General features: G+C 64.5%; 70 protein-coding genes, 1 pseudogene and 1 riboswitch. Of the genes and pseudogenes, 27 read left to right on the top strand and 44 right to left on the bottom strand.

What is annotated here, in order from left to right; translation table 11 throughout:
- The first annotated feature begins 112 nt into the window (after positions 1-112).
- Positions 113-1,714 (top strand): RNA repair transcriptional activator RtcR, encoded by a 1,602-nt coding sequence (gene rtcR, locus AC1VXC_RS01580; protein WP_481538386.1) that lies wholly within the window; start codon positions 113-115, stop codon positions 1,712-1,714.
- Between the two features lie 83 nt (positions 1,715-1,797).
- Here rtcR and uvrD read toward each other — a convergent pair whose 3' ends face one another.
- The 18 genes from uvrD to AC1VXC_RS01490 form a co-directional block, all read right to left on the bottom strand.
- Complete coding sequence (gene uvrD / locus AC1VXC_RS01575) at positions 1,798-3,993, bottom strand: DNA helicase II (RefSeq protein WP_481538385.1); 2,196 nt, start codon at positions 3,991-3,993, stop codon at positions 1,798-1,800.
- Between the two features lie 184 nt (positions 3,994-4,177).
- Entirely contained in the window at positions 4,178-5,554 is a 1,377-nt protein-coding gene (locus AC1VXC_RS01570) for an FAD/NAD(P)-binding protein (RefSeq protein ID WP_481538384.1), read from the bottom strand.
- A gap of 153 nt (positions 5,555-5,707) precedes the next feature.
- On the bottom strand, positions 5,708-5,875 hold the full coding sequence (rpmG, locus tag AC1VXC_RS01565; protein WP_172675037.1) for a 50S ribosomal protein L33: 168 nt from the start codon (positions 5,873-5,875) through the stop codon (positions 5,708-5,710).
- A 10-nt stretch (positions 5,876-5,885) separates the two neighbouring features.
- Positions 5,886-6,122, bottom strand: coding sequence for a 50S ribosomal protein L28 (gene rpmB, locus AC1VXC_RS01560; protein WP_313174156.1), 237 nt, complete (start codon positions 6,120-6,122; stop codon positions 5,886-5,888).
- Between the two features lie 224 nt (positions 6,123-6,346).
- Entirely contained in the window at positions 6,347-6,964 is a 618-nt protein-coding gene (locus AC1VXC_RS01555) for a cation efflux transmembrane domain-containing protein (RefSeq protein WP_481538383.1), read from the bottom strand.
- A gap of 327 nt (positions 6,965-7,291) precedes the next feature.
- Positions 7,292-10,459, bottom strand: coding sequence for an efflux RND transporter permease subunit (locus AC1VXC_RS01550; RefSeq protein WP_481538382.1), 3,168 nt, complete (start codon positions 10,457-10,459; stop codon positions 7,292-7,294).
- 32 nt (positions 10,460-10,491) lie between these two features.
- Positions 10,492-11,496 (bottom strand): efflux RND transporter periplasmic adaptor subunit, encoded by a 1,005-nt coding sequence (locus AC1VXC_RS01545; protein WP_481538381.1) that lies wholly within the window; start codon positions 11,494-11,496, stop codon positions 10,492-10,494.
- Positions 11,493-12,773 (bottom strand): TolC family protein, encoded by a 1,281-nt coding sequence (locus tag AC1VXC_RS01540; RefSeq protein WP_481538380.1) that lies wholly within the window; start codon positions 12,771-12,773, stop codon positions 11,493-11,495. The genes AC1VXC_RS01545 and AC1VXC_RS01540 overlap by 4 nt, the downstream gene beginning before the upstream one ends.
- A gap of 54 nt (positions 12,774-12,827) precedes the next feature.
- A complete protein-coding gene (locus AC1VXC_RS01535; RefSeq protein WP_313172688.1) occupies positions 12,828-13,211 on the bottom strand; it encodes a hypothetical protein in 384 nt (127 codons plus the stop codon).
- Positions 13,212-13,650: 439 nt separating this feature from the next.
- Positions 13,651-15,435 carry a DUF885 domain-containing protein gene (locus AC1VXC_RS01530; RefSeq protein WP_481538379.1) on the bottom strand — a complete coding sequence of 595 codons (1,785 nt, stop codon included), beginning with the start codon at positions 15,433-15,435 and terminating at the stop codon, positions 13,651-13,653.
- Positions 15,436-15,544: 109 nt separating this feature from the next.
- Complete coding sequence (locus AC1VXC_RS01525) at positions 15,545-15,880, bottom strand: lipid-A-disaccharide synthase N-terminal domain-containing protein (RefSeq protein WP_405051638.1); 336 nt, start codon at positions 15,878-15,880, stop codon at positions 15,545-15,547.
- Positions 15,881-15,882: 2 nt separating this feature from the next.
- Positions 15,883-16,605: a glycosyltransferase family 2 protein gene (locus AC1VXC_RS01520; protein WP_303748259.1), complete on the bottom strand. Its 723-nt coding sequence runs from the start codon at positions 16,603-16,605 to the stop codon at positions 15,883-15,885.
- A gap of 72 nt (positions 16,606-16,677) precedes the next feature.
- Complete coding sequence (locus AC1VXC_RS01515; RefSeq protein ID WP_481538378.1) at positions 16,678-17,643, bottom strand: SDR family NAD(P)-dependent oxidoreductase; 966 nt, start codon at positions 17,641-17,643, stop codon at positions 16,678-16,680.
- Positions 17,640-17,942 (bottom strand): helix-hairpin-helix domain-containing protein, encoded by a 303-nt coding sequence (locus tag AC1VXC_RS01510; protein WP_313493452.1) that lies wholly within the window; start codon positions 17,940-17,942, stop codon positions 17,640-17,642. Before AC1VXC_RS01510 ends, AC1VXC_RS01515 begins: the two co-directional genes overlap by 4 nt.
- A gap of 34 nt (positions 17,943-17,976) precedes the next feature.
- Positions 17,977-18,891: a ParB/RepB/Spo0J family partition protein gene (locus AC1VXC_RS01505; RefSeq protein WP_481538377.1), complete on the bottom strand. Its 915-nt coding sequence runs from the start codon at positions 18,889-18,891 to the stop codon at positions 17,977-17,979.
- Positions 18,891-19,688: a ParA family protein gene (locus AC1VXC_RS01500; protein ID WP_282270048.1), complete on the bottom strand. Its 798-nt coding sequence runs from the start codon at positions 19,686-19,688 to the stop codon at positions 18,891-18,893. The genes AC1VXC_RS01505 and AC1VXC_RS01500 overlap by 1 nt, the downstream gene beginning before the upstream one ends.
- Positions 19,689-20,016: 328 nt before the next feature.
- Positions 20,017-20,658, bottom strand: coding sequence for a 16S rRNA (guanine(527)-N(7))-methyltransferase RsmG (gene rsmG, locus AC1VXC_RS01495; RefSeq protein WP_282270046.1), 642 nt, complete (start codon positions 20,656-20,658; stop codon positions 20,017-20,019).
- Positions 20,659-20,759: 101 nt separating this feature from the next.
- Positions 20,760-21,359 carry a 4'-phosphopantetheinyl transferase family protein gene (locus AC1VXC_RS01490; RefSeq protein ID WP_481538376.1) on the bottom strand — a complete coding sequence of 200 codons (600 nt, stop codon included), beginning with the start codon at positions 21,357-21,359 and terminating at the stop codon, positions 20,760-20,762.
- A 102-nt stretch (positions 21,360-21,461) separates the two neighbouring features.
- On the opposite strand from AC1VXC_RS01490, the gene AC1VXC_RS01485 reads away from it, so the two are divergent.
- The gene (locus AC1VXC_RS01485; protein WP_282270042.1) at positions 21,462-21,716 is read left to right on the top strand and encodes a GlsB/YeaQ/YmgE family stress response membrane protein; all 255 of its coding nucleotides are present in this window, start codon (positions 21,462-21,464) and stop codon (positions 21,714-21,716) included.
- A 56-nt stretch (positions 21,717-21,772) separates the two neighbouring features.
- Here AC1VXC_RS01485 and xth read toward each other — a convergent pair whose 3' ends face one another.
- Positions 21,773-22,546 carry an exodeoxyribonuclease III gene (gene xth, locus AC1VXC_RS01480; RefSeq protein ID WP_481538375.1) on the bottom strand — a complete coding sequence of 258 codons (774 nt, stop codon included), beginning with the start codon at positions 22,544-22,546 and terminating at the stop codon, positions 21,773-21,775.
- Between the two features lie 323 nt (positions 22,547-22,869).
- Between xth and hsdR the strand changes: the two genes are divergently transcribed.
- The 17 genes from hsdR (at position 22,870) to AC1VXC_RS01395 (ending at position 53,187) form a co-directional block, all read left to right on the top strand.
- Positions 22,870-26,352, top strand: a complete 3,483-nt coding sequence (hsdR, locus tag AC1VXC_RS01475) for a type I restriction-modification system endonuclease (RefSeq protein ID WP_481538374.1) — start codon at positions 22,870-22,872, stop codon at positions 26,350-26,352.
- Between the two features lie 90 nt (positions 26,353-26,442).
- Positions 26,443-27,630: a Fic family protein gene (locus AC1VXC_RS01470; protein WP_481538373.1), complete on the top strand. Its 1,188-nt coding sequence runs from the start codon at positions 26,443-26,445 to the stop codon at positions 27,628-27,630.
- The gene (locus AC1VXC_RS01465; RefSeq protein ID WP_481538372.1) at positions 27,627-29,171 is read left to right on the top strand and encodes a class I SAM-dependent DNA methyltransferase; all 1,545 of its coding nucleotides are present in this window, start codon (positions 27,627-27,629) and stop codon (positions 29,169-29,171) included. Before AC1VXC_RS01470 ends, AC1VXC_RS01465 begins: the two co-directional genes overlap by 4 nt.
- Before the next feature lie 109 nt (positions 29,172-29,280).
- Entirely contained in the window at positions 29,281-30,534 is a 1,254-nt protein-coding gene (locus AC1VXC_RS01460) for a restriction endonuclease subunit S (protein WP_481538371.1), read from the top strand.
- Positions 30,535-30,564: 30 nt separating this feature from the next.
- Positions 30,565-32,376 (top strand): GmrSD restriction endonuclease domain-containing protein, encoded by a 1,812-nt coding sequence (locus AC1VXC_RS01455; RefSeq protein ID WP_481538370.1) that lies wholly within the window; start codon positions 30,565-30,567, stop codon positions 32,374-32,376.
- Positions 32,377-32,460: 84 nt separating this feature from the next.
- Positions 32,461-34,368, top strand: coding sequence for a YaaW family protein (locus tag AC1VXC_RS01450; protein WP_481538369.1), 1,908 nt, complete (start codon positions 32,461-32,463; stop codon positions 34,366-34,368).
- Between the two features lie 555 nt (positions 34,369-34,923).
- Positions 34,924-35,775 carry an HpcH/HpaI aldolase/citrate lyase family protein gene (locus tag AC1VXC_RS01445; protein WP_481538368.1) on the top strand — a complete coding sequence of 284 codons (852 nt, stop codon included), beginning with the start codon at positions 34,924-34,926 and terminating at the stop codon, positions 35,773-35,775.
- Between the two features lie 52 nt (positions 35,776-35,827).
- Entirely contained in the window at positions 35,828-38,236 is a 2,409-nt protein-coding gene (locus AC1VXC_RS01440) for a sodium:solute symporter family protein (RefSeq protein WP_481538367.1), read from the top strand.
- Positions 38,237-38,371: 135 nt separating this feature from the next.
- Positions 38,372-39,253, top strand: coding sequence for a LysR family transcriptional regulator (locus AC1VXC_RS01435; protein WP_312915795.1), 882 nt, complete (start codon positions 38,372-38,374; stop codon positions 39,251-39,253).
- A gap of 431 nt (positions 39,254-39,684) precedes the next feature.
- Positions 39,685-41,865, top strand: a complete 2,181-nt coding sequence (locus AC1VXC_RS01430; RefSeq protein WP_313172723.1) for a TonB-dependent receptor — start codon at positions 39,685-39,687, stop codon at positions 41,863-41,865.
- Positions 41,866-42,302: 437 nt separating this feature from the next.
- A complete protein-coding gene (locus AC1VXC_RS01425; protein ID WP_481538366.1) occupies positions 42,303-44,561 on the top strand; it encodes a TonB-dependent receptor in 2,259 nt (752 codons plus the stop codon).
- A 20-nt stretch (positions 44,562-44,581) separates the two neighbouring features.
- A complete protein-coding gene (locus AC1VXC_RS01420; protein ID WP_481538365.1) occupies positions 44,582-45,838 on the top strand; it encodes a serine hydrolase domain-containing protein in 1,257 nt (418 codons plus the stop codon).
- Positions 45,835-46,776 carry a ribokinase gene (locus AC1VXC_RS01415; protein ID WP_481538364.1) on the top strand — a complete coding sequence of 314 codons (942 nt, stop codon included), beginning with the start codon at positions 45,835-45,837 and terminating at the stop codon, positions 46,774-46,776. The genes AC1VXC_RS01420 and AC1VXC_RS01415 overlap by 4 nt, the downstream gene beginning before the upstream one ends.
- Positions 46,777-46,812: 36 nt before the next feature.
- Complete coding sequence (locus AC1VXC_RS01410) at positions 46,813-49,002, top strand: formylglycine-generating enzyme family protein (protein ID WP_481538363.1); 2,190 nt, start codon at positions 46,813-46,815, stop codon at positions 49,000-49,002.
- Complete coding sequence (locus AC1VXC_RS01405; protein ID WP_481538362.1) at positions 48,999-50,855, top strand: glycoside hydrolase family 127 protein; 1,857 nt, start codon at positions 48,999-49,001, stop codon at positions 50,853-50,855. The genes AC1VXC_RS01410 and AC1VXC_RS01405 overlap by 4 nt, the downstream gene beginning before the upstream one ends.
- A 162-nt stretch (positions 50,856-51,017) precedes the next feature.
- Positions 51,018-52,211, top strand: coding sequence for a CaiB/BaiF CoA transferase family protein (locus tag AC1VXC_RS01400; RefSeq protein ID WP_313172736.1), 1,194 nt, complete (start codon positions 51,018-51,020; stop codon positions 52,209-52,211).
- Between the two features lie 13 nt (positions 52,212-52,224).
- Positions 52,225-53,187, top strand: a complete 963-nt coding sequence (locus tag AC1VXC_RS01395) for a transaldolase (protein WP_313172738.1) — start codon at positions 52,225-52,227, stop codon at positions 53,185-53,187.
- A gap of 273 nt (positions 53,188-53,460) precedes the next feature.
- On the opposite strand, the gene AC1VXC_RS01390 is transcribed toward AC1VXC_RS01395, so the two are convergent.
- A complete protein-coding gene (locus AC1VXC_RS01390) occupies positions 53,461-54,876 on the bottom strand; it encodes a coniferyl aldehyde dehydrogenase (RefSeq protein ID WP_313495174.1) in 1,416 nt (471 codons plus the stop codon).
- Positions 54,877-55,264: 388 nt separating this feature from the next.
- Between AC1VXC_RS01390 and AC1VXC_RS01385 the strand changes: the two genes are divergently transcribed.
- Complete coding sequence (locus tag AC1VXC_RS01385) at positions 55,265-56,359, top strand: helix-turn-helix transcriptional regulator (protein ID WP_482994991.1); 1,095 nt, start codon at positions 55,265-55,267, stop codon at positions 56,357-56,359.
- A gap of 14 nt (positions 56,360-56,373) precedes the next feature.
- On the opposite strand, the gene bla is transcribed toward AC1VXC_RS01385, so the two are convergent.
- The 5 genes from bla to AC1VXC_RS01360 all read right to left on the bottom strand — a co-directional run bounded on the left by bla (position 56,374) and on the right by AC1VXC_RS01360 (position 64,170).
- On the bottom strand, positions 56,374-57,405 hold the full coding sequence (bla, locus tag AC1VXC_RS01380; RefSeq protein ID WP_481539770.1) for a class A beta-lactamase: 1,032 nt from the start codon (positions 57,403-57,405) through the stop codon (positions 56,374-56,376).
- 251 nt (positions 57,406-57,656) lie between these two features.
- Positions 57,657-60,377, bottom strand: coding sequence for a TonB-dependent receptor plug domain-containing protein (locus AC1VXC_RS01375; protein ID WP_481539771.1), 2,721 nt, complete (start codon positions 60,375-60,377; stop codon positions 57,657-57,659).
- Between the two features lie 171 nt (positions 60,378-60,548).
- Complete coding sequence (locus AC1VXC_RS01370) at positions 60,549-62,270, bottom strand: cation acetate symporter (RefSeq protein WP_481539772.1); 1,722 nt, start codon at positions 62,268-62,270, stop codon at positions 60,549-60,551.
- Entirely contained in the window at positions 62,267-62,584 is a 318-nt protein-coding gene (locus AC1VXC_RS01365) for a DUF485 domain-containing protein (protein WP_312367264.1), read from the bottom strand. Before AC1VXC_RS01365 ends, AC1VXC_RS01370 begins: the two co-directional genes overlap by 4 nt.
- A gap of 152 nt (positions 62,585-62,736) precedes the next feature.
- Positions 62,737-64,170 carry a DcaP family trimeric outer membrane transporter gene (locus tag AC1VXC_RS01360; protein ID WP_481539773.1) on the bottom strand — a complete coding sequence of 478 codons (1,434 nt, stop codon included), beginning with the start codon at positions 64,168-64,170 and terminating at the stop codon, positions 62,737-62,739.
- 238 nt (positions 64,171-64,408) lie between these two features.
- On the opposite strand from AC1VXC_RS01360, the gene acs reads away from it, so the two are divergent.
- From acs to AC1VXC_RS01345, 3 genes are all read left to right on the top strand, one after another.
- Entirely contained in the window at positions 64,409-66,352 is a 1,944-nt protein-coding gene (acs, locus tag AC1VXC_RS01355) for an acetate--CoA ligase (RefSeq protein WP_481539774.1), read from the top strand.
- A gap of 184 nt (positions 66,353-66,536) precedes the next feature.
- Complete coding sequence (locus AC1VXC_RS01350; RefSeq protein WP_057629262.1) at positions 66,537-67,202, top strand: response regulator transcription factor; 666 nt, start codon at positions 66,537-66,539, stop codon at positions 67,200-67,202.
- A gap of 221 nt (positions 67,203-67,423) precedes the next feature.
- Positions 67,424-67,586: riboswitch (yybP-ykoY riboswitch) on the top strand.
- A 9-nt stretch (positions 67,587-67,595) separates the two neighbouring features.
- The gene (locus tag AC1VXC_RS01345; protein ID WP_313172758.1) at positions 67,596-68,204 is read left to right on the top strand and encodes a manganese efflux pump MntP; all 609 of its coding nucleotides are present in this window, start codon (positions 67,596-67,598) and stop codon (positions 68,202-68,204) included.
- 179 nt (positions 68,205-68,383) lie between these two features.
- Here the strand turns inward: AC1VXC_RS01345 and AC1VXC_RS01340 are convergent.
- From AC1VXC_RS01340 to AC1VXC_RS01305, 8 genes and pseudogenes are all read right to left on the bottom strand, one after another.
- Positions 68,384-71,771, bottom strand: a pseudogene (locus AC1VXC_RS01340) (hybrid sensor histidine kinase/response regulator).
- 837 nt (positions 71,772-72,608) lie between these two features.
- Positions 72,609-73,628 (bottom strand): OmpA family protein, encoded by a 1,020-nt coding sequence (locus AC1VXC_RS01335; protein WP_313494665.1) that lies wholly within the window; start codon positions 73,626-73,628, stop codon positions 72,609-72,611.
- Positions 73,629-73,638: 10 nt separating this feature from the next.
- Positions 73,639-77,019, bottom strand: coding sequence for an Ig-like domain-containing protein (locus AC1VXC_RS01330; RefSeq protein ID WP_481539185.1), 3,381 nt, complete (start codon positions 77,017-77,019; stop codon positions 73,639-73,641).
- Positions 77,016-85,037, bottom strand: coding sequence for an SdrD B-like domain-containing protein (locus AC1VXC_RS01325; protein WP_481539186.1), 8,022 nt, complete (start codon positions 85,035-85,037; stop codon positions 77,016-77,018). The genes AC1VXC_RS01330 and AC1VXC_RS01325 overlap by 4 nt, the downstream gene beginning before the upstream one ends.
- Positions 85,038-85,649: 612 nt before the next feature.
- The gene (locus tag AC1VXC_RS01320) at positions 85,650-86,384 is read right to left on the bottom strand and encodes a winged helix-turn-helix domain-containing protein (RefSeq protein ID WP_313172765.1); all 735 of its coding nucleotides are present in this window, start codon (positions 86,382-86,384) and stop codon (positions 85,650-85,652) included.
- Between the two features lie 143 nt (positions 86,385-86,527).
- Positions 86,528-88,672 (bottom strand): S46 family peptidase, encoded by a 2,145-nt coding sequence (locus tag AC1VXC_RS01315; protein WP_481539187.1) that lies wholly within the window; start codon positions 88,670-88,672, stop codon positions 86,528-86,530.
- 240 nt (positions 88,673-88,912) lie between these two features.
- Positions 88,913-92,773: a translocation/assembly module TamB domain-containing protein gene (locus tag AC1VXC_RS01310; RefSeq protein WP_482994990.1), complete on the bottom strand. Its 3,861-nt coding sequence runs from the start codon at positions 92,771-92,773 to the stop codon at positions 88,913-88,915.
- A complete protein-coding gene (locus AC1VXC_RS01305) occupies positions 92,770-94,569 on the bottom strand; it encodes an autotransporter assembly complex protein TamA (RefSeq protein ID WP_313172769.1) in 1,800 nt (599 codons plus the stop codon). Before AC1VXC_RS01305 ends, AC1VXC_RS01310 begins: the two co-directional genes overlap by 4 nt.
- A 346-nt stretch (positions 94,570-94,915) precedes the next feature.
- Between AC1VXC_RS01305 and AC1VXC_RS01300 the strand changes: the two genes are divergently transcribed.
- Complete coding sequence (locus AC1VXC_RS01300) at positions 94,916-97,690, top strand: TonB-dependent receptor (protein WP_313172771.1); 2,775 nt, start codon at positions 94,916-94,918, stop codon at positions 97,688-97,690.
- Between the two features lie 47 nt (positions 97,691-97,737).
- Here AC1VXC_RS01300 and AC1VXC_RS01295 read toward each other — a convergent pair whose 3' ends face one another.
- From AC1VXC_RS01295 to glyQ, 3 genes are read right to left on the bottom strand one after another with little or no spacing between them, the layout of a single operon-like run.
- A complete protein-coding gene (locus AC1VXC_RS01295; protein WP_481539795.1) occupies positions 97,738-99,300 on the bottom strand; it encodes a tetratricopeptide repeat-containing sulfotransferase family protein in 1,563 nt (520 codons plus the stop codon).
- A 3-nt stretch (positions 99,301-99,303) separates the two neighbouring features.
- Positions 99,304-101,472 (bottom strand): glycine--tRNA ligase subunit beta, encoded by a 2,169-nt coding sequence (glyS, locus tag AC1VXC_RS01290; protein WP_481539796.1) that lies wholly within the window; start codon positions 101,470-101,472, stop codon positions 99,304-99,306.
- Positions 101,469-102,380 carry a glycine--tRNA ligase subunit alpha gene (glyQ, locus tag AC1VXC_RS01285; RefSeq protein ID WP_293711779.1) on the bottom strand — a complete coding sequence of 304 codons (912 nt, stop codon included), beginning with the start codon at positions 102,378-102,380 and terminating at the stop codon, positions 101,469-101,471. Before glyQ ends, glyS begins: the two co-directional genes overlap by 4 nt.
- Positions 102,381-102,502: 122 nt before the next feature.
- On the opposite strand from glyQ, the gene AC1VXC_RS01280 reads away from it, so the two are divergent.
- The 3 genes from AC1VXC_RS01280 to AC1VXC_RS01270 all read left to right on the top strand — a co-directional run bounded on the left by AC1VXC_RS01280 (position 102,503) and on the right by AC1VXC_RS01270 (position 106,426).
- On the top strand, positions 102,503-104,275 hold the full coding sequence (locus AC1VXC_RS01280; protein WP_481539797.1) for a GspE/PulE family protein: 1,773 nt from the start codon (positions 102,503-102,505) through the stop codon (positions 104,273-104,275).
- Positions 104,272-104,997, top strand: coding sequence for a glutamine amidotransferase (locus AC1VXC_RS01275; protein ID WP_313172777.1), 726 nt, complete (start codon positions 104,272-104,274; stop codon positions 104,995-104,997). Before AC1VXC_RS01280 ends, AC1VXC_RS01275 begins: the two co-directional genes overlap by 4 nt.
- 526 nt (positions 104,998-105,523) lie before the next feature.
- A complete protein-coding gene (locus tag AC1VXC_RS01270; protein WP_481527176.1) occupies positions 105,524-106,426 on the top strand; it encodes a BPSS1780 family membrane protein in 903 nt (300 codons plus the stop codon).
- Between the two features lie 57 nt (positions 106,427-106,483).
- Here the strand turns inward: AC1VXC_RS01270 and AC1VXC_RS01265 are convergent, their stop codons facing one another.
- The 8 genes from AC1VXC_RS01265 to AC1VXC_RS01230 form a co-directional block, all read right to left on the bottom strand.
- Positions 106,484-107,482, bottom strand: a complete 999-nt coding sequence (locus AC1VXC_RS01265; RefSeq protein ID WP_313172779.1) for a diguanylate cyclase domain-containing protein — start codon at positions 107,480-107,482, stop codon at positions 106,484-106,486.
- Positions 107,473-108,051 carry a chemotaxis protein CheB gene (locus AC1VXC_RS01260; protein WP_482994989.1) on the bottom strand — a complete coding sequence of 193 codons (579 nt, stop codon included), beginning with the start codon at positions 108,049-108,051 and terminating at the stop codon, positions 107,473-107,475. Before AC1VXC_RS01260 ends, AC1VXC_RS01265 begins: the two co-directional genes overlap by 10 nt.
- A complete protein-coding gene (locus AC1VXC_RS01255) occupies positions 108,048-108,914 on the bottom strand; it encodes a CheR family methyltransferase (RefSeq protein WP_481539825.1) in 867 nt (288 codons plus the stop codon). The genes AC1VXC_RS01260 and AC1VXC_RS01255 overlap by 4 nt, the downstream gene beginning before the upstream one ends.
- On the bottom strand, positions 108,899-112,501 hold the full coding sequence (locus AC1VXC_RS01250) for a response regulator (RefSeq protein ID WP_481539826.1): 3,603 nt from the start codon (positions 112,499-112,501) through the stop codon (positions 108,899-108,901). The genes AC1VXC_RS01255 and AC1VXC_RS01250 overlap by 16 nt, the downstream gene beginning before the upstream one ends.
- A 98-nt stretch (positions 112,502-112,599) precedes the next feature.
- Positions 112,600-113,349 carry a twin-arginine translocase subunit TatC gene (gene tatC, locus AC1VXC_RS01245; RefSeq protein ID WP_313172783.1) on the bottom strand — a complete coding sequence of 250 codons (750 nt, stop codon included), beginning with the start codon at positions 113,347-113,349 and terminating at the stop codon, positions 112,600-112,602.
- A complete protein-coding gene (gene tatB / locus AC1VXC_RS01240; protein WP_481539827.1) occupies positions 113,346-113,858 on the bottom strand; it encodes a Sec-independent protein translocase protein TatB in 513 nt (170 codons plus the stop codon). Before tatB ends, tatC begins: the two co-directional genes overlap by 4 nt.
- Positions 113,859-113,873: 15 nt before the next feature.
- A complete protein-coding gene (gene tatA / locus AC1VXC_RS01235; RefSeq protein ID WP_313172785.1) occupies positions 113,874-114,101 on the bottom strand; it encodes a Sec-independent protein translocase subunit TatA in 228 nt (75 codons plus the stop codon).
- A 74-nt stretch (positions 114,102-114,175) separates the two neighbouring features.
- Positions 114,176-115,084 (bottom strand): lipid-binding SYLF domain-containing protein, encoded by a 909-nt coding sequence (locus tag AC1VXC_RS01230; protein ID WP_313172786.1) that lies wholly within the window; start codon positions 115,082-115,084, stop codon positions 114,176-114,178.
- Between the last annotated feature and the right edge of the window lie 259 nt (positions 115,085-115,343).

Genomic DNA, 115,343 nt, shown 5'->3' with positions numbered 1-115,343 from the left:
TATTCGATCAATTCATTGATTTACAAAGGTATTTTTAATTTCCAGGAGAGAACTCGCGCATCCGTGATGCGGACTTACGTATACTTTCAGCGCGCTTTTTATAGGAATTGATATGTCCAAGCGTCAGGTCATCTTCGGCATGCTCGGCACCCAGCTCGATTCGGGCAGCGGCCCCGGTCGCTGGGAAAAATGGCGGCCCACCGTAGCCCTGGGCATGCATGAAGACTTCCAGCCCGATCGCATCGAGCTGATGCTGGACGAGCGCCGCTTCAGCCGGCTGGCCAAACTGGTGCAGGAAGATCTGGCACTGGTATCACCCGGTACCGAGCTGCGCCTGCACGACACCTACCTGGTCGACCCCTGGGAATTCGAAGGCGTCTACGCACGCCTGCACGACTTTCTCGCGGCCTATCCATTCCAGCCGGACGAGGAGGACTACTACGTCCACATCACCACCGGCACCCACGTCACCCAGATCTGCTGGTTCCTGCTGACCGAGAGCCGCCACTTCCCCGGCCGCCTGCTGCAGACCTCGCCGCCGCGCAAGCAAGGCAATGGCGACCCCGGCAGCCACGCCGTGATCGATCTGGACCTGTCGCGCTACGACCACATCGCCCAGCGCTTCGCCCAACAGCAGCTGCAGGATCGCGACCTGCTCAAGAGCGGCATCGCCACCCGCAACCCGGGTTTCAACCGGATGATCGAGCAGATCGAGAAAGTCGCCACGCGCTCGCGCGCACCGATGCTGCTGACCGGCCCCACCGGTGCCGGCAAGAGCCAGCTGGCCAAGCGTGTGTTCGAGCTGAAGAAGCTCAAGCACCAGTTGCCCGGTCGTTTCGTCGAAGTGAACTGCGCGACCCTGCGCGGCGACGGCGCGATGAGTACCTTGTTCGGCCATACCAAGGGCGCCTATACCGGCGCCAGCAGCGACCGCGCCGGCCTGCTACGCTCGGCCCACCAAGGTCTGCTGTTCCTCGACGAGATCGGCGAGCTGGGTGCGGACGAGCAGGCCATGCTGCTGCGCGCACTGGAAGAGAAGCGCTTCCTGCCGGTGGGCAGTGACCGCGAGGTGGAAAGCGACTTCCAGCTGATTGCCGGCACCAACCGCGACCTGCAGCACGATGTCCGCCAAGGCCGCTTCCGCGAGGACCTGCTGGCACGACTGAACCTATGGACTTACCAACTCCCCGGCCTTGCCGAACGCAGCGAGGACATCGAGCCCAACCTGGAATTCGAACTGGAGCGCTGGTCACGCGAGCAGCACGAACGCGTGCGCTTCAACGCCGAAGCGCGTAGCCGCTATCTGACATTCGCCACCAGCAGCGAAGCTGCATGGCGCGGCAACTTCCGCGATCTGGGCGCCAGTGTTGTGCGCATGGCGACGCTGGCAAATGCAGGACGCATCCAGGCCGACGGCGTCGATGAAGAGATCAACCGCCTGCGCACGCAATGGCATGGCGGCGATGATGCATCGCCACTGCAGGCATTGCTCGGCGATGTTGCCAACCAACTGGACCGCTTCGACCGCGTGCAGCTGGAAGAAGTGGTACGCGTCTGCCTGCGCTCAAAAAACCTGTCAGCCGCCGGCCGTGAACTGTTCGCGGTATCACGCACGCAGCGTGCCAGCACCAACGACGCCGATCGCCTGCGCAAATACCTGGCCAAGTTCGATCTGGATTGGGAGCAGCTGAGGAATCACGCAACCCCACTGTAGTGCCGAGCCATGCTCGGCAGCCCTTGGCACAGGGGCTCATGCGCGCGCCATTCCCCGGGTGCGCTGCGCTTACCCGGGCTACATCAGATCACCGTCAGATTCGCATACGCCATCACCAACCACTTGCTGCCGGCGTCAGCGAACTCGACCTGCACGCGAGCGTGTTGGCCGTTACCTTCGTAGTCAGTGACCATACCTTCGCCGAACTTCGGGTGATTCACCAACGCGCCCAGCTTGATCGGCGGTGCTTCGATATTGGCGTGACCGCCCATCACCCGGTTGGCACCCAGCGAGGCCGGGCGCGAGACCTGCACCTTGGGACGAACCTCGTTGAGCAGCTCGCGCGGGATCTCACGCAGGAAGCGTGACGGCAGGCTGTAATTGTCCTGGCCGTGGATGCGGCGCGATTCGGCATAGCCGAGTACCAGCTTCTGCCGCGCGCGGGTGATGCCGACGTAAGCCAGACGGCGCTCTTCTTCCAGACGCCCACTTTCTTCGAGCGAACGCGCACTGGGAAACAAGCCTTCTTCCATGCCGGCCAGGAACACCAGCGGGAACTCCAGGCCCTTGGCCGAGTGCAGCGTCATCAGCTGCACTCCCTCTTCACCTGCCTGTGCCTGGCCTTCGCCAGCTTCCAGCGAAGCATAGGACAGGAACGCCACCAGCTCGCTCATGTCCTCAGCGCCTTCCTCGATATCATCTTCGCGACGCACGAAGCGCGAGGCCACCGAGATCAATTCGTCGAGGTTGTCGGTGCGCGATTCCGAATCCAACGCGTTGCGACTCTCCTTGCCCCAGTGCTCACGCAGCGCCGAACGTGACAGCACGTGATCGATGCGCTCGGACAGATCCATCTCGCCGGTTTCGGCGGTGATCTGCTGCACCAGGTTGATGAAACCGGCCAGCGCATTCTTCGCGCGGGAGGTCAGATCGGTGCCCTGCGTGGCCAGCATCGCTGCCTCCCACAATGGCAGCGCCTGCTGCCGTGCGATGCGCCGCACCTCATCCAGGGTGCGCTCGCCAATGCCGCGCGTCGGTGTGTTCACCGCACGCTCGAAGGCCGCATCGTCGTTGCGGTTGGTCATCAGGCGCAGGTAAGCCAACGCGTCCTTGATTTCAGCACGCTCGAAGAAGCGCATGCCACCGTACACGCGGTACGGCACCTGCTCGCTGAGCAGGGCTTCTTCGAAGGCACGCGACTGCGCGTTGCTGCGGTAGAGCACGGCGACATCACCGTAGCTGCCACCATCACGCACCCACTGCCGCGCACGCTCGACCAGGTAACGCGCCTCGTCCATCTCGTTGTAGGCGGCAAACAGGTCGATGGGATCGCCGTCGCCGCTGTCGGTCCACAGCTGTTTGCCGATGCGGTCCGGGTTGTGCGCGATCACCGCATTGGCGGCGCCAAGGATGTTGGCGGTGGAGCGGTAGTTCTGCTCCAGGCGGATGGTCTGCGCGCCAGGGAAATCCTTGAGGAAGCGCTGCACGTTCTCGACCTTGGCACCGCGCCAGCCGTAGATGGCCTGGTCATCGTCACCGACCACGAATACATGCGCGCTGTCGCCGGCCAGCACGCGCACGAAGGCGTACTGGATGGCGTTGGTGTCCTGGAACTCGTCGACGAGGATCTCGCGGAAGCGGGCGCGGTAATGCGCCAGCAGCGCCGGGTTGTCGCGCAGCAGTTCATGCGCGCGCAGCAGCAGCTCGGCGAAGTCGACCAGGCCGGCCCGGTCGCAGCGCTCCTGGTAGGCCGCATAGGCCTGGCGCAGGGTTTCGCCCCACTGGTCATGCGGCTCGGGCTGGATGTGCTGCGGACGCCGACCCTCATCCTTCTGCGTGTTGATCCACCACATCACCTGCTTGGGCGGGTACTTGCTGTCGTCCAGCTCAAGCTGCTGGACCACACGCTTGACCATGCGCAGCTGGTCGTCCGAATCCATCACCTGGAAGGCTTCGGGCAGCCTGGCATCGGCCCAGTGCAGGCGCAGCAGGCGATGGGCCAGGCCGTGGAAGGTACCGATCCACATGCCGCGGCTGCCCTTGCTCAGCTGCAGGTCGATGCGGTGGCGCATTTCGCCGGCCGCCTTGTTGGTGAAGGTGACCGCGAAGATGCCGTGCGCGGGCACGCCACAGACTTCGGTAAGCCAGGCGATGCGATGGATAAGCACACGCGTCTTGCCGGAACCGGCGCCGGCAAGAATCAGGTGGTGACCAAGAGGCGCGGAAACGGCCTCGCGCTGGGCTGCGTTCAGCCCGTCGAGCAAGTGGGAGACATCCATGCGCCCATTTTACGGGAAGCAGGCCAACGCTACCTGTAGTGCCGAGCCATGCTCGGCAGGGGCTTTACCAGCCCCCTCTGTAGGAGCGGCGTCAGCCGCGAAGCTCGCAGCGCGCGAAAGGCCTCAAAAGCCAACCCCTCCCCAACCCTCCCCTTTGCTGCGCAAAAGGGAGGGGGCAGAAGCACTACAGGGCTTGCTTTGCCGCCGCTGCCGCCTGCCCACGCAATTCAGGAATCGCCAGGCTTTCCCACAGGCTGCCGATGCGCAGACTGCCCAGCACCTGCACGCGCGGCTCAACCATGCCATCGGCGTCGATCAGGCTGCCGTCGGCCGCTGTATCCAGGCCGATTCCATGCGGGCCGGCACGGCCCACGCCACTGCCCAGCAACTGCTGCAGCAGCGGATTACGCATCGCCTGCGCGCGCATCTCCACGCCAGTGGCGTTGACCACGCATTGCACTTCCAACTGCAACGGCTGACGCCAGCGGTTCAGCGCGCCCAGCCGCACACAGGCACCTTCGGCAACGGCGGTTTCCAGGCGACCGCGATGCAACTGCAGGCGACCGGCCAGCTGCAACTCCTGCAGCTGCGCATGCAGCGGCGCGGCGATACGGTGGCGATGCACGTCCCAGTAACGCACCACATGCCGCAGGAAACGACGCTGGTCGTCGAATGAAAGGCTTTGCCACAAGCGCTGACCCAGCGGACGGATACGATCCATCACGCTCTGCCACGGAATATCGCGGGCTGCCGCCTCGGCTGCATGACGCCGCAATGCGTGCATGCGCTGGCGCAGGCTCATCGACAGCAAAGGCTCGGGATCGTAGTCAGCGGCAGCACCCTTGGCGTGCGGCAAGGGCAGCAGTGCATGCCGCGACAGCACATGGATACGCCCGCGATGACCGTTGGCCTGCAGCGTCGCCACGCTGTCCGCCATGCTCAGGCCGGAACCAATGATCGCAACATCGGCATTGTCTGCAATGGCATCGAGCGCGGCGTAATCCCAGGCCTCCACGCGCTTGCCGCTGACCAGACTGCTGGCACCGCGCGCCGGCAGTGGCCGCAGCGCATTGCCCACCGCCAGGACCACTCGCCCAGCCTGCACTGGCCGGCCCGAATCCAGGGTCAGCAGCACGCCTTCCTGATTGGGCTGCAGCGCCTGTACCCGCGCAGCCAGAATCTCCAATTGCGCAGGACTGGCGTCCACCGCCTGCTGCAGGCGCAAGCGCAGGTAGTCGGCGTAATGCCGACGCGACACGAACTGCCCAGCCACCTGTTCCCGCGACAGCGCAGGAAACGCCTGCACTTCACACAGGTAATCAAGGAAGTCATCGGGTTGTTCAGGAAAGCCGCTCATCTTGGCGGCCGGCACGTTCAGCACGTGCTCCTCGCGCGTGGTGGCATAGGCCACGCCGCGGGCCAGCGGCAGGTTCGGCTCGATCACCAGCAGGCGCAGCGGCTGGCTTGCGCCACGCAGTACACCGATGGCGGCAAGTACGCCGGCGGCGCCACCACCAATGATGGCCAGATCACACAATGCAGGGGTATCAATAACACTCATCTGCCCGATTGTAGGCGATGCAGTACCCCCGCCTGATGCTGCACGGGCATGTATTCATGCTGGCAGGGCGGGAACTTTTTCACAGCCCTGAAACACAGAACCCGCCTTTCGGCGGGTTCTGCTTGGAACAGCAGCTCAAACAATCCCTGGGGATTACTTGATCTTGCCTTCCTTGTACATCACGTGCTTGCGAACAACCGGATCGTACTTGAGGAATTCCATCTTCCCCGGGGTGTTCTTCTTGTTCTTGTCGGTCGTGTAGAAGTGGCCAGTGCCGGCCGAGGAAATCATACGGACCTTATCGCGCTTACCTGCCATGATCGTTTACTCCTCAGACCTTTTCGCCGCGGGCACGCAGCTCAGCCAGAACGGAATCGATACCGTTCTTGTCGATGGTGCGCAGTGCATGCGCGGAAACACGAAGCTTGACCCAGCGGTTCTCGCTGGCAACCCAGAAACGGCGCTCGTGCAGGTTCGGCATGAAACGACGACGGGTCTTGTTGTTGGCGTGCGAGACGTTGTTACCCGTCTGCACTCGCTTGCCGGAAACTTGGCATACGCGGGACATTGCGCACCTCGGTAATGTTGATGACTTCCTTAGCCAGGAAGACGGCGGCCCCGGCGGTTACCCGCCACGCGTCATGGGAATCAAAGGGTTACGCTGACAAGGATGGCCAGATGACGTGTTCCCGGCCACCGATCCGGAGAATTCCGGACACAGCGAGCCGCGTATTATGCCCAGACCAGGGCCTGCTTGCAATTCAGAGGCTTGGCGGATGCCATTGGGCCTATTCAGGCAGCCCCCAATTCCCGCCACGCCGCCCGGGCCACCTTCCAGGCCGAGCGCAGGAACAGCAGCAGCAAGGCCACGGCGATCAGCAGATCCGGCCAGCCGGCGCCGAAGGCCCAGACCGCCAGCGCAGCCAGGATCACCGCGCCGCCCTCGTATACGTCATTCAGCGAACAGGCCCAGGCCGAGGCCAGGTTGATGTCGCCCTGCCGGTATGGCCACAGCAGGCGCACGCAGAACAGATTGGCGGCAAGGTTGAGCAGCGCGGCGATGCCCATGCTTTCGAACAGCGGCAGATGCGGATGGGCCAGCTTCCAGGCAATGCCTGCAGCGACCGCAATTGCCGCGCACAGAATGAAGACCGCCTTGAGCATGGCCACCCGCGCCTTGGCGGCAAGGCTGGCGCCGACCACGGCCAGGCTGAGTGCGTAGGTGAGTGCGTCGCCGAGGTTATCCAGGCTGCCGGACAGCAGCGAGGCCGAGCCGCTATGCCAGGCGGCGAGCATCATCATCACGAAGGTGATCAGGTTGATTGCCAGCACCTGGTAGAGCACGCGGCGCTGCTGCGCCTGCATGCGCTCGACTTCCAGGGTTTTGCCGCAGCCACAGCAGTCGCTCATTGGGGTTCCGCAGGAATGTTTTGTTGGATTATCGCGCTGATGTGCCAGGGCAAGTAGAAATCAGCGAGCCGCCAACGGTAGTGCCGAGCCATGCTCGGCAGGGGCCTTGCCAGCGAAAAGCTTGCCCTCACCCCAACCCCTCTCCCGTAAACGGGAGAGGGGCCAGAAAGGTAGTGCCGAGCCATGCTCGGCAAGGGCCTTACCAGCGAAAAGCCGCCCTCACCCCAACCCCTCTCCCGTGAACGGGAGAGGGGCTTTAAGCGAAGCAGGGGCTTTAAGCGAAGCAGGAGCTTCAAGCCAAAGCCAAAGCTTCACGCCAAGCAGGCGCTACTTCCCGTTCCGATGCAGCCAGCGATAGAGCACCGGCAACACCAGCAAGGTCAGCAACGTGGACGAGACGATGCCACCGATGACGACAGTTGCCAGCGGCCGCTGCACTTCCGAACCCGCGCCTACGTTGAAGGCCATCGGCACGAAGCCCAGCGATGCCACCAAGGCAGTCATCAGCACCGGGCGCAAACGGCCCAGTGCGCCCTCGCGCACCGCCACATCCAGACTGCGGCCTTGCTCGCGCAGATGGCGGATGAAGCTGATCATCACCAGGCCATTGAGCACCGCCACACCAGACAGCGCGATGAAACCAACACCGGCCGAGATCGACAAGGGAATGCCGCGCAGCGCCAAGGCCAGCACGCCACCCGTCAAAGCCAAGGGCACACCGCTGAACACGATGCTGGCATCACGCGCCGAACCGAAGGCCCAGAACAACAAGGCGAAGATCAGCAGCAAGGTCACCGGCACCACCACCGCCAGACGCTGGCTGGCCGAAATCAGCTGCTCGAAGCTGCCGCCGTATTCCACCCAGTAACCAGCCGGCACCTTCACCTGCGCGTCGATGGCCTGCTGCAGCTCGCTGACAAAGCCACCGAGGTCGCGATCACGCACATTGGCAGTAATCACGATGCGGCGCTTGCCGTTATCGCGGTTGATCTGGTTCGGGCCTTCACTGCTTTCAATCCGCGCCAACTCGCGCAACGGAACCGTACGTGCATCGCCGCTGCGCCAGCCCCCTGCACGACTGGATTCATCCGCACTGTCCTGTGCCAGCGCAGGCTCCAGCGACACCGGCAGATCGGCCAGTGCTGCCGGGTCCTGGCGGATGCTTTCCGGCAGGCGTACGACGATGTCGAAACGACGGTCACCCTCGAACAACTGCCCGGCCACGCGCCCGCCTACCGCGGTGGAAACGGTGGACTGCAGCTGACCCGGGTTGAGCCCGTAGCCCGCCAAGGCCGCACGATCGGGCGTAACCGTCAGCAAGGGCAGGCCACTGGTTTCCTCCAGCCGCACATCGGCTGCACCGGGCACCTTGGTGGCCACCGCGGCGATGCGCTGGCCGACCTGCGCCAACGTTTCCATGTCATCGCCGAACAGCATCACCGCCACATCGGCACGCACGCCCGAGATCAACTCGTTCATGCGCATCTGGATGGGCTGGGTGAACTCGTAGTTGTTGCCTGGCAATTCCTCCACCGCTGCTTCCAGCTCCGCCAGCAGCTGTGCGCGCGGCTTGCGCGGGTCCGGCCACTGCTTGCGCGGCTTCATCATGATGAAGGTATCCGCGACCGAGGGCGGCATCGGGTCGGAGGCGACTTCCGGCGTGCCGATCTTGGAGAACACCTTTTCGACTTCCGGCAACTGCTGCAGGCGTGCTTCCACCTGTTTCTGCATGTTCACCGACTGCGTAAGGCTGGTGCCGGGGATGCGCATGGCGTGCATCGCGATATCACCTTCGTCGAGATTGGGCACGAACTCGCTGCCCAGCCGCGTTGCCAACAAGCCACAGCCAACCACCAGCACCAAGGCACCCGCAACCACCCAACGTCCACGTCGCATCACCCAGGCCAACAACGGCTCATAGCGCGCACGCAGCCACGCCATCAGACGGTTCTCCTTCTCTTCCACGCGGCCACCGAGGAACATCGCAATCGCCGCGGGCACGAAGGTCAACGACAGCAACATCGCACCGCTCAACGCCAGCACCACGGTGATCGCCATCGGGTGGAACATTTTTCCTTCGACGCCGGTCAGCGCGAAGATCGGCAGGTAAACCGCGGTGATGATGCCCAGGCCGAACAGACTGGGCCGGATGACCTCGGCGGTGGCACTGGCGGTTTCGGCGAAGCGTTCCTCGCGGGTCATCGCCCGGCCCAGCGCGTGGGTGCGCTCGCCGAAGCGACGCAGGCAGTTCTCGATGATGATCACCGCGCCATCGACAATCAGGCCGAAGTCCAACGCACCAAGACTCATCAGGTTGGCAGAGACGCCGCCACGCGCCATGCCGGTCAGGGTGAACAGCATTGCCAGCGGAATCACCGCGGCGGTAATCAGTGCCGCACGGAAGTTGCCCAGCAACAGGAACAACACCACGATCACCAGCAACGCGCCTTCCAGCAGGTTCTTGGCGACAGTCTGGATGGTGCGATCGACCAGCGCGGTGCGATCGTAGCTGGCGGTGACGGTGACGCCTTCGGGCAGGCTGCGCTGCGCCTGTTCCAGCTTGGCCGCTGCCGCCTGCGCCACCTCGCGGCTATTGGCGCCGACCAGCATCACCACCGTACCCATCACCACCTCGTGGCCGTTCTGGGTGGCGGCACCGCTGCGCAGCTCCGGCCCTTCGGCCACGTCGGCCACGTCATGCACATGGATGGGCACGCCTTCGCGGCGGGCCAGCACGATGTTGCCGATCTCCTCCAAACCGGCGACTTGACCGGGCACGCGCACCAGGAACTGCTGGCCGTTGCGCTCGATGTAACCGGCACCGATGTTCTGGTTGTTGCCTTCCACCGCTTCGGCGACATCATCCAGGGTGAAGCCCAGCGCACGCAGCTTGGCCGGATCCGGGGTGATATGGATCTGCCGCTGGTAGCCGCCAATCGTATTGACCTCGGTAACACCAGGCACATTGCGCAGCTGCGGCCGCACCACCCAGTCCTGCAAGGTGCGCAGGTCGGTGGCGGTATACGGCGAACCATCGGGTTTGCGCGCCTTGGGATCGGCGTCGATGGTGTACATGAAGATCTCGCCCAGGCCGGTGGCAATCGGTCCCAGCTGCGGATCCAAACCATCGGGCAGCTGCGACTTCACCTGCTGCAGGCGTTCGGCCACCTGCTGGCGCGCGAAGTACAGGTCGGTGCCGTCCTTGAACACCACCGTCACCTGCGACAGGCCGTAGCGTGACAGCGAACGTACCTGTTCGAGTTTCGGCAGACCCGCCATCACTGTTTCCACCGGATAGGTGATGCGCTGTTCCGTCTCCAATGGCGAGTAGCCATCGGCGGCGGTGTTGATCTGCACCTGGACGTTGGTGATGTCCGGCGTGGCGTCGATGGACAGGCGGGTGAAGCTCCAGCTGCCGATCGCGATCAACGCGAAAGTAAGCACCATCATCATCCAGCGATGGGCGATGGCGCTGCGGATGATGCGCTCAAGCATGGCGGCGCCCTCCGCGTTGGAAGAGGCGATGATCAATGTTCATGCGCAGCCCCCGCCTTGCCGATGTCGGCCTTGACCACATAGCTCTGCTCGACCACGACCTGCTCGCCAACGCGCAGGCCGTCCTTGACCTCGACCTTGCCTGCATCGCGTGCGCCCAGCACCACCGGGCGTGCGGTATACGTGTCGCCGTCACGCACGAACACCACCTCGCGGCCTTCCATGGTCTGCAGTGCGGAAAGCGGCACGACCACCGCTGCCGGCTGCATTGCCACCACGATGCGCGCCTTCACCGCCGCACCGGGCCGCCACAGGCCATCGTCATTGCGCACGCTGGCACGGGCCACGGTGCTCTGGCTTGCAGTGGCGGTGCCGGGCAGCACGCGCTCCAGCGTGGTGCTCTGGCTGACGCCATCGGTCATGCGGGTGACCGTGACCGGCACGCCGGCGGTGATGTGCTGGGTGTCGTTGCCGAAGATATGCAGGTCCACCCACAGCTCGGACAGGTCGCCGATCTCGAACAGCGGGGTGCCCTCGCCCGCGACCGCGCCCACCTGTGCCTGCCGCGACAGCACCACGCCGCTGATTGGCGCGCTGATGCTGTAGGTGGTCAGGCTGAGGTTGCTGTCGATGCTGGCCAGGGTCTGGCCAGCGCTGACGCGATCACCCACATTGGCACGCAGGGTACGGATCGGGCCGGGGAAGCGCGCCATCACCTGCGCCACCCGCCCATCCACCGGCGTCAGCAGGCCCTGCACCTCATGCTCGTCGGCGATGGTGCCGGCCTGCGCGGCGGCGCTGCGGATGCCGGCCTGCTCGGCCATGGCAGCCTTGATGGTGGTGCGGTCAGCATCCGCTTTCTCGCCCGCGTCATGGGCGTGGTCGTCAGCTTCGCCACCTTTTTCTTCATCGTGGTCATGGCCCGCTTCTTCTGCTGCGCCAGCGCTGGCTTCAGGCGCCGGCTTTGTACCGCAGCCGACCAGCAGCAGACTCATTGCCAGTACGCCGGCAGCGACAACATTGATCGGACGGCTCATCCTGCGTTCTCCACGGTAACGGTTGCATCGGTGGCCAGCATTCCCTGGCCGGTGAGGCGCTGGATCTCGATCAGCGCGGTCTGTGCAGCAATAGCGGCGTCCAACTGGCGCTGGCGCGATTCAATGCGCATGGCCTGCAGCTGCGCCCACTCCATATAGCTGGCAGCACCGGCGCGCCATGCCTGCTCGGCGGCGCGCTCGGCCTTCTGCAACTGCGGCAGCACGTCAGCCTGCATGCGCTGTACTTCAAGGCGTGCGGTGACATAGCGCCCGTGTGCCTCGGCCAGGGTGGCGTACAACTGTTGCTGGCGGGCCTGGCGTTGATACGGCAGCAGGGCAAGATCCGCCTCGGCCTCGCGGATTTCCGGCGCGGCGCGGCGAGCGCTGCCGAGCGGGATGCTGAAGCCGCCGACCAGCGAGGTGGCGTTGTCGGCGCGGCTGTTGCGCACGCCCACCTGCCAGTTCCAATCCGGACGGCTGCGGGTGCGCACCAGTTGCAGCTGCGCCTCGCGGATACGTTGCTCGCCCAGCAGTTCGGCCAGCTCCGGTGCGCGTTGCAGATCGTCATTGAGCGATGCGAAATCACGCAGTGCCGGCAGTTGCAGCGCATCGCCACTCACCGCCTTGAAGTCAGGCGTACGCGCACCCCACAAAGCGGCCAGCGACAGCCGCGCTGCGCTGACTTCTTCGATGGCACGATCGCGATCCAGTTCCGCCTGCGCCAGCATCGCCTGCGCGGTGAACAGCACCGACTCTGGCGAAGCGCCTGCCTGCAACCGCAGGCGCGCGGCGGAAACCGCGCGGCGACGCTGCTCGATATCGGTATTGGCGATCTGCAGTGCTGCTTGCGCCTGTGCCACCGCGAGGTAACGGCGTGCGGTTTCGGCGAGCAGATCGAGGCGTGCGGTGGCGCGTTGCGGCGCCAGTGCATCGATATTGGCCTGGGCCAGCATGCGGCGCGCATCGAGCTTGTCGCCGCGCTCCAGCACACCGGACAGACTGACGGTGGCTTCGGCGCCCTGCACGCCGCGGGTATCACCGCTGCCGAGCAGGTTCTCCAGTTCCACGCCCAGCTGCATGGGCGGGCGCAGCAACGCGGCGTCGCGGCGGGCTTCAAGTACAGGACGCTGCGCATCGATCAGACGCAGCTCAGGGTGATCAAGGGCAACGCGGACGATGGCATCTTTCAGCGTCAACGGCACAGCAGACGCCGGCACCTGCGCATACGCGCGCGGCACCAGCGCAAAGGCGACAACAGCCGCCAGGCGCATCCACATGGGTTTCTCCAGATAGCAGGTTCAGACGTGGGGACCGGCCAAGGGGCCGGGACGTCAGACGGCTATCGGGGGGCGGAACAGGCTCTCGGTCGGGTGCGTGACCGCTTGCGTGCCGAGGATGGGCACAGCCTGCTGTGCAGGCGGTGATGCCACGATCCAGGCGGGAGTGACAGTTGGCAGCACGCCGCCGTGACCATGGCAGTCCACGCAGTGCACCAAGGCATGCAGCAGGGCGTTGGCACTGTCCTCGGCATCCGGGGCCGTGGCCAGCTTGCTGTCGTCGTGCTCGTGCACGTCGGCACCGATGTCGGTGTGCGCCAGCATGTGGATGTCGGTCAGTGCTGCGGCCAGCGAAGTGCCGAATACGCCAAGGCCAACCAGCGCCAGCATCAGCAGGCGTAGCAGGTGGAGGCGACGGTGGCGCAGGGCGTGCAGCATCGGCGCAGGTTAGCCGGTGCTCGATGGGTTACACAATCGCAGTGTGGTTGCGGCGGTTCAGCTGTGCGCTGTTGCCCCTCCCCTTTGGCGTAGCCAAGGGGGAGGCTGGGAGGGGGTGGCTTTGCTTGTTGCGGTTGCACCTGCGGTGCTCCCCCTCTCCCCAACCCCTCTCCCGCGAGGGGAGAGGGGCTACAGCTGCAATTACAGACGGTGCTTGCGCTCGCAGTGTTCTAAAGCCCCTCTCCCCTTGCGGGAGAGGGGCTACAGCTGCAATTACAGACGGTGCTTGCGCTCGCAGTGTTCTAAAGCCCCTCTCCCCTTGCGGGAGAGGGGTTGGGGAGAGGGGTGGCTTTGGCTTTGGCTTATCGCCTGGGATTTCTGCCAAGAGCACCCCTCCCCGACCCTCCCCTGCGCGTTGCGCAAGGGAGGGGGCAAGGCTTTACTTCGCCGCCTTACGCTCGGCGATGTAAGCGTTGATCTGCTGCTCCAGCACCGGCAGCGGCACCGAGCCCTGCTTGAGTACGGCGTCGTGGAAGCCCTTGATGTCGAACTTGTCGCCCAGTTCCTTCTCGGCCTGTGCGCGCAGCTTGACGATGGTGATCTCGCCCAGCTTGTAGCTCAGTGCCTGCGCCGGCCAGGAGATGTAGCGGTCCACTTCGGTGGTGACTTCGTGCTCGCTGAGCGCGGTGTGGTCACGCAGGTAGGCAATCGCGCGGTCGCGATCCCAACCGTAGTGGTGCACGCCGGTGTCGATCACCAGGCGGCAGGCACGCCACATTTCATAGGTCAGGCGGCCGAAGTCTTCGTATGGGGTCTGGTAGATGCCCATGTCGACGCCGAGCTTCTCGGTGTACAGGCCCCAGCCTTCGCCATAGGCCGAGATATACGCAGTGCGGCGGAACTCGGGCTGGCCGGTCTGCTCGGCGGCGAGTGCGCCCTGCAGGGCGTGGCCGGGGTCGGACTCATGCAGGGTCAGGGCCGGCAGGTTGTACAGCGGGCGCGCCGGCAGGTTGTAGGTATTGAGCCAGTAGGTGCCCATGCCGCCGCGGCCGGCGGTCCAGAACGGGGCGATATCCGGCGGCACCGGCACGATGGTGAAGCGCGCGCGCGGCAAGGTCATGTACTTGCCGATCACGCCGTCCACGCGCTTGGAGATCCACGCTGCACGCCACAGCAGTTCGTCCGGCGTCTTGGCGTAGAACTGCGGGTCGGTACGCAGGAATTCGAGGAAGTCAGCGAAGCGGGTCTGCTCGCTCTTACCCTTGAAGCCCACCTTGTCGATGATGGCGTTCATTTCCTGCTGGATGCGATTCACCTCGGCCAGGCCCTGCGCATGGATCTGCTGCGGGCTCAGGTCCAGCGTGGTGTATTCGCGGATCTGCTGGCGGTAGAACTCCTTGCCGCCCGGCATTTTCTCGGCTGCCAGGGTGGTGCGCGACTGCGGCACGTATTCCTGCCGGTAGAAGGTCAGCAACTTGCCGAAGGCCGGCACCACACTGCCGCTGATGGCCTGCCTGGCATCGGCCTGCAGCTTGGCCTGCTCGGCCGCCGGAATGCTGCTGGGCAGCTTCTTCAGCGGCTCGTACAACGGCGACTCGGTCGGGTCCTTCAACTCGGCCACGGTCGAGATGGAGACGTCGCGGCCTTCCAGCACCGCGCGCGGCACGCTGAAGCCACGGGCAAGGCCGGCGCGCATATTGACCATCTGCTGGTCGAAGTAACGCGGCACATCATTCAAGCGCGCGATGTAGTTGCGGTAATCCTCCGCCGTCTTCATCTCGCGGCGGGCCATGAAACTCAGATTCGACCAGAACGAGGAATCCGAATTGAACGGCATCTCGTAGCTGCCCAGACGCACTTCATCGGCCAGGCTTTCGACCTGGTAGTGATAGATGGCGTAGTTGATCTGGTTTTCGGCCGAGAGCTTGCTCGGGTCGATGGCCTTGAGCTGGCCCAGCACCTCGTCCCATACCTTCAGGCGCGCCTGCTGTGCTTCGGCGCTGACGTCGGGCAGGCGCGTGCTGTTGGCCGGGGCGTCGCTGTCTTCGCTGGCTTCGCCGCCACCGGTCTGGCGCCAGGCCCACTCCTTCTCATAGATGGCCTTGAACTGGTCATCCAGCGATTGGGTGGCCAGCGTGGCCGGGGCCGACGGTGCGGCGGCAAAGGCCGGGGTGGCGCTCAGGCCAAGGGTGAGCAGCAGCGCAACGGTCAACGGCGATTTCACGATCGGTATTCCCCAGGTGGTTCATTCACCCCGATCATCGCATTGAAGCTGCCGCCCGACCTAGACGGATTCGGGCGGCAAACCGCCGGATTTGGGCACAGTCGCCGGCTCAGTGACCGGCTTTGTCGCGCTGCCAGCCACGGTGCTTGATATCCAGGCGCAGGCTGTAGAGCGCGGTGAACGCGGGGAACAGGTTCTGCACCACACCCACCGCATCCTGCTTGGACGAGAACAGGAAGTAGCTCAGCGTCATCAGGCTGCCGAGCACGCTCATGTACCAGAACAGGCGTGGGATCACCGGTTTGCCGGCGCGGCGCGAGGCGACGAACTGCACCAGCCAGCGGCCGCCGAACATCAACGCACCGGTCAGCCCGATCAGCTTCCACGGCGACATGTGCACGCCGGTCCACTCCAGCCACACCAGCGGTTGGTTCATGAAATCCATGCTCAGACCTCTTCCACCGCGGTGCGCTTGGAACGGGTGATCAGCCAGGCCACGCCACGCAGGTCGCGGATGCCAACCAGCGCGCGGCCGAGGTTGTTGTACTTGGATACGCCAGCGGTGCGATGACGATGGTTGACCGGCACGCTCACCGTCTTCCAGCCGGCACGCTGCATCAGCGCCGGCAGGTAGCGATGCATGTGGTCGAAATACGGCAGGTCGAGGAAGGCAGCGCGCTCGAACAGCTTGATGCCGCAGCCGGTGTCCGGGGTGTCATCGCGCAGCATGCGCGCGCGGATGGCGTTGGCCCACTTGCTGGCCCAGCGCTTGCTGCCCGAGTCCTGGCGGTTGACGCGCCAGCCGGCGAACAGCCTGACCTGCGCATCGGCCTTGGCACGTGCGGCCAGCAGCTTGGGGATATCGGCCGGGTCGTTCTGGCCATCACCGTCGAGGGTGGCGATCCACGGCGCGCGCGCGGCCTTGACACCGGTACGCACTGCCGTGCTCTGCCCGCTCTGGCTGACGTGGTGCAACACCCGCAGTTCCGGGTTTGTCGCCTTCAGCGCCTGCAGCACCTGCAGGCTGTCGTCCTTGGAATTGTCGTCGACGTAGACGATCTCGAAATCGATCTGGCCACGTAATGCAGCGGTTATTTCATTGACCAGCGGCGCGACGTTGTCGCGTTCGTTGAAGACGGGAACAACCACCGAGAGGCTGGGCTGGTTCATTGCTGGTTCCGCAGGTTGTGCATTTGAAGAAAGGTCACGCATTTTCCAAAACTCAACTTAGCGGAAGGTGAGTCAGGCGCTTGACCCGAAGTAGTTGCGGCACCACTCCACCACCGGCGGCAGGCCCAGCTCGATCGGCGTGCTCGGCGCATAGCCGAACGCCGCCTGGGCGCGCGCGGTGTCGGCCATGGTTTCCACCATGTCGCCCGGCTGCATCGGCTTGTAGACCTTGTGCACCGGGTGCCCCGCGGCCGAGGCGATCACGTCGACGAAATGTTCCAGCTCCACCGGGGTGTGGTTGCCCAGGTTGAACACCTGATGGGGTGTGGCCTGGGCGGAGGGATGCGACAGCGCCCCGAGGATACCGGCGACGATGTCGGAAACATGTGTGAAGTCACGCCGCATGTGGCCGTTGTTGAACACATCGATGCTGCGCCCGGCCAGCACCGCGCGCGCGAACAGCAGCGGCGCCATGTCCGGCCGGCCCCAAGGACCATAGACCGTGAAGAAACGCAGGCCGGTGGCCTTCAGGCCGTACAGCTGCGCATAGGTATAGGCCATCAACTCGTTGGCAGCCTTGGTGGCCGCGTACAGCGAGCGCGGTTGGTCCACGCGCTGGTCTTCGGAGAACGGCGGCGTGGCCGAGTTGCCATACACCGAGCTGCTGGACGCATACACCAGGTGCTGCACGCCGCGGTGGCGGCACAGCTCCAGCACGTTGACGAAGCCGACCAGGTTGCTGTCGACGTAGGCGTGCGGGTTTTCCAGCGAATAGCGCACGCCGGCCTGCGCGGCCAGGTGGATCACCTGGGTCGGCTGGATTTCATCGAACAGCGCAGCCAGGCCGTCGCGGTCGGTGATGTCCAGCGCGCGCATATCCAGTTGCGGGCACAGCGCGGCCACCCGATCGCGCTTGAGCTGCGGGTCGTAGTAGTCGTTGAAGTTATCCAACCCCACCACGCGCTCGCCGCGTGCCGCCAGGGCCTGGCAGGTATAGGCACCAATGAAGCCGGCCGCGCCGGTGACCAGTACCGTCATAGTGTCATCGGCTCCCGCGCCAGGGTGGCCTTGCGCTCCTTGCTGTAGACCCACCACGGCTGCGGTGCTTCGCCGCCCAGGAAACGGACGACGGACAGGAACACGTCGATCACGCAGGGGTCATGCACCACGCCGGTCTTCAGGCATAGCTGGGCGTACATATCGTAGGGATCGCGCCCGCGCAGGTGCGCGGGAACCCGGATCCCGATCAGACGGAGATCCTTTTCACAGGCCGGCCCGACATTCGGCAGGTCGGTCAGACGCAACAGATGATTGCGATCGACCTTGGAGGGGTTCATTGCCTTGCTTGCACCTCGATGGGGAACAGGAGCGTCAGCCTTGCTGGCGCGTGCGCAGCCGCTCCAGCACGCCGTCCAGCGTGTCCAGATCGGTGTAATGGATGACCAGCTTGCCCTTGCCGCCACGGCCGTGGCTGATCGCCACCTTGGCGCCCAGCGACTCGGACAGCTCGGTCTCCAGCGATGCGATATCAGCCTGCGGCGCGCTCGGCGCCGGCTTGGCCTTGCGTGCACCCGGCACCTTGCCGGCGGCGAACTGCTGCGCGCGGTGCTCGACTTCACGCACCGACCAGCCCTGCTCGGCGGCTTCTTCGGCCAGCTTGGTGGCCATTTCCGGCGCCAGCGTCAGCAGCGCGCGGGCGTGGCCCATTTCCAGGCGGCGGGTTTCCAGCAGCACGCGCACGCCGATGGGCAGATCGATCAGGCGTAGCAGGTTGGACACCGAGGCACGCGAGCGGCCAACCGCCTGCGCGGCTTCGGCATGGGTCAGCGAGAACTCGCTGACCAGGCGCGCCAGTGCTTCGGCTTCCTCCAGCGGGTTGAGGTCTTCGCGCTGGATGTTCTCGATCAGCGCCATCGCGATGACGGTGCGGTCTTCCAGCTCGCGCACCACCACCGGCACTTCGTCCAGCCCGGCCAGGCGCGACGCGCGCCAACGGCGTTCACCGGCGATGATTTCGTAGCTGCCGCCCTCGATCTGGCGCACCAGGATGGGCTGGATGATGCCCTGTGCCTTGATCGACTCGGCCAGTTCGGCCAGCTTGCCCTCGTCCATGTCGCGACGCGGCTGGTACTTGCCGGGTTGCAGCTGGTCGATGGGCAGCTTGCGCAGCACTTCGCCGGGTTGCGGCTCGGCGACGGCAGCGACGGTGACCGGGGTGACTGCGCCCTTCGGGCCCAGCAGGGCATCAAGACCACGGCCAAGACCGCGCTTTTTCGCTGCACTCATCAGACAGCCTCCACGGCCCGGGAGGGCTGCTTGCGTTCGTTGTTGCGGCGGATGATCTCGCCGGCCAGGCCCAGGTAGGCCACGCCGCCGCGCGAGGCGCGGTCGTAGCCGACGATGCTCTGGCCATGGCTGGGCGCCTCGGCCAGGCGCACGTTGCGCGGCACGATGGTGCGGAACACGCGGTCGCCGAAGTACTCGGTGAGCTGCGCCGACACCGCATTGGCCAGGTTGTTGCGCACGTCGAACATGGTGCGCAGCACGCCTTCGATCTCCAGCGCCGGATTGAGGTTGATCTTCAGCGCATCGATGGTCTCGACCAGCGCGCTCAGGCCTTCCAGCGCGTAGTACTCGCACTGCATCGGCACGATCACCGAGTCGGCGGCGGCCAGCGCGTTCAGCGTCAGCAGCGACAGCGCCGGCGGGCAGTCGATCAGGATGTAGTCGTATTGATCGCGGATGGGTGCCAGCGCGCGCTTGAGGCGCTGTTCGCGTTCACCCTGGTCCATCAGCTGGATCTCGGCCGCGGTCAGGTCGATGTTGCCTGGCAGCAGGTCGAAGCCTTCCGGCGTGGTGACGCGCACTTCGGCGGCGGTGACCTCACCCAGCAGCAGGTCACAGGTGGACGCAGCCACCTCACGCTTGTCCACACCACTGCCCATGGTCGCGTTGCCCTGCGAGTCTAGGTCGACCAGCAGCACGCGCTTGGGCGCGGCGGCAAGGGAAGCAGCCAGATTGACAGCCGTCGTGGTCTTGCCGACGCCGCCTTTCTGGTTGGCGATGGCGATGATGCGAGCCATGCAGGAGAGCCTCGTTGGCGAAGTTGGACTGGTCATTATGGGGGTAGCGGCGCGCAGGCGGAAATCGGTTTCCGTGTTCCGGGCGGCTTTGGGGTGGGAATGTGCCTCGATTTGCCCTGCTTTGGCCGTGCCCCCTCCCTTTGGCGCAGCCAAGGGGAGGGTTGGGGGGGAGCTTTTGACCTTGGCCGGTAAAGCCCCCTGCCGAGCATGGCTCGGCACTACCGCTCTAGTCCCCTCCCTTTGGCGAAGCCAAGGGGAGGGCTGGGGAGGGGTAGCTTTGGCCTCGGCCGGTAAAGCCCCCTGCCGAGCATGGCTCGGCACTACAGCTCTAGCCCTTGCGCTCCACCACCACCAGATGTCGGTCACCAACCAACCCTGGCACCTGCAGCGGGCGCACTTCCAGCACCTGCCAGCCGGCGGGCAGCTGGGCGATCTCTTCGTGCGGGTACACCCCCTTCATCGCCAGCAACTGGCCACCCGGACGCAGCAGATGACCGCCAACCTCGATGATGCCGGCCAGCGTATCCATGGCACGGGCAGTGAGGTTGTCGTAGGCACCCGGCTCATCCAGCGCTTCGGCGCGGGATTCGGCGACGCGGGCATTACCCAGACCAAGCTGGCGCACGGCCTCGCGCATGAAGCGGGCCTTCTTGCCGTTGCTCTCGACCAGGGTCACCTGCAGCTGCGGGTGGGTGATCGCCAGCGGAATGCCCGGCAAGCCGGGGCCGGTGCCCAGATCGGCCAGACTGCCGCTGCTGACATGCTCGGCCATGGCCAGCGAGTCGAGCAGATGGCGGGTCACCATTTCGCGCGGATCGCGGATGGCGGTGAGATTATAGGTGCGATTCCAGCGCACCAGCAGGGTCAGGTAGGCCAGCAGGGGCTTGGCCAAAGCGGCGTCCAGACCCATGGCCTTCAAGCCGTGGTCGAGGTCGCTGGCGACTTCGCGCGGGAGAGTGGTGTCGTTCATGACGGGGATTATCGCAAAGAGCAGAAACGAGTGAAGAGGAGTGAGGAAGGAGAGAGAGCAACAGCAGAAGCCGCGCCTTCTCGCTCCTTACTCCTCTTCACTCACTCCTGCTCAATGGGGTACCACGCCAGCGCGGCGCGGAAATCCTCCGTCGCCTGCCACTCATATAAATGCCAGCGCGCAGCATCGCCCAAGCCCGGGGCGCACCACACCAGCTGCAACGCCCCCGCCGCATCCGGGGCGAAGCGCAGCTTCTCCAGCCCGAACGAAATGCCATGCCCGTGCGCCTTCAGCAGCGCCTCCTTGGCACACCACACGCGGAAGAACCAGTGTTCGCAGCCGCTGTCGTCCAGTGCATCCAGCCAGGCAATCTCCTCCGGGTGGAAGAAACGACGGATCACCTCGCGCATCTGCTTGCGTGGCCGCTGCCGTTCCAGGTCCACGCCCAGGCGTGCGCCCTCGCCCAGCGCCACCAGCAGATGGCCGCCGCTATGGCTCCAGCCGGTGCCGTAATGCGCCAGCTCGCCGATCAGCCAGGGCCGACTGCGCTCATCGCGGGTCAGCGGCAAGGCCTCGGGCGTGGTGTCGAAAACACCGGCCAGCACCTCGCGGGCCTGCGGCTCACCACGGGTTCCGGGGGTATGCGGCAACAGCCATACCTCCACCTGACCAAACTGCCAATGGCGACCAGCGGGGCTCATGCTGAACAGGCCCCTGCCCGGACAAACATGTTCTTAACGCCACTGCGCGTTGACTGTCGCCACCGCACCTTTCGGGGTGCTTCACGGCAGGGAGGTTCGCGCATGGGCATCATCATCTGGTTGATTATTGGTGGCGTCGTGGGTTGGCTGGCCAGCATCATCATGCGCCGCGATGCGCAGCAGGGCATCATCCTGAACATCGTGGTGGGCATCGTTGGCGCCATGATCGCCGGCTTCTTCTTCAGCGGCGGCAGCATCAATGGTGCGATCACCGTACGCTCCTTCCTGTTGTCACTGGTCGGCGCGGTGGTATTGCTGGCCATCGTCAATCTGTTCACACGCAAAAGCGTGCGTTAACCGCTCTGGCGCCGATTCGACCGAGGCCCGGCTGGCAACAGCCGGGCCTTGTTGTTTCAGCCCTGTGCCAATTGCACCCAGGCCGGCGCGTGATCACTGGGGCGTTCCCAGGTGCGCGGCTCGCGGTCGATGCCGGAAGCGGCAGCGCGCGGCTTGAGCGCCTCGGAGACCAGGGTCAGGTCGATGCGCAGGCCCAGGTCACGACGGAAACCGGCCGCACGGTAATCCCACCAGCTGAAGATGCCAGCTGCATCGTTGTGCAGGCGGAAGGCGTCGTGCAGGCCCAGATCCAGCAGCTTCTGCAGCGCGCCACGTTCGGCGGTGGAGGTCAGGATGTGGTCCCCGTTCCACACCGCCGGATCGTAGACATCACGGTCATCCGGGGCGATGTTGAAATCGCCCATCACCACCAGCTGCGGATGCTTCTGCAGCTCGGCCGCGACCCAGGCGTGCACCGCCTCCAGCCAGCGCAGCTTGTAGTCGTACTTGTCGGTGCCCACATCCTGGCCGTTGACCACGTACAGATTGATGATGCGCACGCCGTTGACGGTGCCGGCGATCACCCGCTTCTGCTCGTCCTCAAAACCGGGAATGCCGATCTGCACGTCATCGATCGGATACCGCGACAACAGCGCCACGCCGTTATAGGTCTTCTGCCCGGCGAATACATTGCGGTAGCCGAGTTCCAGCAGCCGTGTGTCGGGGAACTTGTGGTCCTCCAGCTTGGTTTCCTGGATGCCGACCACGTCGGGGGCAAAGTCAGCCAGCCACTGTTCCAGGTGCGGCAGGCGGACGTTGAGCGAATTGACGTTCCACGAAGCGATTTTCATGGGGGGATTCTAGCCGGGGCTGGAGCCAATGGCCCCTCCTCCCAGCTGAAGGCGGCAGCAACCAGCCCCCTCCCTTGCGCCAAAGGCGCAGGGGAGGGTTGGGGAGGGGTGCTTTGGCTCTGGCTTGTAGGCAGCAGCACAAGCAAGATCAAAAGCCCCCCTCCCGCCCCTTCAGGACACCCTCCCCACGTGCGGGAGAGGGACGGCCACAGCTTCCACGCGCACTTTTCCTAAATACGCCAGCGCGCTTGGCTGGCTGCGGCGCCAGCTAACGCCTACCATGCAGATCTGTGCTCCAAGGGGGGAGCGCCGGAGACAAATGGATGTCCGCAACACAAGGTAACTTCACCTTTCTCGGCCAACACGATCCCGTCCTGTTGCGGCTGGCGACGACCGCCGAACAGGTTTTCGCTTCCGACCCCAACACCACGCTGATCAAGCTGCGCCAACTTGGCGAGGCGCTGGCGCAGGCGCTGGCATCACAGGCGGGACTGAAGTTTGACGCCCAGACAACCCAGCTGGAGTTGATCCAGCTATTGAACCGGCATCTGGACCTGGATCCGGGCATCCGCAATCTGTTCCACACCCTGCGGGTGGAAGGCAATCGCGCCACCCATGGTTTTTCCACCCAGCACCGGGAAGCCATGGATGGGCTGCGCGTCGCCCGTGAACTCAGCATCTGGTACCACCGCGCCTCCGGCAAAGCCGACAGCGCCTTCCGGCCCGGCGCATTCACCGCACCGACCGACCCCAGTGCGGCTCTGCGTGCTTTGCACGGCCAGATCGAGACGCTGGAGCAGGAGCTGCGTCAGCGTGATGAAGCCCTTGAGGGCAGCCGCAAGCTCGCTGAACTGCGCATCGAGGAAAGTGCGCAAAGCATGGCGCTGGCCGAGGCCATGGACGAAGAGGCCCGCGCACTGAAAGTGCAGCTGGACGAGCGCGCAGCGCAGTTCGAGCAGGAACGCATCCAGTTCCACGCGCAGCTGCAGACACTGCAACAGGCAAACAATGCAGAGCAGCCGCAGACCACCGCCCTCGTCAAACGCAGCCGCCAAGCGGCCGCAGCCTTCGATCCGGACGAAGAACTCACCCGCATCCTGATTGACCAGCAACTGCGCGACGCAGGCTGGGAAGCAGATTCACTGCAACTGACCTGGTCCAAAGGCGCCCGCCCGGAGAAAGGCCGGTGCATGGCAATTGCCGAATGGCCCACGCGTAGCGCCAAGGCCTGTGCCGACTACGCACTATTTGATGGCCTGATGCCGGTAGCTATCGTCGAAGCCAAGCGCCGACGGGTGAATATTGCCGAGCGCATTGACCAAGCCGAGCGCTACTCCCGCGACCTTCCCATCAGCGCACCGCTGCAGTTGGCCGGCATTGGTCCCGCCGGTGGCCCCTGGGCTGACGGCCAAGGCGCGCATTTCCAGGTGCCGTTTGCCTATGCCTGCAACGGCCGGCCGTGGATCAAGCAGCTGGCCGAACAATCCGGCATCTGGTTCCGTGACCTGCGCAGCCCGGCCAATCTCAAACGCCCACTGCAGCAATTCCATACCCCGCAGGGCTTGGCCGAACTGATGCTGCGTGACCGGGAACTGGCAGAACAGCGCCTGAGCACCGAGCCCTACGGCTACCTCAAGCTCCGCCCCTATCAGCAGGACGCCATTGCCGCCGTTGAGAAAGCCCTGGCATCAGGCCAACGCCACTGCCTGTTGGCGATGGCCACCGGTACCGGCAAGACCCGCACCACCATTGGCTTGATCTACCGCCTGCTCAAGGCCGAGCGCTTCACTCGCGTCCTGTTCCTGGTTGATCGCACCAGCTTGGGCACCCAGGCACGTGAAGCCTTTGACGACATGTCGCTGGAGCAGGGCCAAAGCCTGTCGCAGATCTACAACGTCAATGACCTGGGCGACATGGCCGCCGAGGCAGAGACCCGCGTCCAAGTCGCCACCGTGCAGGCCATGGTGCGGCGACTGTTCCAGTCCGATGCGCCACCGCCGATTGACCAGTTCGACTGCATCATTGTCGACGAGGCGCACCGCGGTTACACCCTGGACCAGGAGATGACCGAGGGCGAGCTCTCGCTGCGCGACCACGCGCAGTACCTGTCCCAATATCGACGTGTGCTGGAGTACTTCGACGCCTGCCGTATCGGCCTGACCGCCACCCCCGCACGGCAGACCACCGAAATCTTCGGCCGCCCGGTCTATACCTACAGCTACCGCGAAGCCGTAGCCGATGACTGGCTGATCGACCACGAGCCGCCCATCCGCTTCGAAACCCAGCTCAGCCGCAACGGCATCCACTTCGATAAAGGCGAGCTGGTCGAGGTGGTCAACACGCTGACCGGCGAAGTGGACAGTGCCGAGCTCGATGACGAGCTGTCCTTCGATATCGAGTCGTTCAACCGCAGCGTCATCACTGCCGATTTTGACCGGGTCATCTGCCAGGCATTGGCAGACGAGCTGGACCCGCTGGGTGAAGAAAAGACCTTGGTGTTCTGCGTCAACCAGGTACATGCGGTACGCGTATGCAACCTGCTCAACGCGGCCTTCCACAAGGTCTATGGCGACGACTGGAACCAGGCCGCCGTGCAGGTCATCACCGGCCGCACCGACGAAGTGGCCAAGGTGATACGCCGCTACAAGACCGAGCGCCTGCCCAGCGTCGCCATTACCGTGGACTTGCTGACCACCGGCATCGACGTGCCAGCCATCACCAACCTGGTATTCATGCGCCGGGTGCGCTCGCGCATTCTCTACGAACAGATGAAGGGCCGCGCTACCCGCCGCTGCGATGACATCGGCAAGACCGTATTCCGCATCTACGACCCGGTACGCCTATACGAAGCACTGGAGGCGGTGGATACCATGCGGCCGCTGGTCAAGGACCCCAATATCAGTGTCGGCCAGCTGCTGCACGAGTTGCAGGACCCGCGCAGCCATCAACCGGGCTCCAGCCCCGAGGCCGGCAGCCACGCCCAGGATGTGCTGGACCAACTCAGCCAGAAGCTGATGCGCGTATTGCGCCGTGCCAGCCACAAGGCACAGAACCGCGAACCGCTGCGCAAACAACTGGAGCAACTGGAAACCGCCTGGGGCGTTGAGCCGGCCAAGCTGCACCAGCACCTGCACGGTTTGGGCCCAGAGCAGGCCGCCAGCTTCATCGCCACCCGCCTGCCGGCGCTGGAAGCCCAGATCGACGAGCTGCGTGCACTGCTGGCCAGCGAGCAATACCCCATCATTTCCCATCACACCGACACGCTGCTGCTGCGCGAGGTGAGCTACGGCGGCAATAACCAAATGCCAGCCGACTACCTGGAAAGCTTCAACGATTTCATCCGTTCCCAGCTCAACCAGTCCGCTGCACTTGCAGCCGTGGTCAACCGCCCGCGCGACCTTACCCGCGAACAACTGCGCGAGGTACGCCTGCTGCTGGATGGCAAGGGCTACAACGAGGCCCACCTGCACAGCGCCGAGCGCCAGCAGTCCAACCGCGACATCGCCGCCGGCATCATTGGCTATATCCGTCGTGCCGCCATCGGCGAGGCGCTGCTGCCTTACGAGCAGCGCGTGCACAGGGCGTTGGATCGCATCCTCGTCAGCCGCAGCTGGACCCCCGTGCAGCAGCGCTGGCTCAAACGCCTTGCCAACCAATTGGTGACCGAGGTGGTGATCGACCGCGACAGCATCCAGCACGCCTGCGCACCGGATGGCGGGGTCAAGCTGCTCGATACCGTGTTTGCCGGCCAGCTGGACCAGCTGATCGAGCAGTTCAAAGAGGCGGTGTGGGAGGAGGTGGCTTGAGCCCTGCCCCGCCTGTGATGAGCCGAATCCAATCACTGAACAGGCTTATTCGGCTCACTGATTGAGCCGAATAGCGTTATTATTCGGCTCATGGACGCCAGCCAAGCCCCCGCCCCGCCGCTCTGGATCTGGCAACAGCCGGCCTGGCCAGCCTTTGTCCATCAGGACGCTGCGCTGGCGCCGCTGCTACGCCAGTGCCAGCAGGCCCAAGGCCGCCTGAGCGCCTTGGCCGGGGTGCTGCCCGAAGACGGGCGGCAGGCGCTGGATACCTTGTTACAGAACATCGTCACCTCTTCCGCCATCGAGGGTGAAAACCTCAATGTCGGCTCGGTGCGCTCCTCATTGGCCCGGCGTCTTGGCATCCCCGACGCCGCCGAACCGGCCCCGCACAGCGCCCGCGCCGAAGGCGTGGCCGAACTGATGCTCGATGCCACCGGGGATGTGAGCAAACCACTGGATCTGCCGCGCCTGCTGCATTGGCACGCCCTGCTGTTTGCCGGTCACGACGGCCTGCTGCCACTGCGGATCCGTCTCGGCCAATTGCGCGGCGACGAGCCCATGCAGGTGGTATCGGGCCGCATCGACCGGCCCACCGTGCATTTCCAGGCACCGCCGCGGCAAGGGTTGGACGAACAGCTGCAGCACTTCCTTGCATGGTTTGCAGCCAGCGGCGACGACCCCGCACTGGATCCGCTGCTGCGCGCCGGCATCGCCCATTTCTGGTTTGTCACCCTGCACCCGTTCGACGATGGCAACGGCCGCCTCACCCGCGCCATCACCGATCTGGCCCTTGCCCAAGCCGCGCCGGGTATCGCCCGCCTATATGCCATGTCGGCCAGCATCCTGGACGACCGCAAAGGCTACTACCGCATCCTGGAAGCCAGCCAGCGTGGCGGTCTGGATATCAGCGCCTGGCTGCAGTGGTTCCTGCAGACCTTGCTGCACAGCCTGCGGCAAGCTTTGGCCCGCATCCAGCGCGTCATCGACAAAGCCCGCTTCTGGCAGCTGCATGCACAGCAGGCCTTGAGCGCCGAACAGGCCAAGGTGCTCAACCGCCTGCTCGATGGCGGTGAACGCGGCTTTGCCAATGGCATCAACGCCTCCCAATACCAGGCCGTGGCCAAGGTCTCCAAAGCCACCGCCACCCGCCACCTGACCGACCTGCTGGACAAGGGCTGCCTGCGGCGCCTGCCCGGCGGTGGTCGCAGCACCCGTTATCAAATCAACCTGCCCGGCACTGTCGGCAATGCAATCCCGTCAGGAGACGGCAGCCAATGACCAACAACGATATCGTCGCCAAGCTGTGGAGCCTGTGCGACATCCTCCGCGATGACGGCATCAACTACAGCGAATACGTCACCGAACTGGTGCTGCTGCTGTTCGTGAAGATGGAATACGAACAGGCCCAGTCCAACGACAACTTCGAACACCGCCTGCCCAAAGGCGCACGCTGGCCCGACCTGACCAGCAAGTCAGGAGTGCCGCTGCACACTTTCTACAAGCAGATGCTGCTCAACCTCAGCCAGAACAGCGACCCGATGGTGGCCGCCATCTACACCGATGCGCAGACCCGCCTGAAAGAGCCGCGCCATCTGGAGCAGCTGATCAAGAGCCTGGACGGGCTGGACTGGTTCTCCGCCCGCCAGGACGGGCTGGGTGACCTGTATGAAGGCCTGCTGGAAAAGAACGCCGGCGAGACCAAGTCAGGCGCCGGCCAGTACTTCACCCCCCGCCCCTTGATCGACAGCATCGTGCGTTGCATCCAACCGCAGCTGGGCGAAATCATCCAGGACCCGGCTGCCGGCACTGCCGGCTTCCTGATTGCCGCCGACGCCTATATCAAGGCCGAGCACGATGATCTGTACGGCCCCAAGGTCACCGACAAGGCGCGCAAGTTCCAGCGCAACAAGGCCTATACCGGCGTAGAGCTGGTGCCCGGCACCCGCCGCTTGGCGCTGATGAACTGCCTGCTGCACGGCATGCAAGGTGAAGACGAAGGCGTGGTGCGGCTGGGTAGCAGCCTCGGCAGCCTGGGCACCACCCTGCCGCGCGCCGATGTGATCCTTTCCAACCCACCGTTCGGCACCGCCAAAGGCGGCGGCGGACCAAGCCGCGACGACCTGCCGTTTGTCACCAGCAACAAGCAGCTGGCCTTCCTGCAGCACATCTACCGCAACCTGAAGCCACATGGTCGCGCTGCGGTCGTGCTGCCGGACAACGTGCTATTTGAAGCCGGCGTCGGCACCGATGTCCGCCGCGACCTGATGGACAAGTGCGAGCTGCACACCATCCTGCGTCTGCCTACCGGCATCTTCTATGCACAGGGTGTAAAGACCAATGTGCTGTTCTTCCGCAAGGGCAGCGCCAGCAATCCCAAGCAGGACACCGGCTGCACCCTGCAGGTGTGGGTCTATGACCTGCGCAGCAATATGCCGTCCTTTGGCAAACGCACGCCGTTTGGCAACGCGCACCTCAAATCGTTTGAGGACGCCTACGGCGCGGACCGCGATGGCAGCAGCTCGCGCGTGGATGAAGGCGAAGAAGGCCGCTTCCGCTGCTTTACCCGCACACAGATCGCCGAGCGTGGTGACTCGCTGGATATCAGCTGGTTAAAGGATGCCGATGCGGTGGATGCGGCAAACCTGCCGCCGCCAGAAGAGCTGGCCGCGCAGGCGATGGCGGAACTGAGCGAGGCACTGCGAGAGCTGGATGCGTTGATGCAGGCCTTGGGTGCAGGCGATGAGGCCAATCAGCAGAAACAGTTGCTCGCGCAGGTACTTGGCTTGGATGCGGATGCTGTTGAGGTGGAGCGTGAGTGAGCTGCCAAGAGGGTGGGATTCTTGCCACCTCGGAGATCTACTAAGCCACATTCAAGCAGGAAAGAGCGTCAAGTGTGATGAACGGCCACCAGAGGGCCAAGAGCCAGGATTGGTAAAGATCAGCGCTGTCACTTGGGGGGTATTCGATGAAACAGAAAGCAAGACGCTGCTTACCGATGATGGCCTAGATCAAAGAAACAAAATTCGTCCAGGTGACCTTCTGATCTCCAGAGCTAACACGCTGGAGCTCGTTGGAGCTCCCGTGATTGTAAGCACCGTCACTAAGAACCTTTACCTGAGCGATAAGGTTCTGCGCCTTGAGCTCGATGAGGGGCTGCGCGCGTGGGTTCTAACTTGTTTGAGATCAGCATCGGGCCGTCACCAGATTGAAAAGATGGCCACGGGCAATCAGCTCTCAATGCGCAACATCTCTCAAGATGCTCTTCGGTCAATTGAGATACCCCTTCCTCCGCTGAGCGAGCAAGCCCGCATCGCAAACGCACTCAATGGCCTTCTGACTCAGGTCAATACCCTCAAGGCCCGCCTCGACGCCCTGCCCGCGCTGATCAAGCGCTTTCGCCAGTCGGTTCTAAATGCTGCAGTTTCGGGAGAACTGACAGAAGAAATCTCTAGAAAGGACGAGTCAGGTAGTTCGCAACGCACGCCATTGTCCGTCGCCGTGGAAGACATCAGATATGGGACCGCTCAGAAATGCGCTTATGAGGGAGGCCCTACGGGAGTACTTCGCATACCTAATATAAGTGGCTCCGGAATAGATCTGAGCGACCTTAAGTCATCCAGCTTTTCGCCCGCTGAACTGAAAAAGCTCTCATTGAATGCTGGAGATATTGTGCTGATTCGCTCCAATGGAAGCGTAGATTTGGTCGGGAAATCAGCCGTCGTTACTGAGCGCGAGCAAGGACTCCTCTTTGCCGGATACCTCATCCGAGTTCGATTGAAGACAGATGTTGCGGAGCCCGCCTACATAAATTATTGGCTAAAATCCCCAGAAGCCCGGATTTCAATTGAAAATAAAGCAAGATCAACCAGCGGGGTCAACAACATCAATAGCCAAGAGATCCTATCTCTGGAGTTGATGATTCCCACACTTGCGGAGCAAAGGAAAATTGTCAGGCGCGCAGACCAGCTCTTCGCCTTCGCCGACCAACTAGAAGCCCGCCTGACCGATGCCCGCCAGCGCGTCGATGCGCTGACCCAAAGCATCCTCGCCAAGGCTTTCCGTGGCGAGCTGGTGCCGCAGGATCCGAATGACGAACCGGCCAGCGTGCTGCTGGAGCGCATTGCCGCCCAGCGTGCCGCCGATCCAAAACCCAAGCGCGGCCGAAAGGCTGCAGCACACTAACCACATCAGCCAGGCTGAGGGGAGCCACACATGACTACATTCGACAGCACCAAACTGCCGCTCAAGGAGCTGCTCAAAGACATCGTCCAGGGCAAGATCCAGCTGCCGGATTTCCAGCGCGGCTGGGTTTGGGATGACGAGCACGTCCGCAGCCTGCTGGTCAGCCTTGGTCGCTCGTTCCCGGTGGGCGCGGTGATGCTGCTGGAAACCGGCGGGAACGTGCGCTTCCAGGTGCGTCCCGTGGAAAACGTGCCCGAACAGGGGCTGCTTGCACCCGAGCAATTGATCCTGGATGGCCAGCAGCGCCTGACCACGCTCACCCAGGTGTTGAGACTCGATGGCCCGGTGCAGACCCGCAACGAGAAGGGCCGTGACGTACAGCGCTTCTACTACATCCATATTCCGACCGCATTGGAAGGCCCGGACCGCCTGGACGATGCAATCATCGCCACCGACGAGACCCGCCAGCAGCGCAGTGAATTCAAGCGCAAGCTGGACCTGGACCTGTCCAGCCGCGAACTGGAATGCCAGCACCTGTACTTCCCCTGCTCGGCCATCCTCGACCCGATGACTTGGCTGCAGGATCTGTACCAGCACAACCCGGCGGCGGTTGCACAGTTCTTCGAGTTCAAGAAGGCAGTGCTGGATGCCTACAACGAATACCAGTTGCCGTTGATCGTGCTGAAGAAGGAAACCAGCAAGGAAGCGGTGTGCCTGGTGTTCGAGAAGGTCAACACCGGCGGCGTTCCGTTGTCGGTGTTTGAACTGGTCACCGCCAGCTACGCCGCCGACGGCTACAACCTGCGTGATGACTGGTATGGCAGCGCACAACGCAAAACGCTGTCGCGCTACAAGCGCATGAAGAATGCCGAAGCACTGCTCGAAACGGTGCAAAACACCGACTTCCTGCAGTCGATAACCTTGTTGCACACCTTGCAGCGTCGTCGCGAAGACATTGCCGCCAATAAGCAGGGAAAGAGCATCGCACCGGTAAGTGCAAAGCGCTCCGCCGTGCTGGAGCTGCCGTTGGAAGCCTACAAGCAACGCGCCGACGCACTGGAAGGCGGCTTCATCCAGGCCGCAAGGTTCCTGCGCGATGAATGCGTCAGGCAGACCCGTGACCTTCCCTATCGCACCCAGTTGGCACCTTTGGCCGCGGTCATGGCCGAACTTGGGCCGAACCGCTGGCGCGAGCCACGCATCTACCAGAAGCTGGCCTCCTGGTACTGGTGCGGCGTGCTGGGTGAGCTCTACGGCGGCGCAGTGGAAACCCGCGTCGCAAACGATGTTGAAGATGTATTGGCCTGGCTGGATGACGACAGCCAGGTGCCGCGCACCGTACAGGATGCAAACTTCCAGGCCGACCGACTCAAATCCCTACGCAGCCGCCTGAGTGCTGCCTACAAAGGGGTCAATGTTCTGGTCCAGCGCGCAGGTGCCAAGGATTTCTACTGGAAGTCCACCATCCGCGAACTGGATGCCGACGAAGTAGCACTGGACATCCACCACATCTTCCCGCGCGACTGGTGCATCAAGCAGGGCATCGAAGCCAAGGTGTACGACTCCATCATCAACAAGACCGCGATTTCCTACCGCGCCAACCGCAAGATTGGCGGTGCAGCGCCCTCGCACTATCTCAACGCCCTGCAGCAGGACAAACAAGTGCAGCTGGGTGACGCCGAGATGGACCAGGTGCTGCAAAGCCATGGCATTCCAAGTATCGCCATGCGCAGCGATGACTTCGATGGGTTCTATGCGCAACGTTCCGAAGGCCTGATGTCGCTGATCAAGGCCGCGATGGCCAAGATCAGCTCGGACAATCAGCCGTCTGGCTCCAACTGAAAATTATTGATGTCGGCAACTGTGGTGAGCGTCGCGCTCACCGCAGCGCCGTCACTGGCACGACTCACGTAAAGAGAATTCATCATGAGCATGGAAAGCACTGCGCAACCGCTGGACATCTGCGGCAACGATTACCTCGTCGATCGAATCTTGGCGGCACTGCCCAGCGATGTTCGCGGACTCCTGTTCAACCTGACGGATGGCGAGGATGGGCGACTGGCTACCGGCTCCGCTGTCAAAAAACTATGCCAGACCATTCTGAAGCACGACACATTGACCAGAGGCGCCGCCGAGGTATTGGTCGCTGAGCTTCAACACTATGGTGGCAATGCCCTGGCCAACGTGGTTCGCGGCTCTGGCATTTCGTATGAGCAGCTGCTTGATGACACGCTCACCTATCTCGGCCATACCGGCCCCAAAGACAAGAAAGTCCAGCTGCTGGAGGAGACCCTTCTGCGCCAGCAGTTGAAGATACTTTGGGAGCACGGAACTGCGGTAGACCAGGAAAAAATTGCGACCACGCTTGAGTGTGAAGCATCGTTTTCAGCTGCAAATACCGCGCTTGATGGAAAAGCAGGGTTGCTGCGACTCGCTCAACTTCTTTGCAGCAGCGATTTCGACACTGCAGCGCTACACCAGAACTCAAACCTCCTGGAAAACGCAAGTGGAGGCGCCGGTGCGGCCATTGGTGGCTTTCTTGGGTTTGCTGCGGGCAAAGTTGCGGGGCGCAAGCTTCCACCCAGCGTGAAGGGCAAGCTGAACAACATTGTTTCTTCTCACCGTGTAACGTTGCCCTGTATCAATCATCTGATTCGCTTGCGGCTTGTTCAACAGTCTGCCGATGCAATGGCTGAGCCAAGCACTGCCGGCAAGGCCTTCGAACCACTGGACATTCCTACCACTGAATCCCTGGTAGTTAAGGACAGCGACGGCGAGCATGCAATTTCGATAATGCAGGCCGCCATCACGGGTATGCCGGCACATGGCCGCAGAATCAATCCAAAAAAGCAGGGCATCAGCCGGCTGTCTTCGTTGATGCAGGCAGCACCTACAGCGTTGACTGCCAACGCGGTCAGCGGCGAAAACTATATGAAGGTCGTTATCAACGGCCCCCTGCAGCTCGCGCGGGATGGCAACGGGTTCCGCGGCTTCAGCCACGATGGCAAGCACATTACCGAACATGCCCGTTTGTTTGAAGGCAACATCAGCGATGTGGTCAACGCTGGCGCCCTGTTCAACGTCGCCTCCTTCGCGCTTGCACAGAAGCATCTGGCGGATATCAGCGCGCGACTGGACCAGATCAAGAAGGACGTGGATAAGATCGCCAGCTTCCAGAAGCTGGAACGTGAGAGCGTCATGAAGGGCGCCATTGAGTACCTCCAGCAAGTGGCCCCCGTGGTTCTTGAGGGCGACTTGAGGCCGGCTATTGAACAGAAACTGGAAGACTACGAATCGGAGCTTCTTGCCAAGCAGAAGCATTTGAAAGCCGAGCTTGATGCCATTCTTGACCAGGTCAAGAACGCGAAAGATGAAGGAAAGTTCGGAATGGGGACATTCCGCGACAAGCTGATCGAGTTGCAGACTGAGTTCCAGGAGTCTGCCAATCAATGGAAGCTTTGTCTGGCGGCGCGCATGATGGCTTGCCGTTTGCTGTGCAGCTTCCCGGGCACCGCGCTCACAGTGAAGGTTCGCGAAAGGGCAATCCGTGAGGACCTCAATCAGATGTTGGGCGAACAAGGGCTTGCCGGGCTTATCGAGGCTGCGCTGAACGCGCATCTTGGAGCGTTCTCCGCATATGGCGACAGCCGCATTGAACTGCAAGCCAGCCGCGAAACCCTCAAGATCATCCAGATGGCAACACTGCCTCCACTTCGGCAGGACGCCCTCCAGCTTCAGCGCGAATTTGATTCATTGATGCTGGAGAACGAAAAGCCAGTGGAACTATTGATTTCTGTACGCGATGGTCAGGTCCAGGAGGCCGTAGTGCTCTGAGACCCGCAGCGTCGCTCAGCGCTAGCACCTTCTCTGGCGCGCCAGCGCAGGAGATGCTTGGGGTGGGGTGATTTGGCTTTTGGGACGCGGGCAAGATCAAAAGTGCCCCCACCCGCCCCCCGCCTTCGCGGGGGCAGGCTCTTCGGGCACCCTCCCCCGCAAGCGGGAGAGGGGACGGTGCTGGGGTTCTGCGGTACTGCTTGCGGCCTGGCATGGCATGGCCGGGTGCCGCGGCAGTCTGCTCCCTCCCTTTGGCCAGGGGCCAAGGGGAGGGTTGGGGAGGGGTGCTTTGGCTTTGGCTTTGGCTTTGGCTTTGGCTTTGGCTTTGGCTTGTAGGCCGCAGCACAAGCAAGATCAAGAGCTCCCCCCACCCGCCCCTTTCGGGGCACCCTCCCCCGCAGGCGGGAGAGGGTACGGCGCTTGCGTCCCGCACTTTGACTCACCCCACCCGCCAAACCCCGCAAACCACAACAAAACCTATCGGGTGAATGTCGGGGAATACACTTTTTCAGCGTTCCGATTCGCGCAGACTGCCTCTCAAAGTGAGGGGAAGCCATGCGTAGCAAGCTGTTTGTGCCCGGCGCACGTCCGGAACTGTTCGACAAGGCCTTGGCCAGTGCGGCCGATGCCCTGTCCTTCGATCTGGAGGATTCCGTCCCCGAGGCTGGCAAACAGGCGGCGCGCGCGGCCATCGCCAGCTTCCTCGCCCGTGCCGACGTGCTTGCCAGCAACAAGCTGCTGATCGTGCGCACCAATGCCACCGACAGCCTGCACTTCGCCGCCGATCTGGCCGCGATGGCGGTGCCCGGCGTGTGGCTGCTCAACATCCCCAAGGTGGAATCGGCCGCGCAGGTACGGCAGGTGGTCGTTGCGCTGGAACGCGCCGAAGCCGCCAATGGCGTCACCCGCCCGATCGGTCTGCTGCTGAACATCGAAACCCCGCGCGGTATGCGTCTGGCCGCCGAGCTGGCTGGTGCACATCCGCGCGTGGCCGGCCTGCAGTTGGGTCTGGGCGATCTGTTCGCGCCCAATGGCATCGCCCGCACGCCGGCCAATGTGCATGCGGTGCTGTTCGCGGTGAAAATGGCCGCCACCGAAGCGGGCGTGTTCGCCTGTGACGGGGCTTGGCCGGATGTGGCCGATGCCGAGGGCTTCCGTACCGAGGCCATGCTCGCTCAGCAGTTGGGCTATATCGGCAAGAGCTGCATCCATCCGCGCCAGGTGGGCCAGGCCAATACGATTTTCAGCGTGCCCGACGCCGAGCTGGACGAAGCGCGGCGCATCGTTGCCGCCGCGCAGGCGGCCAACGATCTGGGCCGCGGTGCGTTCCTGTTCGAGGGCCGCATGATCGATGTGCCCTACCTGCGCCGGGCCGAAGCCCTGCTCGCCGGCGCCCTGCGCGCCTGATCTTTCCACCTGGCGGTTCGCCGCCACGCCGTTCATTACCGGGATTCCATCCATGCCCACGCCCATGGCCACCGCGCTCGCCGCGCTGTCGCACCGCTTCTCGCTCGGCTTCCGTCTGCTCGTCATCACCACTTTGCTGGCGCTGGCCGGCACGGCGGCCGCCGATGAGAGTTTGAATGCAGTGAAGTCCGGCGCGTTGCCGGCCCTGCCGGAGGCCGCGCCGGTGCAGCAGCTGCTGGATGTCGATGGCCGCTTGCTGGCCCGCTCCGGCGACAAGGCCTGGCTGCTGGACAAGAACGGCAAGGCGTGGACGGCCGCCACCGGTATCAGCAACGAGGTGGTGCAGGACATCGTCCGCAACGGCACCAGCACCTGGATATTGACCGGCCCGGATGCGAGTCACAGCAATCAGTTGCAGCAGCTCACGCTCAAGGGCGAAAGCCTCGGCAAGGGGCAGTCGCTGGCACTGCCATCACCACTGAGCAATGCGCATGCAGCCGCCCTGGATGGCGCACTATTCGTAGCCGGTGTCGACGATAGCGGCGTCACCCAGCTGTATAAAAAACCGGCCGATGCCGCGCAATGGCAGCCGCAGCCGATCTGGCCGGGCGCCGCCGCGGTTGTCGCCCTGCAGGCGCAGAAAGGCGCGTTGTATGCGGTGGTCGGTAACAACGGTGCGCAGCAACTGCTGCGCTGGAACGCAGAGAAGGGTTGGCATGAGCTGCCCGCCATCGGTGGCGACGTTGTCCCGGGTTCGCTGCGTGCACTCGGCCAGGCGCACTTGTTGATGCAGGTGACCGACGCGATTGGCAGCAGCCACGCGCGTACCTTCCACACCATCACCAGCGCCTGGGCCGACCTGGCCGATACCGATGCCAACGCACCGCAGGCCAGTGCCAGCTGGGGCAATGGCCTGGCCTGGGCAAATGCCGATGGCAGCCTGCACACCTTTGAACTGCAGAGCGGCAAGCACCTGCTGGGCTGGCTGGACTGGTCGGTGATCATCATCTACCTGGCCGCGATGCTGGGCATGGGCGCCTACTTCTACTTCCGCGAGAAGCGTGCCAGCACCGCTGACTTCTTCGTCGGTGGCCGCAGCATTCCGTTCTGGGCAGCGGGCGTCAGCCTGTACGCCACCAACACCAGTTCGATCAGCTTCATCGCCATTCCGGCCAAGGCCTTCGAGACCAACTGGCAGTACCTGACCAACAACCTGATCGCGGTGCTGGGCCTGATGTTCGTGGCGGTGTGGATCGTGCCGCTGCTGCGTCGCCTGGATTTGATGAGCGTGTTCTCCTATCTGGAAACCCGCTTCCATCCGGCCATCCGCATGCTGGCCAGCGCGCTGTGCATCGTCATGCAGATCGGCGCGCGCATGAGCGTGGTGCTGTTCCTGCCGGCGTTGGCCATCGCCACCATCACCGGCATCAGCGTGGTGTGGAGCATCATGATGATGGGTGTGTTCACCATCCTCTACACCGCGATGGGCGGCATGAAGGCGGTGATCTGGACCGACTTCGTGCAGGTGATCGTGAAGATGGGCGGCGCGATCTTCGCCATCCTGTTCATCGTGTGGACGCTGAAGGGTGGCTTCGGTGAATTCGTCAGCACCGCGGCGATGGAAGACAAGACCAAGCTGTTCGATTTCAGCTTCGACCTGACCAAGGCCACGGTGTGGGGTTTCATCTTCCTGGTCGTGTTCGACGTGGTGCTCACCTTCCCCAAGGACCAGGTGCTGATGCAGCGCACCCTGGCCACCAAGTCGGACAAGGAAGCCGGCCGTTCTATCTGGGCCTTTGCCGCGATCATGATCCCGGGCGGGTTCATCTTCTATGGCATCGGTACCGCCTTGTGGGTGTTCTACAAGAACAACCCGCAGCGCCTTGACCCGCTGCTGCCGATCGATGCGACCTTCCCGCTGTTCATCGCCGCCGAACTGCCGCCGGGCGTCACCGGCCTGATCATCGCCGGCGTGTTCTCCGCCGCCATGGCCACGCTGTCGAGCATCATGAACAGCGTCGCCACGCTGATCTCGGTGGATTTCTACGAGCGGCTGGCCAAGAACCCCACCCCGCGCAAGAGCGTGCTGTTCGCCGAGATCTCCACGGTGATGGTCGGCCTGACCGCGATTGGCCTGGCGCTGATCATGACCCGCTACGACATCCACTCGCTGTTCGACGTTTCCATCGAACTGGCTGGCCTGCTCGGCGGTGGCTTTGCCGGTGCCTATACGCTGGGCATGTTCACCCGCCGCGCCAATTCGCAGGGTGTGGCGATTGGCGTGGCCGCCAGCATCGTGCTGACCTTCGTGGCCTGGTGGTTCAACCTGGTGCACCCGTACTTCTACCTGGCCATCTCGATCTTCCTGTGCATCGTGATCGGCTATGTGGCCAGCCTGTTCTTCCCGGCGCCGCAGCGCTCGCTGAAGGGCCTGACCATCTACAAGCAGGATGCGGTGTGAAGACCGGTCTGCACGCCGCTGCGGCCCTGCTCCGCGGCGGCGTGACGCCAGATCCGGCAAAGACCATGACGTTGGTCGGATCGCGCCGCCGCGCCCGCTGGTGTAGTTTGGCGCGCAGCTGAGAGGTCTAATCGCGTGGAAACCCAGTTTCTCAATACCTTTGTCACCGTGGTCGACCGTGGCTCCATGGCCGCGGCGGCGCGCATGCTGCACATCACCCCCGCCGCCGTCGCCCAGCAGATCCGCACGCTGGAACGCGAGCTGGGCGCCCCGTTGATCGCCCGCGCCGGCCGCACCGTCAGCGTCACCGAGGAAGGTGCGCGCATCCTGCAGCGCGCGCGCGACCTGCTGCGTGGCGTGGCCGACCTGCGCAGCGTCGCCAACGAAAGCGGCATGGCCGGCGAACTGCGGCTGGGCGCCTGCCCTACCGCGCTCGGTGGGCTGGTGCCGGACATCCTGGCGCGGATGGTGGCCAAGTTCCCCGAGATCAACGTCTTCATCAAACCCGGTTATTCGGCCGACCTCTATGGCGCGGTGGAATCGGGTGACCTGGATGCGGCGATGGTGCTGCAGGCACCGTTCTCGCTGCCCAAGACCTGCGACTGGCAGCTGCTGCGCGAAGAGCCGCTGGTGGTGCTGGCACCGGCGCGCCTGGCCGGCGCCGACCCGCACCAGCTGCTGCGCGAGGAACCGCTGATCCGCTACGACCGCCACGAATGGGGCGGCCGCCAGGCCGACGAATACCTGCGCAAGGCCGGCATCGTGCCGCGTGAACGGTTCGAGCTGAATGCGCTCAATGCGATCGCGGTGATGGTGGATCGCGGGCTGGGCGTGTCGCTGGTGCCGGATTGGGCCAAGCCGTGGCCGGAAGGAATTTCGGTGGTGCGCATTCCCCTGCCCGAACCCAGCGAGCCACGCCGCATCGGCATGGTCTGGTCGCGTTCCTCGGTGCGCCTGCGCCAGGTCAATGTGCTGTTGGACGAGGCGCGTACGGCGCTGCTGCAGCCTACCGACTGAGCGCAATGCCCGTGTAGTGCCGAGCCATGCTCGGCAGGGGCATTACCCGTAGATCCCCTGTAGTGCCGAGCCATGCTCGGCAGCGGCGTTCCCGGTACTGTTGGATATCCTGGCACGGCCTCTTGCCGAGCATGGCTCGGCACTACAGGTGGGTTTCCCGGCAAAGCCCCTGCCGAGCATGGCTCGGCACTACCGGTGCAAAGGCCAATCGCAACAAACCCTAGGCTTTGAACATACACAGGTGCGCTTCTATCGCGCCGGGGCGCCGCCTAGGCTTCGCCCAACGTCGGAGTTGCGTCCGGTGCCCGCCTGGCCGGGGACCGAAAACAGCAAACGGCAGGATCAAAGGGGCGCTAGTCCCCGTCGCATTCTGGCTCTGCCGGCTCCCAGGCCGGTCGCGTCACACATTCAAACCTGGGGGAGAGAACAACATGATCAAGCCACTTTCGGCCGCCATCAGCGCCGTGCTGCTCGCCAGCGCGATGAGCCCGGCCTTTGCACAGGACGCCGGCGATGCCGCCACCAACCTGGACCAGGTGATCGTCACCGGCAGCCGCACCCCGGTCGCCATCGAGAAGGTTCCTGGCGCCGTCACCCTGGTGACCCAGGAGCAGGTGCAGCGCACCCTCAACCTGACCGAAGACGCCACCGCCGTGCTCGCACGCATGGTGCCTGGCTACTCCGAATCCTCGCAGGCGATGAGCAACTCCGGTGAGACCCTGCGCGGCCGCATCGCGCTGCGCCTGTTCGACGGCGTGCCGCAGGGCTCGCCGCTGCGCGAAGGCAACCGCAATGGCACCTTCACCGACATGGGCGTGATCGGCCGCATCGAGGTCATCAACGGCCCGTCCGCCGCCGAAGGCATTGGTGGCGCCGGTGGCGTGATCAACTACCTGTCCAAGAACCCGGAAGTGGATGGCCACCAGACCATCATCAACACCCGCTACGGCACCCAGTTCAAGGACAACAGCGACCAGAGCAAGATCGGTGTCACCCACACCTACCGTGGTGATGCGGCTGACTTCCTGATCAGCGGCGCCTATATCGACCGCGGCATCTCCTATGACGGCGACGGCCGCCGCGTTGGCCTGAACACCTCCGGCTCGCTGTCCGACTCGTACAGCAAGAACCTCTTCGTGAAGGGTGGTTACAACTTCGGCGAAGACCAGATGCAGCGCATCCAGGCCAGCTACAGCAACTTCCACATCGGCGGCAAACACAACTACATCCCGGTGGAAGGCTGCCGCTTCGATCCAGTGGAGTGCCCGAACCCCACCACCAACACCGCCGAGAAGGGCTCCATCGCTGGCTCGCTGGCCGAGTTCAACGATTTCGAACAGTTCGCGGTGAAGTACACCAATGCCGATTTCTTCGGCGGCGACCTGAGCGTTGATGCCTACTGGGCCGAGCAGGCCATGCGCTACGTGCCGGAGAACGGCGCCGATCGCCAGCTGACCAAGCCGGCTCCGCCAGAAGCCGAGCGCATCTGGGACCAGTCGGAAATCAACAGCGAGAAGAAGGGCCTGCGCTTCGGCTACGCCTATGGCGACCTGTTCAAGGTCGAAGGCCTGCGCCTGCGTGCCGGCCTGGACATGGTCGAAGACACCGCCGAGCAGCGCCTGGCGTTGACCAACCGCCTGTGGGTGCCGCCGATGAAGTACACCAGCCTTGCGCCGTACGCGCAGCTGAGCTGGGACATCGGCCCGGTGACCCTGGATGCCGGCATCCGCCGCGAGGACGGTGAGCTGAAGATCAACAGCTACACCACCGTTGCCTACCGCGACAACACCCCGGTGCAGGGCGGCAAGATGGATTACAAGGCCAACATGCCCAACTTCGGTGCGATCTGGCGCATCAACGACCAGTGGTCGGTGTTCGCCTCGTACTCCGAAGGCTTCGGCATCGCCAACGTCGGCATCCCGCTGCGCAACATCCAGGCCAACAGCCCGTGCAAGGCCGTGTCCTGCATCGCTGACCTGCAGCCGCTGATCACCGAGAACAAGGAAATCGGCGTCAACTGGCGTGGTGCCAAGGGCCAGGTGGGTGCATCGGTATACCGTTCCACCTCGGACTACGGCTCCAGCCTGACCATCGACCCGGTGACCGAAGACTTCATCCTGACCCGCGCACCGGTCGAGATCGAAGGCTTCGAGTTGAACAGCGCCTGGACCTTCAACGAGCACTGGAAGGCCACCTTCCTGTACTCGCGCATCCGTGGCCAGACCCAGTACTACCCGGGCTCGGGCCTGAAGAAGGAAATGGGCATCCTGGACATCTCGCCGGACAAGGTGAATGCCTCGCTGACCTGGACCCCGACCGATACCCTCAACGCCACCCTGGGCGTGAGCAAGACCTTCGACCGCGATCTGCGTGAGACCTTCACCAATCCGGCCAACGGCGACGTCTATGCCAACGAAGAGAACACCTATGGCTACGCGCTGTGGGACCTCAGCGTGAACTACGACACCGGCCGCTTCGGCCAGCTGTCGCTGGGCATCGAGAACCTGTTCGACAAGCAGTACGTGCTGACCTGGTCGCAGCTGCCGGGCTGGCAGAACTACTTCTCCGGCCGCGGCCGGATGGTGTCGCTGTCGCACACCATCAAGTTCTGATAGCTGCAACTTGAAGACGGCGCCACAGGCAACTGTGGCGCCGTTTTTGTGTTTGATGTTTGTTGTTTGTGGGAGCGGCGTAAGCCGCGAAGCTGGAGAAGCATCCGCTCCCGCACATCCTGCAGTTGCAGATTCCTCGTCGCCGGAACGGTCGTCTGCTTCGCGGCTTACGCCGCTCCTACAGAAGCAACGGCTGCAGCAACAAGAAAACCTTTCTTGTTGCGCCGCAAGAAAAAACCACAGCTTGTTTCAAGCAACAAAACCTCACGTCTGAAGCAAGCCCCCCCGCCTTCAATGCCCCCTTGTGCACGCCTAGGCTGCTGTTGTCGGGGAGTTGCGTCGGGAGGGATGCAGCAGCCAACAGAAGTATCGGAATGTCGCGCTGCGCGGCAGTAGTTCATGCACGTCTTATCTAAAACAAAAACGAGATAAACAACATGAAGAAGGCACCGGTAGTGTTGGGGGTTCTGGCTCTGGCCGCTGCGATCAGCAGCAGCGTGCAGGCCCAGCAGATGCAGGCAGCAGACGAAGAAGACAGCCGCAGCGCCGACAAGCGCGCGCAGGACAGGAAAGCCACCGAGCTCGACCGGGTCATCGTCACCGGGGTGCGCGCGCCCAAGGCAGTGGACAAGATTCCCGGTGCGATCTCGATCATCACCCCGGAGGAGATCAAGCAGTCGCTGATCATCACCGAGGACAACACCGCAGTACTGGCACGCACCATTCCCGGCTATGCCGAATCCTCGCAGGCGATGACCAACTCCGGTGAGTCGCTGCGTGGGCGCATTCCGCTGCGCCTGTTCGACAGCATCCCGCAAGGCTCACCACTGCGCGAAGGCACGCGCAACGGCACCTTCACCGACATGGGCGTGATCGGCCGCATCGAAGTGATCAACGGCCCATCCGCCGCCGAAGGCATCGGCGCCACCGGTGGCGTGATCAACTACATCTCCAAGGTGCCGGAACAGATCGGCAGCGAGACCACCATCAATGCGCGCTACCAGACCCAGTTCAACGACGACAGCGTCGGCTGGAAGCTGGGCCTGAGCCATGCGATCAAGCAGGACAACTACGACTTCCTTGCCAGCGTCTCGCAGCTGGAGCGCGGCATGGCCTATGACGCCAAGAACCGCAGCATCGGCATGAATTCCAGCGGTTCGCTGGCCGATTCGCAGTCGCGCAACCTGTACATGAAGGGCGGCTACAACTTCGGCGAGGACGGCGAACAGCGCCTGCAGGCCACGTACAGCAACTTCAACATCGGCGGCAATGGCGACTACATCCAACTGGTCGGCTGCAAGGGCCCGAACGACTGGCCGCCCTGCGACACGCCGGTGCCGAATACCTCGATCAAGGGCCACATCGACGGCCAGCGCGATGCGCTCAACAAGTTCATCCAGTACAGCCTGCAGTACACCCACAGCGATTTCTACGGCGGCACGCTCGACCTGGTCGGATACCAGGCCAAGCAGGGCATGCGCTTCCTGCCGGAGAACGGTGCCGACCGCCAGCTGGTGAAGCCGGCACCGGCCGATGATGCCGACCGCATCTTCGACCAGTCCGAGATCCAGTCGCGCAAGAAGGGCCTGCGTACCTCGTGGACACGCCCCAGCATCTTTGGCGTGGACGGATTGGAGCTGCATACCGGCGTGGACTTCGTGCAGGACGTGGCCGAGCAGCGGCTGGTGATGACCGACCGCGTCTGGGTGCCGCCGATGGATTACCGGAGCGTCGCCCCGTATGCGCAGCTGTCCTGGGATATCGGCCCGGTCACGGTCAGCGGCGGCTTCCGTCGCGAGAACGGTGAGCTCGACATCGACAGCTATACCACCGTCGTCTACCGCAACAACTCCTTCGTCGAAGGCGGCACCCTGGACTACACCGCCAACCTGCCCAACATCGGCGCGATCTGGCGCGTCACCGATGAGTTCTCCCTGTTCAGTGCCTACAGCAAGGGCTTCACCCTGCCTGACATCGGCATCCCGCTGCGCAACGTGAACTACCCGGGCCAGACCGTGGCCGGCATCCTCGACCTGCAGGCGATCATCGTCGACAACATCGACATCGGCTTCAACTGGCGTGGTTCGCGCGGTGCGCTGAGTGGCAGCTGGTACCACTCCACCTCCGACTTCGGTGCATCGCTGGAAGTGGACCCGCTGACCAGCGACTTCATCATGACCCGCGCGCCCACCGACATCAAAGGCATCGAGCTCACTGGCGAATTCCGCTTCACCGACACCTTCAAGATCACCGGCCTGTACACGCACCTGCGCGGCTACACCTCGTTCTGGGGCCCCGACCCGCAGGGCCGCTACGATGCAGGTCCGATGAAGAAGCCACTGGGCATCTTCGATGCGACGCCGGACAAGATCAACGTCGCGCTGGTGTGGAAGGCATTGCCCAACCTCGACGCCACGCTCGGTGCCAGCATGTTGCGCGACCGCCACCTCACCGGCGCGGCGGTGCGCGAGTACGACGGCGAAGAGTACGACTACGACGAAAAGATCAACGGCTACACGTTGTGGGACCTGGGCGTGAACTATGATTCCGGGCGCTTCGGCACGTTCTCGCTGGGCGTGGACAACCTGTTCAACAAGTACTACATCCTCAGCGGCTCGCAGGGCGATGGCTGGCAGAACTACTGGGCCGGTCGTGGTCGCGTGGTGTCGCTGAGCTATTCGTATACGTTCCGCTGATGAACGCAGGAGTGCACGCCATGCATCAATCCATCGCAACACCGCGCAGCCGCCGCTGGCTGCGCCGTGGCGCCGCACTCCTGCTGTGCCTGTCCGCACCGCTGCTGCACGCTGATGAGCGCTGGCAGCGGCTGGATGGTTTCCTGCAGACCAGCACCGCACCGGGCCAGTTCCCGGGCGCGGTGGCGCTGGTGGAGCACGATGGCCGCATCGTGTTCCAGCAGCACTACGGCCACGCCGACAGCGCCGGCAAGCGGCCACTGCAGGGCGACAGCATCTTCCGCATCTATTCGATGACCAAGCCGGTGACCTCGGTCGCCGTGCTGATGTTGCTGGAGGAAGGCAAGCTGTCGTTGGACGATCCGCTGGCGCGCTACCTGCCCGAGTTCGCCGACCGCACCGTGGTGACCGGTGGCGATCTGCAACATCCGCAGACCGAAGATGCACCGCGTGCGATCACCCTGCGCCATCTGCTCACCCATACCAGCGGCTTCGCGGCGGCGCCGGACACGCACCGGGTGGCGACCAAGCTGCTGACCGCGGCCGATGTCGACAGTGCAACCTCACTGCAGGACGTTGCACGCCGCCTGTCCACACTGCCGCTGGCCGACGCGCCCGGCACCCACTTCCATTACGAGGGCAGCAATACCGAACTGCTGGCGCGCGTGGTCGAGGTGGTCAGCGGGCAACCGTTCGCGCAGTTCCTGCAGCAACGCATCTTCAGCCCGCTGGCGATGCACGACACCGGCTTTGAAGTGCCGTTGGCGCAGCGTGGCCGCGTGGTCGAGCTGCCAACCAGCAACGACGATGGCAGTCTGCGCGTGGCTGACACGCTCAGCGCGCGTAACCCGGGCGTGCGCCTGAAGGGCTATGACAGCGGTGCCGGCGGCCTGTACTCCACCGCCGCCGATTACCTGAAATTCGCCCATATGCTGCTCGATGATGGCCGCAGTGGGAAGCAGCAACTGCTGTCGCGCAAGACCGTCGATCTGATGATGAGCGACCAGCTCGGTGGCTTCGAGCCGGCCATCAGCAGCTATGGCGCGGGCGAAGGTTTTGGCCTGGGCGGCTATGTCATCACCAACCCGGCTTACCGCGGCAAGCTGGGCAGCGTCGGTCAGTTCGGCTGGTCCGGTGCGGCGTCCACCTACTTCACCATCGACCGCAAGGAGAAGCTGGTGGCGATCCTGCTGATGCAATACCTGCCCAGCGGTGACAAGGCGCTTGCTTCACCGTCCACCCGTTTCTACAACCTCGTTTACCAGGCCATTCCATGAGTTCCACCGTTCTTGTCGCCGGCTCGGCCAATCTCGATTTCGTGGTGCGCGCGGCGCATGTGCCGGCACCGGGCGAGACCGTGCTCGGCCGCGAATTCCGCACCTTTCCCGGCGGCAAGGGAGCAAACCAGGCCGTTGCCTGTGCGCGTGCGGGTGGCACTGCCACGCAGATGCTGCTTGCGCTGGGTGCCGATGACTTCGCCAAGCCGATCGAGGCCTCGCTGCACGCTGCCGGCGTGCAGCTGCATGCGGTGCGTGACGCGCAGCTGCCTACCGGCACTGCCTTCATCTGCCTGTCCGATGACGCCGAGAACGCGATCACCGTCGCACCCGGCGCCAATATGGCCTTGCTGCCCGCGCACCTGCCGTCGCTGGATGGCGTGCAATGGCTGTTGCTGCAGCTGGAGTCGCCGCTGGCCTCGGTGCAGGCCTATGCCGCCGCCGCGCGCGCGGCCGGGGTCAAGGTAGCCCTGAACGCCGCCCCGGCGCAGGTGTTGCCGGCCGAACTGCTGGCACAGCTGGACATGCTGATCGTCAACGAAGGCGAGCTGGCCGTGGTGGCCGGCAACCCGCCGGACCTGGCCAGCGGGCTGGCACGCATCGACGTCCCCTGCGTGATCGTCACCCTCGGCGCCCGTGGCTGCCTGGCACGCATCGATGGCCAGATTCTGGTGCAGCCGGCGTTCTCGATTTCGCCCGTTGATACCACCGCCGCCGGCGATACGTTCTGCGGCACCCTGATCGCCCGCCTGGCCCAGGCAGAGCCGCTGCAGCAGGCCCTGCTGGCCGCCAGTGCGGCCTCGGCCCTGGCCTGCACCCGCCTGGGTGCACAATCAAGCATCCCCGACCATGCCAACGTGCAGACCCTGCTGGCCGATGCCAGCCGCCTGCCCGGCGCCGACGCCCACGCCGCGCTTGCGGCCTGGTGCGCGCTGTAAGCCTTACCTCTCCCCCGTTTTAGCTGGATGACCACCATGACTTCGCCCTACCCCGCGCCCGATTACGACACCGATTCCCCCGATTACGGGCGTGAGGCGATCCACACCGAGTACAAGTTCTCGCACGTCACCACCGGCCGCTACCTGCCCACCCCGGGCAAGGCACCGGCTTGGCCGTTCGCCGACATCGGCAGCTGGATGATCGATGCCAATGCCAGCGCCGCCGACTGGTTGACCGAGCTGAAGGACTGGCGCCAGGAACACCTGGTGCGCATCGGCTATACCGACGTGAACTACCGTCGCCCGGAACTGCAGTGGGCGCAGCGCAACTTCGTGCACGCGCAGATGATGGTCGAGGACCGCTATTTCTTCGACGTGGAAACCGCGCAGTACACCGTCGACAAGTACCTGGACGATCTGATCGAACGCTTCGGCGGCCTGGACTCGGTATTGATCTGGTACATCTACCCGAACATCGGCATCGACGACCGCAACCAGTTCGATTTGGCGCACACCCTGCCGGGCGGCCTTGAAGGTTTGACGGCTGCGGTGAAGGCATTCCAGAAGCGCGGCGTGCGCGTGTTCCTGCCGGCCAAGCCGTGGGATCACGGCACCCGTGACCCGGGCGTGACGCATTGGGACGGGCTGGCCGAGATCATCAAGGCCACCGGTGCCGACGGCATCAACGGCGACACCTTCAACGGCGTGCCGCGCGCGTTCTTCGATGCCTGCGACGCCAAGGGCAACCCGGTGGTGGTGCAGCCGGAGTCCACCATCAGCTCGGAAGAGCAGCTGATCTGGAACGTACAGAGCTGGGGCAAGAAGGCACCCGACGGCCCGGTGCCGCCGGTGTCCAAGTGGAAGTGGCTGGAGCCGCGCCACATGGTCAACTACGAGAACCGCTGGGGCCGCAACCGCAACCACGACCTGCAGTACTGCTTCTTCAACGGCATTGGTTACAACGCCTGGGAAAACATCTGGGGCATCTGGAACCAGTTCACCGCGCGCGATGGTGAAACCCTGCGCCGCATTGCCGCCATCTACCGCCAGTTCCCGGCCCTGATCGTTTCGATGGACTGGGAGCCCTACCAGGTCTGCTACCAGGGCGGCATCTTCGCCAGCAAGTTCCCGGTCGACGGCCAGTGCCTGCATACGTTCATCAACCGCAACGAGTACGCGGTCAATGGTGAGCAGATCGGCCTGCCGCATGTGGACGGTACCCGTTACTACGATGTCTGGCACGGCGTGGAGCTGTCACCGGCGGTGCGTGATGGCCTGGCCATCATCGAACTGCCGATGGAAGCACGCGGCTTTGGTGCGGTGCTGAGCGTGCAGGCGGGCGTTGCCATTGAAGGCCTTGATGCGTTCCTGATCGAAGCTGCCAAGCGCGCAGAGCAACCGCTCAATAGTTTCTCCGGCGCATGGAAGGCAATCCCGCAGCAGCTGCGCGAGAATCCCGCCACTACCTCGCAGGCGACCGCGCCGCAGGGCATGGTCACCATCCCGGCGGGCGAGTTCGTGTTCGCCGTTGGCGGTGTCGAGATCGAAGGCTTCAACTGGGCCGGCCAGGACGTGCAGTTCCCGTGGGAAGACTGCCCGCGCCGCCATCACCGCAAGCTGATGCAGATGCCCGCGTTCCACATCGACCGCCATCCGGTCACCAATGCGCAGTTCAAGGCCTTCATCGACGCCACCGGCTACCACCCGGCCGATGACATCAACTTCCTCGCCCATTGGGTGGATGGCGCACCGCGCGCCGGCTGGGACAACAAGCCGGTGATCTGGGTGTCGCTGGAAGATGCGCGTGCCTACGCTGCGTGGGCCGGCAAGCGCTTGCCGCACGAATGGGAATGGCAGTACGCCGCGCAGGGCAACGATGGCCGAACCTATCCGTGGGGCAACGATTGGGACCAGAGCCGTGTGCCGCAGGTCAACCGTGGCCGGCGCCTGCTGGCCCCGGCCGATGTCGATGCGCATCCGCAGGGCGCCAGCCCGTTCGGCGTCGAAGATCTGGTCGGCAACGTGTGGCAGTGGACCGATGAGTTCAGCGACGAGCACACCCGTGCGGCGATCCTGCGCGGTGGTTCCAGCTACCAGCCGCAGACCTCGCATTGGTATTTCCCGCAGGCCTACCGCCTGGACCAGCACGGCAAGTACCTGCTGATGGCACCGGCCAAGGACCGCAGCGGCATGCTCGGCTTCCGCTGCGTGGTGGACGCGGCATGAGTGCGGCCATCACCAGCGGCCAGCAGCTGATCACGCCGGCGGCGGTAAAGCTCGACGGTGTGTTCGGGCAGATGCTCGCCGCCAACCGCAGCGGCCGCCTGAGCCACTTCATCGTCGATGAAGCCAGCCCCTCGATCAGCATCTTCGGCCAGGCGCACAAGCAGCAGAACCAGGAAGGTGACTGGTATGGCGAACATGCCGGCAAGTGGCTGTCGGCCACCGCCCGCGCAGTTGCGCAGGGCGGCCAGCCCGAACTGGAAGCCAACCTGCGCCGTGTCGCCGATTGGCTGATCAGCCAGCAGGATGAAGACGGCTATCTCGGCAACTATGCCGCCGACCGCCGCTTCACCGTACCGCAGCCGCCCAAGCCGGAGAGCTGGAACGGAGAACCGGCGCTGCGCACCTGGGACATCTGGACCCACAGCTACCTGATCCTCGGCTTCCTCGAAACCTGGCGTGCGCTGGGCGATGACAGCTACCTGCAGGCCGCACGGCGCATCGCCGACCTGTGCTGGCAGGCGCTGGAATCGGGCATCGACATCACCACGCTGGGCAACCACCACGGCATGTCGGCGACGGTGCTGCTGGACCCGGCCGCCGACCTGTACCTGGTCACCGGCGAGCCGCGTTATCTGGCCTTGGCCGAGAAGATCCTGCAGCAGGCCAACGCCAACCCGCGCCTGGCCCTGCTCGACAAGGGCATCGCCAACGAAGATGCCGCCTTCATCGCCACCGGCAAGGCCTACCAGCTGTCGTGGAACCTTGTGGGTCTGGCCGAGCTGTACAAGGCCACCGGCAAGGCCGATTACAAGCTGGCCATCGACAACCTGTGGAACAACATCCGCGAGCAGCACCTGACCCTGGGCGGCGGCCCGTGGGGCGGCGTCGCGCATCGCTCGCGCGAGGTGTTCAATGCCCCGCGCACCTTCTTCCCGCAGGCCTATGTGGAAACCTGCTCGGTGCTGGCGTGGATGCAGCTCAACCGCGAGCTGCTGGCCATCAGCGGCCACGCGCGTTACGCAGACGAGCTGGAACGCACCGCCTACAACGACCTGTTGGCGGCAATGGCGCCGAACGGCGAGGACTGGTGTTACTACACCTTCCCCAACGGCAAGCGCGTGCATACGACCTACTGGCGCTGCTGCAAGTCCTCCGGTGCAATGGCGGTGGAGGAGCTGCCGCAGGTGGCCTATGGCGTTGCCGCCGACGGCGGATTGCGGGTGAACCTGTACGGCGCCGGCGAAGCCACGCTCCAGCAGGCAGACGCCGGCACGGTGGTGCTGCAGCAGCAGACCCGCTATCCGTTCAACGGCGAGATCAGCCTGCGGGTGATGCCCGAGCACAGCGCCAGCTTCGGCATCGGCTTGCGCATCCCGGCCTGGGCCGAGGATGCACGCATCCAGGTCAACGGCATCAACGTGCCGGTGCAGGTTGGTACGGATGGTTACGTGCAGCTGCAGCGCCAGTGGCAGGCCGGCGATCTGGTCAGCGTGCAGCTGCCGATGCAGCCGCAGCTGCACCGTGCCGCCAACATCAATGTGCAGGAATCGCGCGCGCCCGACGGTTCACCGGTAGCGCAGGAAGTGCTGCGCTGGGAATACGTCGGCTTGAGTTACGGCCCGCTGGTCTATGCAACCACGCTGATCGATGGCTTCAAGACCGATGAAACAGTGAAACTTCCAGAAGGTGATCCTTCGCGCTGGCTGCAGGTGGGCCAGGACGACGGTGAAGGCGCGCCGGTGACGATGCAGCTGCAAAGCCGCGCGCCGCTGGTATTCGAGCCCTACTACCGCTGTGGTGGCCGCGAACACGACGTCTGGCGCCTGAGCTGGCTGTCGCTGGCCCCGCAATAAGCCTGTCACCGCTGCCTGTAACCGGAAACTGTGAAGGCAGCGGTGGTTTTGAAGGCGATGACACCGCGATACCTGCTTTTTGTCCTCGCTGAAAATACCCGCACGATATGTTTCTTCCCATCCACCGGGAGGAAACTGCAATCAAGGATTCGAGTGCAGCCCATGTCAGCAAGCAACAACCCATCTCCGTTCGACATCGCCCAGCGCGATGGTGCCCGTGGCCCGCTCAGCGGCGTGCGCGTGCTGGACCTGAGCGCCTATATCGCCGGGCCGTACGGCTGCACCCTGCTGGCCGACCAAGGCGCGGAAGTGATCAAGGTGGAACCGCCGGTTGGTGACAACCTGCGCAAGTACCCGTCCACGCTGGAGGCCGAGAGCCGCGCCTTCCTCGGCGTGAACCGCTCCAAGCGCGGCGTGGTGCTGGACCTGAAGGAAGCCGACCAGCGTGCGGTGCTGATGCGCCTGGTGCGCGAGGCCGATGTACTGGTGCACAACTTCCGTCCCAGCGTGCCGGCGCGCCTGGGCATCGATTTCGACAGCCTGAACAAGATCAACCCGCGCCTGGTGTACTGCGCGGTCACCGGTTACGGCGAGGACGGTCCGCTCAAGGACAAGGCCGGCTACGACCAGGTGCTGCAGACCATGACCGGCATGTGCGCGATGCAGGGCAAGCCCGGCGGCGCGCCGGAGATCCTGTACGGCTCGGTGGTCGACTACTACGCCGCCGCGCTGGTGGCTGCCGGTGTGTCCTCGGCCTTGTTCGAGCGTGAACGCAGTGGCGAAGGCCAGTACGTGGGTGTGTCGCTGCTGCGCAGCGCGCTGACCATGCAGTCGGCACGGATGATCTGGGCCGAAGGCGAGCCCGAAGGCGTGGGCCGCGACATGCGCTCGGGCGGTGTTACCGGCATCCACCCGACCGCGCAGGGCCATCTCTACATCTCGGCCAATACGCCGCGCTTCTGGCAGGCGTTGTGCGACAAGATCGGCCTGCCGGCAATGGGCAGCGATCCGCGCTACGACACCGTGCGCAAGCGCGCCGAGCATTCCGACGAACTGCTGGCCAAGCTGCATGCAGCACTGGCTGCACGCGGTGCGCTGGAATGGGAAGCGCTGTTCGGCGAAGAAGTGCCGTGCGCGGCCGCGCGCAAGGTCGAGGACATGTTCGAGCACCCGCAGGTGCTGGCCGAAGACATGATCACCACGCTGCAGCACCCCTTGCTGGGCAGCTACCGCGGCATCACCCGTCCCATCGTGTTTGGTCGCACCCCCGGCCCGCAGCCATTCGCCGCGCCGACCTTCGACCAGGACACCGCCGCTGTCATCGCCGCCGTCGATGATGGCGACATCCCCGCCTGATCCGGAGCACCTCATGAGCACTGCATCCAAGCTCGCGCAGCTGCGCGAACTGTCCGTCGTCGTCGCCGATACCGGCGATTACGACGCCATCAAGCGCCTGCGCCCGGTCGACTGCACCACCAACCCGACCCTGGTGAAGAAAGCCCTCGACCTGCCGGTCTATGCCGGTCTGATCGAGCGTGAGCTGCAGTGGGGCCGCGCCCAATCCGGTGACAAGCAGGCCATCGCCAATGCCGTGGTTGACCGCCTGACCGTCGGCGTCGGCACCATGCTGGCCGAACTGGTACCGGGCCGCGTGTCCACCGAGGTGGATGCCGACCAGGCCCACAACACCGAGGCCACAGTGGCCAAGGCACGTGAGTTCATCGCCATGTACGAAGCGGCCGGCGTGCCGCGCAGCAAGGTGCTGATCAAGATCGCCGCCACTTGGGCCGGCGTGGAAGCCGCACGCGTACTGCAGGCCGAAGGCATCGACTGCAACCTGACCCTGATCTTCAACCCGACCCAGGCCCTGGCCTGCTCGGAAGCCGGTTCCTTCCTGATCTCGCCGTTCGTCGGCCGCATCCTGGACTGGTACGTGGCCAACGGCCAGACCCCGGCCAGCATCGACGAAGACCCGGGCGTGGTATTCGTGCGCGGTGTGTTCGCCGAGTTCAAGCGCCGCGGTTCCAGCACCGTTGTCATGGGTGCGTCGTTCCGTTCGACCGCGCAGATTGAAGCGCTGGCTGGCTGTGATCGTCTGACGATCTCGCCGGATCTGCTGGAGAAGCTGGATGCTGATTTCGGTGAGCTGCCGCGCAAGCTGGTGGCCGGTGCTGCTGAAGCGGTGAACGTCGCTGCGATTGATGAAGCGAAGTTTGATGCGGATATGACCGCTGATCCGATGGCTACGGAGAAGCTGGCCACCGGTATTGAGGCGTTTGCGAAGGATCTGCAGATCTTGCGTCAGCGGATTGCTGATGAGTTGGGCGGCTGACAGCCAAAGCAATGCCCGATTACTCCCTTCTCCCGCCTGCGGGAGAAGGTGCCCCGAAGGGGCGGATGAGGGGAGCTTCTAAAGCTTTAAAAGCTTTTGCTCCACGTGCTCTAAAAGCGCCCTCACCCCAACCCCTCTCCCGCATGCGGGAGAGGGGCTTTCAGATTGCATGCTTCTTGCAGCTTTCACCACGCTTTTCGACACCCGGCTCCCTCTCCCTCGTGCCGGGGTCACCGCAGCCGGCCCCCTGTGCCTGGTTGCGGCTTTTCTCCCTCAGCGCGAAATCATCTCGATGAAACGCGCTACCCGTGTGTACGGTGGCCGCAGCAGATCACTGCCGGCCCGGCGGGTCTGCCACAACACAGGCAAGCGCTTGCTCATCGCATCGAAGCCGGCCTTGCCGTGGTACGCGCCCATGCCGCTTGCGCCAACACCGCCAAACGGCAGGCCATTGATCGCGAAGTGCAGCAAGGTGTCATTGACGGTGACGCCACCGGCAATGGTCTGGCCGACGATCTTTTCCACCGTCGCCTTGTCATGGCTGAAGGGGTACAGGGCCAAGGGCCGGTCGCGGCCATTGATGGTGGCGATGGCCTCGTCCAGCGAGCGATAGCTGCGGATCGGCAGGATAGGTCCGAAGATCTCGTCCTGCATCACCGTCGCGTCATCGCCCGGTTGCAGGATCAAGGTCGGTGGGAACAAGCGCTCGCGCCGCGACCGCTCCGCATCGATATCGGCCAACGGCAACACCTGCAAGCCGCGCGCACGCGCGTCATCCACATAACCCTGCAGGCGTTGGTACTGACCTTCGTTGATGATGCGGCTGTAATCGGCCGCATCGCTGAAGTCGCCGTAACGCAGCCGCACCTGCGTGCGCAGCGCAGCAACGAGCTCATCAACCCGCGCTTCGTCGATCAGCACATAGTCTGGTGCAATGCAGGTCTGGCCAGCATTGAACCACTTGCCGGTCGCCAGTCTTGCGGCCGCTCCATCCACTGGATAATCCGCTGCCACCAGCGCCGGCGATTTGCCGCCAAGCTCCAGGGTCAACGGCGTAAGATGCTGCGCGGCAGCCGCCATCACCTTGCGGCCAATCGCGGTGGAACCGGTGAACACCAGATGGTCGAACGGCAGGCCAGAGAACGCCGAGGCCACACTGGCATCACCCTGCACCACCGCCACCCGATCAGCGGGAAATACCTCGGCCAACAAAGACTGCAGGAACGCTGAGCTATTCGGTGTGTGCTCGGACGGCTTGAGCATCACATGGTTGCCAGCGGCTATCGCCGTCGCCAATGGCACCAGCGCCAGATTCACCGGGTAATTCCATGGCGAGATCACCCCGACCACGCCCACCGGCACCGGCCGCACCTGCGCCCGCGCCGGCCAGAAGCGCCAGCCCACGCCGATCCGCTCCGGCTTCATCCAGCTGCGCAGGTGCGAGAGCAGGTGATCGATTTCACCCGTGACGGTCATGCCATCAGCGATCACCGATTCGTGTTTCGAGCGATGGCCGAAATCAGCGGCGATCGCCTCGGTCATCTCTGGAATGCGCGCTTTGAATGCGGCACGCAGACGACGCAGATCATCGCGGCGCTGCGTGTAGTCCGGTTTGTTCTGCTGCCAGGCGCTGCGCAGTTGCGTCAGCCGCTGCTGCAGCGTGTTTGAACCATCGGTCTGTGGATCCATGGTGCCTCCCCTAGATCAGCGGTCAATGTAAACCCAGCTGCGAGCCGACGTGAAGCACCGTTGGAGTGATGTGCTGCGCAAAGTCGGGAGCGAGAGCGGTGGAGCTACCCCTCCCCAACCCTCCCCTGCGCGTTGCGCAAGGGAGGGAGCGAAGCAAGTGACCTGTCAGCCCCCCGTGCACGCCGCTTTTGCCCCCTCCCTTGCGCAACGCGCAGGGGAGGGCTGGGGAGGGGTGCTCTTCGTGAGTAGTTGGTCCGTGCGCATCATCCAGAAGCCGCCCCTGCGCTTGCCTGCCCCGCGCAGTGGGTGCTAGAAGAGATCATGCAGGTTCGCCCGGTCACCGCACCGCAGAAGAGCGCTGCGATCCACCACGAGGGCATGCCGCACCATGCTGGGACGCGAACACGACATAGCAGTGAACCCCGACGCCTGCCCTGTACAGGCCAAGCGTGGCCTGCTGCAGGCACTGGACCTGCATTCGCTGTGGCGCGCCTGCGTGGATCTGATCAACCAACACCTGCCCTGCCACTCGTGCACCTTGATGTACGACATCAACGGTACCTACCAACCACAGCGCAGCCTGCATTTTCTCGGTGCCAGTGCGCCCGGCAGCGCACGCCCGTTGCGCAGCCTCGAGGTTGCCGCGCCCTATCTGCAGCGCAACCCGCGCATCGACTGGTACACGCTGTCACAGATCGCGTCCACCGACGCGCAGGCCAGGCTACGGTTGCGCGCGCAGAATCCCGCGCCCGGATGGAACGAATTCATCCACATGGCATTCTGGCGCGGTGAGGGGCTGGATGCGGTGTTGAGCATCCGCATGCAGGCCGGCCAGGAGCAGATCACCGACGCCCACCAGCAGTTCCTCGGCGAACTGCATCAGCTGATGGGCGCGGGCCTGCAGCGCGTGCGTTCGATGCGGCATGAACGTCGCAGCATCTACCAGGCGCTGCTCGACCGACAAAGCCAGGCCGACATCATCCTCGACCATGAGCTGCACCTGATCAGCCTGTCGCCTGCGGCCCAGCTGTTGTGCGCGGGCTGGCTGGACGAAGCCGGCAAGCGCCTGCGCTTCCCCGACAGCGTGGCTTCGGCATTGCGCGGCTGGCTGCGCCAGGCGAGCCAGGTCGGCGACGCTGAGCTTCCACGGGAAGCGTTGGACCTGCCAGCGGCACAGTTGCGGATCAGCCTGCAGGGTCGCTTGCAGGCGGACGGCCTCTATCCGATGTATCTGCTGCGACTGACGCCATTGCAAGCGGTGGCAACGGCGACGCCCGTGGTCACCCGGCCAATGTGGTCCAGGCTCTCGCCCACCGAAACCCGCGTCGCCGAGCTCGTGCTGGACGGCATGTGCAATGACGAGATCGCCAATCACCTGCGCCGCTCGCGCAAGACCATCGAAAGCCAGATCAGCGCGATCTACCGCAAGCTTGACGTTGGCCATCGTGCGCAGCTGGTGCGCCTGCTCAGCGTCACCGGCTGAGCAGGCGCAACAACTCAAGGCACGAACAGGAAGTAGTCATGCGCGGCACGCGCCAGCTGCGCGATGGCCGCGTCGCGCTCCTCGCTGCTGGCGCGTGACTGCACGAATACGGTAACGATGGCATGGCCGCGTCCGCCCGGCAGCGTGATCACGCCAACATCGTTGATCACATCCCCCACCGTGCCGGTCTTGTGCGCCACCGGGGTTTCCTTCGGCAACATGCCACGCAGGCGGGCGCTGCCGGTGCGGGTGTCGAGCATGATGTCCTGCAGCAGCTTGGTCGAGCCCCGCTGCAGCACGTCGCCACGCCAGACCTTCTGCAACAGGGTCGCCATCGCGCGGGCGCTACTGGTGTCGCCCGGGTCTTCGTTCCAGGCATTGGTATGGCCGCGGCGCAACTCCTCGCTGCGCTCACTACGCGAAAGTTCGGCATAGGCCGCCGGCCCCATCGGCTTGGCCTGCGAGGCGTCATTGCCGCGGTAGTTGGCCAGCAGTTCCCAGATGTAGCGATCGACCCGCATGCCACTGATGCCCAGTGCCTGCATGCGTGCATTTACCGCGCTGGTGCCACCGCCAAGACGAATCAGGATGTCGGTGGCGTTGTTGTCGCTGACCGTGATCATCATGTGCAGCAGATCGCGCACGGTGATGGCCGAACCAGCACTCAGGTGCAGGTCCATCGGCCCGCCCATCTCCGGATAGACATCATCTTCGTCCAGCGTCACCTGCTGTGTCAGCGCGAGCTTGCCCTCGTCCACCAGTTTGAGGATATGCACGGCCACCGGCACTTTCATCGTGCTGGCCATGGGGAAGGCCCGGTCCGCATCGAGGTGGACGCTGCGGCCGCTTTCCAGATGGACGATGGCCGCACCCAGCCGGCCGGGCAGTTGTGCGGCAAGTCGTTGCGCTTCTACCTGCAGGCCCTGGCTGGACGCCGGTCTGGTGGCGGCCATTGCCGGCAGCAGCAGGCAGGCCAGCAGCGGCGCCAGGAGCAGCGCACGCGCGCGTGGGTGCGATGGCGAGCGACGGAGGTGGTACTGGTACATGTTCAATTCCTCTGCAAAAGAAGCCCTTGAAGCGCTACGGCGACGGCCACTGTTCCTGTTGATCCGGATGATGCGTCATCCAGTGGTTCCGCGGCCAAGCGCAATCAGCATTCCGAGCGTAGCCCGGGAAAGCGCAGCGCACCCGGGAACAGGGTTCTACGGTTGTTTCGGGCGGTCCGTGAACGGCCCCGGGTGCGCTGCGCTTACCCGGGCTACGGTTGTCCCAAACCTTCCTGCCTGTCGGTTCATCCCTAGAAGCGCATGCGTGCGCCAAGCGTGAAGTAACGGCCTACCACATCGTAATAAGGCGAGCCGACCGCACCCAAGGGGGACTTCTTGTCGAACAGGTTGCTGATGTCGGCGTAGACCTCGACCTCGCTGTCGCCCGCCAACGCGAAACGCGCCTTGCCACCCACATCCCAATACACATAGGACGGGATGTTACCGTTGGTCAGCACCAGCTGGTTGTTGTAGACGCCGGCCGAGATGTAACGCGCACGCGCCTGCGCAGCATAGCGATCACCACGCCAGCCGAAGGTCGCGTTTGCACGCCAGCGTGGCACACCGGAGCCGCCGGTGAGGCCCTGCGAGGTCACGTACTCGAAGGTGTTCTTGCCGTCGAAGGTGGTGAGGTTGTCGGTCCAGGTCGCCAGCACGCGGGTGTGGAAGTTGCCCGACATCGCCGGGAACAACTTCGCCGCCGGCAGGTTGTAAAGCAGGTCCAGATCGACACCATTGGTACGGTACTCGGCCAGGTTGACGTAGTTGGAGTTGATCCGCTCGATCTCGCCGTTGCCATCGCGCTGGATGCGCCCACACATGGCCTGGTTGCCGGCGATGCAGCGCAGCACGGTTTCCTGCGCCGACACCTGGGTGATCACGTCCTTGATCTCGATGTCGAAGTAATCCACCGACATGATCAGTCCCGGCACGCTGGCCGGCGCCCAGGTGAAGCCGGCGGTCAAGGTGTCGGCCTTCTCCGGGTCCAGCAGCGGATTGCCGCCGCCAATTACCAGCGCACTGATCGAGGTGCCGGTCAGCGGATCGCTGATGGTCGACCAACCGGTGGTGCTGGTGGTGTACATCTCCGACAGGTTTGCCGAGCGGATATCGCGCGAGCGGGTGAAGCGGCCACGGAAGCCATCGAAGAATTCGTTGGTCATGCCGTACTTCCACGACCAGATCGCACCGGAGCTGTTGTAGTCGCTGAAGCGCGCCGCCGCATTGACCTGCAGGTCACGCAACACCGGCATGTCACGCAGCAGCGGTGCGGCGACTTCGGCGAAGGCTTCGCGGACCTGGAAGCTGCCGGCCATCGGCGAGGAACTCCAGGTACTGAACGACTTGGTCAGGTCCTGTGCGCCCACCTTCTGATCGATCTGTTCCTTGCGCGCTTCCAGCCCCATCGCCACCGAGACTTCGCCGGCCGGCAACGAGAACGGCTCGCCACGCAGGTCCAAGCCGGCGGCATCGAGCTTGGTATTGGTCATGCGCTTGGGCGTACCGGTGACATAGGCAGCTGCCTCGGCCGAGGGTGCGCCATGGCCGATCAGGTTGATCGGCACGCAACCGGAGTTGGGGTTGGTCAGGGTCACCCGGCATACCGGCTTGCCGCTGACCGGATCAATCACCGCATCCACTGCGTCGCGGTAGTTGCTGGTCAGCAGGAAGCCCGGCGCGGCCAGATCGGACTGGTTGTCGCCGTGGCTGTAGTAGCCGCTCCAGCGCCAGTTGTCGCCGACCACGCCATCCAGCGCCGCGGTGAACTGGGTGGTGCGGCGGTCGTAGTCGATATCGGGAAAGGCAAAATCGCTGTTGAAGCGACCAAGCCCGAAGCTGGTTTCGCCTGCGGCCAGCAATGCATCACGCACGGTTGTGGGCAGGAAGGCGTTATCCACACTGATCTTCAAACCGGTGCCACGGTTGTGGTCGCCGAACCACGGGAAGCGGTTCCAGCTGCGCGAGTGGCGCACGTCCATGGTCAGGCTGGTGTTGTCGGTGAGGTTCCACGACAACCTTCCCAGCACGTTGTAGCGGCGCTGTGGCGTCATCAGTGAACTGATGTCGTCATTGCTCGGGCTCTCACCTCCCTGGATCAACGAGGCACCGGTATAGCCCGGGAACGGCCGCAGACTGCCATCCGGATTGAAGGCCTGCCCGGCCAGCACACCGGTGGTGGTCAGGCCGCCGATCGCGGCATTGCCGTAACCCACGTTGTCCTTCATCGTGAACGTGCCATCGCCATTGGACAGCTGCGCGGTGCGGCCCAGCCATGGACGCGATGACTTGGGCAGGATGCCGTCGTTGTTCAGCGCCTCGCCGCCGATGACGATGTGGCCGCGGCCCTGTGCGATCTCGAAACCGGTAGCGGCCGAAATGTATTGCTTCTGGTTGTCCGAGCGCGAGGACACGCCGCCCTGCACATCGATCTTTGTGCCGACCAGCTGGCTGTCCAGCTGCACGTTGACCACGCCTGCAACCGCGCCCGAGCCCCAGGCGGCAGAGGCACCGCCGGTAACCACGTCCACGCCACTGATCAGGATCGAAGGAATGCTGGCCAGATCATTGTCGCTGGAGAAGCGTCGCCCATCCAGCAGCACCAGGGTACGACTGACGCCGAGGCCGCGCAGGTCGACCGGCGCCCGCGCCGCATCCACACCGGTGGTATGGGTCTGCGGTGACACCGTGCCACGGAACTGCGGCAGGTCGTTGAGCGCGGCGGCGATATTGGTGTGGGTGGAGAGCTGCAGGTCCTCCGGCGTCACCTTGACCGTCGGCGTCGGCGCGTTGAAGCCCGGCCGATCGATACGCGAGCCGGATGCGGTGACGTTGACGCTGCCGATATCCACCACCTTGTCGGTGGTCTGGTCAGGTTTGGCATCGGTCGATTGGGCGAAGGCACTGGGCAGGCTGCCGGCGATGATCAGGGCGATGCCCGTGGACAACGTGGTTCTGGCGATACGGCGCGGCATACGGTTCCTCGCAGAAGGCTGGAAGTGGAACGGCTGACCTGACAATGCGGACCCTCACCCACATCTTAGGAAGCCACCTTCCCGCCCCGCATCAGGGAAAACCCCGATACCAACCGCTCAAACGACAACGGCCAGCACAGGGCTGGCCGTTGTTTCAAACGTTACCAATGCTTAGTGCGACGAGGCCTTGCTCGCACCAATGCCGGTCTCGGCGCGCACTTCCTGTGCCGGGTAGGCGGCACGCTCGGACTGGGCGTTCTTGCTCTTGTCGGTGATCGAGAAGAACCAGATGGCGACAAAGGCAATCGTCATCGAGAACAGCGCCGGGCTGGTATACGGGAACGGCGCGCTGCCAGCCGGGTTGCCCAGCGTATCCACCCACACCGACGGCGACAGCAGGGTCAGGATCAGCGACGAGGCCAGGCCCAACGAACCACCAATCACCGCACCGCGGGTGGTGCAGTCCTTCCACAGCAGCGACAGGATCAGCACCGGGAAGTTGGCCGAGGCCGCGATGGCGAAGGCCAGCGACACCATGAAGGCCACGTTCTGCTTCTCGAACACGATGCCCAGCAGCACCGCGATCACACCCAGCGCCAGCGTGGTGATGCGCGACACCCGCAGTTCCGAGCCCGGCGGCGGATTGCCCTGCTTGAACACGGTGGCATACAGGTCATGCGACACCGCCGATGCACCGGACAGCGTCAGGCCTGCCACCACGGCCAGGATGGTGGCGAAGGCCACCGCCGAGATGAAGCCCATGAACATGTTGCCGCCGACGGCCTTGCCAACCAGCACCGCGGCCATGTTCGGGCCGCCCTGGATGGTGCCGGTGACCGGATCCGCATATTCCGGGTTGGTCAGCACCAGGGCGATTGCACCGAAGCCGATGATGAAGATCAGGATGTAGAAGTAGCCGATCCAGGTGGTTGCCCAGAGCACCGACTTGCGTGCCTGCTTTGCATCGGGAACGGTGAAGAAACGCATCAGGATGTGCGGCAGGCCAGCGGTACCGAACATCAGTGCCATGCCGAACGAAATGGCCGAGATCGGATCCTTGACGAAGCCGCCCGGGCCCATGATCGCCAGGCCGGTACTGGCCGCTTCCTCGGCACTCTTGCCGCTGTTGGCCGCGATCTGGGTCTTGACCCGCACCGCCTCGCTGAACAGCGCCTCGAAGCTGAAGTTGAAGTGCCACATCACCATCAAGGCCATGAAGGTGACACCGAACAGCAGCAGGCAGGCCTTGATGATCTGCACCCAGGTGGTGGCGGTCATGCCACCAAACAGCACGTAGATCATCATCAGCACGCCAACCAGCGCCACCGCCACCCAGTAATCCAGGCCGAACAGCAACTTGATCAAGGCACCGGCACCGACCATCTGCGCGATCAGGTAGAACAGCACCACCACCAGCGTGCCCGAGGCCGCGAACATGCGGATCGGCTTCTGCTGGAAACGGTAGCCGGCCACGTCGGCAAAGGTGAAGCGGCCCAGGTTGCGCAGGCGCTCGGCCATCAGGAAGGTGAGGATCGGCCAACCCACCAGGAAGCCCAGCGCGTAAATCAGGCCGTCGTAACCATTGGTCATCACCGCCGCGGTGATACCCAGGAACGAAGCCGCCGACATGTAGTCACCGGCAATGGCCAGGCCGTTCTGGAAGCCGGTGATGCCGCCGCCAGCGGTGTAGAAATCGGAAGCCGACTTGGTGCGGCCCGCCGCCCACTTGGTGATACCCAGGGTAGCCAACACGAAGGTCGCGAACATGATGATCGCGGTCCAGTTGGTGGGCTGGCGCACGGTCTGGCCTATATCGCCACCGGCGGCCAGGGCCGCACCGCTGGCCAGCAGCAGACCGAGCATGGCGCCCGAACGCAACAGCGAATGGTTCATCGTGCGTCCTCCACGATCTGCTGGGTGAGCGCGTCGAATTCCTTGTTGGCGCGACGCACGTAGAAGCCGGTGATGGCGATGGTGAACACCATCAGCCCCAGCGCGATCGGTATACCGACGGTGGTGATCTTGCCCGGGCCAATAGGCGTGGCCAGGAAGGCCTTGTCGAAGGCGATCAGGCCGATATAGCCGTAATAGGCCAGCAGCATGAGGATGGTCAGGGTCCAGCCCAGCTTGTTGCGCGTGCTGCGCAGGCGCTGGTACGCCGGGTTGGAGGCGATCCGCTCAACACGGGGATCGACGGAAGCATTCATCGGGATTCTCCAGGCATTGGGAATGCGAGCGCCATGGCATGCAGAACACGCCGTGGCGGTGACATGAGTGCTCCCCGTGGGGGTAGGGAGATGAGGCGTACTACGTTTTCAGGTGCACCAGCGGCGCTACTGCAGCGCCGCTGGCGGATGGGTCAGAAGCTGTACTTGGTGGTGAACTGCACGCGGCTGATATCGCCCTTCTTGCCGTTCTCGATCTCACGCACGCCGTACATCAACTCGGCACCGACATCGACCTTGGGCATCGGCGTGTAGAAGATGTTGCCGCGAATCGACTGCACGCTCTTGGTCACCAGGTCACCGGTGATGGAGGCGTTGTTGTCGTAGTCGCTGCGGGCGTAGATCAGGTTGGTGCGCAGCTTCGGGCTGAAGGCATGGCGCCAGCCGACATATCCGGCAACCACGCCGGTCGGGTCGATCTCGTCGCGGAGCGCGTCATAACCGCTGTCGGCGGTGATGCCCAGGCCGATATAGCGGGAAATGCCTTCGCCACCGGTCAGCTGGTAATGCAGGGTATCGGCATCGCCCATCAGCCACTTGCCGCCAAGGGTGATGCCGCCGGCCACCTTGCTGGCGTCGGCACCGGTGGTCTGGTTGTCGAGCTTGAGCTGGCGCACCAGACCGGCGACGCCGAAGGTGCCCCAATCGCCCTTCCAACCGTAACGCACGGTCAGGTCGGGCAGCGAGCCACGGTCGGAGTTGGCAACCGCCGGCACGTTCCACTTGTTGGTGACCGGGTTGAAGGTGCCGGTAAGCGTGGTGGTTTCCGGATTTTCCAGGGCAACACTCAGGCCACCATTGGTGTAGCGGATCTGCGCCTGGCGCACGAATACCACGCCATCGGTGGGGCCGACGAAGTCAGCCGCTTCCGGAATCGAGGCCGCGTCCATGAAGTTGGACCAGGTCTGGCCGGCCAGCCAGTTGTTCCAGTACATATAGGCGTGGCGCAGGGTGACGCCATAGGTATTGGTCGCGGTCTGGTTGCCCAGCGAATTGCCGAAGAAATCCATCTCGACCATGGCGCCGGCCTTGTCGCCGTTCTCGGCGACATGGTCCACGCCCAGGTTGAAGCGCGAGAACTTGGCGTGGGCGTTGTAGTCCACGTCCGAAGCCTTGCCCGAACCACCGGCGCCATGCACCGGGGTCTGGCCCGGCAGATACAGCGCGCGGCCGGTGGCATCGTCAGCCAGCTGGCCATCACCGGTACGCGTGGCAAGGAAATCGGCCTTGATGAAGCCGCCCACCTTGAAGGTGGTGCCCGCGGTCGCGCCCGGGGTGATGCTGGTGACCTGGATCGGCTGCTTGCCGGCCGGCACCGCCGGCGCGGCAGCGCGCTCGGCCTGTGCGCTGCGCACCTGCACCACTTCGCTCTGGGTCTGGGCGATGGCGCCCTGCTGTTGCTGCTGGGTGGACAGCAGCAGCTGCACCTGCCGTTCAAGATCGGCGACGCGTGCTTCCAGCGCCTTCTCTTTTGCGGTCTCGGCAAAGGCCATGCCCGGCGCAACCAGCGCGACAAACAGCGCGGCAGCGAGTGGCCGGCGGGCCGTTTTCAACATGTTTCGATTCATTGGGACTGCCTCTCTCCAGGCTGGCGAACGGGCCGCACCGGTTGCACGGTCGCAGCCAGCGTGCGCGGGCCAGGTGGCGGGCGGCTATTCGCCATTAGTCGTAAGCAGGCGTCTGTTCGACCATCGTCTAACAAAGGGGGCAGCGCGATGGGGGGTGGATGCGGCACACTTGGGGTGTCCGCCTCTGTCCCTCGACAGAGCGCATTCATTGGTTACAAGTGCAAAGGTGAGGGTTGCCATGACTGATGTATATCCCGTTGATTCCGCGTTCGCCGAGAAGGCACGGATCGACAAGAACACGTACCAGCAGCTGTACCGCGAATCGGTCGAAAACCCCGATGCATTCTGGGCAAAGGCTGCCGAGCGGCTGGATTGGTTCAAGAAGCCGACCAGGATCAAGAACGTCAGCTACCAGCTCGACGATTTCCGCATCAAGTGGTTCGAGGACGGCGAGCTCAATGTCAGCGTCAACTGCCTGGACCGGCAGCTGGCCACGCGCGGTGACAAGACGGCGATCCTGTTCGAGCCCGATGGCCCGGACAGCCCGGCGCAGAAGGTCACTTATCGCGAACTGTACGAACGCGTATGCCGCTTGGGCAACGCGCTGCGCAACCTCGGCATCAAGAAGGGTGACCGCGTCACCATCTACCTGCCGATGATCGTCGACGCCGCGGTGGCGATGCTGGCCTGCGCCCGTGTCGGTGCCATCCACTCGGTGGTGTTCGGTGGCTTTGCCGCCAACTCCATCGCCGACCGTGTCGGCGACTGCGCCAGCAAGCTGATCATCACCGCCGACGAAGGCCTGCGTGGTGGCAAGAAGGTGCCGCTGAAGGCCAACGTCGATGCCGCGCTGAAGCTGCCCGGCACCAATACCGTGGAAACCGTGCTGGTGGTGCGCCACACCGGTGGCGCGGTCGACATGCAGGCGCCGCGTGACCGCTGGTTCCACGACGTGGTGGACACCCAGCCGGCCGAGTGCGAACCCGAGCGCATGAACGCCGAAGATCCGCTGTTCATCCTCTACACCTCCGGCTCCACCGGCAAGCCCAAGGGCGTGCTGCACACCAGCGGTGGTTACCTGCTGTATGCGGCCTATACCCACGAAGCCGTGTTCGACCTGCGCGAGGACGACATCTACTGGTGCACCGCCGACGTCGGCTGGGTCACCGGCCACAGCTACATCGTCTACGGCCCGCTGGCCAACGGCGCCACCTCGGTGATGTTCGAGGGCGTGCCCAACTACCCGAACACTTCGCGTTTCTGGGACGTGATCGACAAGCACCAGGTCACCATCTTCTACACCGCGCCCACCGCCATCCGTGCGCTGATGCGCGAAGGCGAGGAGCCGGTCAAGCGCACCTCGCGCAAGAGCCTGCGCCTGCTCGGCAGCGTGGGTGAGCCGATCAATCCGGAAGCCTGGCGCTGGTATTACGACGTGGTTGGCGATGCACGCTGCCCGATCGTGGACACCTGGTGGCAGACCGAAACCGGCGGCATCCTGATTTCGCCGCTGCCGGGTGCCATCGACCTGAAGCCGGGCTCGGCCACGCTGCCGTTCTTCGGCGTGCAGCCGGCCCTGGTCAGCGCCGATGGTGAGCCGCTGGAAGGCGCCACCGAAGGCAACCTGATCATCCGCGACTCCTGGCCGGGCCAGATGCGCACCGTCTACGGTGACCACCAGCGTTTCATCGACACCTATTTCCGTACCTACCCGGGCAGCTACTTCACCGGCGACGGTTGCCGCCGCGATGAAGACGGCTATTACTGGATCACCGGCCGCGTCGATGACGTGATCAACGTCTCCGGCCACCGCATCGGCACCGCCGAAGTGGAAAGCGCGCTGGTCTCGCACCCGAAGGTGGCCGAGGCGGCCGTGGTCGGCTTCCCGCATGAGATCAAGGGCCAGGGCATCTATGCCTATGTCACCCTGATCGCCGGCGAAGCGCAGACCGACGAGCTGCTCAAGGAGCTGGTGACCTGGGTACGCAAGGAGATCGGCCCGATCGCTGCGCCGGACCACCTGCAGTGGGCACCGGGCCTGCCCAAGACCCGCTCGGGCAAGATCATGCGCCGCATCCTGCGCAAGATCGCCGAGAACGCGCCGGACCAGCTTGGCGACACCTCGACCCTGGCCGATCCGTCGGTGGTGGCGTCGCTGGTGGAAGAGCGCAAGGTCCGCTGAAGGAACAACCAGGAGTGAGTGATGAGGAGCGAGGAGTGAGTGACGGCAACCGCAAGTGCGGTCGGCACCTTCACTCCTCCTTCTGCACCGATGTTCGGCTGTCCTGCCCGTTGCAACAGCGGTAGCATCGGGCAGGACGATCCAAGCTCTCACTCCTGACTTCTCATCACTCACTACTCGCCCCATGCCTACCCTCCTCATTGCCGACGACCATCCGCTGTTCCGCGAAGCCCTGAAGGGCGCGGTGCAACGCGTCATTCCCGGCGTGCAGCTGATGGAGGCCGACAGCGTCGAAGCACTGTACGCACTGGCCGAACAACACCCCGATGCCGACCTGGTGCTGATGGACCTCAACATGCCGGGCGCGCAAGGCTTCAATGCGCTGGTGCACCTGCGTTCGCTGCATCCGCAGTTGCCCATCGTGGTGGTGTCCGCACGCGAGGAAGCCACGGTGATGCGGCGTGCACTGGACCATGGCGCCTTCGGCTTCATCCCCAAGTCCGCTGATTCGGACACCATCGGCCATGCGCTGGGCACCATCCTCGATGGCGAGCGCTGGGCACCGGCGGAGGCGCACAACGTGCCGCCGACCCCGAATGAAGAACGCGAAGTCGGCCAGCGCCTGCGCGAACTGACCCCGCAGCAGTTCCGTGTCCTGCAGATGCTCGGCGTGGGCCGCCTGAACAAGCAGATCGCCTATGACCTGGGCGTCTCCGAGGCCACCATCAAGGCCCATGTCACCGCCATCCTGCGCAAGCTCGGCGTCACCAACCGTACCCAGGCGGTGCTGATGGCCGGCAAGCTGGCCATCGACGATGACGCCATCGTGTTGCCGCCGGAAGAAGACTGAGCACCGAGTCGAGGCAAGCCCCCGGTTTGTGGGAGCGGCGTAAGCCGCGAAGCGGCCGAACCTGCAGCCAGCGTGCTGGTGGTCTTTCCAGGCAATCCTCAAACAGCCAGATTTCTGAATGGCGTTGTGTCCGGCGACCAACATCCACCGGCTTCGCGGCTCACGCCGCTCCTACAAACTCGGTGGCCTGCCATCGCTGCAGCTTGCTGCTACAATCCGCGCTCCCTTGGGGAGTAGCCTGCTTCCAGCAATGGAAGCGCCCACATCAACATACTCGGCCAGTGCGCCGTGGTGTGGGCAGCCAGACCCGGTTGGCGAGACCAGCGGCATGCGTGCGCAACTTTGGTTGGGCGCGGCGCATGCCGTTCGTGTCCGCCCGACCCGGTAATCCTGATGTCTCCCATTTCCATTGTTCTGATCGGCTTCGCCATGTCCACCGACGCCTTCGCTGCGGCGGTTGGCAAGGGCGCTGCCATGCGCAAGCCACGCCTGCTCGACGCCCTGCGCGCGGGCTTGATCTTCGGCGTGATCGAAGCCATCACCCCCCTCATCGGCTGGCTGCTGGGCCGCGCTGCGTCGCAATACGTGCAGGCCTTCGATCACTGGATCGCGTTCGGCCTGCTTGGCGTACTGGGCGCGCACATGATCTTTGCCGGCCTGAAGCCCGATGATGAAAGCGAAGACGAGGGTGCCGGCGACGCCAGCGGCGAACAGCACAAGAGTTTCTGGACCCTGGCCGCGACCGGCTTCGCCACCAGCATCGATGCGATGGCGATCGGCGTGGGCCTGGCCTTCCTTGATGTGCACATCGGCGTGGTGGCGCTGGTGATCGGCCTGTGCACGATGACCATGGTGACCATCGGCATCATGCTTGGCCGTGCCTTGGGTTCCTTGGTTGGCAAGCGCGCGGAGATCATCGGCGGCGTGATCCTGATCATCATCGGCTGCGCGATTTTGTACGAGCATCTGACGGCCGCGGCGGCTGTGGTCGGAGCGGCGTAAATCACGAAGCCGGCACGCCATTTGTAGAGCGCAGCCATGCTGCGCTGGGGCATTACCGGTAAGGCCGCTGCCGAGCATGGCTCGGCACTACAGATCTAGCCCCTCCCCCGCGTGCGGGAGAGGGGTTGGGGTGAGGGCGGCTTTTCGCTGGTGAAGCCCCTGCCGAGCATGGCTCGGCACTACCGCCTGCGCGGGTCGTTCAATGCGGTCAGGAACGCGCGCAGTGAGGCCGGCTTCACTGGCTTGGTCAGCACGCGGTAGCCGCGTTCGCGGGCCATGCGCTTCAACTCATCGCGGCCATCGGCGGTCAGCAAGGCACCCGGCAAAGGCCTATGCGCGGTCTCGCGCAGGGCGATCAGGGTATCCAGTCCATCAAGACGATCATGCAGGTGGTAATCCACCAGCATCACGTCGGGCTGTTCGCCCAGCTTCTCCAGGGCCATGTCCACCGTGCTGGCGGCGATCACTTCCACCTTCCAGCGGCCCAGCAAGGCACGCATGCCGTCGAGGATCTCCTGGTCGTTGTCCACGCACAGCACGCGCATGCCGGCCAATGAATCATCACCGCCAAAAGCCGTCTGCTGGCGCGGCGCTGGCAGCGGTGCGGCAGGCGTCGGCACGCGCGGCAAGCTGATCGAGAACATGCTGCCGTGGCCAGGCTGGCTGCGCGCATTCAAGCCGTGATCGAGCAGGCGCGAGATGCGCTGGCAGATCGACAAGCCCAGACCCAGGCCCTGCTCGCCCCAATCGAATGGCTGCTGGTAGCGATGGAACTCGTTGAAGATCTGTTGCATATGGTGCTCGGGAATACCGGGGCCGGTATCCCATACCTGCAACTCGACTTCTTCGCCGCGCACACGCAACGCCAGCACGATGCGACCGCTACGCGTATAGCGCAGCGCGTTGGCCATGAAATTCTGCAACACACGGCGCAGCAGGCGCCTATCGCTGCGTACCCAGGCGGTGCGCGCAAACACATGCAGGCGCAGGCCACGCCCTGCCGCGACCGGCGTGTACTGCGCCGCAAGCTCGCGGACCAGGACACTGGCGTCGAATTCACTGATGGTCGGGCGCAGGCCACCGGCATCCAGGCGCGACACGCTCAGCCAGATGCCGCTGCTCCTCGGTCTCGTGCAGGCTGTCGCGCAGCGCCGATGCAAACAACCGCGCGGCGTTCAGGGGCTGCAGCACGTCGTGGCTGATCGCCGCCAGGAAGCGCGTCTTCGATTGCTGCGCGGCCTCCGCTGCCTGTGAACGCTCGGCCACGCGCTGTTCCAGGGTCTCATTGGCTTCCAGCAGCGCCTGCTCGGCGTTCTTGAAGTCGGTGATGTCGTTGTAGCTGGTGACATAGCCGCCGCCGGGCAGCGCTTGGCCGCGCAGCTCGATCACCTTTCCATCGGCGCCGGTGCGCTCGAACACATGGGGTGAACCGGCGCGCATATAGCCGATGCGGCGATTGATCTGCACTTCGATATCACCCGAGCCAAGCTCGCCGCGTTCGGCGTTGTAGCGGATCAGGTCAGCGACGGGACGGCCGACGTAAAGCATGCCGTCGGGATAGCCGAACATCTGCTGGTAGCGGCGATTCCATGCGGTCAGCCGCATTTCCGGGTCAACCACGCTGACCCCGGCGCTGATGTTTTCCAGCGTGGTGGAAAGAATCTCGCGGTTGAAGCGCAGCTCCTGCCCGGCCTCGTCCAGCACCGCCACCACTTCGCCCAGATCCATGCCCGAGCCGCGCAGCAGGCTGGTCAGCAGCAGGCGCGCGGACGCCGCGCCAATGGACGCCGCGAGCAGGCGCTCGGTGAACTGCACCCAGACGCGGTCGGCGGCGGCAGCGGGCTGGAATTCGCGCTCCAGCAACTGCGCCTGTTCACCGAACGAACGCCGCGCACGGTTGTCACCGATGACACGGGTTGCCAGGGCCAGCAGATCACGCACCTTGACGTGCGCCGGCCAATCACCGGCCACCACCGGACGCTTGGCGTAAGGATCCAGGAATGGCGCGGCGCGCAAGCGCTCGGCGACATCAGGCCGCCAGCGCATCGACACCAGCAACATGGTTACGGTGTTGATCAACAGCGACCAGAACGTGCCATGGGTCAGTGGGTCCCAACCGGTCAGGCCGAACAACTGTTGTGGGCGCAGCCAGCCGATGCCGAACGGCCCCTGCGTGAGCAGGCTCGCATCCAGCCAGCCGCCATGGCTCAGCGCTGGCACCAGCAAGGTGTAGGCCCAGACCACGAAGCCCGCCAACATGCCGGTTTCCACGCCGCGGCGGCTGGCGCCACGCCAGTACAGGCCACCAAGCAGGCCCGGCGCGAACTGCGCCACCGCCGCGAAGGCCATCAAGCCATAGGCGGCCAGCATGGTGTCGTCGTTGCTGCCGCGGTAGTAACCATAGGCAACCAAGGCCAGCAGCACGATCGCCATGCGTCGTATCCACAGCACGCGCGAGGCGACATTGGCGGCCTCGCGGTGATCGCCGCTACGGCGTAGCAGCAGCGGCATCACCAGGTCGTTGCTGATCATCGTCGCCAGCGCGATCGAGGACACGATGACCATGCCGGTGGCCGCGGAGAAGCCGCCGATATAGGCGATCAGGGCCAGCGTGGTATTGCCGGCGAACATCGGCAAGGCCAATACCAGGGTGTCGTCCGAAGCCAGGCCGGTGCCGAACATCGCCGCGCCGGCGGTAGCGATGGGCACGATCATCAACGAAATCAGCACCAGATAGCCGCCGAACATCCAGCGTGCGCGCCTGACGTCGCCGGCATTGCCGCACTCCACCACGGCAACGTGGAACTGCCGTGGCAGACAGATCAGGGCAAGGAAGCTGAGCAGCGTCTGCGAGACGAAGCCGACCGGCGGCATGCCTTCAAACAGGGTGCGTGCCGACTGCACGACCGACTCGCCACGGTCAGTCAGCCACACATAGGCGAACACGCCGATGGCGACCATCGCCAGCAGCTTGATCAGCGATTCCACCGCGATGGCCAGCATCATGCCGTAGTGGTGTTCGGTGGCATCGACCTGGCGGGTGCCGAACAGGATGGCAAACAAGGCCATCAGCAACGCCACATACAGCGCCGGGTCGGTCAGGAAACCCTTGCCGGCGGCATCGCCGGTCAGCACCTGCAGGCTCATCGCCACGGCCTTGTACTGCAGGGCCAGGTACGGCACCACGCCGATCAGCGCGATCAAGGCGACCAATGCCGCCAGCCGGCGTGAGCGGCCAAAGCGCGAGGAGATGAAGTCGGCGATGGACACCACATTCTCGCTGCGGGCGATCAGCGCCAGCCGCTCGATGATGCGCCAGCCGAACATCAGCATCAGCAGCGGGCCCAGATAAATAGGCAGATAGCCGATGCCGTAACGCACCGCCGAGCCGACCGCACCGTAGAAGGTCCAGGACGAGCAATAGACCGCCAGCGCCAGGCTGTAGACCACCGGCCGCAGCCACGGGCGGTCCGGATACAGCGGACGACGGTCACCCCACCACGCCACCCCGAACAGCAGCGCGGCATAGCAGAGTGAGACCAGGAGCAGGATCCAGCTGGAGACCAAGGGTGTTTCCCATGCGACTTAGCCGGGCCAGTGTAGCCATTCCGCTGGGTTGGGGCTTTTGCCCCCTGCGCCTGCGGCGCAAGAGAGGGGGCAGATCGCCAGCGCACGAAGAATGCGTCGGCTGCTGCCGTTGCTCCCTCCCTTGTGCGCAGCACAGGGGAGGGTTGGGGAGGGGGGCTGTTGGCGGTGGCAGTTGGTTGCTCCTCCCGCTGGGGGTGCTCTTACTTTCCTAGGCAAAAAGCTTCGAGCTGCGCTCGCCTACCCCTCCCCAGCCCTCCCCTGCGCCTGCGGCGCAAGGGAGGGGGCTGATTGCGAGCGCGCGGGGATCATGTCGGCGGCAGCCGTTGCTCCCTCCCTTGTGCGCAGCACAGGGGAGGGTTGGGGAGGGGTGCTGTTGGCGGTGGCAATTGGTTGCTCCTCCCGCTGGGGGTGCTCTTACTTTCCGAGGCAAGAAGCTTCGAGCTGCGCTCGCCTACCCCTCCCCAACCCTCCCCTGCGCCTGCGGCGCAAGGGAGGGGGCAGATCGCCAGCGCACGAAGAACGCGTCAGCTGCTGCCGTTGCTCCCTCCCTTGGGCGAAGCACAGGGGAGGGTTGGGGAGGGGTGCTGTTGACGGTGGCAGTTGGTTGCTCCTCCCGCTGGGGTGCCCTTACTTTCCGCGGCAAGAAGCTTCGAGCTGCGCTCGCCTACCCCTCCCCAGCCCTCCCCTGCGCCTGCGGCGCAAGGGAGGGGGGCTGATTGCGAGCGCGCGGAGATTACCCGGGAGGAGATTTTCCTCGCCAAACGAACAACGCCCCGGCAATGCCGGGGCGTTGTTGATCAACTCTTTGCGCCGAACTTACTGCGCCAATTCAAACCGCACTTCCACGCGACGGTTCGGCAGCAGGCATTCCAGCAACGCAGCACGCGGCTTGACGCCGTCGCACTGCTGCACCTGCTGGGTATCACCGCGGTACTCGTAGCGGATCTTGTCCGCCGCCACACCACGGCCGATCAGCAACTCACGCACGGTCTTGGCACGGCGCTCGGACAGGGCCTGGTTGTAGTCGAAGCCGTTGCCCTGCATGCGGTCGGCATGGCCAACCAGGGTCACGCCAGCCAGCTCGCGCTTCTCGTTCCCGATGGTAGCCAGGGCGCGATCCACGCTCTCCAGCGAGTAGGTACGGATGTCCTTGTAGCCGTCACGGTCGAACTCGAACAGCACGTTGGCGATCAACGGACCTGCCGCTACGGGCGCAACCACCGGACCAGCCGGATCGACGCCGCACAGGCGCGCTGCGGTTTCGGCTTCGTTGACCAGGTCTTCGGCGATCTGGATGTACGGCTTGGAGTGGCGCCACTGCTGCTGGTTGAACTCGTTGCCGGCGTGCACCAGCTCCACTTCACCGCACGCCACTTTCTGCGAGGCGCAGGCAAAGCCCGGCGTGCCGTGGATGACCTTCAGGCGATCCCACAGATCGGCACGCAGGTACTTGGCGCCGTTGACCAGAGCGGTGTCGGTGGGGATCGGCGAGACGCCGTTCTCCATGTCCACGATCAGCTTCTCCGACTCGGTCAGCGCTTCCTGCGGGAAGGCGCTGCGGTCATTGCGGGTGTATTCGTGGAAAGAAACATCCAGCCAGCACTGTGCCTTGGACAGGTGGTAGTCGCGGATCGGGCGACCTCCATCGTTCAATGCCTGGATGCGGCCCTGGGTCGCTTCATACGACTGCAGGTCGGCATGGATGGCTTCGTCACTGATGCGCTTGGCCTGCGGATTGAGCTGGGTCTGCTGGGCGCCAGCGGTGCCGGCGACAGCAAAGGCGGCAACAGCCAGCAAGCTGCGCAGCGGACGGTACTTGGTTTGCATAACGGTCATGGTGTCGTCCTCAGCGGGCCGGGTCGCGGTAGCGGACCGGGTCCCGACGGAAAAGGTCTTCGTCGAACTTGAAGCGCAGGCGCAGGAAGAAGCCCTGCTGCGTGTACTCGTAGCCATTGAGATCACTGTCGCCTTCGAAGCCGGTCCAGTTGTAACCGGCCGACAGCCACAGGTTCTGCCGCAGCAGGCGGCCAACCTCCATGCCGTAGGCGAACTGGTTGGCGCCGTACTGGCCACGGAAGGTGGAACCCAGCACGCCGATGTCCCAGTTCTCGGTAATGTCGTACACGACACGGCCAGAGACCAGCACTGCGTTGAAGCTGCTGTTGACGCGGCTGCCATCGCCATAGGCGAACTGGTCGCGCTGCCACTTGCCGGCAATGCGCCCGGTCAGCCACCACGGCCGCGACGGATGCCAGTCGGCGTGGGTGGAGACGATGTGCGCACGCGTGCGGACATCCTGGCTGGTACCACTGACCACCTCGCCGTTGAGCAGGGTCAGGCCGCTTTCGTCACGCTCGAGCTTGTACTCGTAGCGCATCAGGGCATTGACCCGGTTACGGTCGGTGTCACGGTAGGCCAGACCGATCTGGAAGCGGTCCTGCAATACGTCGCCACGTTCTTCATAGTTGGTGGCCAGCAGGTAGTTGCGGCCCAGCAGGGTCCAGTCACGGCTCAGCTTGCGTGCGACCATGAACTGCAGCAGCGAGGTCTTGAATGCCTCGTTGCTGTCGGTGGTGCCCGGCACGTCCTCGGAGATGCGGTGTTCGGCACGGATCGCGCCACGCCACAACGGGTTGGCACTGTAATCCAGGGCCAGCGCCAGGCCGGTGCTGTCACCGGTATCGCCATCGATCACATTGACGCGTTCGATCGAGCTGCTCAGGCGCAGGCCCTTGGCGATATCCCAGTTGTTGCGGATACCGGAGGCGGCCTGCACATCGCGGCCACTGATCGCATCCCGTAGGCGGTATTCGGAGAACGCCTGGGTGTCGCGGATGTAGCTGCTGTCGATACCGAACACCAGCGCATCGGCCTCACGGTCGGTGGTGGTGATGCCATAGGCGCTGGTCAGGCCGGTCTGCTTCTCGTAGCGGCCGTACAAACGGCTGCGCTCGAAGACCTGGTAGTCCACGCCAGCGGCGACGCGGTTGCGGTCTTCACCGCTGACGCTCTGTTCGTACTCGGCACCGCCGCTGAACTTGTCATTGAAGCGGTAACCGATACCGATGCGGGCGCTGTCCGATTCCAGCTTGGTGCCTACCGGCAGGTCGCTGGTCATGGTGTCGCCGTTGCTGCCGCTGTTGATCACCATCAGCCCGGTGGCCGGGTCCAGCGCCTGCTGGCCGTAGCCCAGCGCACCGCCACCGGAACCGGTGGCGAAGCCGCCGGTCAGGCCCGACAACGAGCCATAGCCGGTGCTCGACCACGGCGAAGTGATGCCGATGGTTTCGCGGATGCTGCGCAGGCCGAAGTCCAGGGTCAGGCGCTCGGTGGCACCGATGCGTACGCCGGCGCCGCCGGCATCACGCTTGCCGCCGTCCGGGTTGCGGTCTTCACTGCGCAGGGCCTCAACGTACAGTTCCAGGCGCGGGCCGACGGCATATGCCATGCGGCCGCTGTATTCGCCACGGCCGCCGTACAGCGGCGAGGCCTGGTTGTTGAACTCCGGATCGGTACGCGCACCGAACAGGCGTGCGTCGAACCTGGCGCCATCGTGGGCGAACTCGACGCGCCAGGCGTCGCCTTCGACCTGACCGGTGACGTCCTTCAGGCCCTGCGAAGTCACCTGGTTGAGCGAGTTGGTGTTGACCTCGCTCTGGGTGCGGGCGAACTCGGCGACCAGCATCGTGTTCTGGCCGAAGCGGTAGCCGGCGTTGACGCTGCCCATCTTGAACTCGGCGTACGGGTTCTGGTCTTCGACCGCCGATGCGCCGACTTCCAGCTTGTCGGTGAGCTTGTACTGGCCATCGGCACCGATCACCCAGAACTTCTCGGTCTGCTGATCGAGTTCATAAGTGATGCGCAGCGAGACCGGATTCAGGTCGCTGTCGAACGAGGGCAGGAACTGGTTCAGCAGGATGCGCCCGGAGAACGGCTCGAAGCTGTAATCCACCAGGCGTGCAAGCGGCTTCACCGAAACGATGCGCGAGGGCTGGTTGCGGTCGCGCACGATCATCTCGACGCGTTCGCTGCCTTCAAGCACCGCATTGTTGCGCAGCGCATACGGGCCGCTGCCCTGGCTGCGGAACTCCTCGATGATCTGCCGCAGCGAGTCCTCGATGGCGAACACATTGGTACGCACGCGCTCACTTTCGAAGTGCCAGCCCAGGCCGGTGGCGGTGCGGTTATAGGTGCTCAGGCTGCGCTGCGGAATCGGGCCGCTGCCGCCAACGCCACTGCTGGTGGCCAGCGTGTCGCCGGTCTGGAAGTCACCGTACAGCAGGTAGCTGCGCTTGTTGTCCACGCGCACATACAGGCGTTCGGCCGAACGCGCGTCGAAGCCACGCAGCGAGGAGTCGCCGTAGACCGGATAGAACTCTTCCGGCTGGATGTCACGCAGCAGGCGGCCACGTACATCCTTGTCCGAGTCATAGGCCGCGGTGAGCAGGTACTCACCCTTGATGCGGCCCTTGACGAAGAACGCGGTGCGCGCCGATGCACTGGCCTTGCCGTTGTTGAACTGCTTCTCCCAGCGACGGATATCGCGGTCGAAGGCATCGTGGTGCTGCACCGGCGAGATCAGGCTGGCGTTGGACTTGTTGCGGAAGTTCAGCACGCCCTCGATCAGGCCGGTGGCGAGCAACTCGCGCATTTCCGGCAGGAAGCCGATCGTGCCTTCGGCGGTTTCACCACCGGCAGTAATCCGCAGCAGCACATCCTGCGGATCATGCGGGGCGACCAGGTCGAACTCGGCAACACCGTTCTCGACTTCCAGCTGCACGCCCGGCATCACCTTGTCGGCATCACTGGCACCCGGGCCGAACTCGTCGGTGCGCGAACCCGGCAAACGGATACGACCGCCGCTGTTCTCGATGGTGACGAAGGACTTGCCGGCCAGCGGCTTGCCGTCGGCACCAAGCAGATGCACGGTGATGTGCACCGGCGTCTGGCCGTCGGCCGGCACGCCGTCACGGTCCACTTCCACCGACACGCGATCGACACCGGCGTTGCGGCTGTAGTCGACTTCACCCGAACGTGCTGCCACCGCTTCCGGCGGCGTATCGAGGGTGGTCAGCGAACGCGGATACAGCGTGCTGCTGTCGCCGATCACCGGAGTGAAGCGGGTGCTGCTGCCCACGTTCTGGGCCAGCACCGGCAACGATGCGGTAGCCAGCGCGCAGGCCAGCAGGCTCACACGCGGCATCTTGCGCAGGGCGGTGCGGCTCATGGCTGCACCTCCTGCTGGGCCGGCGCGGACGGCGGGTTGGGTCGCGGTTGCACGATCGGTCTCTGGTTGGACGAGTCCGTGGCCTGCTGCGGCGCACGGACCGGCTTGCTGTCAAAACGCAGCTGCGACTGCCCGGTTTCGGTTTCCGGTGCGCGCACCTCACCCTGGGTACGGCGTGCCTTCACCTGCTCCAGCAGCGGGTTGGCGCAGCTGCCCTCGACGAAGTCGGCGCGATGCAGCTCACCGTTCTTCAGGTCCAGGAACAGGCTGTCGGCATCACCCAGGTTGCGGTTGCTACTGGTGGTCAGGCGGGCACCCACCGGCAAGGTGGACGGGTCCACCTTCAGGGTGTGGCTCTGCGGCGGCAGGCCGCAGTAGCTGTACTTGCCCTCGGAATCGGAAATCATCCAGGTGCCGTTGGAGAAGTACATGCGTACGCCCGGGATGCCCAGCTCTTCCTCGTCCTGCACGTGGTTGTTGTTGCAGTCCACGAAGATCTTGCCCAGTACGCAGGCTTCCTCGGTGAACACGCCACCGGTGACGCGCACGCGGTACTCGGCACGGTTGGACGGCACCGAGCCCGGGACCGGCGTCATCGAACCCGGATCGATACAGCCGCCGGTGATCGAGCAGCCATGTGCCTGCGCACGGTTGATGCCATCGCCCTGCTGCGCACCGACGCCGACCCGCACGCGGTAGGTCAGCACCAGTTGCTGGCCGACGTCGATCGGGCCCAGGTCGAAGCCCAGGCGCGGACCCGGCTTGCCGAGCGGATCTTCAACAGCGCGCCCACCCACACGGCCAGTGCCGTTGATGTAGGTGAAGCCACGCGGCAGCGTATCGACGATGTTGACCGTCGCCATCGCGCTGCCGGCGGTCTGCCGCACGGTGATGGTGTACTGCACGGTGTCACCGATTTCCGCGGTCTGGCGATCACCGGTCTTGGTGATGACCAGGCCGGTGGCTTCGGCGGTGTCCAGCGGGATGTGGTTATGGACCACGCCTGCAACCGCGGAGCCTGCGAACAGGTTCAGCCAGTACTGGGTCGGCGTACCTACCGCACCGGTCGGTGCATCGGTCTGCGGCTGCACCAGGTGGCTGCTGCCCGCTGCACCCAGCGGCGACAACGAACCGGTCTCCGCCGGAATCAGCGACGACACGAACTTGTAGCCCCCCGGCGGCGTGACCGTCAGCTGGAACTCGCAGCGTGCCGGCGCGGCCGGGCCAAACATGAACTGGTAGTAGCCGTTGTTGCCCACCGTCATCGATACCGCATTGCCTTCCACGCGGTAACCACCGGCGCCGGCATTGAGGATGGCGGTGTTCGGGTCATAGCCGGTGCACACGCCAACCGGCGCGAGGGTGACGATGGAACCCGGCACCGGATCGCGGGTGACGGCGTCGTAGACGACACCGGACGGATCCACCGGCAGGCTCTGCTGCGGCAGATGCTGACCGGCTTCGAGCACGACCTGCAGCTGGCTGGTGCCGTTCTCGCTGACGCGGCAGGCGCTGACGCCGTCGTTGCCGATGGCAAGCGGGCTGTCACAGGCCACGCCCATGCCACCAGCAGTTTCCTGGTTCACCGGCCACGCCCACAACACGCCCGAGCTCGGATCACGGAACTGGATGTTCCACTTCACGCCCGGGATCACGTCGGCGAAACGATAGCTGCCGTCGACCGCGGTGATGGTGGACTGCGAGATCACACCGGTTACCGAATCCAGCAGTTCCACGATCCACGACTGCAGGCGTTGGTCGCCGCCGTCGAGGAAGGTGTCCTCGCTACCGACATCGAACCACACGGTGCCACCCACCGAGGACGACAGCTGCACCTGGTTGGGCACGCGGCAGACGTTCTGGGTGATGGCGGTATCGCACACCGGCAGCGTGCTGACATCACCTTCAAAGGTGTTGCGCTCGGTGGTGGTCGGGGTGCGGAACTCGTTCTCGCCGCCGCCTTCGATCAATACCGCGTTGTTGACGGTGCCCGCCTTGGCCGCTTCGGCCGAGACATTGGCCTTGACGGTGATGTCCGACAACGAGGTTGCACCGGCATTGACCACTTCCGAACTGCGGCACTCAAAGCGGGTATCGCCCACCGTGCCGGAGCAGAGCCAACCGTTGCCGGCCGGAACCTCGGCCAGGCTCAGGCCCACCGGCAGGCGATCCTTGACGATGTATTCGCCAAAGGACGGCTTCTGCCCGCCATTGCGCACGCGGATGGTGTAGGTCGCCACGTTGTTGACGGTGAACTTCACCGTGTTGGACGACTTGCTGACCAGCATGTCCGGCGAATCACCGATCTCGCCGAAGTTGTTGTCGACCGATTGGATACCCGGCGTCAGCACGATGCCGGTGATGACCGAGGACGTCGGTGTCGGGTTGCTGCCCACACCACCGCCCACCGCACCACCGGTGGTCTTGCCGTTGAGCGTTTCCGGCGGCGGCGTGCCTTCGGTCACCTCATAGGTGCCCGGACGCAGATCCGGGAAGCTGTAGCTGCCGTCCGGATTGGTGGTCACCGTCGATGTGACCGGATTGCCCAGGTCATCGGTGCCGGTCAGGGTAATGGTGATGCCAGCGTAACCGCCCTCATCACTGTCCTTGATGCCGTCATCGTTGCCGTCGTTGTAGACGAAACCGGAAATAAGGCCCGCCGGGATTTCGCCGAAATTGTTCTGCACCGAGAACTCGCCAACACCCACGGTGATACCAAAGATATTGGACGGATCGGAGACCGTCGCGGTGCCATCGGCCTGACCCTGCATACCCTTTGGTGCACCGCCGATGTTGCCGATCTTGGTCTTGCCATCCAGCGTGCCCACGGCCTGGTTCTTCTCCTCCACCTTGTAAGTACCCGGCGGCAGATTCAGGAACGCGTACTCACCATCGGCCAAGGTGGTGAAGGTCCTTGAGACGGGGTTGTTGTTTACATCGGTGCCCGACAGCTCCAACACGACACCGGCAATGCCGGTTTCGCCCGGATCGATGACGCCGTCATTGTTGGTATCCAGCCACACCTTGCCGGAGATTCCGCTATTGGTCGGAATCTCGCCAAACAGGTTCTCGTTTGAGGCATCGCCAGGCGTCAGCAGGTTGATGTCGGCGATCTTGCTCGATTCCGGCGACGCATTGTTGCTGGCGGTACCGCTGCTTGCACTGGTGCTGGTCAGCTTGCCGGCCGTGGTAATGCCCTGCGCGGTGCCGGTCGGCTGTTCCGGTTCCACCAACGTATAGGTGCCCGGACGCAGGCCTTCAAACTTGAAGGCGCCGTTATCCGCAGCAACGGTGGTGTACGTCCGGTTGACCGGCTGGCCAAGGTCGTCAGTACCCACCAGCTTGATTTCGACGCCGGCGATACCGGGTTCACCCGAGCTTGCCTTCACGCCGTCGTTGTTGACGTCGTAGAACACGGTGCCGCTGACCGAGACCCCAACGGTCTCACCAAAATTGAAGTTCGCACCATCGCCAGTGAGCTTGATGCCTTCGATGCGGTCAGTGAACGCCGGGTCACCCGAGGTGCTCGCTGGCACCGGCTGGCAAACCGTCGTTGCACAAGCAACACCTTCAATCGTCCCTGGCTTGACGGCCGATTCCAGATTGAAATAGGTCACCGTCGAAGTCGCTGCGGGCAGCGGCTGGCGCAGGGCATACGTCTTGGACGCACTCAACCCGGTGAATGAGTAGCTGCCATCGGCCAGCGTGGTCGCCGGGGCACCGGTGGGCTTGTATGCCGAGGTCAGCGAATCCCATTCCAACAATTCGACGGTGGCGCCGGCAATCGGCATGTCTTTGCTTGCACCACCGGCAACGTAGACATCGTTACGGCTGTAATCGGCGAAGACGAAGCCGCTGAGCGAGTACTGCTTGATTTCGGGGAAGTCGAACTCCACGCCAACAGCGTCATGTGCCAACACCAGTCCTGCGATCACACTGGTAGTGCCGCCTGCCGGGTTCTCCGCCACGAAGCCCGCTGCATGGGTGACACCCGTACTCAGGCCATTGCGATTTGCACGCGGCTCATTGGCGCGCGGCAGACCATTCTGGTAGCTCGTAGCGACCGTGGTCTGGTCCTGGGTCAGGGTGTAACCAGCAGGGCCCGACGGAGGCAGGTTCTCGAATTTGTAGTTGCCATTGCCGTCGGTGGTGGTCGTCATGCTGACGGCTGCACCCCATTGGTCATTGCCCGACAAGGTGATCTTTGACCCCGAGAGTCCGATATCCCCGGCACCGTCGACGTCGCCGTTGTCATTGCGGTCGAAGAAAACGCGCCCAGCCAGACTGGCGCCCGAGGCGACCTGCGTCTCCGAAGGATCGCTGTCGTTGCTCGGATCAGTGTCCAGTGCCACCGGCGTGCTGCCATCGCTGCCCATGCCCGGCGTCACCGTACCGGTATTGGTACGGTCGCTATTGAACGGGAAGTTTGCCGAACCGTTGTAAACACCTGGCTTGGCACGGGCCCACAACTTGACCGTCACCGAAGCGCCCAGGGCATAGTTGCCGTCCAGGTCACAGGTGATTTCCTGCCCGGCCGACGTCGCATTGACTGTGGTTACACCGTTGGAGATGTAACAGACGTTGTAGACGCCGTTACCTGGCGCAGAATTTCTGACTGCAAGCGCCGTTCCATCCACTGTCGGCACGTAGGTACTGGTGTTCAGCCATTCAAAGCCCTTGGGCAACAGGTCCTTGACGCGGATCTTGGTCACACTGGAAGGACCGTTGTTGGTCACCACCAGCGAGTACTCCACCGGCTGGCCAATCTTCACCGGGCCAGCGGTAATCGTGGTCTTGTCGATCGCCAGGTCCACCGGAGGGAATACGGTGGTTGGAATCGACACAAGGTTGTTACCGGCCTTGGCGATGTCGAACGACTTGTTCTCGAAGTTGGTCCTGTTGAAACCGGCCGCGTCGCACGCGCCCTGGAGTTCATAGGCATTTTCATTGGCGCAGGCAAGTGCTGCGTCACCAAAGGTGAGCGGGCCGTTTGCCGAGACCGGGCCAACCATTGCGAACTCAAGTACAAAGCTCACCGACTGCCCACGATCCAACCAGTTGTCAGCGGCACTGCCACCAAGCTCGCACTCAACCCGCCCGTTGGGGCCGGTAGGTTGAGTACATTGCACTACACGCGGTGTCGCATTGCCCCCAAACTCGGGGTTTGCGACCACGCCCGGCGACAGCAGCTGGATCGTGTAACCGGCCGGAATCGGCGAAAGCACGTCATACATCATGACCTCTTCCGCGCGCGACGTACCGTCATTGCTGACGGTGAACTTGTACCTCAGGTTGTCGCCCAGTCGGAACTTGGTGCCGCTTGGCCACGGCACCTTCTTCTGTACAAGGTCCACCACCGGTGCCTTGATGTCGAAGGTTGCGCTTGCGGTGTTGTTGGACGTCGCTGCGACGTCACCACAACTGCCGGAAACCTGGGGATTGGTGCTTGTCTCGGTCTTGAACTCACACAGCGAAGGATCCAGCGTCAGTACGGCACTGTTGCTGGCCTGCAGATAGACCGTTCCGTCCTTTGCGGGCAGACCAGAGGCGGGCTTTTTGATGCGTGCGGTAAGGGTGATGGTCCGTACCTCATACGCCGGGACCGGCGTGGTGTTGGTACAGGTGATCCTCTGCTTTTGGCCGGCGATAGCCACTGGAGCGGCGCAGCTCATGCCGCTTCCGGTACCGCTGATGTTTTCGTAGGCAACAGTGCCGTCGCCGGCGGTCGTGCCATTGCCGGCAATCGGCGTGCCGACGAAAAACTCGTCGGATATGCTGAACATGCCGACGGGAATTGCGCCAGGGCCAAGGTTCTGCGCGCTGAGCGCAAAGGTGATCAAGCCACCCACTTTGGGCTCGGCGGTCTGGACCTTCTTCTCCTTCATTGCGACATCCAGTCGCGGCTCGACGTAGATCGCAGCGGTGTCGGTGATCTGTCCGGACAGAATCGCGTCCGGAGAGGTCATCGTTGCGGAGTTGGTGAGTACGGAATCACCATTGGTGCCGGCAAGCGGCCGCCTGACAGTTGCCATCACCACAATTTCATCGGTGGGCAATACGTTCAGGAATTCGCAGGTAAGTGAACGTTCGCCCGCGGCCAGCGTCGCTGGGCACTCCGTACTGCTGGGAACACCGTTGCGCGTAACGGTCACCGCGATCGCCGGCGTCTTGAAATCCTCGGCCGGGGCTCCCGGCGAAGTCATATTGAGGATGCCAGGCAGATCGTCGGTCAAATGCAGGGTGGGAATGGTCTCCTGCCCTGCTGTCGGGCGGGTGACGGTCATGCGCCAGACCAGATCCTGGTCGGTCACCAACAATCTGGGGGTCTTGGTTGCTGCGTCGTACGTCGGGTACCAGTCATTGCTGGCCACCGGCTGGAAGGACACATCCTTGACCAGCTTGATCTCCGCCTTGCCGTTGTCTACGGGCGTAGCTACCAGGGTGCCGCCGGCGAACTCACAGTCATTGGCGGTGAATGGATCGGCCGGCGACGGTCCGGCATTGTTCGGAACACCCAGCGCTGTCAGTGCGCTCGCCCCCGTACAGGCATAGTTGACGAGCTTGATCGGCGAAGTAACCGAATCAATCGTGGTCGTGAACTCAACCCATTTGGATGCACCTGGCGCCAGCGTGCCTGCCGGCGCCGTGCAGGTTACCTCGGTGCTGCGCCCGTCATTGGTATAGGGAGGATTGCTCAGTCCAGTGCGGGTCACCGCACAGGTCCAGCCCGCCGGACTGCTTGCTTTCACTGTTACCACGCCGCCAGCAATTTCTTCCGGGCGCATGTAATCCACCACTTTCAGTGGATTGGTGGTGTGATCGGCTGGAGAAAGGCTGTGCTGATCATTGGTGACCGTCAACCTGGTGGTGACAACCGTGCCTGGTGCCTGTGGGCCACCGGGGCTCTTTGTCTTGGTCAGACCAAGGTCTGCGAAGGGCTCTGCCACCTGGTAGGGAAGCAGGATGCTGTTGTTGGACGGGTTGGTTTCCGCACTGTCAGCCGGCGGCGTGACCACCACCGGGAACTGGCCGTCGGTTGGCGCACCCGGCAGGGTCAGGATGAGGTCGAAGCTCTGGGAGCCCTTGGCCGCCACGGTTCCTGGCGTACAGGTAACCAGCGTACCGCTGTAGGTACTGCCATTTACCTGCAGGCTGTTGCCGGGGGCCGACGTGCAGTTGGCGGGCAACGTCTTGATCACGAAACCTGCGGGAATGATGGTCTGGATCGTGCCACCCGTGGTGCCGGACGGACCGTCGTTGTAGTACTCCAGCTTCAACGGCTGATCACTGCCAATCAGCTTGTAGTGCTCGTCGTAACTGCCCTTGGCCACCAGGTCGGTGCCTGCTGCCGTGGTATAGGGCAAATTGACATCATTGTTGTTGTCGTTGGTATCCAGATACTCGACGCTGCCGGACTTGATCGTCGCTATGTTGACGAAGGTGCCCTGGCTGTTCTGTTTGCCGGTGACGGTGATGACCCCAGTGGCAAGCGCCGCCGGACTGATCGGCGCTGATGTAGCGCTATAGGTACAGACCAGTGTTCGCGAGGTGTTGGCGTCGCTTACGGAATTGCAGACTGCACCCGGCGGAGCATTCACCGCAGTCAGCTGGAAATCCGTGGGCAACTTGTCGGTTACGACAATCGATCCACCAACCGGCACATCCATGCCATTGCCATCAATCTGCGGGCTGATTTCAAAGACAATCGGCATTCCCGCAACAGCGTTGCCGGCGGGCGAAGTCTTTTGCTTCTCAACCTTCAGGTCACCGCTGCTGCGGATTACCACCGGCTTGACCGCAGTGGTCTTGCCAGGATCGCTACCGATGACCGAGATATTGGGTCCGCCAGTACTGGTTGCTATGAAGCCAATCGAAAGCTGACCTGTAGCACCAACTGCACCATTGGCTACTGTGCAAACCAGGTGCGCGGCATTCATCGGATCAAAACTGCATCCGGCAGGCAGCGGTGTCGTCGCCTCCAGTTGCGCCGGGATCACCACCGTCAACGTGTCGTCCACACCTGCAGAAGTTCTTTGCCAATCAATGCTGGCCGTAAACGGCACACCCTGAGGAACGTCTGTTACGTCTGTCTGGGTTCCAAAATTGAGCTTGATATCGCTATCCGGCGCGACACCTGCCCATGCAGGAGCCACTCCCAATGCAGCGGCCGAGCCCAGAAGAAATGCGGATGCAGCAAGTTTCCATCCGCGCAGACGGGCGCCAACGCCCCCCAATAGAGGCAAACGCCCGTTACCGGAACCGTGGATGGCCATGTCCTGCTCGAATTGCTTGTTCACCGTGCAAACCTCTTGCAAACGCTGCGCACACAGGCCGCCAGATCTGGCAGCCCGGAAAAATTCATGTCGATGCACGACCCGCCCCAAAAACGGATCGCCGATTCGGCACCGTGGGGGTGCCTTGCGATGGCGGCGATTCTTACGGCGCACCTGCGCCTATTCAGTTCCGCTCCATGACGGAAACTCTCAGTTGCTCTCGAAACGGACCTGAACCCGTATTCGTGACGCCGCTATCACTTTGATTTCACGCAGGATTTACCTGCATCCCCAGTCATGGACGTGAATGGGAACGCCTTCAAATCTGTGAACTCAAAATAAACGGAAAAGTGTGAACTAGACCGTCAAACGGTAGCCAGCACCCCGAACTGCGCGAACCGGGAGGGTACAGCCGGTAGCGGCCTGCACGCGGTTGCGCAGTCGGTGTACCAGCACTTCGATCCTGTGCGGGTCGAAGCTCCAGGGCTGGTCGGTGAGGGCTGCGATCAGGCGTTCGCGGGCCACGGTTTCGGCCGGCGAGGCGAACAGCAAAGTGAGAAATGCGCGTTCGGCCTCGGTCAGGGCGAGGATCTGGCCACTGGGACCACGCAGGTCCCAGCCATCGGATTCCAGTGCCCAACTGGCGTTGTCGCTGGTGGCGACGTTTTCCATCAACTGCGCGGCTTCGCCGGGCAGGCGACGACGCAGGCTGTACAGCTTGGCCGCCAGGAATTCGGGGTCCGGCCGGTGCGGCAGGCAGGCGTCGGCGCCCGCCCATAGCCCCTCGGCAATCAACTGCGGGGTAAGCGGATCAACCAGCAGGACGACACCCAGATCATCACGGCGACGCAGGTGCTCGACGGTCTCGACCATGCCGGCACGGACACGGGTGGTGTCGATCACCACGATGTCACAGGGAACGATCACCAGTTCGCGGTACAGCGCCTCGACACTGTCCAGGGCCTGGATCTGGGCGCCATAGGGCAGCAGCGGTTGCAGCAACTCCAGGTTGCCGACAATCCAGATACGCAGCGGCGCCAAGGCCATGGGATTGGCTGCGCCGACCGGCGCGTAGTTCAGATCCGATGCCACACACTCTCCCTGTCGGGCCCTGATAAACAGCCCACATATAGCTGGGATTTTAGCTCAGCGTAATGTCAGTTACCGCTGAAACCGGGTACACAGTTTTATGAACGAAAATGGGCGGCACTGCTGCGCCGCCCATTCCGTGTCGCTTACTCCGCAGGCACACCCATTTCCTGCAGCAGTGCCGGCGCCGGGTACACCTTGGCCAGCAGCCAGCGTAGATAGCGCATGTCCACGTGCACGGCACGCTTGTAGCGCGGATCAAACCACCAGCTGGCGCTGACCGATTCCCAGTTGGAATCGAAGTTCAGGCCGATCAGCTCGCCCTTGGCATTGAGCACCGGCGAGCCGGAGTTGCCGCCGGTGGTATCCAGGTTGGTCAGGAAATTGACCGTCTGGGTCTTCAGGGCCGGGTCGGCGGTGCTACCGAAATCACCCTTGGCGATCGCGGCCAGCAGCGGCTTGGGCGCGTCGAATGGCACGGTATTGGTGTTCTTCTCGACGATGCCGGCCACCGTGGTCACCGGCGAGTAGCTGACCGCATCGCGCGGGTGCAGCGCCTCGACCTTGCCGTAGCTGATGCGCAGCGTGCTGTTGGCATCCGGGTAGACCGCCCTGCCCTGGCTGGCCCGCCAGGCAAACAGCGCCTGCATGTAGGACGGCCGCAGGCGCAGCTGCTCGCCTTCGCGTGCCTTGCTCTCGCGCTCGGCATTGAGCTGGGCCATCACCAGGGCCGAGGCCACCGAAACCAGCGGATCGGCCTCGATGAAGCCACCCTTGCGCGCGGCCTCGAAGCGCGACAGACGCTGCGCCTCGTCGCCCAGCCTGGTCTGCGCGTACAGTTCATCCAGATGCTTGGCCAGCTCGGCCGGCGTACGCCCGAACAGATTGTCGTATTGCGCATCACGCTGCGCATCGGGCAACTGCTGGTAGCGGGTCAGCAATGCCGTGAGCAGCGCCTTCTCGACCGTCGGGTCGTAGCGGCGCTGCACCTGCTTGAGCACGCCTTCGATCAAGGCCTGGTCGCGCTGCTGGTAGCCGGCCTCGCGCTCGGCATCGGGCTTGAGCGATTCCACGCGCAGGCGCTCCAGCAGCAAGGCCGAGCGCAGCAGCTGGGTCTGGCTGGACATCAATCCCACCAGGAACTCGCTGCTGCCGGCTTCACGGCCCTCGGCCAACGAGGCAAACAAGGCATCGATATCGGCCTTGTACTTGCCGTCGGCATTGGCCAGCATCGCCTGCTCATCCTGTGCGCGCTGGCTCTTGGCGTCGCTGCGCAGCAGGCCTTCCAGTTCACCGGCGGCGCGCTTGCGGTTGTTCTTCAGCGACTGCAGCTGCGAGGCATAGCGGGTGCGCGCATCGGCATTGCCCTTGCCCTGCGCCTCGATCACGTCGATCAGCTGCTGGAACACCTCGACCCGGCGCGGCAGCACGGTGTCGATCTGGCTGGCGAACTCGTCGGCGGTGCGCAGGCGATACGTGGTACCCGGGTAGCCGGCCAGCATCGCGTAGTCACCTTCCTTGGGGCCATCCAGCGACATCTTCAGGTGTGCCGGCGGGTGGTAGGGCACGTTGTCCTTGCTGTACGGGGCCGGCTTGCCATCCTTGCCGACGTAGGCGCGCAGCAGGGTGAAATCACCGGTGTGGCGCGGCCACATGAAGTTGTCGATCTCATCGCCGTAGTTGCCGATGGCGCGCGGCGGTGCATAGACCAGACGGATGTCGGTCAGCTCCAGCTGGCGGATGCGGTAGAAATCGCTGCCGTAGTACATGTTGGCCACCGAGCAGCGCACGCCGCCCTCGGCCTCGCAGTCGGCGACGATGCGCTTGCGCGCGCTTTCCACCGCGTCGTAATACGCACGCCCGGTCTTGCCGCGGGCGTCCTTGAGGACGTCATCGGTGACCTTGTCGAAGCCCACCGTCACCAGCACCCGGTAATCCGGGTTGGCGGCGCGTTCGTCGTCGCGGCCCTGGGCGATGAAGCCGTCGTCGATATAGTTGTGCTCCTTGCTGGCGTTGTACTGGATGACGCCATAGGCCACGTGGTGGTTGGTCAGCAGCAGGCCTTCGTCGGAGACGAACGAACCAGTACCACCGCCCACCCGCACCACTGCACTGAGCGGTGGCGCGGTGACATCGGCCAGTTGCTTCGGGTCACCCTTGAAGCCGGCTTCCTTCAACGTTCTGGCCAGCTCCGGCAACTGCGTGGGCATCCACATGCCCTCGTTGGCGTGGGCGGCAGCAGCCAGGCTCATGCCCAGCGCCAGCGCGGCGGTAAGCGGTTTGCGCGTCATCGGAACTCCAGCGGATTACAGAACAGCCGCCGACAGTAGCGGCCCCCGCCAACAGCGGCAACCGCCAGCAGTCACGCAATATCGCCGACGCTTGTGGGAGCGGCGTCAGCCGCGAAGCCAGCGCTGCATGAACTCGCGACAGCGCTGATCTTCGACGTGGCCAATGCGCTATTGGCTGCGGATGGATCTGTGGCTTCGCGGCTCACGCCGCTCCCACAATCGTGCCATCCGCAGCATTCCTCAGCGCTCCTTGCGCCAGTTCACCGAGCCACGGTTTTCGACGGTAGACGACTCCACTTCGATGTCGAAGCCGCGCCGCAGCAGGTACTTCAGGGTCAGCACCGAGCCGCTGCCGACCAGCGACACGCCGTAGCCGATGTAGAGCTTGGGCGTGATGTATTTGCCCACGCCGATCACCGAGCCGCCCAGCGCGCGCGATTGGCTGACGCCTGCGTCGTCCAGCCCCAGCTTGGCCCCGACCTGCGCGGCGAGCAGGCCAGTGCCGGCCGACAAGGCCGCCGAGGCGGCGTTGACCTGCTGTGCCTGGTCGCTGCTGGCCATGCTCAGGCTGCGCCCCAACACCAGGTAGGCGAGCGATTCGGATTGCGACATCGCCGGCTCCGACCACACGTCCACCCGTGGCTGCTGGGCGCGCCCGGTGACATGGATGCCGGCGGTGACATCACCAATCGAGCGCTGCGCCTTGATGTTGATACGCGGGTCGGACACCACACCGTAATTCCACAGCAGCTGGCCATCGGTGATGGTCAGGTCCTGGCCGTACGCCTTGTAGCGGCCGCTGACTTCCAGGCCGCCGTTGGCGGTCATCTCGCGGCCCGGACGTGCCCGCACCGGCATCCTGCCGGTCAGCGCGCCCTTGAGGCCGAAGCCGCTCATCTTGACCTTGTCGCCGAGGCTGACGGTCAGGTCCATGTCCAGCGGTGAGGACGGGCCTTCTTCCGGGTCGACCGGGTCCAGCACCACGATGTCTTCCGACGCCGAAGTGCCGCGATCCAGGCGTTCCAGGTCCAGGTCCGCCTCGGGCACATGCACGCTGCCGCGCAGTTCCATCGCGGTACCGGCCAGGGTGAAGTCCAGATCCGGGTTGGCCACCACCCGCAGTTCGCTGGTGTTGGCCAGCAGCACCTTGTCGCCGTGGATATGCAGCTGCAAGGGCTGCGCATCGCCGAACCAGGACAGCCCGCCGTCTACCTGCAGGGTGCCCTCACCACCGGTCTTGGTTGACGCACTGATGCGCGCCGAGCCATCGGGCTGGGCGATGAAGCTGCCCTTGCCTTCGCTCAGGGTCAGGCCCAATGCCGGGAATTCGCCGGTAAAGTTGCTGAGCTTGGCCTCGCCACCCAGGCTTGGCTGCGAGCGCGTGCCACGCAGGCTGACGTGGCCCTCGATCAGGCCTTGCGGGCGCACCAGGTCCGGCGAGAACAACTCCAGCCAGTACAGCCGCGCGATGTTCATGTACAGCTCGCCGGTGAGTGCCGCATTGGGCTCCCAGCCGGTCTGCACCTTGGCATCGATGAAGCCATCGCCCTTGAAGCCGACACCGAGGTAGCCCTTGATGCTGTTGGGCAGCATGTCGACGTTCAACGAGAAGTTGTCGTAACGCACCAGCTCGCCACGGGCGTTGTCGCCCAGACGGATGCCGCCTTCGGCCGAGGCTACCTTGAAGCCGCCTTCCCAGGCATTGCCACGCGGGCGGATGTTGCCGTCCAGGGTCAGCTCACCGCGCAGGTACATGCGGCGACCTTCGTTGGGCGGCAGCCACGGCTGCACAAGCGCCAGTGGCAGGGCATCGCCACGCAACTGCAGGCCTTCGCGCGGCCAGTTGGCGGCAAGGCACAGCGCGCCACCGGTGTCCGAGCCCAGGCAGGCATCGGACAGGGTGAAGTTGCTGCCCTGCGCACTGAAGGCAGCCGGCTGCCGCAGCTGCCATGGCGCGCCCTTGACCGGTGCAATCCGCAGCGAGGCCAGCTCGCCGCGCCAGGCCTGGCCCTGTTGGCGCACGCTGCCACTGAAGGCCAGCGCGCCCAGTTCATTGCGGGTGTCGGCGTCCAGCTGCAGGTTCTGCACGCTGCCGCGTGCATTGATGTTGACCTGGTCCAGCAGCATGCCGACCTCGACCGCGCTGGCATGGACCTGCAACGCGCCGTTGCTGCCCTGCCATGGCAGGCGACCGTTGATGCTGATCTGCTGCGCCTTCCAGTCGTCCCATTGCAGGCCATTGCCGCGCAGGTCGGCGGTGATATCCGGTTGGCTCGGGGTGCCACGCAGCTGCAGGGTACCGGCCACGCTGCCGGTGCCACCGGGCAGCAGGTCGGACAGGTGCAGCGGTTGCAGCCGCGCATCCACATCCAGTCGATCACCAACCTTGCCCTTGGCCTCGATCTGGCTGTCGCCCATCACCAGCCGCACATTGCCTTCGCCCTGGGTGCCCTGCAGTGCCAGCTTTGCGCGGGCATCGACACGGCGGCCGCGCAGCATGCCGTTGATCTGCGGCACGTCCAGCGTCGCCTCGAAGCGCATGTCGCTACTGCCCGCCACGGCCGGCAGCTGCTTGCCCTTGGAGGCCAGCGAACCGGACAGATTGCCTTCCCAGCCCGGCGCGAAATAGCCGGGATCAAACCTGGACAGGCTTGCATCCACATCCCAGGCCAGCGTCGGTGCCCAGGCCGCCGAACCCTTCAACTCCAACGCGCCACCAGGCGTGGTCGCCTTCAGCCGCTCGATATGGGCCTGCTGGTCGTTGCCACGCACGTCGAAATCGAGATTGGCGTCCTGCGCCTCACGCGCCACCTCCGCCTTGCCAACCGCCGCCCAGTTCTTCAGGTTGCCGGCCACGCCCAGACGCGCTTCCTTCAGGTGCAGCGGCACTGGTGTGCTGTCAGGCTGGGTCGGGTCGGGTTCGGGCGTGTAGGTCAGCTGGTTGGCCACCACCGCAAAGCGGAAGCCCGGATTCTGTGCATCGCTGAAATCGGCCGTGCCCTGCAGGCGCACGCTGCCACCGAAGGCTTCGGCAACCAGCGGTGCAACCGTCAGCACCTGGTTCTCGATGGCGACGTTGGACGGCGCCAGCACCAGCTCATTCTCACCCTGGCGCACACGGCCCTGCAGCTGCGCCTGGCCGCCGCGCCCACGCGCGGTGAAATCCAGGGCCAGCGGTGCCGGTGCCTCGGCCAGGAACTGCGCGGGCACCAGCTGGCCGATGTCCAACTGCTCGCTGCGCGCGGCCACGTTCCAGACCGGATCGGTGCGGCCGTCCAGGATGAGGCTGGCATGCAGCGGCTTGGGCGCATAGCCGGCCAGCGCCACTTCCATGTGCGCCAGGTCACCGCGCGCGACCAGGCCCAGGCGCGCGGCCGGCTGCCCCGGGCGCGGCGGCATCAGCGCGCGCACGGTCAAATCGGTCGCATAGTCTTCGCGCGGCAGGTAGTGGCCGTCGATGCGGAAATCACCCAGGTTGCTGTTGACCTTGAGCTGGCTGGCGCTGAACTCGCCATCGGCCGCTTCAAGCCCACCGCGGATACGGGTGATGTCGATGATGGGTTGCTGCAGTTGGGTGATGCGCAGGCCATCGACAACGATGGTGTCGGCCTGCAAGGCCAACGGCAGCTCGATGGCCGGCAACACGTCGGGCCAGCGCGGCAGTTCGAAGGGCTTGTCTTCCGACGGCCCCAGCTCCAGCGTGGCATCGCTGATGCGCAGCGCATCCAGGCGCAGCTTGCGGCCCAGCAGCGGGCGGATATCCGGATCCAGATAGGCCTGCGCGGCGGTGAAGTGCAGCTCGTTGTAGCGGAAATCCAGGTCGTGCAGGATCAGCGGCCCGGCCAGCGGGCCCTCGGCCTTGCTCCAGGTCAGTGAAGAGCCGGCCGGCAGCCGCGCCACCACCTGTGCCAGCAATACCTCGCGGCCGGCAACGGTCTGCAGCAGCCAGTACAGCGCGAACAGGCCCAGCAGCACCAGTACGGTGATGGTGATGCCGCTGCGCACCGCCAGCGTGCGCAGCCGCGCCTTGCGCCGGGCACGCAGCTCGGCGATGCGCGCCTCGCGCTCTTCCGGGCTCACCTCGTCAGGCCGACGGCTCATAGGTCAGCTCCGATGTTGAGGTAGAGCTGGAACTGCGAATCGGGGCTGTTCAAGCCGTGTGCGATATCGATGCGCACCGGGCCCACCGGCGATTTCCAGCGCAGGCCGATACCGACGCCGGTATGCAGGTCGATGGTGTTGTCGAAGGCGCTGCCGGTGTCGACGAAGACCGCGCCGCCCCAGGGGCCACCACCGAAATAATGTTCGTACTCGGCCGAACCGACCACCAGGTTCTTCGCGCCCAGCGCGAACTTGTCCGGTGCCGGCGTACGCGGGCCGACTTCACGGTAGGCATAGCCACGGATGGAGCGGTCGCCACCGGCGAAATAGCGCAGGCTCGGTGGCATCGATACCAGATCACTGGTCCAGGTTGTGCCGGCCTGCCCACGCAGGATCAGCCGGTCCGCATCCCCGACCGGAATGTACCAGCGCACGGTGGCATCGGCCTGGACGAAACTGGTATCCGAGCCAGCCCCTTCGATGCCCCCGCGCAGGGTGGCGTTGCCACTCAGGCCACGGCGCGGAAAGCTCTTGTCGTCGACGTCCACGTAGTCGGCGGTGAGCTGCGGATAGACCAGGGTCGAATAGTTGTAGACCGCCGCGTTGAACTGGTCGCCGGAGCTGTAGCGCCAACGCTCGCGCAGGGCGTTCATCGAGACGATGGCAGTCCAGTGCTCGTTGATTTCACCGCTGCGGCTGGCGATCAGCTTGACGTTGCGCAGGTCGATGTAATCGGTCTGCTCGTCATAGGCACTGACCGCATAGCTGTACCAGCCATCCAGCCAGCGGAAGCCGGGGACGCGGTAACTGGTGATGAAGCTCTTGCGCTTCTGCGCATAGTCCAGCTGGGTGGTGAGCTTGTGGCCACGGCGGTTGACGTAACGGCGTTCGACGCCGCCGCGCACACCGGGGCCACTCTCGCTGCCATAGCTCAGACCGGCGGTGTAGATGGTGCGCTTGGCGCGGGTCAGCTTGACGTTGACCGGCACCTCGCCGTTGTCATCGGCCTGTTCCGGGTGCGGCTGGATGTCGATGACGCTGAAGTAATCGAGCTTGGTCAGCGACTCGCGCAGGCGGTCAAGCTTGCCTTCGTGCCAGTAGCTGCCCTGTTCCCAATACACCAACGGCTCGAACAGGCCCGGACGGAAATAATCCTGTTCGAAGGTAATCGGCCCCATGTTGTAGCGGCGGCCGCTGTCCCAGGTAAGGAAGATGTCGGCGGCATTCTCGGCGCGGGTCACTTCCACCTTGCGCTGGGTGAAGTCGGCATCGAAGTAGCCACGCTCGGCCAGGCGCCGGGTGATGGTGATCTTGCTGGCCTCGTAGCTGACCGAGTCGAAGGCCTCGCCGGTCTTGGGGTGGAAGGCCTCGATGTCTTCCTGCAGGTACTTGTCGCGTGAGGCCGGGCCGGTGATGGCCAGCTCCTGGGTGCGGACCTTGACCTGCTCGCCCTTGTCGACCTGGATCAATACCTGCAGGGTATCGCCGGTGCGCGGCGCTTCCACGGTGATCTTCGGGTTGTAGAAGCCGAACGGTTCCAGCGCGGTACGGGTCTGCCGCTCGGCCTGCGACAGCAGGTACTCCAGCCGGGATTCGCCCTGCACCTTGCCGATCGCGTCGTAGACCGACAGCGACACCTCGATGTTCTCGATGATTTCGGCGTCATCACCCTTGTCCAAGCCCTTGATCTGGACCTTTTCGATGGTGCCGCGGGCATGGGCAAGGGGAACTGCTGCCAGCGACGCCAGGAACAGAAGGAGCGGGGTGATTCGAGATAGCTGCATGCGCGTCAGCATACCGGTCCGAACATGACCGGCAAAATCACACGGCTGTCATGAAGCTGCCTGCGGCACTGCTGATCCACGCGGCGGGGGTGGCCCGTGTAGTGCTGAGCCATGCTCGGCAGAGGCCGTAGCGGGAATGCCCCAGCCGGGCATGGCTCGGCACTACATTCGATTCACCCGCCTCCACCACGCTGTACGGACCATCACGCCATATTGACGGGTACGGTTAAATTATCGTGAAACACCCAGCCGCTCCGGTTCCTAGAACACGTGGTGATGCTGTCCCGGGTTACGTGCTCCATGAAGGAGCAGCCGGTTGACTGGGCCCCAGGCATTTCCACAAGTCCAGGTACCCATGATGAAACGACAACTCCTCAGCGCGGCCGTGTGCACCGCCATTGCCGCGTATTCGTCCCTTTCCTTCGCCCAGACCCAGACCGATGCGGACAAAAGGAATGTTGAGACCCTCGACAAGATCACCGTCACCGGCTCGCTGATTCCGCAGGTGCAGGTCGAGACGGCCACGCCCATCACCTCGATCACCGCCCAGGACATCCAGAAGCAGGGCTTCAAGGATGTCTACGAGGTCCTGCGTTCGCAGCCACTGGCGACCGGTGCGGTACAGGACAGCCAGTTCTCCGGCGGTTTCACCTCGGCGGCCAAACCCATCAGCCTGCTCGGCCTGGACCCGGGCTTCACCCTGGTGCTGATCGACGGCAGGCCGATGGCCGATTACCCCTTGCTTTACAACGGCCAGAGCAACTTCGTCGACCTGGCCAGCGTCCCCACCGCCATGGTCGAACGCATCGACATCGCGCCGGGCAACCAGTCCTCGATCTACGGCTCCAGCGCGATCGCCGGCGTGGTCAACATCATCCTCAAGAAGCGGCTGGACGGCACCGAGCTGAGCTTCCGCATGGGCAGCTACGACGGCGGCGGTGGCGGCAACCAGCGCTTCCAGCTGACCAGCGGCCACAGCTGGGACAAGCTTGACCTGACTGCCGGCCTGCAGCTGAGCAACCAGGACCCGATCTACGGCTTCAACCGCAAGGACTTCGACTCCACCAACGACAACCCCGACGTCGCCGCGCGCTATGGCAGCCGCACCTTCGTGCACAACAGCAGCAGCGGCGCCTACATCGACCCCGGCGCCGCAGCCTGCGCACCGCTGGCTGGCCTGTTCGGGGGTACGACCTTCTACGACACCCGCCCTGGTCGCGGCAACTATTGCGGCAGCCGCTATGAACCGGGTTATTCGACGATCCTCAACAAGGAGCGCAGCGCGTCAGGCTACGCCAACCTCAATTACGCGCTCAACGACAGCACCGACATCTATGCCACGCTGCTGATGAACCGCACCAAGAACGAGAGCAACTCCGGCTCGCGTTTCTGGCAGCCATCGCTGGATACCAGCGGTTATATCTTCAACAACCTCACCGGCGACCTTGAGAGCTACCAGCGCATCTTCTCGCCGGAGGAGACCGGTGACGTCGACTTCAACAACGAGCGCCAGACCGCCGATTCCTACAACGTCGCCATCGGCATCAAGGGCGCGCTGGGCCAGTCGAACTGGGACTACAACGCCTACTACGCGCGCTCCGAATACCACATCGACAGCCGCCAGTGGTGGCCGTTGAAGGACAAGATGGAAGACTTCTTCCGCGAGCATTTCCTCGGGCCGCAGTTGGGCGACTACTACGGCTATCCGATCTACGAGCCGAACGATGCCGGCTTCTACCAGGCGCTGACCCCGGAGCAGTACCGCAGCTTCCAGGGTGAGATCCGCACCAAGTCCAAGACCTGGACGCAGAACGTCAACCTGCAGTTCACCAACACCTCGCTGTTTACCCTGCCCGCCGGTGACGTCGGCTTCGCCGGCGTGCTGCAGGCCGGCCAGCAATCGTGGAGCAACCCGACAGACACGCGTGTGGTCACCGACCAGTTCTGGGGCCTGAGCGGCACCCAGGGCAAGGGCAAGCGCGACAACTGGGCGGCGGCGGTGGAACTGCGCGTGCCGATCTTCAGCAAGCTCACCGCCAGCCTGTCCGGGCGCTATGACGACTACAAGAACGATGGCGGCGGCAGCGACTCCCGCGCCACCTGGAAGGCGGCACTGGAGTACCGGCCGATCGACTCGCTGCTGTTCCGCGGCAACTACGCCACCGCGTTCAAATCGCCGGACATGTCCTATGTATTTGCCGGCGACAGCGGCTTCTACACCTTCGTGCCTGACTACTACCGCTGTGCCACCGAGCAACCCGGCGTTCCGATTGCCCAGTGCACGCTCAACGATGAGCAGGTCCGCGGCTCCCGCTCCGGCAACGGTGACCTGAAGTCGATCACCGCCAAGTCCTGGGGCGGCGGCGTGGTCTGGTCGCCCAACAGCAGCTTCACGGTCAGCGCCGACTACTACCGGATCAAGATCGACAACAAGGTCGCCGACCTCGACCTGGACCTGCTGTTGCGCAATGAGTCGGCATGCCGCCAGGGCCAGCTGGATGCCAACTCCCCGACCTGCGTCGACGCCCTGCAACGCATCGGCCGTGCCGGCGCGAACGCACCGCAGCCCAACCAGCTCAACACCGTGGCGGTCAACCCGATCAACGTCGCCAAGGAGGATGTCAGCGGCGTCACCGCCAACCTGGACTACCGCTGGGCTACCGACAGCTGGGGCAGCTTCATGCTGGGCGCGCGCTACAACGTCACCCTCAAGCATGAGAGCCAGCAGTATCCGGAGGACCCGGTGATCGACCTGCTGCGCAATCCCTACTACTCCTCGGAGTTCAAGAACATCTTCAGCGGCACCCTGGGCTGGCAGATGGGCGACTGGACAACGACGTTGTATGGCATCCGTTATGGCCGCACGCCCAACTTCGCCGCCCAGGACACCACCGACGGCTATGCCGCCGATGACGCAGGCAAGGTCAAGGCCTGGACCACCTTCAACCTGACCGTGGACTATGCGGTAACCGATGATGTCTCGTTGAGCCTGACCGCCAACAACCTCACCGGTGAACGGCCGCCGCGTGACCGCACCTACACCACGTATCCGTACTACAACATCTTCAACTACAACGGCTATGGCCGCTCGTACATGCTGGAGATGAACTGGCGCTTTGGCCGCAGCCAGTAAACACGATGCAGCAGCAATGAACAGGAGCGGCCACGGCCGCTCCTGTGCTATCTACCCTTCTGCAAGCGCTCGCGCAGCGGCGCGAGCTCGCTGGCATAGCGTTGCCATTCGTCGATATTGCGTGCGTGCACCGGCTCGCGCACCTGCACGCTGCTCAGGGTGGCAGTCGCGGCCGCATTGCGGGTCAGGTCACTGCCACCGCTTTCCGTGGCCAGTCCGCAGCGCTGCAGCACCTGTGCCAAGGCCGCATCCGGGTCGTGCACCATCGCTTCGTAGTCGATCTCCAGCACACGCCCCGGCAGATGCTGCTGCCAGGCCTGCATCAGCTGCGCATGCGCCGCGTGGTGCGCAGCCAGGGCGTCAAGCTCATAGCTGTAAGCATAGGAGTCGCCGAACATGGCGCGGTAGTTGGAAAAACACACCGCCATGGGATCGCGCCTGACGTAGACGATCACCGCCTGCGGCAACGCGCGCGCGATCGGGCCTGCCAGCAGGTAATTCGGTGGCAGCTTGTCGATGAAACGGCACTGCCCATCCAGGCGCCAGCGCGTCTGCCGCAGATAACCGTTGCCGACGGCCGCGTAATCCAGCGTTGGCAGCGCCTGCAGCAAGGCCGGGTCAAGCAGCGCGCGCCCGGCCTGGTCGGCGGCCAGGCGTAATTGCTGGGCAAAATCGCCAAGCTCGCCGGCAGACGCTACCTGCGAATGATTGCCGAGCATGCGCTCAAGCACCGTGGTGCCCGAACGCGGCATGCCGATGATGAAGATGGGCTGTGCACCCTCTTCCTCATCCGCAGATTCGATTGGCGCGAACGTGCCCGCTGCCGCCAGCCGCGCCATCGCCTCATGTTGCGCATGATCGGCCAGGTGATCGTGGCGCAGGCGCCGCCACATCGCGGTATTGCCTTGCCGCAGCGCATCCCATGCCGCAGGAAAATCACCCAGGTCTTCCAGCTCCTTGTACAGCGCGAACCACAGCGCGGCGGTGTCCTCGCTGTCCGTTGCCGTTGTTTGCAGCTGCCTGCGCAGGCCATCGACATGGTTGTCGTCTGCACGCCAGCGGCGCAGGCGTGCACGTGTCAGCGCGGCGCGGCCGTGGCCGGGGTTCAACAGCAGGCAGCGCGTGAGTGCCTGCTCGGCCGCGTCCAGCTCACCGTTGAACTGCAGCTGCACGCCAAGGAAGTAGTGGAAATCGGGACTGTCGAATCCCACCGCCGCCGCACGCTGCATCAATTGCAGGGCATCGGCATGCAGCCCGAGTGATTGCAGCACGTGGGCCAGGGCCGCCAGCGTCGGGCTGTCGTTGCAGCGGGCCACGCAGGCGTTGCGCATCAACCGCGCCACGCCCTCGCTGTCGCCAACACGCAGCAAGGCCTGGGCGACGCGCAGCAGCAGCGCCGGGTCGCGATAATCCAGGCTGGCGGCCTGCTGCAGTTGCTGCACGGCCTCGCGCAGCCGCCCCTGTGCCAGGACGGTGCCGGCCAGCATCACCCGCGCATAGGCGTGCGCGGGTTGCTGATCCACCACGGCGCGCAGCTGCCGCTGCGCCTCCGGTATGTCACGCCGGGCCAGAGCGGCCTGTGCGGACTGCCAGGAGGCGCCGGCATCCATGCCTCAGTTGGACAGGTGCTCGATCGCAGCCACGCTGCCGAGGCGGTCACCCAGCGTGCGCAGCAGCGCCAGCCGGTTGCCACGCAGCGCCGGATCCTCGGCATTGACCATCACCGCGTCGAAGAACGCATCCACCTGCGGGCGCAGGCGGGCCAGGCGGCCGAGCACGGCCACATAGTCCTTGTGTGCCAGTGCCACACCGGTGTCGTCGATGGCGGCGGTCACCGCTTCGGCCAGCTCGCTCTCGGCCGGTTCACGCAGCAGCGACGGATCGATGCTGCCCGGGATGGTGCCGTCGGCCTTGCGCAGGATGTTGCGGATGCGCTTGTTGGCGGCGGCCAGCGCTTCGGCTTCCGGCAGCTGGGCAAAGGTGCCGATGGCATCGATGCGGCGGTCGAAGTCGTACAGCGAGGCCGGCTTCAGTTCGGCGACGGCGTTGAAGTGGGTGGCCGGCACGCCCTTGTCGGCGTAGTAGCCCTTCAGGCGGTCGATGATGAAGTCGTAGATTTCCACGTAGCCGGTGTCTTGGAGCGAGCGAATATTTGCATGCCCTGCCGGAACCTCAACTCCCTTTGCCTTTGCTTCGTTGCCGATACGCGTTTTTTCCCTTACCGCAACCTCGGACATGGAAAACATTACGCGCTCGCCCGCCGTATGCAGCAACGCCGGCAGATCCAGATCAAAACCCGACTCGATGATGCTGCGGGCCAGACCCAGCGCATTACGACGCAGCGCGAACGGATCCTTGTTGCCGGTCGGCTTCAGGCCAGCGGCAAAGCCGCCGGCCAGCGTGTCCAGGCGCTCGGCAATGGCCAGCACCTTGCCCAGCGGCGACAGTGCGATGTCATCGGCGGCAAAGCGCGGCTGGTAGCTCTCGTCGATGGCCAGCGCCACCGACGGCGATTCGCCACCGGCCAGGGCGTAATGGCGACCGGCGATGCCCTGCAGTTCCGGGAATTCGTTGACCATGCGCGACTGCAGGTCGTTCTTGGCCAGCTCGGCGGCGCGCTTGGCCTGCACCGGGTCGGCGCCCACCTGGGGCGCGATGATCTGCGCCAGCGCGCTGACCCGCTGCACCTTGTCGGCGACGCTACCCAGCTTGGCCTGGTAGGTGACGGTCTTCAGACCCTCGCCCATTGCCACCAGACCCTGCTTGAGGTCTTCGTCGAAGAAGAACTTGGCATCGGAGAAGCGCGGGCGGATCACGCGCTCGTAGCCCTTGGAAACCTCGGCCACGTCCCTGGATTCGATGTTGGCGATGCCGATGAACTTCTCGGTCAGCTTGCCGCCGGCATCGAGCACCGGGAAGAACTTCTGGTTGATCTCCATGGTCTCGATCAGCGCTTCCTGCGGCACGGCCAGGAATTCGCGCTCGAAACTGCACAGCACCGCCGCCGGCCATTCGACCAGGTTGACCACCTGTTCCAGGTTGTCGTCGGTGATGCGGGCCACGCCACCCGCCTGTGCGGCGGCGGCATTGACCTCGGCGACGATGCGCTCGCGGCGCGCGTCGGCATCGACCAGCACGTTGGCGGCCTTCAGCGATTCAACGTAGTCGGCCGGGTTGCTCAGCCACACCTGCTTGTCGGCCATGAAACGGTGGCCACGGCTGAAGCGGTCAGACGTCAGGCCCAGCAGCTCGGCCGGCACGATGTCATTGCCGTGCAGCAGCACCAGCCAATGCACCGGGCGGGCGAAGGCGTATTCGTGGTTGCCCCAGCGCATCGGCTTGGGGATGGGCATGGCGGCGATGGCTTCGCGCAGGATCTCCGGCAGCAGGCTGGCGGTCTGCGCGCCCGGGGTCACCGAACGCAGCACGAAACGCTCGCCCTTGGCGTCGGTGGTGCGCTCCAGCGCGGTCCAGTCGATGCCGGCCTTGGCGGCAAAACCCTGCAGTGCCTTGGTCGGCTCGCCGTTGGCGTCCAGCGCGATGTTCAGGTACGGGCCGAACACTTCCGAGTGCTGCTCGGGCTGCTCGGTTTCCACGCCCGGCAACAGCACGGCCAGGCGGCGCGGGGTCGACAGCGGCTTGGCATCGCCACGCTCGAAGGCCACGCCACGCTTGGCCAGGCCATCGATCACGCCATCAAAGAAGGCCTGCGCCAGGCCCGGCAGAGCCTTGACCGGCAGTTCTTCCACGCCCAGTTCGATCAGCAGCGGCTGCATGCTCATGCCTGCACCTCCTTGGCGGCGACCGCTTCGAGGCGCTTGGCCTCGTACAGCTTGGCCACCGCCTGGGCCAGCGCGCGCACGCGCAGGATGTAACGCTGGCGCTCGGTCACCGAGATGGCGCGACGTGCGTCGAGCAGGTTGAACGAATGCGACGCCTTGCAGACCTGTTCATAGGCCGGGAGCGGCAGGCCGGCTTCCACCAGCTTCTGCGCTTCCTTCTCGCAGGCGTCGAAGCGATGGAACATTTCTTCCACGTCGGCGTACTCGAAGTTGTAGGTGCTTTGCTCCACCTCGTTCTGGTGGTAGACATCGCCATAGGTGACCGGGGTGCCGTCCGGGCCGTAGGTCCAGATCAGGTCATAGACGTTGTCGCAGTTCTGCAGGTACATGCAGAGCCGCTCCAGGCCGTAGGTGATCTCGCCCAGTACCGGCTTGCACTCCAGGCCACCGGCCTGCTGGAAGTAGGTGAACTGGGTGACTTCCATGCCGTTGAGCCAGATTTCCCAGCCCAGGCCCCAGGCGCCCAGGGTCGGCGATTCCCAGTTGTCTTCGACAAAGCGCAGGTCGTGCACCAGCGGGTCGATGCCCAGCGCCTTGAGCGAATCCAGGTACAGCTGCTGGATGTTGTCCGGGCTCGGCTTCATCGCCACCTGGTACTGGTAATAGCGCTGCAGGCGGTTGGGGTTCTCGCCGTAGCGACCGTCGGTGGGGCGGCGCGAGGGCTGCACGTAGGCGGCATTCCAGCTTTCCGGGCCGATCGAGCGCAGGAAGGTGGCCGGGTGGAAGGTGCCGGCACCGACCTCCAGGTCCAGCGGCTGGATCAAGACACAGCCCTGTTTCGCCCAGAAATCATTGAGGGTCTGGATCAGTCCCTGGAAGGTAATCGAAACGGGGGGAGTCGCGGACATGCTGCCTGAGCCGTACGTAAGGGGTGCGTTAGTATAGCGACCGACCGCGCGATGGCCGCGCCAGCAAGGGGTTTGGGGTGGAAAACGCGGCTGTGGAAGGCACTCAGGCACCGTCACCGCAGGTGGCAATCGCCCCGGGAAGACTGCAGTTTTCCAATATTGCCAGCGCACTGCTGGCCGATGGGCTGGTGGCCGCGCACGACCAGGAGCGGATCCGGTTTTCCGCGCAGGGCGCGCGCAATGCCAGCGAGGTCCATCCGCTGGTGCTGCTGGCCAACCTCAAACTGGCCGCCGCGCAGGGCAGCGGCGAGCTGAGCCTGGAGCGGCTGACCGAATGGCTGGCCCAGCGCACCCACTGCCGCTACCTGCGCATCGATCCGACCCGGGTCGACGTGGCCGGCGCCACCGCCGTGGTCTCCCACGCCTATGCCCGCCGCCACCGCATCCTGCCGCTGGCGGTGGACAGCGAGCGCGTGCTGGTGGCCACCAGTGAGCCGATGGCACGCGACTGGGTGCCCGACCTGCAGCACCTGAGCCGGCGCCGCATCGACACGGTACTGGTCAATCCGCTGGACCTGCACCGTTATTCGATGGAGTTCTTCGGCGTCACCCGCTCGGTGCGCAGCGCCCGCAGCGACAGCCGCGACGGCAGCAACAGCAGCGGCCTGCCCAGCTTCGAGCAGTTGGTGGAGCTGGGCCGCGCCGGCGACGTCAATGCCGACGACCACCATGTCGTCAGCATCGTCGACTGGCTGCTGCAGTACGCCTACGAGCAGCGCGCCAGTGACATCCACCTGGAGCCCCGCCGCGACATGGGCCGGGTGCGTTTCCGCATCGACGGCGTACTGCACAAGGTGTTCGAGCTGCCGCCGTCGGTGATGACCGCGGTGGTCAGCCGCATCAAGGTGCTGGGGCGCATGGACCTGGCCGAACGCCGGCGCCCGCAGGACGGCCGCATCAAGACCCGTTCGCCGGGTGGGCGCGAGGTGGAGATGCGCCTGTCGACCATGCCGACCGCGTTCGGCGAGAAGTGCGTGATGCGCATCTTCGACCCGGATTCGACGTTCAAGAGCATCGAGCAGCTGGGCTTCAGCCCGGAAGAAGCCGCCGGCTGGAACGAACTGGTGGCGCGCCCGCACGGCATCGTGCTGGTCACCGGCCCGACCGGTTCGGGCAAGACCACCACCCTGTATTCCACACTCAAGCGGCTGGCCACGCCGGACGTGAACGTGTGCACGGTGGAAGACCCGATCGAAATGATCGCGCCCGAATTCAACCAGATGCAGGTGCAGACCAACATCGACCTGGATTTCGCCTCCGGCGTGCGCACCCTGCTGCGACAGGACCCGGACATCATCATGATCGGCGAAATCCGCGACCTGGAAACCGCGCAGATGGCGGTCCAGGCCTCGCTGACCGGGCACCTGGTGCTGTCCACCCTGCATACCAACGACGCGCCCTCGGCGATCACCCGCCTGCTTGACCTGGGCGTGCCGCATTACCTGATCGCCTCCACCGTCAACGGCGTGCTGGCGCAGCGCCTGGTGCGCACCCTGTGCCCGCACTGCAAGGCGCCAGACACGCTGACGGACGCCGATTGGGCACCGCTGCGTCATGCCCATGAAGCATTACCAGATGTGGTCACGGCATATGCGCCGGTCGGTTGCCTGGAGTGCCGGCGCACCGGTTACATGGGCCGGATCGGCCTGTATGAGCTGCTGCCACTGGGTTCGCGGCTGCGCGCCCTGATCACCCGCGACATGGATCTGGCCGGTTTCAGCAAGGCCGCGGCGGCCGATGGCCTGCGCACCCTGCGCCGCACCGGGCTTGAAAAGGTGGCCGCAGGGCTGACTACAATCGAGGAAGTCCTGTCAGTACTGCCGCCACCGGAATGAAGTCCCAGCCGTTCTTGATCGTTGAAACCGGGCAACCGTTCCCGACCCTGCGCCGTTACGGCCGTTTCCCGCACTGGATCCGCGTGGCCGCCGGGCTGGAAGAAGCCGATACCGTGGTGGTCAACGTAGAGCGCGGCGAACAGCTGCCGGAACGCAGGGACTTCGCCGCCACGATCGTCACCGGCTCGGCCGCCTTCGTCACCGACCGCGCCGACTGGAGCGAGCGCAGCGCCGACTGGTTGCGTGACGCCGCCCACGCCGGCATGCCGCTGCTGGGCATCTGCTACGGCCACCAGCTGCTGGCCCATGCGCTGGGCGGCGAGGTTGCCTACAACCCGGCCGGGCGCGAGTCCGGCACCATCCGCCTGGAGCTGGAGGCCCCGGCCGCGGCCGACCCACTGTTCGCCGGCCTGCCGGCCAGCTTCCCGGCCCACGCCACCCACCTGCAGACCGTGCTGCGCGCGCCCGAAGGGGCCACCGTGCTGGCCCGCTCGGTGCAGGACAACTGCCACGCCTTCCGCTGGGGCGAGCAGGCCTGGGGCCTGCAGTTCCACCCCGAGTTCGCCACCCACCACATGCGTGGCTATGTGCGCGCCCGCGCCGACTGCATCGCCCGCCACGGCGGCTGTGCCCGCAGCGTGGCCCGCGAGGTCAGCGCCGCACCGCTGGCCCGCCAGCTGCTGCGCCGTTTTGTCCGCCACGTGCGCCGCGAGGCGCATTGAACCTGCGGTTGTTTTGTAAGCGCGGCACCAGCCGCGAAGCCGGCAATGCCGCAATTACGGCCATCTCCGCAATCTGAAGATTCATGGGTTTCGCGGCTGACGCCGCTCCCACAAAGGCCGAAGGGACAGCCCATGTAGTGCCGAGCCATGCTCGGCAAAGGCCTTCCCGGCAACCCAACCCGTAGTGCCGAGCCATGCTCGGCAAAGGCCTTCCCGGCAACCCAACCCGTAGTGCCGAGCCATGCTCGGCAAAGGCCTTCCCGACAACCCAACCGGTAGTGCCGAGCCATGCTCGGCAGAAGCCTTCCCGACAACCCAACCCGTAGTGCCGAGCCATGCTCGGCAAGAGGCCTTCCCGGTAGAGCCCTGCCGAGCATGGCGGCACTACCAACCTCCCCTTCGCTTCACGAAAGGGAGGGGGCAAACCCCACCGTTACTTTGTCCTCATAAACCCGAGCCGGGTTTCAGGCGATAATCCGCCCAGCGCCGGCCTGTTGCCCGCGCACTCCCCCGTTTCGGAATTGCAATGAGCGAGATTCGCAAGGTACCGGCCTCCGCCGGTGCGGAATGGCTGCTGACCGGTTTTGGCCTGCTCAAGCGCGCGCCGCTGGCGCTGGGTTCGCTGGGCATCCTGTGGGGCGTCGGCACCTCACTGGTGCTGTCGCTGTCGATGCTGGTGCCCGCCCTGGGCTCGGTGGTGCAACTGCTGCTGTTGTTGGCCGGCCCGTTGTTCATGGGCGGCATGCTGTGGGCGATCCGCGAGGTCGACCAGGGCCGAACCGCCAAACCTGCGCATTTGCTGCAGGGCGTGCAGGACGGCCGCGCACCGCACCTGCTGGTCGCCCTGCTGCCACAACTGTTCGCCGCCCTGCTGCTGGGCACGCTGCTGCTGGTCCTGGTCGGTACCGATGGCCTGCAACAGCTGTCGGTGGTGATGGTCAAGCTCAATGAGCTCAGCCAGTCCGGTGCGCAACCGGACCCGGCGCAGATCGAGGCCCTGGTGGCGACGCTGCCGGCCGGGCGCATCCTGCTGTGGCTGCTGTTGCTGATCGCCAGCTTCGTCGCGCTGACGCTTGCGCTGTTCGTGATGCCGCCGCAAGTGATGTTCGAACGCTCCGGTGGCATGCACGCACTGCGCGAAAGCCTGCGCGCCAGCATCCACAACCTGCCGGCGATGCTGGTGTTCTTCGTATTGGCCTTCATCGCCATCTTCGCGATCTATTTCGCGGTGATCATCGTGGCGCTGTTCATCGGCCTGATCGCCGGCCAGGTAGCGGCCATGGCGGTTGCCCAGCTGCTGTTGATGGCGATCCTGATGCCGGTCTTTGCCGGTGCCGTGTACGCGGCGTGGAAGCAGATGCTGGCGCCGGCCGATGCGGCAGGCCCGACCCCGCCGCCGGTCAGCAAGGGCCACGTGTTCGAAGCCTGATCCAGGCTGTCACGCCGCTTGCAGCAAGGCCGCGCAGAGATGCGCGGCCTTCTTGTTTCACACCGTGTCGCGGCTGCGCTTGATCAGGTACATGGCCTGGTCGGCCGCATGCAGCAGGGCATCGACCTCGGCGCCGTCCGCGGGATAGGCGGCCACGCCGATGCTGGCGGCGATAGCCAGGGTGAGGTCTTCGCCATCACGCAGGTAGTGCATCGGCGCCTGCAGCGACTGCGTCACCCGCGCCATCAGCCGATGGGCGTCGTTGATGTCATCAAGTTCTTCCAGCACCAGCGCGAACTCATCGCCGCCCAGCCTGGCCACGGTGTCGTTCTCACGCAGCGCGCCGCGCAAGCGTGCGGCCAGCTCGATCAGCACCGCATCGCCGGCACCATGGCCCCAGGTGTCGTTGACCTCCTTGAAGCGGTCCACGTCCACATAGACCAGCGCGAACATGCCGCCGTGGCGCTGCGCACGGTGATGCGCACTTTCCAGCCGGTCCATGAACAAGGCGCGGTTGGGCAGGCCGGTGAGCATGTCATGCATGGCCAGATGGCGCATTTCCTGCTCCATCTGCTTGCGCTGCTCGACTTCGATCTCCAGCTGGCGGTTGCGCGCGGACAGCTCGCTCAGCGCATCACGCAACGCCACCCGGTGCCGGTACAGCTCCAGGAATACCTGCACCTTGGACAACAGGATGGTCGCTTCCAGCGGCTTGGCCATGTAGTCGACGGCGCCGAAACCATAGCCCTTGAGCCGGTGCACGTCGTCGGCGTAGGTGGCGGTGACGAAGATGATCGGGGTCTGCCGGGTGGTCTCCTCCTGCGACAGGATCTCGGCCACTTCAAAGCCGTTGATGTCCGGCATGTAGACATCCAGCAGCACCAGCGCGAACTCATCGTCCAGGGTGGCCTTCAGTGCATCGTTGCCCGATGCGGCCTCGACCACTTCCACGTCGAGCTTGGCCAGCACCCGGCGGATCACCAGCAGGTTGGCGGGGTTGTCATCCACCGCGAGGATCTTGGGGCGCTGCAATACCGCCGGCTTGGTCACGAGCATAATGCTTCCAGCAAAAAGGGAATTTCGGGGAGCGGCAGGCAGTAATCGGCGCCAGCCAGCTCCAGTGCGGCGGCCGGCATCATAGCCACTTGCGCCGTTTCCGGGTCCTGAACGATCAGTGTGCCACCGGAGCGTCGTATCCGCGCGCACCCTTCGGCACCGTCGGAATTCGCCCCGGTCATCAACACAGCCACCAGCTGCTCGCGCCAGACCTCGGCCGCAGATTCAAACAGAACATCGATCGAAGGGCGTGAAAATGCCACCCGCGGGTCGATGCTGAGGGCAAAACGGCCGTTGCGCTCCATCAGCAGATGGTAGCCCGAGGGGGCCACATAAACCCGTCCCGGTTCAGGCAACTGGCGTTCTTCGGCCTCCTGCACCGGCAGGCCACTGCGGCTGGCCAGCAGCTCGCAGAACACCCGCATGTCCTCCGAACCGCTGTGGCAGACCACCACCATCGGCACCGGCAGCGGCCCTGACAGCCCGCCCAGCAACTGGTGCAGGGCCGCCAGCCCGCCGGCCGAGCACCCCACAACCGCCTGTGGAGGCTGCCCGGATGCGGTTTTCACAGTAGGCCACCGGCATTGCGGTACAGCCGCAGTTCGGCGTCCAGCGGCACGAAATCGCGCGCGCTCGGAGCGAAACGGATCGATTCGCGGTTGCCCAGGCACAGGAAGCCACCGCGGCTGAGGCTGTTGCGGAACAGGCCGAGCACCCGGTCCTGCAGCGTGTCGGAGAAGTAGATCAGCACGTTACGACACAAGATCAGCTGCGCCTCGGTGAACACGCCATCGCAGACCAGGTTGTGATTGGCGAAAGTGACCCGCTCCTTCAGCCGTTCATCCAGCTTCATGAAGTCGTAGCGGGCATGGTAGTAATCGGACAGCGTGTGGCGGCCACCGGCCGCCAGGTAATTCTCCGAATACAGGCGCGCGTCGCGGATCGGGAAGATGCCTTCCTGCGCCTTGACCAGCGCTTCATCGCTGAAGTCGGTGGCATAGATCTGGCAGCGATCGTACAGGCCGGCCTCCTTCAGCAGGATGGCCAACGAGTAGACCTCCTGCCCATGCGCGCAACCGGCCTGCCAGATATTGATCTGCGGGTAGGAGGCCAGTACCGGAAAAACCTCGTCGCGCAGCTTGCGGAACACCGCCGGGTTGCGAAACATCTCCGACACCGGCACCGACAGCTTGGCGATCACCTGCGGCACCATCTCGTCCTCGCGCAGCACGCGCGCGGTCAACTCGCTGACGCTGGGCAGGCTCAGCCCATGCGCCAGCGCCAGCACCCGCCGCTTCAGCGAAGACGGCGCGTAACCGGTGAAGTCATAGCCATGCCGGCGCGACATCGCGGTGATGAAGGCATCGACCTCGATGTCGTCGATGTCATCGCGTTGCGCCTGTGGTGTGACCGGGCCTACTTTTGCAGCCATACGCGCATCATCGACAGCAGCTTGTCCAGGTCCACCGGTTTGGTGAGGTAGTCATTGGCACCGGCGTCCAGGCACTTGTCACGGTCGCCGTGCATCGCCTTGGCGGTGACGGCGATGATCGGCAGGTTGCTCCACTGCGGCAGCTTGCGGATCTCGCGAGTGGTTTCGTAGCCGTCCATGCCCGGCATCATGATGTCCATCAACACCAGCTCGATGGACGGGTTCTCCTGCAGCTGTTGCAGCGCCTTGTAACCGTCCTGCGCCATCGACACGTTGACGCCGCGCGCGCGCAGCGACTTGGACAGGGCAAACAGGTTGCGCATGTCGTCATCGACCAGCAGCACCTGGCGGCCGCCCAGATTATTGTCGTCGGACGGCGTGGCGTTGGCACCGCGCGAACCGATGCTGTGCAGGAACAGGCTCACCTCATCAAGCAGGCGCTCGGGCGAACGCTGGCCCTTGATCACGATGCTGTCGGTGTACTGGCGCAGCTTGAGGCTGTCCTCGCGGCTCAGGTCCTGGCCGGAATAGATCACCACCGGCGGCACCGCCACCAGCGTGGCGGCCTTCTCCAGGAATTCGATGCCGGAAATGCCGCCCAGGTTGAGGTCCAGCACGATGCAGTCGTAGCTGTGGGTGGCGATGCGCTCCAAGGCCTCCTCACCAGAGGCAACCTGGTCGATCTCGACGTTGTCGGCCTGCAGCAGGCGGGTCAACGCCAGCCGCGAATCCGGATCGTCGTCGACCAGCAACAACTTGCGCACGATCTTGCCGGCCACATCCAGCAGGTGGTCGAACGCGGCCACCAGTGCCTTGCGATCCACCGGCTTGGTCAGGTAGCCGACCGCACCCAGGGCTACGCCCTTGGCGGCCTCATCCACGGCGGAGATGAAGTGCACCGGGATGGCGGCGGTGACCGGGTCATGCTTGAGGTGCTGCAGCACCGACCAGCCGTCCATGCCCGGCAACATCACGTCCAGCAGGATGCCGGTGGGGCGATAACGGCGTGCCAGTTCCAGGCCGCTTTCGCCATCGGCGGCGGCGAGCGCGCGGTGGCCCTTGCGCCGGATCAGGTCGACCAGGATGCGGGCGAAGGCCGGGTCGTCCTCCACCGTCAGGATCACCGTCTCGCCAGCGGCGATGGCGTGGCGGTCATCGGGAATCCAGTCGATCAGCTGCGCGGTGGCGACACGGGCCGGGCCCGGCGTGGGCGCCGGACGCTGCTCGATGGTTGCCTGCGTCGCCGCCACTGCGCTGCTGAGGCCCGCCGACAACAGCGGCAGCACCAGGCTGAAGCTGCTGCCCTTGTCCTGTTCACTGTCCACCACCAGCTGGCCGCCCAGCAGCTGCGCCAGGCGCCGTGCAATGGCCAGGCCCAGGCCGCTGCCACCATAGTGGCGGCTGGTGCTGGAATCGACCTGTTCGAAGGCCTCGAAGATCGAATCCAGGCGTTCTTCGGGAATGCCGATGCCGGTATCGCGCACGCTCAGCGCCACGTGCTGCTCGTCGGCAGCGGCGCCAATGCGGGTCAGCACGGCGTTGTCAGCCATCGCCATATGCAGGGTCACCGAGCCTTCGCGGGTGAATTTGAAGGCATTGCCAAGCAGGTTGTTCAGTACCTGCTGCAGTTTGGAGCGATCGGTGACCAGCGCCTCGGGCATCGACGGGTCCACCTCGATGGCGAACTCCAGGCGGTTCTCCATCGTCATATGGCGGAAATGGCGTGTCACCTCGCGGGTGATGGCGTCGACCTTCACTTCTTCGCGGTACACGTCCATCTTGCCGGCCTCGATCTTGGACAGATCGAGGATGTCGTTGATCAGGCGCAGCAGGTTGGAACCGGAGTCATGGATGACCGCGGCGGCCTCCACTTCCTCCGCGTCCAGGTGGCCGCTCTCGTTCTCGGCCAGTTCCTTGGACAGGATCAGCAGGCTGTTGAGCGGGGTGCGCAGCTCGTGCGACATATTGGCCAGGAAGTCGGTCTTGTACTGGCTGGCGCGCGCCAGCTCCTGCGCCTTGAACTCGGTCTCGCGCTGCAATACCTGCAGCACGTCCTTCTGTTCGTTGAGCACTTCGGTCTTCTGCCGCAGCTCTTCGTTGGAGGCCTGCAGTTCCTCGGCCTGCACGCGCAGTTCTTCTTCCGACGCAGACAGGCGCTGGGCCTGCTCTTCCAGCTCGACGGTCTTGCCCTGCAGTTCTTCGTTGGTGGCGCGCAACTCTTCTTCCTGCGCCTGCAAGGCCAGCTGCGAGACCTGCAGTTCCTCGGCCTGGGCACGGGTACGATCCAGCAGCAGCTGGGTCTCGTCGGCGCGGCAGATATTGTCCAGGCCCAGTGCCACGGTCGGCAGCACGGCGTCGATGAAGGCTTCCTGGGTAGTACTGAAATGGCCGAAGGTGCCGAACTCGAACACGCCCAGCAGGCGGTCCTTCAACAGCAGCGGCACCGCCACCAGGTGGCGCGGCTGCGCCTCGCCCAGCGCCGAGTGCACGCCGAAGAAGTCATCCGGCACCTGCTGCACGCTGATGCGCTTGCGCTCCAGCGCCGCCTGCCCGATCAGTCCGTCACCCAGCCCGTATTGCAGGCCCAGGTGCTTGCGCCGCTGGAAGCCATAGCTGCCTTGCAGGCGCAGCAGCTTCTCTTCCTCGTTCCAGGCGAAGAACACGCCGATCGGCGCCTCGATACGCGGCGCGATCTGCGAGACCAATGCCTGCGCGTAGTCGTCCGGGGTCTGTGCAACCTGCAGTTCGCCGCCGACTTCACCGACACTGAGCTTGACCCAGTTGGCATCACGCGACTCCAGCGAGTTGCGCCGGAAGACCTCCAGCGCACGGGCGATCTCACCGATCTCGTCACCGCGCTGCAGGCCGGCGATTTCCACGTCCAGCTCGCCATTGGACAGGCGCGTCATCTTGTCGGTGAGGCGGTTGATCGGGTTCACCACCAGCCGCGAGATCATCCACAGCGCAAGAATGATGATGATGAAACCCAGCACCAGCAGCACCAGCGAAATCGTGTGCGCGCGGGCGATCCAACTGCTCATCTGCCCCCTGTCACTGAGCAGTTGGGTCATCTCCGCTTCGTAGATCCCGTCCAGTACATCGGCCAGCGCATTGCCCTGCCCTCCATCACTGAGCGCGTCCAGCTGCTGCACCTGGGTGAGCTGCGCGGCACCGGCCGCCGGACGCAGCACAGCCATCATTTCGTTATCCCAGTTGCGGGCCTGTGCCTGCGCAGCGCGCAGGCGTTCGGCCACTGCCTGGGTACCGGCAGCGGTCACCGCAGCGCTCAATGCAGCATCGCGGCGCTCGCGCTGCTTGGCCACCACCTCCATATGCCGCTCGCCATCGCCCAACAGGTAATTGCGGACGGCGATCTGCTGCAGGCGCACGGCCTGGATCGCATCCTCGACCTGACGGATCACTTCGATCTGCACGCCCTCGTGGCGGCGCGCGTCGTCGTCGCGTCCGGAGGTACGGTAACTGACCACGCTGGTGGCCAGGAAACAGAGGAAAACCAGGCCAAATGCCGCCAGCATCTTGCTCAGCAGGGGCACATTGTTGATCCAGCTACTCTTCTTTTGCGTCATGCAGGTGTCCCCCGGGGTGCTACCACGCCTGCCAGTCCGCGCGGCCTCTTTTCAGTGAAAATAGCGCAGATTGCTGACTACCGCCTGCTACGGTTGAATCAGGGCGCCGCCGTCTTGCCCTGGTCGCGCGGCTGCAGCCAGCGGGCCGCATGGATGCCCAGCTCGTAAAGGAAACACATGGGGATCGCCAGCATCAGCTGGGAGACCACATCCGGCGGGGTCAGCACCGCTGCCAGCACAAAGATACCGACGATCGCGTAACCGCGACCTTCACGCAGCTGCTGCGGACTCACCCAGCCCAGCAGGACCAGGATCACCATCGCCACCGGCAGCTCGAAGCTGGCACCGAAGGCAAAGAAGATGGCCAGCACGAAATCCAGGTAGGCATTGGCATCGGGCGTGATGGCGATCACATCCGGGCGGAAGGTGGTCAGGAAATGGAAGACCGCCGGCAACACCAGGAAATAGGCGAACGCGCAACCGATGTAGAACAGGGCAACCGCCGAGCCCAGCAACGGCACCGCCAGGCGCTTCTCACGGGCGTACAGCCCAGGCGCCACGAATGCCCAGGCCTGGTAGAGCAGCCATGGCACCGCCACGAACAGGGCGGCGAAGAAGGTCAGCTTCAACGGCGCGAAGAACGCACCAGCCGGATTGGTGGCAATCATCGATTGCCCGGCCGGCAGCTGCGAGATCAGCGGCGTGGCCAGATGGGTGTACAGGGTGCGCGAGAACGGCATCAATGCCAGCAGCACCACGCCAAGACCCAGCAGCGCGCGGACTACCCGTGAGCGCAGCTCGATCAGGTGTTCGATCAGGCTGCTTTCGTTGAAATCCGCCGCGCTCATGGGCTGCGCTCCTGGCTGGCCGGTGCCGGCACGTCACCCAGCGGGATGCTGCGGTTGAACTCGGCATCGGTGGCAGCCTGGCTGTCAGCCGCGGCCGTCGGCTGCGAGGGCTCGGATTCAGCCGGTACAGGCGACGCAGCTTCCGGCGTTGCGGTGGGCGCGACCGGCCGCGGCTCGATGGGGCGCGGTTCGATCACCCGCTCAGCGGCCGATTCCGGCAACTCCACCTCGCGCTTGAACGCATCGGCCTGCTCACGCACCTGCCCCGCCTGGTCGCGCAGCCCGGCCTCGGCCTGCTGCATCGACTGGCGTACATCCTGCAGGTTGCGCTTGAGTTCTTCCGCGTGCAGTTCGCGTTCCAGCTCCTGCTTGACCGAATCCCACTGGTTGCGGGCACGACGTACCCACAGCCCGGCAAAACGCGCTGCCTTGGGCAGACGTTCCGGGCCGAGGACCACCAGGGCGACCACTGCGATCAGCAGCAGTTCGCTGAAGCCGATATCAAACACGTCGAACGCTCAGGATCAGCGCGCGTCGCGGTCGTGCTCGGCCTGCTTCTCGCCGCTCTTGGCGGCATCGCGCGATTCATCGCCCAGCTGTGCAGCCGGCTTGTCCTCGTCACGCATGCCTTTCTTGAACTCTTTGACCGCACTGCCCAGATCCTTGGCGCCGCTCGTCAACCGCTTGGTGCCAAACACCAGCAGCACGATGACCAGCACGACCAACCAGTGCCAGATGCTGAAACTGCCCATGATCTGCTCGCGTTATCTGTGTGGAGGTTGTTGAGCATAGCGCACAAGGTATTCGCTGATCGCTATGCCAAAGGTCAGTTGCCGCCGTCCAGGCTCTCGGTGCGGATTTCACCTTCGGAAACCGGCTGGAAACCCTGCTGCGGCGCCGGTTCGGTCGTGGCATGCTGCAACGGCGCGGTGGTCGCGGTATCGGTACCGGTGGTGGTCGTGGCTGCCGGTGCCTGCACGCTGACCGCATTGCTGCGCGGCGCGCTTGCCGCCACCGGCGCACCGCTGCCCTGGGTACCGCGCTTTTCACGCGCGGCGTAGGTGGACTCTTCCAGGCGGTCGCGGAAGGACACCACGTCGGACGACGGCGCAGTATTCAGGCGGCCTTCCAGGATCATCCGCGGGGTGGTGTTCTGGCCGTAGGCATCGAGGTTGGCGGCGTCGTCGATCTGCAGGGCCGCGCCATCCAGCGCCACGCCAGCAAACAGACCGCGGGCGCGCGACCACGACCAGATCTCGGCCTTGAGCTGGCCATCGGTGGCCGCAGCGGCACTGCGACCGACCGGGCCTGCGGCGACACCGGCATCGGCGCCGAGGGTGAACTTGCCGTTGACGATATTGTCCAGGCTGCGGTCGTTGCGGAACACCAGGATCACGTCCGAAGACTGCACGCCGGCCTGGAAGCCGATGCTGCCGCCGGTAAGCTTGATGAATACGGGGTTGGACCAGCTGCCATCGGCCGTTTTCACCGACATCAGGCCATGACCACGACGCCCACCCAGCACCAGGCCGGCCTTGATCGTGTCGGGGATGACGATGATGGCGCGGCCTTCATCGAGCAGCTTGTCCGGGATCGCCTGCTCGGGGATGTCCTGGATTTCATTGAGCACCCGCACCGCATTGCGGGCGCGCTGATCTTCCTGCGGACCGGCCACGGCAGTGGCGGACAACAGGCTCGCGGACAGCAGCAGAACGAGGCACGGCAGGCGGCGCATGGGTAACTCCGTAGGTCGATGCATAGAAAGATAGCGCAAGTGCCTGAAATTAGTAGCGCGGCTCTGAATAGCTGGTGAGCGAGAGTGAGGCATGAGTACCTGTAGTGGGGGGGGGGGGGGGGGGGGGGGGGGGGGGGGGGGGGGGGCGGCGGGGGCGGGGGGGAGGGGGCCCCCGAGGGCGGCGGGGCGGCGGCGGGCGCGGGGGGGGCGGGCGCGCCCCCCGCGCGGGGGCGGCGGCGGGGGCGGCGCGGGGGGGGGG

The sequence above is a fragment of the Stenotrophomonas sp. STEN033 genome (genome assembly GCF_056856655.1).
The sequence above is the reverse complement of the archived record's forward strand: the minus strand, read 5'-3'. Positions and strand labels throughout refer to the sequence as shown.

Excerpts from the sequence above, each read along its gene's own strand:
- AC1VXC_RS01535 (WP_313172688.1), bottom strand. The coding sequence starts at position 13,211 with ATGCTGCACGCCCTGCGCCACCGTCGCCTCCACCTGCTACGCCTGCTG.
- AC1VXC_RS01275 (WP_313172777.1), top strand. The coding sequence starts at position 104,272 with ATGAAGTCCCAGCCGTTCTTGATCGTTGAAACCGGGCAACCGTTCCCG.
- AC1VXC_RS01510 (WP_313493452.1), bottom strand. The coding sequence starts at position 17,942 with ATGAACCCCTCCAAGGTCGATCGCAATCATCTGTTGCGTCTGACCGAC.
- xth (WP_481538375.1), bottom strand. The coding sequence starts at position 22,546 with ATGAAAATCGCTTCGTGGAACGTCAATTCGCTCAACGTCCGCCTGCCG.
- rpmB (WP_313174156.1), bottom strand. The coding sequence starts at position 6,122 with ATGTCCCGCGTATGCCAAGTTTCCGGCAAGCGAGTGCAGACGGGTAAC.
- AC1VXC_RS01525 (WP_405051638.1), bottom strand. The coding sequence starts at position 15,880 with ATGGATTTCATGAACCAACCGCTGGTGTGGCTGGAGTGGACCGGCGTG.
- AC1VXC_RS01370 (WP_481539772.1), bottom strand. The coding sequence starts at position 62,270 with ATGAACCATTCGCTGTTGCGTTCGGGCGCCATGCTCGGTCTGCTGCTG.
- AC1VXC_RS01445 (WP_481538368.1), top strand. The coding sequence starts at position 34,924 with ATGCGTAGCAAGCTGTTTGTGCCCGGCGCACGTCCGGAACTGTTCGAC.
- AC1VXC_RS01420 (WP_481538365.1), top strand. The coding sequence starts at position 44,582 with ATGCATCAATCCATCGCAACACCGCGCAGCCGCCGCTGGCTGCGCCGT.
- AC1VXC_RS01570 (WP_481538384.1), bottom strand. The coding sequence starts at position 5,554 with ATGAGTGTTATTGATACCCCTGCATTGTGTGATCTGGCCATCATTGGT.
- AC1VXC_RS01365 (WP_312367264.1), bottom strand. The coding sequence starts at position 62,584 with ATGAATGCTTCCGTCGATCCCCGTGTTGAGCGGATCGCCTCCAACCCG.
- AC1VXC_RS01515 (WP_481538378.1), bottom strand. The coding sequence starts at position 17,643 with ATGACGGTACTGGTCACCGGCGCGGCCGGCTTCATTGGTGCCTATACC.
- uvrD (WP_481538385.1), bottom strand. The coding sequence starts at position 3,993 with ATGGATGTCTCCCACTTGCTCGACGGGCTGAACGCAGCCCAGCGCGAG.
- AC1VXC_RS01500 (WP_282270048.1), bottom strand. The coding sequence starts at position 19,688 with ATGGCTCGCATCATCGCCATCGCCAACCAGAAAGGCGGCGTCGGCAAG.
- AC1VXC_RS01305 (WP_313172769.1), bottom strand. The coding sequence starts at position 94,569 with ATGCTGACGCGCATGCAGCTATCTCGAATCACCCCGCTCCTTCTGTTC.
- AC1VXC_RS01345 (WP_313172758.1), top strand. The coding sequence starts at position 67,596 with ATGTCTCCCATTTCCATTGTTCTGATCGGCTTCGCCATGTCCACCGAC.
- AC1VXC_RS01385 (WP_482994991.1), top strand. The coding sequence starts at position 55,265 with ATGCTGGGACGCGAACACGACATAGCAGTGAACCCCGACGCCTGCCCT.
- tatA (WP_313172785.1), bottom strand. The coding sequence starts at position 114,101 with ATGGGCAGTTTCAGCATCTGGCACTGGTTGGTCGTGCTGGTCATCGTG.
- AC1VXC_RS01230 (WP_313172786.1), bottom strand. The coding sequence starts at position 115,084 with ATGCGCCGCCTGCCGTGCCTCGTTCTGCTGCTGTCCGCGAGCCTGTTG.
- AC1VXC_RS01425 (WP_481538366.1), top strand. The coding sequence starts at position 42,303 with ATGAAGAAGGCACCGGTAGTGTTGGGGGTTCTGGCTCTGGCCGCTGCG.
- AC1VXC_RS01295 (WP_481539795.1), bottom strand. The coding sequence starts at position 99,300 with ATGGATGCCGGCGCCTCCTGGCAGTCCGCACAGGCCGCTCTGGCCCGG.
- hsdR (WP_481538374.1), top strand. The coding sequence starts at position 22,870 with ATGTCCGCAACACAAGGTAACTTCACCTTTCTCGGCCAACACGATCCC.
- AC1VXC_RS01300 (WP_313172771.1), top strand. The coding sequence starts at position 94,916 with ATGAAACGACAACTCCTCAGCGCGGCCGTGTGCACCGCCATTGCCGCG.
- AC1VXC_RS01410 (WP_481538363.1), top strand. The coding sequence starts at position 46,813 with ATGACTTCGCCCTACCCCGCGCCCGATTACGACACCGATTCCCCCGAT.
- AC1VXC_RS01395 (WP_313172738.1), top strand. The coding sequence starts at position 52,225 with ATGAGCACTGCATCCAAGCTCGCGCAGCTGCGCGAACTGTCCGTCGTC.
- AC1VXC_RS01440 (WP_481538367.1), top strand. The coding sequence starts at position 35,828 with ATGCCCACGCCCATGGCCACCGCGCTCGCCGCGCTGTCGCACCGCTTC.
- glyQ (WP_293711779.1), bottom strand. The coding sequence starts at position 102,380 with ATGTCCGCGACTCCCCCCGTTTCGATTACCTTCCAGGGACTGATCCAG.
- AC1VXC_RS01465 (WP_481538372.1), top strand. The coding sequence starts at position 27,627 with ATGACCAACAACGATATCGTCGCCAAGCTGTGGAGCCTGTGCGACATC.
- AC1VXC_RS01330 (WP_481539185.1), bottom strand. The coding sequence starts at position 77,019 with ATGAGCCGCACCGCCCTGCGCAAGATGCCGCGTGTGAGCCTGCTGGCC.
- AC1VXC_RS01310 (WP_482994990.1), bottom strand. The coding sequence starts at position 92,773 with ATGAGCCGTCGGCCTGACGAGGTGAGCCCGGAAGAGCGCGAGGCGCGC.
- AC1VXC_RS01415 (WP_481538364.1), top strand. The coding sequence starts at position 45,835 with ATGAGTTCCACCGTTCTTGTCGCCGGCTCGGCCAATCTCGATTTCGTG.
- AC1VXC_RS01255 (WP_481539825.1), bottom strand. The coding sequence starts at position 108,914 with ATGGCTGCAAAAGTAGGCCCGGTCACACCACAGGCGCAACGCGATGAC.
- AC1VXC_RS01540 (WP_481538380.1), bottom strand. The coding sequence starts at position 12,773 with ATGTGGATGCGCCTGGCGGCTGTTGTCGCCTTTGCGCTGGTGCCGCGC.
- glyS (WP_481539796.1), bottom strand. The coding sequence starts at position 101,472 with ATGAGCATGCAGCCGCTGCTGATCGAACTGGGCGTGGAAGAACTGCCG.
- rsmG (WP_282270046.1), bottom strand. The coding sequence starts at position 20,658 with ATGAACGACACCACTCTCCCGCGCGAAGTCGCCAGCGACCTCGACCAC.
- AC1VXC_RS01315 (WP_481539187.1), bottom strand. The coding sequence starts at position 88,672 with ATGACGCGCAAACCGCTTACCGCCGCGCTGGCGCTGGGCATGAGCCTG.
- AC1VXC_RS01405 (WP_481538362.1), top strand. The coding sequence starts at position 48,999 with ATGAGTGCGGCCATCACCAGCGGCCAGCAGCTGATCACGCCGGCGGCG.
- AC1VXC_RS01520 (WP_303748259.1), bottom strand. The coding sequence starts at position 16,605 with ATGAACCAGCCCAGCCTCTCGGTGGTTGTTCCCGTCTTCAACGAACGC.
- AC1VXC_RS01545 (WP_481538381.1), bottom strand. The coding sequence starts at position 11,496 with ATGAGCCGTCCGATCAATGTTGTCGCTGCCGGCGTACTGGCAATGAGT.
- AC1VXC_RS01400 (WP_313172736.1), top strand. The coding sequence starts at position 51,018 with ATGTCAGCAAGCAACAACCCATCTCCGTTCGACATCGCCCAGCGCGAT.
- AC1VXC_RS01430 (WP_313172723.1), top strand. The coding sequence starts at position 39,685 with ATGATCAAGCCACTTTCGGCCGCCATCAGCGCCGTGCTGCTCGCCAGC.
- AC1VXC_RS01375 (WP_481539771.1), bottom strand. The coding sequence starts at position 60,377 with ATGCCGCGCCGTATCGCCAGAACCACGTTGTCCACGGGCATCGCCCTG.
- acs (WP_481539774.1), top strand. The coding sequence starts at position 64,409 with ATGACTGATGTATATCCCGTTGATTCCGCGTTCGCCGAGAAGGCACGG.
- AC1VXC_RS01470 (WP_481538373.1), top strand. The coding sequence starts at position 26,443 with ATGGACGCCAGCCAAGCCCCCGCCCCGCCGCTCTGGATCTGGCAACAG.
- rtcR (WP_481538386.1), top strand. The coding sequence starts at position 113 with ATGTCCAAGCGTCAGGTCATCTTCGGCATGCTCGGCACCCAGCTCGAT.
- AC1VXC_RS01335 (WP_313494665.1), bottom strand. The coding sequence starts at position 73,628 with ATGACCGTTATGCAAACCAAGTACCGTCCGCTGCGCAGCTTGCTGGCT.
- AC1VXC_RS01250 (WP_481539826.1), bottom strand. The coding sequence starts at position 112,501 with ATGACGCAAAAGAAGAGTAGCTGGATCAACAATGTGCCCCTGCTGAGC.
- AC1VXC_RS01350 (WP_057629262.1), top strand. The coding sequence starts at position 66,537 with ATGCCTACCCTCCTCATTGCCGACGACCATCCGCTGTTCCGCGAAGCC.
- bla (WP_481539770.1), bottom strand. The coding sequence starts at position 57,405 with ATGTACCAGTACCACCTCCGTCGCTCGCCATCGCACCCACGCGCGCGT.
- AC1VXC_RS01555 (WP_481538383.1), bottom strand. The coding sequence starts at position 6,964 with ATGAGCGACTGCTGTGGCTGCGGCAAAACCCTGGAAGTCGAGCGCATG.
- AC1VXC_RS01455 (WP_481538370.1), top strand. The coding sequence starts at position 30,565 with ATGACTACATTCGACAGCACCAAACTGCCGCTCAAGGAGCTGCTCAAA.
- AC1VXC_RS01490 (WP_481538376.1), bottom strand. The coding sequence starts at position 21,359 with ATGAGCCCCGCTGGTCGCCATTGGCAGTTTGGTCAGGTGGAGGTATGG.
- AC1VXC_RS01550 (WP_481538382.1), bottom strand. The coding sequence starts at position 10,459 with ATGCTTGAGCGCATCATCCGCAGCGCCATCGCCCATCGCTGGATGATG.
- tatC (WP_313172783.1), bottom strand. The coding sequence starts at position 113,349 with ATGAGCGCGGCGGATTTCAACGAAAGCAGCCTGATCGAACACCTGATC.
- AC1VXC_RS01505 (WP_481538377.1), bottom strand. The coding sequence starts at position 18,891 with ATGAGTGCAGCGAAAAAGCGCGGTCTTGGCCGTGGTCTTGATGCCCTG.
- AC1VXC_RS01450 (WP_481538369.1), top strand. The coding sequence starts at position 32,461 with ATGAGCATGGAAAGCACTGCGCAACCGCTGGACATCTGCGGCAACGAT.
- AC1VXC_RS01485 (WP_282270042.1), top strand. The coding sequence starts at position 21,462 with ATGGGCATCATCATCTGGTTGATTATTGGTGGCGTCGTGGGTTGGCTG.
- AC1VXC_RS01265 (WP_313172779.1), bottom strand. The coding sequence starts at position 107,482 with ATGCTCGTGACCAAGCCGGCGGTATTGCAGCGCCCCAAGATCCTCGCG.
- AC1VXC_RS01270 (WP_481527176.1), top strand. The coding sequence starts at position 105,524 with ATGAGCGAGATTCGCAAGGTACCGGCCTCCGCCGGTGCGGAATGGCTG.
- AC1VXC_RS01360 (WP_481539773.1), bottom strand. The coding sequence starts at position 64,170 with ATGAATCGAAACATGTTGAAAACGGCCCGCCGGCCACTCGCTGCCGCG.
- AC1VXC_RS01390 (WP_313495174.1), bottom strand. The coding sequence starts at position 54,876 with ATGGATCCACAGACCGATGGTTCAAACACGCTGCAGCAGCGGCTGACG.